Raw genomic sequence first — 85,106 nt, 5'->3', positions numbered from 1 at the left:
AATGACGTTAAAACCGATCCATGTGGGCAATGTCTTTCCGTGAAAGGAAAGCAGGAATGACATAAATGAAAGCAATGCCTGCTCATCTATACTTTAGCAATACCAAATATTGCTTCTAGTTCTGCTAAGCGTTTCTCTATTGCGTTGATATCTCTCTTTTTCAAAGGTCTTTCTAGCAACTCTGTTATCTCAACTTTTAGGATTTCTAAATTTTCTTTTGAAGTAAACTCTGCTACGAATTTAGGTAGGCTCTTGTTAGTTTGGTTGGACTCCCGATTTAATTAAACTTAAATTGCTCAAGTTTCAACCATCGAAGAGAAATAAACCCCTGGTGGTCGGGGAGTTAGCAAAACTGCAAAACTGCCGAAAGTCAGCTATAATAGGTTTTAAGCTTAAAGTAATGCTTTAAGCTCTGGACATACCTATTATCTCCCCGACCATAAGGTTGAGTATTACATCAGTTATGTGAGAGATGTTCTCACTTTTGGTAGAGGTTGCTACACACCGAAATAGCGTTTTGCTATTTCGGTTATGATTCTATATAGAACTTCCACAAAGTCAATTAAACTTTACTTCAGGTGGCAATGACATTAATATTGCTTCGACATTTCCATCGGTCATTAAGCCGAATTTAGTACCGCGGTCATATAGCAAATTAAATTCTATATATCTACCTCGCCTTATAAGTTGGTATTCTTTCTGCTCAGTTGTCCAAGGTAAAAGTAACTTACTTCTAACGATTTCAGGATACACCGACAACAAAGCCTTACCTACATCCTGTGTAAAGGCAAAATCCTGTTCAAAATTACCGTTATTTAGGTAATCATAGAATATTCCACCTACTCCTCTCGGCTCCTTTCGATGCTTTAGATAAAAATATTCGTCACATTGCTTTTTGAATTTAGGATAATAGCTAGAATCATACTTATCGCACGCTTCTTTAAAAGCTGCATGAAACTTTGCAGTTTCGTTTTCTTCCGGATAAAAAGGTGTTAAATCGCCACCGCCGCCAAACCAACTTTTAGAAGTTTCTATATAACGAGTATTGAAATGCATAGCAGGAATTAACGGCGATTTAAGATGTGCGACTAATGAAATGCCTGTTGCAAAGAATTTCCCATCTAGCTCTGCTCCTGGAATTTCGCTACGGAATTCGGGAGAAAATTCACCGAATACGGTAGATATATTAACCCCGATTTTTTCAAATACTTCTCCTTTCATAAGAGACATAACACCGCCACCACCGCCGTTACGTTGCCAGCTTGTGCGTACAAACTTAGCCGGTTTTAAACCTTTTGTCTGTGCATATTCTTCTTCGATTTTTTCAAATTCTTTGCACAATAAATCACGTAAATCAGTAAACCAACTACTTGTTGTTTCTTTATAGTAAACTGATCCCCACTTTGTGCTTTGTTGTTCGTCGGCTCGCCTATTAGTATATAGGCTTCGCTCCTCACGCCTGTCACAAAATGGAGCTGAGTTTACTATGTTTTCCATATTCATATTTAATTAATAATTCGTTTAATTACTTTTCTCATCATATACATAATCACTAAAAATACAGCAGCAATGATCATAATATAAAAAGCCGGAGCATAAAATAAGCCTGTATGCTCTACAAGCCAACGAGAAATAATAGGTGAAGTTCCACCGAATATCGCTATTGCAAAATTGTAGCTGAAAGCCACACCGGTAAATCTTTGTTCTGCCGTAAACAAGGATATAACGAATATATAAGCTGTACCTGCTATACTTCCTGCGAGCATACCAAGCATTGTAAGAGCTATAATTTGTTGCCACATCTCTTCTGCCGACATAAGTAACATGGTCGGTAAAATCAATATCAAGATAGCAACACCAACAAGCATTGCCATTTTAAATTTTCCGATAATATCGGCAGTACCGCCGGCAAGCGGCATCGCTATCATCGCAATAAACGAACTATACGCTAAATATGATAAAGCAATAGTATTACTAAGATGCATTACATTATAATAGAAAACATTTATATATGTTTTTACTAAATACATAACACTGCTAGCGATAGCACCTATACACATAGTTAAAAACATCGATCTCCAAGCAGTTCTAATTACATTGGAAAAAGGTGCTTTAAGAACTTGTTTCTTTTTCTCAAGCATTTTAAAAATCGGTGTTTCCGATACACGCAACCGCAAGTAAAATCCGGCAAGACCCATAAATCCGCCAAGCAGAAAAGCAAAACGCCAAGCAAAATCTATATGAGAGAAATAACGTTCGATTATAATACCGATAAATGTTGCGATTAACGTACCAGCAATATTTGAACCATGTACTAAACCTGCTGTAAAACCCGGTCTTAAATTTTGACGATGTTCAAGGATAAAAATAGCCGCTCCCGTTCCTTCACCGCTGATACATAAACCTTGAATAAGACGCATTATAACTAGAGTTATAGGGGCATAAATCCCAATACTTGCATATGAGGGTATGAGACCCATAATAAAGGTCGGAATAGTCATACCTAGCATCGAGATTATTAAAGCGATACGTCTACCGTATCTATCACCGATATAACCGAATAATATACCCCCTATCGGTCTTGTCAAAAAGCCAACCGCAAATACTCCAAGGCTTAGAAGAATTCTAATGAATTCTGATTCGCCTGGAAAAAAAACTTGTCCAATAATCAGCGAAAAAACTGAATATACCGTAAAATCATAATATTCGAGTACATTACCTGAAATAGCAGATAAAAAAATGAACTTAGACCTATTCATCGAGCTTTAAATAACTTAATTACTAATTAGTTATTATAGACAAGTTACATCATTTATAAAGTGTTAAATATGATTTATATGAGTGATCTTTAAACTAATTGAGATAAGAAAGTCTTAGCAGAAACAATTACAGGATAATTATAACTGAAGTAATCAATCTCTTTATATTCCATATTAAATACTACTTGAAAGGCAAAAGGGCAATTTAAAAGTTCTTGAAAATATTTTAAATCTGAGTTTAATTCTTGATTTGAAGAAGTTTTAGCTTCAACCAACATCCATGGTTTGTTATTTTTTGTTACTAAAAAATCTACTTCTTTCTTTTGTTTATCTCTAATAAAATATAATTCATATTCACCAAATCCTAAATCACTCCAAAAATGACAGAATTTTAATAAATGATTTGCAATAAAATTTTCATATCTTGCTCCCATATCTTCTATAAGCGACCAGTCCCATAGATATATTTTTGGCTCTTTTATTAAACTTCTAGGAATATTATTTGACCATGGATAAATACGATAACTATAAAAAACGACTCAAATGACTCAAGCCATCTTGTAATGGTTGGAATTGATACTTTAATTTTATTTGCAAGAGAGCTATAAGATGCTTGTCTTCCTGTAGAGGAAGTCAAAAAGCTTCCTAAGACTTCCATTTGAGATAACTCTTGGATTTGTGTTAACTCTCTAATATCTTCATCAAAATATTTTATGTCTGTAGAAGTGTTTAATGATAAACTCCACTACTTGTTTTGTATAAACTGATTTTGATTTTGTAAAGCTTTACCTTCTAAATCTAAGAATTTTCCATTTTTTTGAAGAATAGTTTCATCAAGCTTAATATTCTCATCTAATACTACTTTTCCAAAATCACCTACTTCTCCAACTTTTGTACCACTAAGATCATATGCGTAAAGTTTTTCTTCATGGAAATCTAAGTTGTTTAAAAAGTTCTCTATGGAATTCTTATCATTAGTAAAATTGCCTAATTCATAGGTGCCTATAATTTTCTCTTCTTTGCTTACTACTTTTTCCGTATATTTTTCTTCTTTAATAACTTTTTTGGTATTTTTAATAATTCCAAGATAGGCTAGAGCTTTTTTAAACTTACCCAAATTACGCTTTACCTCAACTTCTCCTATAACTAATTGCCCACCTATGGGTCTGCCCAGTTCATCTTTAAAATGAATTAATTTGGCATTTTTTACTCTATTTAATTCAGTTTCTTCAGTTTGAAAATGTAGATGTTTTTTTCTGGCATAAATTTCTCCTTGAATAAATTTTGGTTTATTTCAAGTGTAAAGGAGTAAATTAAATTTTTGCAAGAAGTTTTTATTGTTAGTTATTTCTCAATAACTAACAAATATTAAAAATTAAAAACTACTGTGCCGTCCAGCCGCCATCTATCAAGAGTCCACTACCTGTTATTGATGATGCTTTTTCGTTACATAAGAATATTACTAAGTTTGCTATTTCATCAGCTTCTACAAATTTTTCGTAGCTTGAGATTTAAGGATTACATCCCTTAACGCTGATTCTTCAATGATATATCTAGCTTTAGCAGTATCTGCTATTTGATTCCTTACTAATGGTGTGTGTTGACGTAACCGGGACAGATAGCATTAACTGTAATATTATTCTCAGACTTCTAAAGCAACGGTTTTGGTAAGCCCAAGGATACCGTGCTTTGCTGCTACATATGCCGACTTAAAAGGTGATGCGACATATGCATGAGCGGAAGCGATGTTAACAATTCGCCCGAAGCCGTTTTTTTCATAATCGGTATTGCATATTTTATAGTATAGAAAGAGGCTATTAAATCTATACGCAAAATTTGCTCCCATTTATCTTCAGGAAATTCATCGATAGGAGCAATATGCTGAATACCTGCATTATTTACTAATATGTCTATTTTACCGAATTCTTTTATTATTCTCTCAAACATAGAACGAATTTCATCAGGTTCTGCCAAATTTATTCCTTGATAAAATACGCTACTTGCACCAAGTTCTTTCAATTCTGCTGAAATTTTGGCTATTTCATCTTCTTTTGCAAAACCGTTAATAACTATTTTAGACTCAAGTTTTGCAAAATGTTTTGCTATCTCAAGCCCGATACCGCTAGTAGAACCGGCAATAACTGCTACTTTGTCTTTCATTTTTACCTCCTTATAAATATACCAGTGTTGTTGTATAGATCGAAAAACGCATTCGGTGTCATTCCGTGGCTTGACCACGGGATGACAGAGATGGATTCCATAAGTTAATCAAGTAATATTTGTCTTTTATTTAAAAGTAACTTATATTAGATTTCACTTAAAGAAATAATGTATAAAATAATGTATAAATCTATGGAAATTGTTAATAGCGTTGATGCATCTGTATCTTGCCAGGGCAAAGAACCTCCATATGACCATCCAAAAGTTTATTTAGAGATAGATAAAGAAAAAAAGGAAGTTATCTGCCCATATTGTAGTAAGAAATTTAAATTAGTAACAAAATGACTATCAAGTTTCTTTCAGAAAGTACTATCAACCGAATTGCTGCCGGTGAGGTTATAGAAAGACCCGCATCGGTAGTAAAGGAATTAGTTGAAAATGCTGTTGATGCAGGTAGTACTAAAATAGATATTATCTTAGAACGTGCCGGTAAAAATCTAATCATTATTTCCGATGACGGTATCGGTATGACTGATAAGGAGTTAGAAATTGCCGTTGAACGTCATACAACTTCTAAGCTTGATGAAAGTGATTTTCTAAATATTCATACTTTCGGTTTTAGGGGCGAAGCACTGCCGTCTATTGCTGCCATTAGCAAAATGCTAATTACTTCTAAGAAACAAGGGGATGACAAAGCATTTCAGATTAAATTAATCGGTGGCAATGAAAAACAAGTTACTATTTCTGTTCATAATGAAGGTACTAAAATAGAGATACGTGATTTATTTTTCGCAACACCTGCACGTTTAAAATTTCTTAGAGCTGATAAAACAGAGCTTGCAGTAACTGTAGATGTGGTTAAGAAAATCGCTCTAGCACATCCTGAAATTTCTTTTAGTTTAACACATGACGGCAGGAATTTATTAAAACTAAAGGGACAAAATAGAGATGCAGAAACTAACCTAAAACAGCGTATAATTGATGTTATAGGCGATGATTTTATAAAAAATGCCGCTTATATAGATTTCAAAACACCTGATTTCTCTATTTGCGGCTATACTAGTATCCCGACATATAATAGAGCTTCAAGTGAAGATCAGTTTTTATTTATTAATAATAGACCGGTAAAAGATAAATTATTACAGGTAGCTTTAAGGGTAGTATATCAAGATTATTTAGCTCGTGATCGTTATCCGCTATGTGCTATATTCTTACAAATTGATCCGCAACTTGTTGACGTTAACGTACATCCGGCAAAAGTAGAGGTAAGATTTCATGACCCGAATTATGTGCGAAACTTATTAATAGAAGCAATTAAAAATGCTTTAACAAATAAAAGCCATGTTACTTCTACTACTATTGCAACTGATGCTCTTGAACTATTTAAAAATCCTTTAGTCAACAAACAACCACAGATAAGCAAAGCTATAAATGTTAATAGTAAATCGGCAGATTATAGACCTACTACTCATTCTACACTTAATAAAGTTCCTCAAAATCATGTTTGTCAAAAATTAATCGATACATTACCACATGCTAAAATAGAACAAGAAGTAGAAAACCGTATAGAACATGAACAGCAAACCCGTAAACAATATAAACTTGGGGCAGCTAAAACACAACTTCATACGACTTATATTATTTCACAAACCGAAGATAGTATAGTGATTACCGACCAGCATGCAGCACATGAACGTTTAGGGTATGAAAAAATGAAAGATTACCTTAAAACGGAAGAGTTAATCAAACAGCGTTTGCTTATCCCTGAGATAGTAGAACTGCCAAATGAAAAAAAAGCAGATTGTTTATATGAACACAGAGAAAAACTATATAAACTCGGTTTAACTCTAGAAAAATTCGGCGAAAAATCTATTATAGTAACTGAAATTCCAAATATCCTTGGAGACGTAAACGTACAAAAGTTAATTCAGGATCTCGCTGATCATTTATCGGATTTTGGTGAGAATATAGCTTTGACGGAGTTAATAGAGCATGTGACGGAAACTTATGCCTGTCATTACTCTATTAGAGCAGGACGAAAATTATCAGCGGACGAGATGAATGCTTTACTGCGTCAAATGGAAAATACGCCGTTTTCGGGTCAATGTAATCACGGTAGACCTACATATATTGAGTTGAAGCTTAAGGATATCGAACGCTTATTTGGACGGTAACTCATTTAAGCATTCGGTGTCATACTGTGGCTTGACCACGGTATCTAGAAAAACAATTTAAAATACTAAATAATTTTAGTATTTATTATTGGATCCCGCGATCGAGTCGCGGGATGACATAAATAAAATCGATCCATATAATTAAAAGTATGTAGAGTATTTTACTTGACTATTTTTCAATTTCGTTTTATTCTGCTTTTCTTAGAATAATAAAATAATATCTTGATTTAAGGTGTCAGCTAATGGCAAAGAAAAATAAAAATGTTTTGGTAAGGCTAGTAAGTACTGCCGGCACAGGTGTTTTTTGGGTAAAAAAACGTAATCCGAAGACCCAAACCGAGAAGCTTTCTTTTCGTAAGTATGATAAAGTAGTTAGAAAACATGTTCTTTTTAAAGAAGAAAAAATAAAATAATTGTAAGTAATATATGGCAGTAAAAATTCGTTTAGCTAGAGGCGGTGCTAAAAAGCGTCCTTTTTACCGTGTAGTAGTAGCTAACGCAACAGCACCTCGTGACGGTGACTTTTTAGAAAAAGTTGGAACTTATAATCCAATGCTTGCTTTAGATAATAGTGAGCGTGTGGTTTTAAAAAAAGATCGTATAGAATATTGGCTTGGCACCGGTGCTAAACCAACTGAGCGAGTCGCAAAATTTATTGAACAAGCGGGTGTTACTCTTCCTGAGAAAGTTAAAAAGGAAATGGAAGTTAAAGCAAAAAGCCGCAAAGCTAGACCAAGTAAAAAGGAAGCTAAAGAAGCTTAGTTTATAGTGTATTTTCGTCATTGCGAACAGGCATTGACTGTGTGGATCAATTTCACACCTGTCATCTCCCGCGACTTGATCGCGGGATCTAGTAAATTTGACTATTACAAGCTATTTTTCTAGATACCGTGGTCAAGGCCACGGTATGACCATATCTTTTCTCTATAATCATATTAATATGCCGGATTAGCTCAGTGGTAGAGCAACCGCCTTGTAAGCGGTAGGTCATCAGTTCAAATCCGATATCCGGCACCATCAAAATTTTTCTTGTTATACTTGACGCTATCTTTGTATGGATACCAAATCATCATTGCGAGCAAGCAATCTTGCGTGGCAATCTCATGAAATAATAACAAACTCCTGAGATTGCTTCGTCGAATTACTGCGTAATTCTTCTCGCAATGACGATTTACCGGTCCATGCAAGCAAGCTTTTACAAGAATGACATAGAAAAAAACATACAATAGTGACATCCTTTAAAATTTTTATCTATGATAGTAATCGATAAAACATCTTATAGAGCTGTGGGGTTTGATAAACGTATTAAATTCCTAGTGCTGCATTATACACAGTGTGATTTTAAACAATCTTTAGATTTTTTAACTGGTGAAAAGTTAAGTAGCCATTATTTAATAAACAATGAAAACCCTGAACATATATTTCAATTAGTAGAAGAGCATGATAGAGCATGGCATGCCGGAGTAAGTTACTGGCAAGGTCATGAGCGTATTAATGATACATCAATCGGTATTGAAATCGTAAATCCTGCTTTTGAAGTAAATGCAAAAAACAATAATATAACCTGGCTGCCTTATTCAAAGCAACAAATTAATAGTGTTATAAGTTTGTGTAAACAGATTATTGCTAGATATGATATTAAACCTACTAGAGTGGTTGGGCATTCTGATATTGCTCCAGGTAGAAAACAGGACCCAGGTCCACTATTTCCTTGGAAACTATTATATGATAACGATATTGGAGCTTGGTATGATGAACAAATGTTTAACGATCTATTGTCACAAGTTGATATAACCGATATTAAAGCAATTCAGCAAAAATTTATTACATACGGTTATAAACTTGAAGCTACCGGAATTTTAGATTCTAAAATGAAAGATGTTATAATTTCGTTTCAAATGCATTTTCGTCCTAGTAACTTTTCCGGTGATTTAGATGTTGAAACAATAGCAATTTTAGATGCATTAATATTGAAATATAAATCCGAGTTAGGCAATTAATATGGTACAATTCATAACAATACCGTGTCTCACTGATTACTCGGTTACTTTGAAGTTAATGGAAGACCATGTTAATAAGGTAATTAATACTAATGAGTCGGAAATTGTTTATTTAGTTGAGCATTCGGAAGTATATACAGCCGGTACTAATTACAACTCAGAAGAAGTATTAGATTTTGGTGATATTCCGGTAATTTACACAGGACGTGGCGGTAAATTTACTTTTCATGGACCGGGTCAGCGTGTTATTTATCCAATTCTTAATTTAGCCTTACCAAATCGCCACAAAGATTTAAAGCTATATATAAAAATGCTTGAAGAATGGATTATAAATAGCTTAAATTATTTTGGAATTAAAGCATATATTATTAAAGATAAAGTAGGAATTTGGGTAAAAGTAAGGAAAGATGAATTTGCTAAAATTGCTGCAATAGGTGTTAGAGTAAGAAAATGGGTTACATATCACGGTGTAGCTATAAATATTTCAACAGATTTAAGTAAGTTTAGTGGGATTATTCCTTGTGGACTTGAAAATTCTTTAGTAACATCTTTAAATCAGTTAGGAATTCATATTGAAATGTCTGAATTTGATAAAATTATTCAAACTGAATTTAATAAAATATTTAAATGATCAGAAAATTTTTACTCACAATTTTAGCAGTTTTTGCTCTTTGGATTGTTGGTTTTGGTTATTATTTATATTTAATAAATTCTTATAAGCTTAATAGTAATACCACTAATGCAATAATAATATTTGCAGGAGGAGGACATAAAATTGAAACCGGTATTGCAATGCTTAAGGCAGGCTATGCCCCTATATTATTTATTACCGGTATAGAATCTGCAGGGCAATTAAAAAATTTGCTAAAAGAACATAGCGTAATAGAACAGCAAGTAATACTTGCTCCGAATAAAATAATGTCTGAAGAAGATAATATTAAGAAAGCGGTTGATTTTATTGTAACTTACAATCTTACTTCAATAATTTTAGTAGAGCATAATTATAATATGCCTTTTATGCTAAATAAGCTTGAAAAAGCTATTCCTTCTTCTAATAATATCTATATAGTACCATATCCTGTTTTTCCAAACAAAAATATATTAAAATCCTATCATCGTTATTTAATGAGTATACTCGTTTAATTTGAAAAATTAACTACGTTGTCTCTTGCTGATAATCCTCACGTACTAGTATGTACGCTGCGGTTATCATCTTCAAGACGCTTTACTCTTTTCTAGTACAATATTTTAGAACGGCTACGCCAAATAATGCAGAGATTAAAGAGCCTATTATTACTGCAGCTCTCATAAAGTTTGAAGGATAACTACTCTCAAACGTAATACTACCTATAAATAAACTTAGGGTAAATCCAATTCCTCCAAGTATAGCTATAGAATAAAATTTTAACCATGAAGTATCACTTGGCAAATTACAGAGTTTAAATTTTACAAATGGATATGAAAATAGCATAATACCTAATTGCTTACCTACAAATAAACCAAATATTATCCCGTAAATTAAAGCAAGTATTGAGTTAGAACAAGTGCCTTTAAATATAAAATATTCTAAAAGGATACCGGAATTCATAAATACAAAAAGCGGTAAAATAAAGTAATTTACAAAAGGACGAGTTAAGTTTTCAAGTTTTTTAAAAGAAGTGTTAAATGCTCCTTCTATATTAACAGGTATAAAAAGTGCTATAATGGCTCCGCATAAAGTACCGTGAATACCTGACTCCACCATACTAATCCATAATAATAAACCTACAATTATATAATAAGATAATTGTTTAACTTGTCGATAATTCAATATAAACAAGATGAATATAATTACAGAGGAAATTAGTAAGCCGGAGTATTGATTGTTTTAGTATAAAACAAGGCTAGTATAATTAACGCAAAAGCATCGTCAATTAATGAGAAACCTATAATAAAAGCTCGTAATTCTAAAGATATATGTCGGCTGAAAAAGGATAAAATACCAAGGACAAAAGCAGTATCAGTTGCTATAGGAATAGCCCATCCTTTTATTAATCCCGGTTTATCATAATTAAAAAACATATACATTAGGGTAGGAACTACCACACCTCCAAGGGCTACCGCCGCAGGTAATATTAGTTTTTTTATTTTTATATTCACCTTCTACTAGGTGAAATTTCATCTCTAAACCTATTAATAAAAAGAAGAAAGTCATGAGACCGTCATTAACTAACTCTATAAAAGTTGTTTGTAAACTTACATTTCCTATTGTTAAAGAAAATTTACTGTAGATAAAAGAAGAATAATGTTTTGCTAGGAAAATATTATTGCTGACAATTATTGCTAAAGTAAAAGCAATAATTAATAATATACCGGCAAAAGTGCCTGATTTAATTAATTCTCTTAACTGGTTATTTATACTCATGATTTTAATATTAGTTATAACAAGCTCATAATAATAAGTTATTTAAATTCATTAAGAAAGTCAAAAATCTATATAAATCCACAGCAATAATTTATTTTTTAGTGAGATAAAAAGTTGTTTTTTGTACTTTTATAAGCTTGTATAATAAGTGTAAGAAGATATAATTATTAATTACAAAATAAAAATATCTAAGCAATTCTTATGTTAGCAGAACAGCAAACCGAATGGATTATCAGCAATAACCTTGTAAATAAGGGATGGCATATAGATAATGATACTAAAAAGAATGTTTATTTCCAAAAACCAAAATCAAAAATAGAACAGACAAGATTAAACGGAAAAAGACTGGATTATATCTTATATGAAAGTAATACTGATAAACCTATTGCAATAATAGAAGCAAAAAAAACAGGAGTGGATTTAAGGCAAGCTTTGGATCAAGCTGCGGAGTATGCAAAATTGCTTGATGTACCTATAGTGTTCGCAATGAACGGAGCTTGTTGCGAAGCTCGTTTTGTTTCTAAAGAGCTTATATTAAACGGTGACGAAGTAAGGGAATTACTGCGTGAAAAAGAATTATTAGCTTTTTTAGAAGCAAACAATAATGAAGCTTGGACTATACCGAAAGAAGTTAAAGTATCACGTGAAGAATTAATATCAATATTTAAAAACTTGAATAATCTTTTAAGAAGTGAAGGGCTCCAAGCAGGAATAGAAAGATTTAGTGAGTTTGCAAATATATTATAAAATTATTAAGCGAAAACAACGAAAAATCTTGGTGGAATAATATCAAAGCACAATCAAGCGATGATATTATCGGTTACATTAATAGCTATGTTATAGAACAAATTAAGAATAAATACGGTGGTGATGTTTTTACGCCTATTTCTCTAAGTAATTCCAATACTCTTCGTCATATTATTGATGCAATCGATCCTCTCATTTTATCTACAATCGATACGAATATAAAAGGTGATGCATTTGAGTATTTCCTAGAAAAAACCACATCAACAGAAAATGATTTAGGTGAATATTTTACACCGAGAAATATCGTTAAAACCATTATTAATTTGGTTGATCCTAAATTTAAAGAAACAATTTATGATCCTTTTTGCGGTACCGGTGGGTTCCTAACTGAAGCTTTTAATTATATCAAAGAAAATAATATAATTAATACCGATGAAGATTTAGAAAAATTAAGATTTAATACATATTATAACGGCATTGCAAAAAATAACGGTGATGCTGCTTGTGTTTTGCATTGCCTGCAAAATTTAAAAGAGGGGGGTAGAATGGCATTGGTAGTACCTGAGGGGGTTCTTATTCAGAAAAACCACCGCTGCTGTTCGTCAATTTTTACTATCAAAAGCAAAGTTGCAACTCGTTATCTCTCTACCGCAAGGTACTTTTTTACCTTATACGGGAGTAAAAACGTCAATACTTTATTTTACCGATGCACATAAGCCAAATAATCAAAAAGAATATTGGCGTTACTCTAGACAATAAAAAAAGAAAAATGGTTGGTATAAATGATTTAAATAAAATTGATTCTTCAGACATTAGTAAGGTAGATAAAAATCCTGATTTAAAAACTAATATGTTTGAACTTGGATTTGAAATTATAGATTTAAAGAAAATAAAGAATAATGGGTATAACTTAGTAGGTAATCATTATAGAGAAGCGATAAAAAAGGAAAAGTTTACTTTGGTAAAGTTATCGAAAATATGTCATATATATAATGGTTCAACCCCTTCAAGAAAAGAACAAAAATATTGGTATAACGGTGATATATCTTGGTTTACCTTAGAAGATTTGGAAAATGGGGAAAACGTTAAAACTAAACAATTTAATTACAGAAAAAGCCTTAGAAGAAACTAGTGTAAAATTATTACCTACTAACACTATATTACTATCTTGTACAGTAACAATAGGCAAAGTTGCTTTTTCTAAAATACCGCTTACTACTAATCAACAAATAAATGGGTTAGTTATTAAAGAGGAATATGCAGATCAAATTTTACCAAAATTCTTATTTTACACCTGTAAGTCATTAGAACAAAAGTTATTAGATATTTGTACAACCCAAACAACTAAATATATATCCATTACTAAATTAGACGAAATTGCAATTTTTCTTCCACCTATTGAAGAACAGCAAAAAATTGTTGAGGAGTTGGATAGTTATCAAGAAATAATAGATGGGGCAAAACAGATAATAGATAATTGGAAACCCAGTTTTGAAATAAATAAACAATGGAAAATTGTTAAAATTGGTGACATTTGTAATAACAAAGTGCAGTATGGTCTTTCACAAGATATGAATCAGAGGGTGAAGGGTATAAAATACTTAGAATGGGAAACTTACAAAAGGGATTATTAGAGTTTACAGATATAAAATATGTTAAAATTGATAAAGAAACTTTTAGACAATTTAAACTTAATAAAGGGGATATTTTATTCAACAGAACCAATAGTTTTGAATTGGTAGGTAAAACCTCTATATTTGAAGCAGAGTCAGAATATTGCTTTGCCTCTTATTAATTGTCAACCAAGAAAAAATACTGTCTAAATTTTTAAATTTATATATGAATACTGACTTATTTCAAAAAAATCTTAAAAATTATGCTAAACAATCTAATAATCAAGCAAACATAAATGCTCAGATACTTTTAGCACAAAAAATCCCTCTTCCTTCTCTTTTAATTCAAGAAGAGATTATTGCAGAGTTAGAACATGAAAGAAATATAATTGAAGCAAATAAAGAAACCATAAAGCTTTTTGAAAACAAACTAAAAACCAAATTAAATTCTCTTTGGCAATAATTGATGTACATTAACTACTTAAAAGATTTGATTGGTTTTAAGTCTGTAACTCCTGAGAGCGATGGGGCTATTGAGTATATTGATGATTTGCTTAAAAAACACGGCTTTAAGACCGAAATAAAAATATTCGGCGATTCTAAAAGCGAGCAAGTCACTAACCTTTATGCTGTTTTCGGTAGCAATGAGCCTAATATTTGCTTTGTTGGGCATGTAGATGTAGTGTCGGCAGGCAATCATAAGCTTTGGAATAATGCGAGTCCATTTAAGTCTCATGAGCAAGATGGAAAGATATACGGCAGAGGTGCGGTGGATATGAAAGGGGCTATAGCGTGCTTTCTAGCTGCCGGTTTAGATTTTATAAAAAATAATACCGATTTTAAAGGTTCCGTTAGTTTCTTACTTACTAGTGATGAAGAGGGAAAAGCAAAGCATGGTACTAAAGAAATGCTGCAATATATTCGTAATCAAGGGTATAAAATTGATTTTGCCGTTGTCGGTGAACCTACTTGTGAAAAAGAAATAGGCGATACAATTAAGATCGGCAGAAGAGGAAGTGTTAACTTTAAATTAAATATAGAAGGTTTAGCAGGGCATGTAGCTTATCCTCATAAAGCAAATAATCCGTTGCCTTGCTTAATAAGAATATTGAACGAGTTAACAAATGTAAAACTTGATGAAGGGACTAGACCTCTTCGGAAACTCGCTTATAGGGAGGAATTTGAAGGAGACACGGAACGCAGAACCGCAGTGTACACAAGCGTACGTGAGGATTCGAGTACCGGATCGACGTACAAATTACCCCTAGAAGTAGAGTTTCCGAAGAGGTCTAATGAATTTTTTCAAAGCTCTAACCTTGAAGTAACGAATATCGATGTCGGTAATAATACTTTAAATGTAATTCCGGCAAGTACAGAAGCATTTTTCAATATACGTTTTAATAATTTACATAGTGCAGAAACTTTAGCAAAACAGGTAGAAGAAATTATTAAACAGAATTGTAAAGAATATAAAGTAGATTATAAGTTAGAATATAGTAGTTCTGCTGAAAGTTTTATTCAGAATCCTAGCGATAAAATAAAAGAATTTGCTAAAGTAGTAGAGCATACGCTTAAAATAAAGCCTGAATTCTCTACAAGTGGCGGTACGTCGGATGCAAGATTCGTCAAAAATTATTGTCCGTTAGTAGAGTTCGGTTTATTATCCGAAACGGCACATAAAATAAACGAATACACAAAAATTAGCGATTTACAAAAATTATATGATGTGTATTATAATTTTCTGATGGAAATACTTTGATGTCATTCCCGCAGAGGCAGGAATGACATCGAATCCATGCAACAATGCCTTACGGTAACGACATTACTATATGCGGATGTGATGAAACTGGTAGACATGCAAGATTTAGGTTCTTGTGCCGCGAGGCGTGGGGGTTCAAGTCCCTTCATCCGTACCACTTAAATTTTCTCATAAAAAATAACATAAAATTTTTATGCAGCAATTTAGTATTTATCAAACAAGCGATGAATTACTTCTAAAATCGATATTGCTTCTGATAGAAAAATGCTATCACTCTGATCTTAAAAGCGTGATATTAACTGTAGATGCAGATCACCAAGAAATGCTCAATAAAAATCTTTGGATTTATTCACGTAAGCAATTTATACCTCACGGTAGTAAGCTTGATCCACAGCCTGAAAAACAGCCGATTTATATTACCGATGAGTTACAAAATCCTAATAATGCTAGTGTGCTTGTTATTATTTCGCCTACGGATGTAGGAAAAATTTTACAAGCAAAAGAGTATATAAGAGTTTTCAAAAGGATAATTATAATAACCGATTTACCGGAAGATTTAAAAGAATTAACAGTTAAAATAAATAAATTTACCGGACAGGAAAACAAAATTGATTGTTTCACTCAAAATCCTCGTGGAACTTGGAATAAAGTAGCCTAATAAATTTATATTCTTTTACGTACAAATAAATATAATCCGATCGTTAAGGCAATAACCAAATTGGAATAACAAGCAAAAATAAAATCTAGATTTTTTGAGGCAAAATTTTGCAATATAAAATGAATTGAAGTAACTAGCAATATTGTTAAGGCAGAAAATAATACCGGCATAAAAGTTGTCTTTTTGCTATAAGGATATCTCAAAAAAACTGCAAGAGCTAAAAAAGGTAATACAAAATTATATAAAGGCCAAATTATTCTTTGATGTGCTTCAGCAATTAATTTAATTTTTTTAGTAATAGCTAAATCATGAGGAGGGGCAAGTAATTCGCTTATATAATATTCGTTTGCTTCTTTATTATGTTTAGTTCTTTGCGATACTAAAGGATTATCATTTTGCAGTTTTATCATTAAAGAATCGAAAGTTAACTGAGTTAAATTACCGTTTACGTCATATTCTTGTCTTATGCCTTTATTAAGTTCAAAAATCGGGCTATTATCATATATATTAAGATTACCTGAACCCGCAAATACTACTGATGGGTTATCAGCGTTGCGATTATCAAATATTATTACGCCGTTCATAATATTCCCTGCTGATTTTTTATCTATAAAAACAGTGATATCTTTCGTTACTTTATTAAAAGTTTTCTCTTCAATCATACTTGATATATAATTATTCTTTATAAAGCTTAAACGTGATTTTAAGTTTATATGAGATAACGGCAGGATGGTAGAAGATATATAATAAGCAAGTAGCATAACTATTAATGCGACATATAAAGCAGGCAATGCTAGTTGTACATTATTAACTCCTGAAGCTTGTAATATAATTAATTGTCGCTCGACTTTTAAATTATTATAGATATAGATCACGGCAATAACCGTTATTACCGGTAACAGAATAAATAATAAAGTAGGAAGTACTAAAACTATTAAACTGAAGAAGTCCATAACTTTTATACCCTTATCAAATAAATATAAAAGTTTTAATATTTGCGTTATCCATACTATACTAGTCACTGAAAAAGTAACGACTATAAGCAGCGGTAAGATATTTTTTATAAAGTATTTTCGGTATAGTAGCATAATGTTTATTTGATTTTTTGATGTCATTCCCGTTTGGCATTGTTGCGTAGACCAAAATCCACTGTGTCACCTAGTTCGCTTGACCACGGGGTCCAAAAAATAATTTTATTTTAACTGGATCCCGTGGTCAAGCCACGGGATGACAGAGGTGAAATTGATCTACGCAACAATGCCTTCTCGTTTTTAGCTAGGAGCGACATCAAACGCTTTTCAAAAATTGTTCAGTTATGGATGGTTAGATGGGTTTTGTGGGAACTCGTTCCCGGTTCATTTCAAAATAATTAAAAACCAAGTTCACTGTGTGAACCTAATCGTATTAACTCCAATGTGTCAGCATTGGGTTTTCTATAAATTAATACTAAATCCGGTTTAATATGACAATCTCTACAATCTTTTCAATTACCTATAAGGGCATGATCTCTCATAATGTATAGGTATGTTACATCAGCAACCAAGTACCTAACTGCTTTCAGTAAAAATATCATCCAAATTTATTCCATGTTTTCTACGTTTTTCACGTTTATAGTCACGTTTAAACTGTGCAGTACGTTTAATCGTTCTCATTTAAATCAGATAACAAATTATTGATATTACCAACATGAACTAATTTGCCGCTTCTTGCAGCTTTCATAGCTTTAATTGTTTCATCATTTGGGATAAGCGGCTCAAACGGCAATGCTTTTTCACGAGCAACACGAAATAACAGCATCAGATAAAGTAAGTCCCATAGCAGCAAGCACTAAAGCTGCTTCTTCTTTCACGTCTTCATTAATACGGGCTCGCACAATAGAATCAGCAGACATAAAAATCTTCTTCCAATAATGTAGCTACATTGTAGCACGCATATTAAAAACTTTCAAGATTAAAAACCAAGTTTTTTATATATATTTTTTCTTAATTACTGCCTCATTAATAGAAAATCCCCGATCTTTCTTATTATATTATTTTTATTTGCAAAGACTCGATAAATTAATTTACCTATCAGTATTGTTATAAATGCAATAATAATGCCGTAGATTATATCACTTGGGTAATGCATGGCAAGGCTTATGCGAGATAATGACACGAGTATAATAGCACAAATCATTAAGATTTTTAATGGTAATTTAATATAATCCCAAATAAAATACGTTACTAAAACGCTAAGAGCTACGTGGCTGCTTGGAAAGCTTGAAAAGCATCTTTCGTTTGCAGTAGTTATTACGGTCATGAAACTATCCACAGGAAGATTGCAATAAGGGCGAGGGAAATTAACTGAAAATTTAAGAGCGGTAAAAATTAAACCAAATACCCCGTATATTATACCGATTTCAACTAATTTATTATAACCGTGCCAAAATTTATTTTGCCGTTCATTATCATTTTTAATTTTCTTTAATTGAATATAAAAATATATACAGTATAAAATATATATTAAGGCGAAATTAGCAATATTAAAACAAAACGAAATTATTTTTAAAAAATAAGGTATTAGACCAATGTTAGTAATGTTATTCAAAAATAAGAATATTTCTTGATTTAAGCCGCAAAAATTATAAAAAACTTCAAACATCATTTTAAATATTTATGTTACAAGTAACAATACTTGGGTGTGGAGCATCTATAGGCGTACCGGTGATCGGGTGCGATTGCAGTATATGCACATCTCCTTCAAAGTACAATAAAAGGACTAGATCAGCAATATATATTAAAGATGAAAATAGTCAAATGTTAGTTGATTTCGGTTTTGATATTAGAAATCAACTATTACGAGAAAAGATAAATAAGCTCGATTGTGCTATATTAACACATTATCATTCCGATCACGTTAACGGCATCGATGATTTACGGGTATTTACTTTTATGCAAGATAAGCCATTCGAAATCTATACAGATCACGATAGTGCGGCAAAGCTCCATACAAAATTTGATTATCTATTTAATAATAAATTATTTAAGCTTGGGCGACTATTCACAACTCAATCTGTTAGTTTTTTTAATAAAATTAAGATTAATACTATCGAAATACAATTTTTTAGACAGCATCACGGCCCTATAGATAGCTTGGGCTTACGTATAGGTGATTTTGTTTATTCGTCCGATGTAATCGATTTTCCGCCTGAATCAGAAAAATTTTTAAAAGATATAAAAATATGGATATTAGATTGTATGGATTATAAATCAAATCCGAATCATGCAGGGCTTGATAAAGTTCTAGAATGGCGTGAAGAATATAAACCTGAGCAGATATTATTAACCAATATGAGACACACGATAGATTATCATGAGATTACGAAAATGCTTCCAAATAACGTTAAGCCGCTTTATGACGGTTATAAATTTACGGTCTAGTTTATGATTATTTTAGAAAAAGTCTGTAAGTGTTACGGCAAGAATTACGCAATTAAGAATATTGATTTAAGTTTTACTACTAATGAGACTACTGTAATAATCGGTCCTTCGGGAAGCGGTAAAACTACTCTGCTTAGAATTTTAAATAATTTAGAAGAACTAAGTAGCGGTACTTTTTTGGTAGACGGGAAGAAGCTATTACCTAAAGATAGGAGAAAGCTTCGCTTAAAAGTCGGTATGATTTTTCAAAATTTTAATCTCTTTCCGCATTTAACGGTAGGAGAAAACCTAATCTATACGCCGGTAAATGTTTTAAATTTGCCAAAAGAACAAGCAATTTCTATGGCAAAGGAATTACTTGCAAAATTTAAGCTAACGCAAAAATTTGACTCATATCCGGCAAGCCTATCAGGAGGGCAAAAGCAACGTATAGCAATAGCAAGGGCTTTAATGATGAAGCCGGAAATTTTGTTATTCGACGAACCGACTTCGGCACTCGATCCTGAAAATATTAAAGATGTTATAGAGAATATAAATTTATTAAAAGATCAAATGAGTATGGTAGTAGTCACGCACCATTTGAAGTTTGCAAAATTAATAGCGGATCGTGTTATTTTTATGGATCAAGGGCAGATTTTAGCAAACCAGCCTGCCGAGGATTTTTTTAGTAAACCAGCATCGAATCGAGCTAGGTTGTTTTTAGAGAATATCGGCGATTTAATGTGATTTTCTTGATAAAGATAAAATTATAGCCTATAATTAGTATTTAATTTAGTATTAATTATAGGTATACTCGATGAACTTGAAAAATTGGCTATGTCGTCTAATAAGTTCTGCGGTGCTTACGTATTAAGTATACGCTCCGCTCCTCGTCTTACAGACCGATTACTCTTTTCCAAGTTGATCTTTCGTATAACTTTCTTCGTTTACTTGGAGTCTAATAATGGAACATATTTATGCAAATCTAACAGTTAGTATATCAGAATTTAAAAAAAGCCCTACTGCATTATTGGATAAGGCAAGCGGTGAGCCTGTTGCCTTATTAAATCATAATAAACCGATTGCTTATCTAATTCCAGCTGAATTATATGAGCAAATTATTGAAGCTTTAGATGACAAATATTTATTAGAGCTTGCTACTATTAGATTAAAAGATAAAGAAAAAGCAATAGCGGTTAATTTAAATGATTTATAAGTTAGAATTTATTCCGGTTGCTAAAAAAGAATGGGATAAATTAGGCTCTACAATAAAAGAACAGTTTAAAAAAAAGTTATTAGAGAGACTTAAAACACCTCATGTATCCAAAGATGCAATAAACGGTGGAAATAACTTATATAAAATAAAGTTAAGATCAGTCGGTTATCGACTAGTATATGAAGTAGATGATAAGCGTATAATAGTACTTGTACTTGCTATTGGAAAAAGAAATCGGAATGAAGTATATAGCAAATTATTCTCTCGTATTTAACTTCTTAGTATCATACTTGTAAATGAAAATAATATCACCATATGAATAAAAAACTTATAAAACTTATTTTTATAATTTGCAGCACCGTAATTGTAAGCGGTTTATTATACAAATATATCAATCAACATTACCCAAAATTTTTTAAAGAACCGCAAAATATAGGGAGTTTTTGTGTGTCGTTATTAATATTATTTAGTATAATTTACAGTACTATTAGCCAAAATGAAATACGCAGATTTTGTTTGCAATTAGCAATGTGGGCAGCAATTTTCTTGGTTATAATAACCGGTTATGCTTTTAGGTTTGAGCTGAGCTACGCTTATCATAGAGTAATGTCTGCTTTAATTCCATCATATAAATGGTCTACTGAAGTCGGAGAAATTATTATAGCCCGTAGCGGAGACGGACATTTTTATATCAATGCTTTTGTAAATAACGTTAAAATAAAATTTATGGTAGATACCGGTGCAAGTGATATAGCTTTGACTAAAAAAGATGCCCAAAAATTAGGCTTTGACTTAACTAAATTAAAATATACTAGAACTTATCTAACAGCTAACGGCGAAAATAAAGCTGCCCCTATAACCTTAAATAGTGTAGTAATCGGTACGGAATTTAAGAACATCAAAGGACATGTAGGTCTTGGTGACCTTGATATTTCACTGCTTGGTATGTCGTTACTTGAGCGTTTCAAAGGTTTCAGGATTGATAAGGATTTATTGATCTTGAATTATTAGACTTCCTGCATAACTTGCTTCTAAGGGCAATTTGTACGTCGATCCTAATCCCTCATCCTCACGTATGTCTATGGCGGCAAGTGCTTCCGTGTATCCTTTAAATTCCTCTCTATAAACTGCTTTGGGAAGATGTCTATTTTTTACAAATTTCTCTTTATTAAGAGGTAGTTAAATTATTAACTACCTCTTGACCTTTGTATCAAAAAGTGCTAACATACTTTTTTAAATAAAGGGGGTTTTATGTATAAATCTAAATATGACGAAAACGATTTCAAAATCAATTTGTTTAATGCTATTTACAATGAAGACATTAAGAAAGTCAAAGAACTTGTCAATAATAAGATGGCTGTTTCTAATGAGTTTGCAGCAATACCACTAAATGAACACGATGATACACCTCTGCATATAGCTTCTATTCTAGGTAAGGAAAATATAGTTAACATACTTCTTAAGGCAGGGGCTAATCCTGATGACGTAAATTGTGAAGATGATTTTTATAAATTAGCAAAAGAATGTAGAAACGGAAAGTTTAGTAGTATTGATAAATTTTCATTTGAAAAATTAATAGAATTTATAGATTGGAAAGCATCAATAAAACTTTCGGATACTAATTATAATATTGATGTTGTTAAACTTCATCTACAAGATGCCCGTAATTTGAAAAGTTTTTTAGAAACCGGTAAAAAAGAGCTAACAGAAGAGCAAAAAGAAAAATTAGAGCAAAAGTTAGATAAACTAAACGATATGATTCCCTTCTTTTATGGATAAAACGCTATTGAAATATAAAGAAATATACAATGATGATAACAATGAAGAATATCAAATATTAAAAGAGAAACTTAAAGTTTTGTCTGAGATAGTACAAACAGAGCTTAATGAGATGTTGGGGATAGATACATCTTATTGTGATGATATTTTGTGAATAAATATGGATACCAAATCGTCATGAGCTAAGCAACTAAAGACGTTGTTGCGTGGAGCAGTTTCACCTGTGTCACCCCGTGGTTAAGCCACGGGGTGACACAGTGGATTTTCCCGATCCATGCAACAATGCCATGCGGGAATGACATAAGAGCCGTGTTAAAACGGCATTTTAAAGCCTGGTGGTAAGCTCATACCGTTTAAAGCTCCTGATAAAGAATTTTGAGAATCTTCATCACATTTTTGTTTAGCATCGTTAAAGGCAACTTTAATTAAGTCCTCAAGCATTTCTTTTTCTTCTGCTTTTAATAAAGATTCATCAATTGAAATCTTTTCAACTTCGCCTTTACCGGTTGCAATAACCTCAACAAGTCCACCGCCGGCTTTACCGGTATATCTTGCATTTGCCATTTGCTCTTGAGCTTCTTGCATTTTCTTTTGCATTGATTGGGCTTGCTTTAAAAACTGATTAAAATTTACCATAATTCTATCCTATATATTTTTTAGCTTTTAAGTAAAATATCCGAAATTGTTATATTTGGGAAATGTTTTTTAATTAAACCAAAATCGTTACTTTCTTCAATCTTACCGATTAACTGATTCTTTAAGGTTTGCTTGTTCTGCTCTTTTATTATTACTATCTCAAACTTTTCACTAGTAAAAGCAGCTAACAAATCTTCTATTTGTTTTTTTATTTTGCTTGTAACTTCAAGACTTACGAACTCTAATCTATTATTACTGAGATTTTTAAGTTCCGTATGATTGAGCAGGAAATAATATATATCTATCTCATTATTTTTATATAGATATTCAAGAAAATCTACAATTTCAAATTTTTTTTTTATTTCCGGATTAATTGATTGATTTAAATTTTGATTATTACCGTCGAAATCTGCAAGTAAGGGTAGCGACGTCGAATATATAGATTTTATAACTAACATTTCCGTTTCTGTTAGTTGGTTATAGGAAATTTTTATTTCCCCTACTCCCTTATTATATATTTGCCATAAGATTGATAAGTGCGGCAAGCTGGTTTTATCTAATATGCTTTTAGTTTTATCATTAAATGATTCATATATAGGCAAACTATAATTAGGTAACATTTTTACTTTATTAAGATAAGCAATAAAATCTGCTACCGATTCTATAAAAATCTCAAGATTAACCGAGGAACCGTAAAGTTTATTTATTAAATTTATAGCTTTTTCTGTCTCTCTGTGGATAATACATTCGACAAATTCTATTATAACCGAACTATCGACAAGCCCAAGCATTTGATTAATTACTTGAGGACTAATTATATTGTCAGATTTCGCCGACATACTAGCTGCTTGATCTAAAATAGATACTGCATCACGTGCTGACCCTTCCGATTTGTAAGCTATAATTCTTAGTGCTTCTATATCGGTTTTTAAATTTTCTTGCTTAGTTATATATTCAAGTAGCTTAAAAATCTCTTCAAAACTCAACCGCCTTAAATCATAACGTTGACATCTTGAGATAATAGTTGCAGGTATCTTTTGTACTTCCGTCGTTGCAAAAATAAATATTATATGAGGCGGCGGTTCTTCCAAAGTCTTAAGAAGTGCATTAAATGCCCCTTTAGAGAGCATATGCACCTCATCAATGATGAAGATTTTATGTTTACCTTGTAGAGGTTTATACTCGGCGGATTCTATAATTCTACGTATGTCATCTACGCTAGTTTTACTTGCCGCATCAATTTCGATTATATCAGGGTGATTATGATTATTAAAGCTGATACAATTTGTACATTCTTCACATGTTTTAATAGCCGTATTTTCAGTAATTAAAGCAGAACAATTTACGGCTTTGGCAATAATTCGGGCGGAGGTAGTTTTACCGACTCCTCTAATACCTGTTAAAAGATAGCCTCTGGCGAGCCTATCGTTTAAAATAGTATAGCTTAAAACTTTGACTAATACCTCTTGGCCCTGAAGCTCGGCAAAGTTACTAGGACGATATTTCCTTGCAAAAGGAATATACTGATTAGATGAAATTATATCGGTCACGATTGTTATAAGACTTTTTATGTCATACCTCGTCAGGCATCGTTGCGTGGATCAATTTCACCGTTGTCATCCCGCGACTTGATCGCGGGATCCAAAAAAATAACTTATAACAGTAGTAATTTTAGTATTTTTACTGGATACCGTGGTCAAGCCACGGTACGACAGTGAATCGAAGTAAATGCTAGTAATGACCCACCGAATCCCACTCCGGCTGCTTCCTTTCAGACCTGACCGACTAAACAGGTACAATGCCCACTACTAGCGTAATTAACATAACCTGTTTATTTTCAAGAAACAATATATTTTTTTTCTATTTCCGATTTTGTTAATCTTTCAGGCGGACCGAATATTTCAGGGTTTTTTAATTTAAACAAATCATCGGAAAATTTTTGTACTTTAGCTATTTTATCAAAAGTAATAGTGACTATATTATTATCTTCAAATATTTTTAATGCTTCAATTTGTTTAGTAGCTTTATTAAAAGTAATTTCACTACGTTTTTCTGTTAGAGTATGATAGATAGTAATTTTAGAAATATTCCCTTCATTAACTACCGATTCAAAAACAAAATCCTTGTCAAAATGCTCATTACCTTCTAATAAAAAATTAAATGTATTTTCGCTTCTATTAATACGGCTTACTTGTTCCATATCATAATCATACATCGATACGAAATTTTTAGTACCTATTATGACTAAAGGGAAAGGTGGATAATAATTACATCTAAAATTATAAGGTTTGTGGATTAGTAATTTTCCTTTAACTATTTTGCCGTACGAATCTTCTTGAGTAAAATCTATCGCAACCGACTTTATAGTACGTAGATAGGTTTTTAGCTCCGAAATAGCTGTTTTATCACCTGCCCCAAATGCTAAGCTTGAATTCACAAAAAGATAAATAATGATTAGAAAAAATATTTTTTTCATTTTCGTTGTTTTATATTTTAAATTATGTTTAAAATACCTTATGTATTCAGTTAATGCAAAATATAATTAGTATTTATGAAAATCGTTGCTTTAAAAGAAAAAGCCAAGCATGAGACACGAGCCGCTATAACGCCTGAAGTAGCAGGATTGCTAGTCAAAAAAGGCTATGCGGTTACGGTAGAAAAAGATATAGGGCTTCATGCCGGTTTTCTTGATGAAGAATATATCGCTCTAGGTGCTAAAATATCTTCGGTACCACTCGAAATTATTTCTGATGCAGATATTATATTAAAGGTGCAACCTTCATCCGTTACGGATAAATATAGCGAGCTTGAATTTGCAAAAAAAGGAGCAATTATTTTAGGATTATTGTCGCCTTATTTAAATCATGAATATATAAAAGCGGCAGCTAAAAAAAAACTTACGACTTTTGCTATGGAGTTTGTGCCGAGAATTACTAAAGCTCAAAATATGGACGCTTTATCTTCTCAAGGTAATTTAGTTGGTTATAGAGCGGTAATTGAAGCAAGCTATCATTACACAAGGGCTTTTCCTATGATGATGACGGCAGCAGGGACGATTTCACCATGTAAAACTTTGGTACTTGGTATCGGTGTTGCCGGTCTTCAAGCTATTGCAACGGCAAAAAGGCTTGGTAGCATTGTTGCAGGATATGATGTAAGAGCTGCTACCAAAGAGCAGGTGGAAAGCTTAGGAGCTAAATTTGTATCACCGGAACTACAGGAAGATTTACAAGATAAATCAGGCTATGCTCAAGAGAGTTCAGAAGATTACAAAGCTAAACAAGAAGAGTTTTTAGCAAGAATTATTAAAGGATATGATATAGTTATTACTACTGCACAAATTCCCAGAAAAAAAGCACCTCTGCTTGTTACGGAAAAAATGCTAGAATTTATGAAGCATGGTTCAGTGATTGTTGATATAGCAACCTCTACAGGAGGAAATGTGGAAGGGTCAGAACCGGATAAGATCGTTACTAAGCATGGAGTTACAATAATAGGCTTCTCAAATCTTGCTACTAAAATTGCTACCGACAGCTCAAAATTATATGCTAAGAATTTGTATAATTTTCTAACCTATGCATTGCAAGACGGTAAGTTTAATATGGATGATGAGTTAGTACGTGATATGTTGATTACTAAAGACGGAAAAATTGTGAGTGAGAAAATTAATTTCATTCCCGCATAGGCATTGTTGCGTGGATATTGAAGGTCGTCATTGCTATGCAATTTCCTCGCAACAATGCCTATGCGGGAATGACATCGATCCTTAAGTTGACACCCATGTGCGAAAGCAGGAATGACATAATAAGAGAGAAATATGAACCAATTACCAATAATGGCTAAACAGGCAGCTGAAATTGCCCATAATACCCAAGAATTATCAGACAAATTAAAAGATTTGGTAATAGATACTAGTTGGCAAACAAACACAAGTACTATAGACCCGCTAGTATTTGCTATAACTATTTTTGTATTAGCTTCTTTTGTAGGCTATTATGTTGTGTGGAAAGTAACGCCTGCACTCCATACTCCGCTTATGTCTATTACTAACGCTATTTCAGGTATTATAGTTCTTAGTTCTATGATTGCCGCAAGTAGTTCTGCTTTTGGGTTTCCCGGTCTACTGGGGTATTTTGCAACGCTGCTGGCTTCTATAAATATCTTTGGCGGATTTATAGTAACAAAAAGAATGCTCGAGATGTTTAAAAAGAAATAACTATTGTTATACTCACGTCGTCATTGCAAGTGGGAGTTGTTGCGTGGACCGGTAAAACCCACAGGGTGACAGAGGTGAAATTGATCCACGCAACAATGCTTTGCGAGGAGCGAAGCGACGTGTCAACCTTGTCAAGCCTCCCGAGATTGCTTCGTCAAAATTTTCAATTTTTCCTCGCAATGACGAAATCTATAGTTATTAGGCAAAAAAATCAAATTAAAGTTCTAGTTCTTTATATTCAACTGTAACTACTTCGTATGATTTCAACCCTTTTGGTGTTGTAACTTCTACAAAATCACCTACCGATTTTCCAATCAAAGCTTTTGCTATAGGAGAAGCGATTGAAACTCTTTTTCTGGTTATATCGGCTTCATATTCTCCTACAATAATATATGTTACTTCTTCTTTAGTATCGTCGTCGATCAAAGTAACCGTAGCCCCAAATTTTATGTTATCTCCCGATAATTTACCAATATCAATAATTTCCGCTCTTGCCGTCATATCTTCAAGCTCTTTAATACGCCCTTCTATAAATGCTTGTTTATCACGTGCCGCTTCATATTCCGCATTCTCGGATAAATCGCCGTGTTCTCGTGCTTCGGCTATATCTTCACTAATTTTTTTACGCTCTACATGTTTTAAATGTTTAAGCTCGTGTTCTAATTTTTCAAAACCTTTAGCAGTGATAGGAAATTTTGTATTCATAATTATATTGTATAGATTTAGTAATTTTAGTATACTATTTTCAATAATATAGATTTCAGCAAGTATATTTGTAATAGTTAAATTTGTCAAATAAGCCTTTTTAATTATTTGGCATTGCCTAAATATCGTCATTGCGAGTGGGCATTGTTGTATGGATCGGTGAAACCCACTGTGTCACCCCGTGGCTTGACCACGGGGTCCAGAAATATAATTTAAAACTAAATAATTTTAGTATTTTTTACTGGATCCCGCGATCAAGTCGCGGGATGACAGCGAGAACTAGGTCCACGCAACAGTACTTTCTCGCAATGACGGAAGCATTGTTTTTCACATATCTAAAAACATATTAATGATTCTATGGAAATTAAAGATTTTGACTTTGAGAAAAAGCGTAAAATTTTCCACCTATCGGCTATAATATTTCCGCTGCTTTATTTATTTATTCCAAGAACCGCTATTACGTTATTATTATTTATAATAACGGCTATTACATTATATTTAGATGTATCACGTCATAATAATGCAAAAATTAGCGAATTTGTAACTAGATTTTTTTCAAAAGTTACAAGGCTCGAAGAAAATAACGGTTCTTTTGCTTTAAGTGGCATTAGCTTTATGATGCTCGGTTTTTTCTTAACTACTCTTCTTTTCCCTAAAAATTTAGTGATTTGTTCATGGTTGATTTTAATTATTTCAGATTGTTTAGCGGCTCTTGTCGGCGTTAAAATAGGAAATAGCTTAAGTAACGGTAAATCGGTAGCAGGTTCTGTTACTTTCTTAGCTTCTGCAATTTTTATAAGTATATTAGTGTATTTCTATTTAGGGTACAATACGAGTTTTATTATTATCATTATAAGTTGTATAGGGGCTACAGCAGCTGAATTTTATTCAAAAGATTTAAGAATTAACGATAATTTATCTATACCGCTTTCTTATTGTCTTTCTACAGCTATTCTTTCTTATATACTATAAAATATGAGAGTTACACCGGAATTTTATGAGTTCTTAAGAAACCGTATTAACATATCTGATGTAGTGCGGCAAAAAGTAGCTTTAACTAGAAAATCCGGTAACTATGTAGGTTTATGTCCTTTCCATCAAGAAAAGACCCCATCTTTTACAGTTAGTGATAGTAAGAGATTTTTCTATTGTTTTGGTTGTAAAGCAGCCGGTGACGTTATAAAATTTACTTCTAATATTAGCGGTTTATCTTATAATGAGTCTGCTATAAAGCTTGCAACCGATTACGGTATAGAGATACCGAAATTAACTGCGAAACAGAAAGAATTTTATGAAGAATCCGATGAAATTCTAAATATTTTAGAACTCGCCAATAAATTTTTTAGAACGCAGTTAACGCCTGAAATATTAAATTATCTACACCGAAGAAATATTACCGAGACAACAATAAAAGAATTTTCCATAGGCTTTGCACCGAAGAATAATAAATTTGAAAAGTTTTTTCACGATAAAAATATAGATATTATAAAGCTTGGTAAAGCAGGGCTAATCGGCAAGCGAGAAAACGGTGAAATATATAATTTATTTTCTAACCGTATTACCATTCCAATTAGAAATATTTACAATAAAATCGTAGGCTTTGGCGGTAGAGTGCTAGGGGAGGGGTTGCCTAAATACTTAAATTCACCTGAAACTACAGTATTTCAAAAAAGTGAAACTCTATACGGTGAGCATAAAGCGATAAGCAGTAGCTATAAAAAAAATCACTCGATTTTAGTAGAAGGTTATTTTGATGTTATAGCACTACATCAAGCAGGTTTTAGCGAAGCAGTTGCGAGTCTCGGTACTAGCGTTACCGAGAATCACTTACATAAATTATGGCGTGCCGGCGATGAAATTATATTATGTCTTGACGGAGATAATGCAGGCATAAAAGCTAGCATAAGAACTATTAACCTAGCATTATCGCTTATTAATAGTGAAAAGAAAATTTCTTTCATTAGGTTACCAAGCGGGTTTGATCCCGACGATGCAGTAAATAAAAATGGTGCTGATTTTTTTGCAAAGCTTATAGATAAAAGAATAAGTCTATCAGAAATGATTTGGCATATTGAGTATAGCGGTAAGAGTTTTAAAACTGCGGAAGAAAAAGCTAATTTAGAGAAAAATTTAAAAGATTACTGCAATAAAATATCGGATAGTAATTTAAGAGCGAGCTATTACAGGTTTTTTAAAGATCAAATATGGCAAAATTTAGTCACAAAACAGAAGAAGGTTATAACTAAAAGCTCAAATTTGGCTCCTATAGTTTCAAGTCACAGCTATCCAGAGCTTGAGATGTTAGAACATGCTTTTTGTGCTTTGTTGGTTAAATTTCCTAAAATACTTGAAGAAAAAGATATTAAAGATTTCATCTTAAATTTAAATTTTAATAATAAATCGCTTGAAGAATTCCGTAATTGGTATTTAAACGAGATTATAGATAATAACGTAGAAGCAAGTGAAATTACTGCAATTGTGGAAAAAACTAGCTTTTTTGATATTTTTTTATTATTATCAAAAACGGATAATTTGTTTTTAGATATCTCATTTAATAAAAATAATATCAGACTGGATTTATTATGGCAGTGGCTACATAAGAAATATTATCTAATAAATTTACAACAAGAATACGCTATTACCATAAACAGTACAGACAATCACGACTTTGAAAAAGTTTTATTATATAAAAAAGAAATTCTGAAGATTGCAAATGAACTTCAAGTTTTAAACGAATCTTTTATTAATCACACGATAACTTAATTATTTCAAACTTCTTTTGAAAGAAAAAAGCATATAGGTATTTAATGAGCAATAGCAATATAGACAATGATCTAGATAAAATAGATAGTTTACTTAAAAAAGCTAAATCTAAAAAGATACCGGTCACTTATGATGATATAAACAAAGCTCTTCCTCTTAATAAAAATCCTTCAATAAGACAATTAGAGGAAGCTATATTAAAATTTTCCGATGCGGGAGTAGATATTTTAGAATCTAACGAAGATGATGAAATTAAGCTTGATATCGGAATGGATGAAGAATTTAAGCTATCTACCAATGTTGATAATGAACCTGAGGATGAGGTAGAAGAAGAAAATATAGGTACTACCGATGATCCTGTAAGATTATATCTTAAGGATATGGGGGGAGTCGATCTTTTAACTCGTGAAAACGAAGTAGAAATAGCAAAAAGGATTGAGGAAGGACGTAAAACAATGACTGCTTCCTTATGTAGAAGCCCTATTGCTATGCGTTGTTTTATAGTATGGTATGAAGATTTAGTTAATGAAAAAATGTTACTACGTGATCTGATAGATTTAGAAGCTAACATGTTACATGACGAAACACCCGAAAATGATGAAGAACATAGTAGTGATACCGAAGGAGAAGAGCATGAGGATAATCACTTATCTATGTCTAGAGTAGAAACGCAGATATTACCTAATATCATAGAGCGTATGAAGAAGATTTCTTTTATCTGCGAAGAACTACTCATTGAAGCTAAAAAATGTTATGAGAAATCTTTTGAGCCGAAAGTTTTACAAAATAGCAAAAAATATAATAATAATTTGGAATTATTAATAAATGAAGTTTCGGAAATACATTTTAATTCTAAAAGAACAGAAGAAATTTTAGGTAAGATGTATGGAATAAATCGTGATTTAATTAATAAAGAAACAGCCTTTTTAAAACTTGCTGAAAAATACGGAGTAATTCGCCAAAATTTCCTCGATGAATATATAGGATCGGTTATCAATGCAGCATGGAAAGAAAAAATGCTGAAAAATAAAAAAGTCGCTTGGAAAGAGTTAATTACTAAAGAATCAGATTATATAGATCAAATGATTGCCGAATTATCGGTTATAGAATCTAATACCGGTCTTTTAGTTAATGATTTTAAAAAACTAGTGAATACTATACAAAAAAGTGAGAGACAAACGCTACAAGCAAAAAAAGATATGATAGAGGCGAATTTACGTTTAGTTATATCTATCGCTAAAAAATACGCTAATAGGGGATTGCAGTTTTTAGATTTAATTCAAGAAGGTAATATAGGACTTATGAAAGCGGTGGATAAATTTGAATATCGCCGTGGTTATAAATTCTCTACCTATGCTACTTGGTGGATTAGACAAGCTATAACAAGAGCTATTGCAGATCAAGCAAGGACTATACGTATTCCTGTGCATATGATTGAAACAATTAATAAGATACTGCGTACTTCAAGACAAATGCTTAATGAACTCGGATATGAACCAACGGCAACGGAAATCGCTAACCGTCTTTCAATGCCGCTTGATAAAGTGCGTAAAGTCATGAAAATAGCTAAAGAACCTATAAGTCTTGAGAATCCCGTAGGTGATGATAGTGATGGAGGTCAATTAGGCGATTTTATCGAAGATAAGAATGCAGTAGCACCGATTGATGCGGCAATTCAGTCAAATTTACGAGAAGTTACCACTAGAGTACTTGCAACCCTTACGCCTCGTGAAGAAAGAGTGCTTAGAATGCGTTTCGGTATAGGTATGAATACTGACCATACATTAGAAGAAGTAGGGCAGCAATTTAAAGTAACTAGAGAACGTATAAGACAAATCGAGTCAAAAGCTTTAAGAAAGTTACAACATCCTATTAGATCCAAAAAGCTTAATAGCTTTAGAAGTGGAGGAAAGCGTGGTGACGGTAATCCATCGGATTTACTAGAAGCGTGATAACACTTATATGTCATACCGCGGCTTGATCGCGGTATCTCAGGATACGGTCTGTTATACAAGATCCTGTGGTCAAGCCACGGGATGACAATTGTAAAATCCAATCCCCTTATGTATCGATATAAGATCACCATTGAATATTTAGGCACGAATCTTGCAGGTTGGCAAAGGCAAGCAGGAGTAATGTCGGTACAGCAGATATTAGAAGAAGCGATTTATAAATTTTCCGGTGAACAGGTAATATTGTTTGGGTCAGGAAGAACGGATGCCGGTGTTCATGCTATAGGTCAAGTAGCACATTTTGATCTTTCAAAATATTTAGAATCTCACAAAATTATTACGGCTATCAACTATTTTGCAAGACCGTATGCCGTAGGAGTATGGAATTGTGAATTAGCCCCCAATAATTTTCATGCTAGGTTTTCAGCTACCTCTCGTCATTATATATATAGAATTATTAATAGACCTTATCCATCCGTAATTGATTTAAATAGAGCATGGTGGATTAGTTCACCTTTAGATATTCTAGCTATGCAAAAAGCTGCCGCTTATCTATTAGGCAGGCATGATTTTACTTCATTTAGAGCTAGCTCATGTCAATCAAAATCACCGATTAAAACTTTAACTGAACTTAATATTATTAAAGAAGACGAAGAAATAAAATTATATCTTTCAGCCCCGTCATTTTTGCATCATATGGTACGTAATGTTGTCGGTAGTTTAGTGCTTGTCGGTAAGAATGTTTGGCAGGCAGAGCAAATTAAAGATGTTCTAGAAGCCAAAGACAGAAAAGCCGCCGGTCCTACTGCTCCCGCCTCCGGTCTTTATTTTGTGAAAGCAGAGTATTAACAATCATAAATTTCGTCATTACAATGCTTCCCTGCATAGGCATTATTACGTGTGGACACCACCTCGTCATTGCGAGGAAATTACGAAGTAATTGACGAAACAATCTCAGGATACTTGACGAGATTGCCACGCAGTCTACGACTGCTCGCAATGACGATCAGGTATCCACGTATAAAGTCCGCTCGTAATGACGTCCTAAATTAGTACACTACGACACTGTTAATAAACTATATAATTTTTCATGGATGTTAGTTAGCTTACCTATATCATTTCCACCGGCTTGAGCAAGGCTTGCTTGTCCACCTCCGCCGCTGCCGCCTAAGAATAAAGAAAGTTCTTTTGCAATTATACTTGCGTTGTATTTGTCTGTTATAGCTTTACTCACCGCAACCGTAATAGATAATTTACCAATCCCCTCAGCAATATATACCACTATTAAATCTTCTAATTTTTTTGTTAAATTTTCGGCAGCCTGGCGTAATATTTTATTGTCTATATTTCCTACTTTTTTGTGTAATAGTTTTATTCCTGTTATTTGTTCAACTTGTTTTTCAATTTGTTCTATACTTAAATCTAAACTAGCTAAATGAGTTTTTTCTAACTCTTTCTCAAGTTCTCTGTTACGCTCTAAAATATTATTAACTTTGGTAATAAGCTCATTTTTATTAGTCTTTAAACTGCTTTCTACCGATTTAAGTAAATTATCTTTTTCTCTCATTAATTTAATTACGAATTCACCGCAAACTGCTTCAATTCTGCGAACCCCTGCCGCTATAGCACTTTCGCTTGTGATTTTAAAGCAACCGATGTCACCGGTACGTCTGACATGCGTACCGCCGCATAATTCTAAAGAAGTCTCGCCCATCTTAACTACTCTTACTTCAGAGTCGTATTTCTCGCCAAACAGTGCCATAGCTCCTTGTTTGACTGCATCTTCAGTTGCCATTAATGTAGTATTTACTTCATGATTATCTCTAATAATCTCATTTACTTTATCTTCGATTAAAGTGATTTCTTCATTAGTCACAGCTTTAGAATGGCTAATATCAAAGCGTAAATAAGTCGGAGCGACTAACGAACCTTTTTGTGTAACATGTTTATCAAGTACCTCGTGCAGTACTGCATGTAATATATGCGTTGCTGAGTGATGAATTCTTAAATTCTGCCTATATCTTATGTCTATACTAAAATTAGCATTCTCGCCTACGTTAATCTGCCCCTTTTTCAAAATACATTTGTGGACTATAATAGAGCCTAAATATTTTAAAGTATCTATTACTTCTACTTCAGAATCTTTTGCAAATATTGTCCCAATGTCACCCATCTGACCGCCGGACTCACCGTAAAAAGGTGTTTGGTTGCTGATTAGCAGAAATTGCGTATCTATCTCTTTTATATCATCAACTAAATTATCATCTTTAATTAATGCAATTATTTTACATTCTGCTTCATTAAGCGTATATCCTAAAAACTCCGTACTACCATGCTGCTCTTTGATATCAAACCATAGTTGATCGGTTTTGGACTCACCGGAGCCAAGCCAAGATTTTCTAGCACGTTCTTTTTGCATAAGCATTTGCTCTTCAAACCCTTTGTGATCAACGGAAATATCACGGTTTTTTAGAATATCTTCGGTTAAATCAAGCGGAAATCCGTAAGTATCGTATAGTTTAAACGCTACTTCTCCTGATAATTCATTACCTTTTGTTAGCGTTTCTGTTTCTTCGGTAAGAAGCTTTAGACCACGTTCTAATGTGGCTTTAAATCTAATTTCTTCTTGTTCTAAGATACTGCTTATAAAACTTTCTGCTCTTTTAAGTTCAGGATAAACATTCCCCATTAAATCAACAAGTTTTGGTAGTAATTTATACATTAACGGCTCTTTGCTACCTAGCATATGAGCATGCCTCATGGATCTTCGCATAATGCGGCGAAGTACGTAACCACGCCCCTCATTTGAAGGGATAACGCCGTCAGCTATTAAAAAGCTACTTGCTCGTAAGTGGTCGGCAATAACTCGGTAAGAAAATTTAGCTTCTCCCTCTACTTTCACTTTTACTATATTTTCGGTAAAATTAATTATTTCCTGAAATAAATCTATGTCATAATTATTGTTAACATGCTGTAATGCTGCCGTCATACGCTCAAGACCCATACCGGTATCGATAGATTTTTGCGGTAACTCTATTCTAGTATTTTTATCGATTTGTTCATATTGCATAAATACCATATTCCAAATCTCGATAAATCTGTCACCGTCTTCGTCCTTAGTGCCAGGTAGCCCGCCGTATATTTGTTCTCCGTGGTCATAAAAAATTTCAGAGCAAGGACCGCAAGGACCAGTATCGCCCATAGACCAAAAATTATCGTTTGTTTTAATCCTTATTATGCGATCATCCCCAAATCCTGCTATTTTTTTCCAGTAAGAAGCTGCTTCGTCATCGGTATGATAAATTGTTGCATAAAGCTTGTCCTTTGGGAGTTCAAATTCTTTAGTCAATAAATTCCAAGCGTAATATATGGCTTGTTCTTTAAAATAGTCACCGAATGAAAAATTACCTAGCATTTCAAAAAATGTGTGATGTCTTGCAGTATAACCGACATTCTCAAGGTCGTTATGTTTACCGCCGGCTCTAAGAGATTTCTGACTAGTTACCGCTTTGTTATAAGGTCTTTTTTCTTGTCCGGTAAAAACATTTTTAAATTGTAGCATTCCGGAATTAACAAACATTAAGCTCGGGTCATTGTATGGAATTAACGAGCTAGTCGGTACATGTGTATGATTATTTGCTTTAAAGTAAGTTATAAATTTACTTCTAACTTCTTCGGTGGTAAATTTAGTCATGGTAAAATATATTATTTAATGTTATGTCATTCCGGGGTGGATCATTTTTCGTCATTGCGAGGAAAATTACGCAGTAATTAACGAAGTAATCTCGTGCCAAAGTCCTGAGATTGCCACGCTCCTTATCAGTCGCTCGCAATGACGGTTCGGTATCCATGCAGAAATGACGTCCAGTATAGATAGTAAAATACACTGAATTATGATTAAAATAAATTTATTTATGAAAAATATTTTTGATTCGATCAAATTACATTTTGTTCAATTTGCTACAAAATTAAAAATATTTTCTTTCAAAAGAAAAAAGATTGTGGTGTTACTAGGTAATAAAGGTGTATTTCTTAGTACTTTTCTCGATAATAAATTATTAGATAAATTATTTATCCCTACTCAGGAACAGATAGACTTAAATCCTTATAAAAACTTTTTTAGTAAATTTCCAAAAAGCGATATTTATTTTTTACTTGACGGCAGCGAATGTAAAACACGGCACGATCAAATACCTATATTACAGTCAATAGTTAAACTTGATCCTATTGAACAATTTATTGAAGGTTATTTTAATAAAGAAGACATTATAGCACATTGTGTTTACGAAATTACTACTACCCCAAGTGAAATTTGGTCGACTTTAATTATGTCGTGTCCATTTGAAACACCTTTAAGTGATATAATTTCATGCATTATAGATAAAAGATCGCTTGATTTAAAAGGAATTTACTTTTTAACGTTAGAGCTAAAAGTTATTATAAATAAAATAGTGCAGAATATAGAAAATGATAAATATAACGATTATTTTCAAATTTGTGTATATGCATCACAAGTTAGCGGTATAAAATTTATTATCAAACATAAAAATGATATAATAACAATTAGAAATCTTGAGTATCCATTTGATAAAACAACCGGTTATGTTCAAGGTATTATAGAACAAGAAATTAATGATTGTTTGATATTATTTAAAAACTATATAAGTAATCTTGACCAAAGAGCCTGTATAATTCTTATAGTAGATGAAGAGTTAAAATCTTTATTAGAATCAACAAATTTTGAAGATCGCCCTGTAATCTTTATACCGGTTGATAATATACTAAATAAGCAAACTCTAGAAAAAGAAAGATTTATAGATACGAATATTAGTAGGCTGTTTCTAGAATATAAGAGTTTTCCCGCTTATAATAATAATTTAAAATCAATAAAAAAACTAGTTACTATAAAGGATCTGACATTTAAATTATATAGTGCAGTACTTATAATATTAATATTAGTGGTCGGTATTATCAAATATAATACAAAACAGAATTACAAAGACATAAACTCTATTAATGAAAAATATTATGCAACAAATCAAGAATATGATAGTATAAAATATAAATATCCTTATATTAAAAATACTGCTAGCCTAGCTGATTTATATGTAATAGAAAAATTACTAGAAGCACCGGTGCCACTGCCGTTTGATTTACTTAAAAGGCTAATAATTACTTTAAATCCGGCTTTTAAATTAGAAGAAATTAAATGGGAATTAACAAATATAGATAATATTTTGTTAGTTTCTAAGAGGCAATTAATAATCAAATTAATACTTAAATATCATAATAATAATCTATCGGTAGATGAATCTCTAAAGATGCTAGATGATCATATGCAAAACGTAAAAAATAAATTATCTAATTTGCAGATAGATTATGTTATATATAAGGATAAAATACTTGATATATTCGGTAAGGTAGTAATTCCTTTATCGGTTAATATAGTTGATGATAAGACATAACAACTGTGTCATTACTGCAAGGATACCAAGTCGTCATTGCGAGGAAATTACGTAAGTAATTGACGAAGCAATCTCAGGATATTTGATGAGATTGCCACGCTCCTTTCAGTCGCTCGCAATGACGAAAAAACTGCTCTACACTAATAAAGTAAGGTAAGCACAAAATGTTTGAAAAATATATTATGTATTTAAAGAATCTTATATTTTTTCAATTTATTATATATTTCTTCTTTATTTCCTTAACTATCTGGATAATAAAAAATTTCCAGCAAGAATACAGTAAATCTATTCTTGATAAACAAGTTTCACAAGAAAATCTAACAGAGGAAGTTTTAAAGCTTTATTCTGTCATTAACTCTAAAGAAGAAATATTAGAATCTTACAAAAAATATGTAGGTTTAAGCGTGCCAAGTAGTGTGAGTTGCTTAAATTATCAAGAATTAATTCCTAAAATAAAAAGCTTAAGCAATAAATATGATTTAGTAGAACCTATAGATGTATCTATAAATTCAGTATTTTTTAAAAATAATGTTCAGGCGATTGAAGGAGAAGGTGAATCGATTCATGTAAATAATTATAGCATAAATATAAAATATGCATGTGCAGATTTTTTGACTTTTCTAAAAATATTCTCTGAAATTTATTCTTATATGCCTCCTAATACTCTTATATCTTTTGTACGAGTACGTAATGAAGAAGTGATAACGCCTAAGAATATCTATAAACTTTCAGTAAATCACGCTCCTAATCTTATTTATGCTAAATTGATATTATATATCAGAGAATTAGCCTCAAAATAAATTACTAAAATGAATAATGCAATAGTACTTAATAACGTAAATACTAATTTATTTAAAAAAGATATTGTTAATAATTTTGTCAATAATCTTACAAAATCTACTTGCTCTACTATTGCAAATATGCTTGCTATAGATTATACGCTAAGGCTTAATTCTAAACCGGAAGCTGAAAAATATATTAATAAATGTATTTCTAGACTCAAAAATTATTTAGGTATGCGGGTTATTAACGATGATAATTTTTCCGTAGCATTAGAGTTATTTGCAATAATGATTACTTCTGAAGACGAAAATGAGCAAAATAAGAATAATATTTTAGAGCAATCACAAGATATAATAGCAGAAAATCTTGTAGAAGTTTATTTTGGAGATGAAAAAATAAATAGTACCGAAAAAGAAAAAATTAAAAATATATTTAAAACTCTTTTAAAAGAGAAGAATTTTGACAAAATAATAAATTATGCGGAATCTCACAAAAAATTATTTAAGGCTTCTGTAATGTATGCAATGAAGAAATATAATAATATTGATGAAGCAACCATCTATATAAAGAAAGAATTTAATAAAATATTAGAGATGTCTTTAGCATTTACACAAAAAAGTAATATATTTAAACAAGCAACCGGAAAAATCTCCGGTGCTGTTTGTGCTTTATTAGTCGGAGCAATTAGTGTTGCGACTGCGGGAGCGGCTTTTTCTATCATAGTTGTACCGGCATCAATTTTTGCCGTCAGATATGCACCTGAACTTGGTGAAAAAATTGGAGGATTAATTTTAAATAATGATAATGCAATAAAACTAGAACAAAGCAATATAGATAAGTTTATGAAAACATTACAAAATGATAAAGAAAGTCTTCTATCTCAAGAAAAAACAAAAAACATCAAAAAAAATATTAAAGTTTCTCCTTCTCAAATAAATGCTAAATTAACTAAGAAAGTGGTTAATGAAAAACATAGATAGGGTTTTGTTGTATAAATCGATTTTTCCACTGTTACCCCGTGACTTAATCACGGGGTCCAGCTTAAAATACTAATAATTATTAGTATTTTAAATTGCTTTTCTGGATACCGTGGACAAGCCACGGTATGACAGCGAGTGCATTTTCTGAGCCATGCAACAAAGCCATAAAGCTATTTTTACTTGAGAATATAAAATATTACTCTATTATCTTTTTTTAAATCAATAAAATAACTTAATGAGAAAAGTAGTAATATCCGGCATGATCGGCAACGCTTTAGAATGGTATGATTATGCATTATATGCTCAATTTGCTTATATTATAGGGCAGCATTTTTTTCCGGATTCAGAAATGCGAGAGACTTTAACTTTTGCGGTATTTGCTGCAGGCTTTGTAGTACGACCGCTCGGCGGTATTATTTTCGGTAATATCGGTGATAGATTTGGTAGACGTACTGCTTTGGTGATGGGTATTATAACTATGGCAATACCGACTGCTGGAATAGGTCTCTTACCAAGTTATAAAACTATTGGAATTGCCGCTCCTATTATTTTAACTATTATCAGACTCATACAAGGTTTTTCTTTAGGAGGGGAATTTAGCGGTTGTATTTCGTATATTGTAGAACATGCTTCGTTCGAGCAGCGAGGACTTGCGGGGAGTAGCTCATTCGTTAGTATGTGCGGCGGTATGCTGCTTGGACTTGGTACAGCAGCCGGTTTTTCTTATTTTATGCCTGCCGATATGCTATTTGAGTGGGGTTGGAGGATACCTTTTATTGCCGGTTTATTTATTAGCTCCGTAGGTTTATATATTAGAAAAAACTTAGCAGAAAGTCCTATTTATAAAAAAGCTAACGAAACAGGACGTTTAGCACGTTTTCCTTTACGAGAAACATTAACAAAATACCCAAAAGAACTAATTATCGCACTTGGTCTTTATATTACCGTAACTGCTCCTTTTTATACTTCTACGGTTTTTATCGGTAATTTTATGCAAACACTCGGTTATACTAATCAGCAAAGCACAATTGTTAGTAGTATAATATTAATCGTAATGATGATAGTATTTCCTATATCTGCGTATGTTTCGGATAAGGTGGGGCGGCGTCCTGTACTAATATGGGGGATTATCTTGTTAATTTTATCAGTCTATCCTATTTTTGTAGCCTTAGGATCGATGAATTTTACTTTAGCTATAATATCTCAAGTAATATTTGCCGGAGTTATTAGCATTTATATGGGGCCTATTCCAACGGTTTTAGTAGAGATATTTCCGACTAGCATAAGATTTACCGGTGTTGCACTTTCATACAACCTTGCAGCTGCTATATTTGGCGGTACTGCTCCAATGTTAGCAATGATATTAACGAAAGTTACCGGAGACAATTATGCTATTGCATATTATTTAATTGCACTTGCCTTGTTATCTTCTATAATCCTAAAATTCTATAAAGAAACTTATAAAAAGAATTTGGTAAACTAGGTTCTGTGTATAAAATTTAAAATATTAAAAGATAATGTATAAATTGGACATAATTCAACTTCTTTTACTATAAGCTATTTTTGTGCGAAAATTAATAAGATTTTTGCAGGAATAGCAGTTCCTATTTCAAAAAAATCTTATAATTTGCAGTTAAAAAGAGCTAAAATAGATTAATTTAAATTTAATATACAGAATCTTATATGAGCGAAGTTTTTGAAGTACCAAACGGTGAAAACAAGGTTTTACTCCATTGTTGTTGTGCTCCTTGTGTTGGCCCTTTAATGGAAAAAATGATCGATACCGGCATTAAGTTTACACTTTTTTTCTACAATCCTAATATTCATCCTAAAAAAGAATATGAGCTTCGTAAAAACGAAAATATTAAGTTTGCCGAGAAACATAATATAGAATTTATCGATGCGGATTATGATCCACAAAATTGGTTTAGAAGGGCTAAAGGGATGGAGTTTGAGCCTGAACGAGGTAAACGCTGCACAATGTGTTTTGATATGCGTTTCGAGCGTACGGCTTTATATGCTTATGAAAACGGCTTTAAGGTTATAACTAGCTCGCTTGGTATTTCTAGATGGAAAGATATGAACCAAATTAATGAATCAGGAACTAGGGCTGCATCTCATTATGAAGGGGTGACCTATTGTACTTATAATTGGCGTAAAGATGGCGGTGCTAGCAGAATGTACGAAATTGCCAAAGAAGAGAACTTTTATAAACAAGAATTTTGCGGCTGTGTTTATTCTTTCCGTGATACTAACGATTGGCGAGTAGCAAACAATCGCCCTAAGATCGAGATCGGCAAGGAGTATTATTAAGATTTCTGTGTTATGTGTCATACCGCGACTTGATCGTGGTATCCATTTAAATATACAAATAGTTTATATTGATTTTTATTAGATACTGCGATCAAATCGCAGTATGACAATGCATTTTTTATGAAAAAACTATCATTTCAGCAAATTATACTAGCTTTGCAAAATTACTGGCAGGATTACGGTTGTGCAATATTGCAGCCTTACGATGCCCATGTCGGAGCCGGTACGTTTCACCCTGCAACTGTGCTTCGCTGCCTTGGTACCAAACCTTGGTCTGTTGCATATGTTCAGCCATCAAGAAGACCAGGGGATAGCAGGTATGGCATGCATCCTAATAGAATGCAACATTATTATCAATTTCAGGTTATCTTAAAACCCTCGCCGGATAATATTCAAGAGCTATATCTTAAAAGTTTAGAATGTTTAGGCATAGATTTAAAAATTCATGATATCAGATTTGTTGAAGATGATTGGGAGTCGCCAACCTTAGGTGCTGCCGGGCTTGGCTGGGAAGTATGGTGTAACGGTATGGAAGTATCGCAATTTACTTATATGCAGCAAATCGGCGGTATTGAATGCCGTCCCGTTGCCGGTGAAATTACTTATGGACTCGAGAGGCTTGCTTTATATATTCAAGGTGTTGATGAAGTAAAAGAGCTTGATTGGAACGGGCAAGTAGGCGAAAAAGCTTTAAAATACGGTGAAGTGGATTTCGAAGTTGAACGGCAATTTTCAAAATATAACTTAGAGCTTGCCGATAGTGAAATGTTACTGCAACATTTCAAGGATAGCGAAGAACAGTGTGAGAGATTAATTAAAGCTAATTTACCTATGCCGGCTTATGATGAATGCCTTAAGGCAAGTCATGCATTTAATCAACTAAATGCATTAGGTGTGATTAGTGTAACTGAGCGTGCTTCTTATGTTTTAAGAGTACGTCATTTAGCTAGAATTTGTTGTATAAAATGGTTGGAGTTAAGCGGTGAGTGAATTATTATTAGAGTTATTTAGTGAAGAAATACCTGCATTAATGCAAAAAAATGCTGAAGAGGGTTATTTAAACATATTCACGAAAATTTTTGAAGAAAACGAAATATTTGCAAAAGTACAAGTATTTGCAGGGTCTCGTAGAATAACGTTGCATGCTACTCACTTGCCGAAAGTAACGTTATCAAAAGAACTCGAGATTAAAGGGCCTAGCACGGAAGCACCGGAAGCTGCTATTAACGGCTTTTGTAAAGCTCATAATGTTAGCAAATTAGAGCTTTCTACTAAATTAATTAATAATCAGCTATATTATTTCTTTGTCAAAAAAACAGAAGAAGGAGAAATAAAAGAGATTTTGCCGGAGATTATTATAGAGGCTATTAATAAATATAGCTGGGCAAAATCGATGTTTTGGGGCAATTACAAAATAAAATGGATTAGACCGTTACGAAATATTTTATGTATATTTGACGGTAAAGTACTACCACTGCAATTTGGGCATTTAACCGCTAATAATATTACGTACGGGCATCGTCTTACTGATAATAAAAAATTAGAAGTAACAGATTTTGAAGATTATAGAAATAAGCTTTTAGAAAATCATGTTATTTTAGAGAGAACAAAGAGAGAAGAAGTAATTAAAACCGGTTTACTGGAACTGGCAAATTCTTATAATCTAAACATAAAAGAAGATAATCGTTTAATCGAAGAAGTAGCAGGGCTTAGTGAATTTCCCGTTGTGCTACTTGGAAAAATCCCACAAAAATTTTTAGAGTTACCTAAAGAAGTACTTATTTCTTCGATGCGTACGCATCAGAAATATTTTTGTTTATTTGATAAAACAGGAAATTTCGCACCGTATTTTCTCTTTGTCAGTAATGGTAGATTTGCAAATGCTGACCTCGTTATTAAAGGTAACGAAAAAGTACTATCTGCACGTCTTTCGGATGCTTTATATTTTTATAAGCAGGATATAGCTAAAACTTTAGAATCAAGATTAGGCAAATTAGAAGCTGTAACATTTCATGCAGAACTTGGTAATTTAAGAGAAAAAGTGGAGCGTATAACTAAAATTTGTAAGCATATAGCTCCAAATAATAAAGATTTAATTACGGCAGCGAAACTTTGCAAGAGTGACCTTGTTTCCGAGATGGTCGGAGAATTTCCTGAGTTGCAAGGTATTATGGGTTATTATTATGCAAAGCATGAAGGGTTAAATGAAGAAGTAGCCACAGCAATTAAAGACCATTATAAACCTCAAGGACTTAATGATAATATACCGAGCGGAAATGCTGCTTTGCTTGCTTTAGCCGATAAGCTAGATAGTTTAGTAGGTTTGATGATAGCAGGCGAAGCTCCGACAGGCTCAGGTGATCCATATGCCTTAAGACGTCAAGCTCTTGGTATAATAAGAATAATACTTGAGAATAAATTAGAATTACATTTAAATAGCTTAATTAATTTTTCTATAAACTTATATAAAGATTCATCTGATAAAAATAAGGATTTAATAATATCTTTCTTTGAAGAAAGAGTAAAATTTTACTTTAAAAATAACTATGATATTGCGTTAATTAATGCAGTTCTTGATTTAAATTTAGTGGATACAAAATTTAAGCTTGATGCGTTAAAAGAATTTTTAATAGAAGACGCAGGAAAGCAATTATTAAATGCTTACAGACGAGCTAGCAATATAATTGATGGTCAGAAAATTACCGGCTTAGTTGATGCAAGTCTCTTTATTACACAACCTGAAAAAGAATTATTTGAAGTAATCCAAAAAATTTCTCTGCAAATTATAGATAGTATAGCTGATAAAGATTATAAGAGAACCTTAAATTTATTATCATCTCTATTAACTCCGATTACTAGCTTTTTTGATAATGTACTCGTTAATGACTCTGATTCAAAGATCGCTCAAAATCGTTTATCTTTATTACAAAATACTTGTGAATTATTCCATAAAATAGCTAAGTTTAACCGCTTATGATCAAACTTTCCTATGTCATTCCCGCAAAAGCGGGAATGACATAAATAAGCCATGCAACAACGCCGCTTTTAGCTAGGAATGGCATCGAGAAGCAGATATATAACAAAACCAAAATAACTAAATTAATGATCAGTAAAGCCGTTGAATATATAAAATCAGGTAAAGTGGTTGTTTTGCCGACTGAAACAGTCTATGGGATTGGAGCGGATGCTACAAATAATGAGGCATGTTTAAAGATTTTTCAGTTCAAAAATCGTCCTGCTATCAACCCGCTTATCGTGCATGTCGCATCCATAGAGCAAGCAAAAGAAATAGGGGAGTTTAACGATTTAGCTACAAAAATAGCAGAAAAATTTTGGCCTGGACCGTTATCTATAGTTGTCCCTTTAAAAGTGAATGCAAATATTGCTCCTAGCGTAACGGTAGGGCTTAATACAATAGCGATTCGAATGCCGTCTTATCCACTAGCATTAGAGCTTATCAGACAATCAGGCGTACCTATAGCTGCCCCAAGTGCTAACCCCTCAAACTATATTAGTCCGACTAACGTCGAGCATGTTACAAAACATTTTTCAGAAAACGCAGAAATCTTTATTTTAGCACCTGAAATTTATCAATCTGAATATGGGCTAGAGTCAACGATAATCGATACAACAACTGTTACTCCTACTATTCTTAGAGAAGGGTTTATAACTGCTGAAATTTTAGAAGAAGTACTAGGGGTAAAAGTTTTAAAAGCATCAGAGACAAGTACTATAAAAGCTCCGGGAATGCTTGCTAAACACTATTCACCAAAAGTACCGGTTAGGCTAAATGCTATAAATTTAGAGGATAAAGAAATCGGATTAAATTTTGGCAATAGTAATCTTATGGGAAAATTTTCGTTAAATTTAAGTGCCAAAGGTAATCTTATAGAAGCTGCTGCAAATCTTTATGCTTATTTAAGAATTCTTGACGATTATGCTGCAGCTCATGATGTAAGCAGTATAGTAGTTGCTCCTATACCTCAAGTGAATATAGGGGCTGCAATTAATGATCGCCTAAAACGTGCTGCAAAATCATAAATTTCGGCGTTCTATTCGCCTTAATAGCTTTTTTATGATATTTGGTCATTACATAGTTATCGTGCGGTTTTAAATAATCACTTTTATTTATAATTTCAAAATTACCGTTCTGCTGTATTAACTCTATTGCTTCATAAAAATAATTTTCGATATTGGAAGCAAATACTAAATTACCGTTGTCTTTTAGCTTATCTTGTAAAACCTTAAGTCGTTCTTTATTGAAAATACGTTTCTTTTTTTGCTTATTTTTTATCCATGGATCAGGAAATAAAATATAAATTCCATCAAGGCTATTACTTGGTATCTCATTTAATATTAATCCAAATTATTAGGGAATAATAAAAAATTCGTGATATTATGTTCGCCCGCAAGTTTTAAAACATTTGCAACTCCGTTTAAATATACCTCTACCCCAATAAAAAGTGCATTAGGATTCATTTTAGCTTGATTAATGAAATGCTCACCCATACCAAAGCCTATCTCAAGAAATACTTTACGTTTTTCATTTACAAGCTTTTCTTTAGAAAATAAATATTTTGGTAGCTCGTTATCTAATAAATTCTGTTGCACTCCTGACAAGCTTTTACCGATGCGTCTTGCGTATAACCTATTCAAATTGATAGGAGAAAATAATATTACCCTACTGTAACCTTGTAGGTCCCTGTAAACATTTTCAATATTATAACCCTGATCTAAGAAAATTTGAGTTACCGCTTCTTCCTGTTTAAACCCTATTTCTAATATAATCTTACCGTTTGGTTTTAAGAATTGTTTGGCATTTCCAGCGATTGTTTTATAACACTGTAAGCCGTCTTCTTCAGCAAATAAAGCAATAGACGGTTCATAATTGATTGTTTCAATTGCCATCTCTGATTTTTCGTTGTGAGATATATAGGGTGGGTTGCTAACTATAAGATCAAATTTTTGCTTTCCTAGATTTTCAAACCAATCACTATGAATAACTTGCAAACGATCCATTACCTCATATTTTGCCGCATTACTTTTGATAATTTCTATAGCATCAAGACTTATATCGGTCGCAATTACATTAGCATTCGGTAACTCACATAGTAGACTTATAGCAATACAGCCGCTACCTGTCCCGAGTTCTAGGATTTTTGTGTATTCGTCATTGCGAGAAGACGCCATAGGCGTCGACGAAGCAATCTCAGGCAAAATCCCTGAGATTGCCACGCTCCTTTCAGTCGCTCGCAATGACGGTTTGAGTAACCCTAGAACTATTTCTACCAAAACTTCAGTATCGCTTCTTGGAATTAATACATGTTTATTAACAATAAATTCACGTGAGTAAAATTCTTTAACACCTGTAATATACGCTATCGGTTCATGCTTTAATCTTCTCTCTAACAGTTTTTCAAAAGCTTCTATCTCGGCTTCATTTAACTGCTCATCAAGATTAATAAGCAAATACTCAATAGGTTTATTTATAACATGCCGTAGTAAAATTCGTGCTTCTAATTGCGGCGAACTAATACCGATTTTATTTAGTCTATCTGTAGCATTACTAAGAATTTGCTTTATAGAACATTGCATGGAAAGTTTTATTTTCTGCCAAAATTTTTCATTTCTAAAATCTCATCTACACTACCTAACGGTACTCGTTTTTTAAGTTCGGTAAATTCACTAAATATGTTAAAAGATTTATTATCAGTTATAATCTCCCCCATATCCCTTGGCAGCTCACAAGAAAATTCCATAATCTCATTACTAGTCGGATGAGTAAAACTTAAATACCAAGAATGTAGGGCTTGACGCTTAAAATCAATTAATTTTGCTTTTAGTTCAGGGGGAGAATGAGCAATTTTTCGGTCGTTATTGCCATAAGTTTGATCGCCGACTACCGAATGTTTTAAATGGCTTAGCTGTACTCTAATTTGATGAGTTCTGCCCGTACTAAGCTTGCACTCCACCATACTAATAGTACCGCTGTAAAACAATTCTAGAGTTTTGTAATGCGTAACGGCTTCTTTACCGCCATATTTTAATATGGTCATTTTTTGACGATCGCTTCGGCTACGACCGATATTATTCTTAATGACTCCTTCTAGCGGATTAATTATTCCCCACACTAACGCTTTATATTTCCGTATTACCTGTCTTTGCTCTATCTGATTTGCAAGCAACATATGTGCTTTATTATTTTTAGCAACTACCATCAAACCGGTAGTGTCCTTATCTAAACGATGTACTATCCCGGGTCTTTCTGATGAACCGATATCCGATAAATTCTTCGTATGATAAAGTAATGCATTAACAAGCGTATCATCATGATGCCCTGTTCCAGGATGTACCGTCATACCTGCAGCTTTGTTAATTACTATCAAATCATCATCTTCGTAAATTATATCAAGTGCTATATTTGCTGCTGCAATTTTTAGCTCTTCAGGTTCTTTAAAAGAAAATAATATAACATCATTCTCCTTGACCAAAACATCAGGATCAGAAATAATTACATCATTAACTTGTACGCAAGAACTTTTAATAGATTTTTGAATTTGGTTTCTAGAAACATTTTCAAGAAGTTGTGATAAAGCTTTATCAAGTCTTATATTATTTAGTTCGTTCGGTACATTATATGTTAACATATGTTATTTTAAGATAATGAATAATACGCTTAAATGGTTAAGTGCAATCGGTGTTGAATATTATTGCCATGAATATCCACCGAAATTAAAAGTGAGTAATAATACCAAGCTAACTGAAAAGCCACAAGTAAAACTTATGCCTACAAAAGAAACTGCATTCAATATGAATAGAAATCTTTCCAAATTTAAAGGAGACACGGAACACAGAACCGCAGCGTACACAAGCGTACGTGAGGATTCGAGTACCGGATCGACGTATAAATTACCTCTAGAAGTAGAGTTTGGGAAGATTTCTAATGATAAAGTTCATGATAATATAACCCTAGCAAGATCTCTTGCCGATAAAGCTAATAATATCGAAGAACTAAAAGAATCTCTACTAAATTTTAATGGTTGTGAACTTAAGAAATTTGCTACTAATACGGTTTTCGGTGACGGTAATTTAGAAGCTAAAATTATGTTAATAGGCGAAGCCCCGGGAAGTACCGAAGATTTAAAAGGCATACCTTTTTGCGGTGAAAGCGGCAATTTACTTGATAATATGCTGCACGCTATCGGAATTTCACGAAAAAATAACGCTTATATTACGAATACGGTATTTTGGCGTCCTCCTGCTAATAGACAACCGACACTCGAAGAAGTCGATATTTGTAGACCTTTCGTTGAGAAGCATATCGCTCTTATTAACCCGAAGCTAATTATTCTAGTCGGTAGCACGGCTGCAACTAGCTTACTTGGAAAAAATTCAGGTATTACTAAAATTAGACAAGAATATTATTTTTATACCAATAAATATCTATCCGCTCCTATTCAAACTACGGCAATCTTCCACCCTGCCTATCTATTACGCCAACCTATGCAAAAACGAACCTCTTGGTATGATTTACTCAAGATTAAGGAGTATTTAGTAAATAATAGACTTCTTGCATAACTTGTACATTAATCTCGTACTCACAGTTTCACGTACTTTTTAAAATAATTTTCTACTGGACAATTAGTCGTATATATACGACAATATAATCGTCTCTAGTTAAGCTTAATATGCAAAAAACTAAACAAATACAATTTTTTATAACAGAAAATGGTAAATCTTATATTAAAGATTGGTTAGAAAAATTAGATATCGAGACGCATAGTAGAATTCTTAATAGATTAGTTCGCTTAGAATATGGAATTTATGGTGATTACAAACAGATAAAAGGAAGACTATATGAGCTTAGGTTTTTCTTTGGCAAAGGTTATAAAATATATTTTACTGAAAAAGATAATAAAATTATTCTGCTATTAAATGCAGGTAATAAAGATACTCAAGGCAAAGATATTAAAAAAGCCTTAGAAATAATAGAAGAAGTTTATAAACGAAATTGAGGGTGTTATATGGAAAAGTTTACAGATTATTTAAAAGAAAAATTACAAAATGAGGAAATATTAGTAGGATATATTAATGAAGCGTTAGAGCAATATTTCGTGGATCATAATAAGGAGCTATTTTTGGCTACTTTAAAAGAAGCCATTATAGCAAAAGGAGGTATAGCAAAAATCTCTAAAGAAGCTCATATAAATAGACAACATATATATAGAATGTTATCTAGCAAAGGTAATCCAAGTTTCGACAATATAGGATCTTTATTAAACGCTTTAGGCTTGCAGTTGAAAGTAGAAGCATGTGCGTTTTAAATTTTCATTAACCTTGCAAGTTGAGCAAGATATCAAAGAAAATTTTTAAATCCTAATAAATCATAATTCATTTCTAATTTCATTAAATTAGGGTTATACTTACTGATGTATAAAAATAAGGTATATCCGTATGACCAATGAAAATAATAATGATTCAGAATTTGCAGAATTAAAAATCAGAGGAAAAATATTTAAATTACCGATATTTAAAGCAAGTATCGGTGAGGATGTAATCGATATAAGTAGGGTATCTGCAGAAGCCGATTGCTTTACTTACGACCCGGGCTTTATGTCTACTGCTTCTTGTCAGTCTACTATCACCTATATAGACGGTGATAAAGGAATCTTGCGGCATCGAGGATATGATATTAAAGATTTAGCTGAGAAAAGTGATTTTTTAGAAGTAGCATATTTACTGATTTATGGGGAACTACCAAATAGCGAGCAGTATAATAATTTCACTAAACAGGTTGCTCATCATTCATTAGTGAATGAAAGATTACATTATTTATTTCAAACCTTTTGTAGCTCTTCTCATCCTATGGCTATTATGCTTGCGGCTGTCGGTTCTCTTTCGGCATTTTATCCTGATTTATTGAATTTTAAGGAAGCAGACTACGAACTTACCGCTATTAGAATGATTGCTAAGATACCTACTATCGCCGCAATGTCTTATAGATATTCTATAGGGCAACCGTTTATTTATCCTGATAATTCGTTAGATTTTACCGAAAATTTTCTGCATATGATGTTTGCAACGCATTGTACAAAATATAAAGTAAATCCAATAATAAAAAATGCTCTTAATAAGATATTTATCCTACATGCAGACCATGAGCAGAATGCTTCTACCTCAACAGTTCGAATTGCCGGCTCATCCGGAGCTAACCCTTTTGCTTGTATTAGCACGGGTATTGCCTCACTTTGGGGACCTGCTCACGGCGGGGCTAATGAAGCGGTAATAAATATGCTTAAAGAAATCGGTAGTTCTGAGAATATCCCTAAATATATAGCTAAAGCTAAGGATAAAAATGATCCGTTTAGGTTAATGGGTTTCGGTCATCGTGTATATAAAAACTATGACCCGCGTGCCGCAGTACTTAAAGAAACGTGCAAAGAAGTGTTAAAGGAACTCGGACAGTTAGAAAATAATCCACTTTTACAAATAGCAATAGAACTTGAAGCTATCGCTCTTAAAGATGAATATTTTATTGAGAGAAAATTATATCCAAATGTTGATTTTTATTCAGGTATTATCTATAAAGCTATGGGTATACCGTCGCAAATGTTCACGGTACTTTTTGCAATAGCACGAACCGTAGGCTGGATGGCACAATGGAAAGAAATGCACGAAGACCCTGAACAAAAAATCAGCAGACCAAGACAGCTTTACACCGGTTATGTACATAGAGAGTATAAGGGTATTCGGGAGAGGTAAACATTGTCGTCATTGCGAGCGACTGCAAGGAGCGTGGCAATCTCAAGAGATTTGATGAGATTGCCACGTCGCTTCGCTCCTCGCAATGACGTTGAAAATATAAATCATATGAATTTTATTGATGAAGTTAAAATATATATAAAAGGTGGGAACGGCGGCAATGGTTGTGTTAGTTTCCATCGTGAGAAATTTATTGACAGAGGCGGACCGGACGGTGGTAACGGTGGACGTGGCGGTAGTGTTATTTTCAGGAGTAATCACCATCTTAATACGCTAGTAAATTATCGATATAAACAGCATTTTACCGCAGAAAACGGTGAAAACGGTAAAGGTTCAAATAGAAGTGGTAAATCAGGAAAATCGTTAGTTCTTGATGTTCCCATCGGTACTCAAATCTTTTCCGAGGACGGCAATATATTATTGTATGACTTTACTGAAGATGACCAAAGCTTTGAAATAATTAAAGGAGGAAGTGGCGGTCTTGGTAACAGTCATTTCAAAACGTCGGTTAATCAAGCTCCAAGAAAGCGTACGGAAGGAGAAATTGCCGAAGAAATGTGGATTCATTTAAGCTTAAAACTTCTCTCTGATGTTGGGCTTGTGGGTCTTCCAAATGCCGGTAAATCTACTTTTTTATCGGTTGTAACGGCAGCCAAGCCTAAAATTGCCGATTATCCCTTTACTACTTTAGTGCCGAATCTTGGAGTGGTGTATGTTGATGACGAAGAGTTTGTTATAGCCGATATTCCTGGCTTGATCGAAGGAGCTCATCAAGGTCACGGACTTGGCGATAAATTCTTAAAGCATATAGAAAGATGTAATGTATTAATACATTTAATAGACGGCTTTAGTAATGATGTAGTTGCAGATTATAATACGGTACGTCTTGAGCTTGAATCATATTCCGATTATCTAAAAAATAAAATCGAAATCATATGTCTTAATAAATGTGATGTTCTTACCGATGAGGAAATACAAGAAAAAATAAATAAGTTGCAGAAAGCTACTAATAAAGAAGTTTTTCCTATCTCTACCTACACTAATACCGGAGTAAATAAAATAGTTAAACTGGCTTTAAAGACTATAAAAAATCAGGAGTAATACTGTTAGTATTAGTTACATGGATCGAAAAACCCGTTCAATGTCATACCGTGGCTTGACCACAGGATCTCAGGATACAGCCTGTGACACAAGAGCCCGTGGTCAAGCCACAGTATGACACAAAAAAAAGCACTGTATTCCTGTTTTTGCAAGAATGAAAAAAAACGGTAAACTTTAAATCAAAGTAATACGTTACTCTTCTACTTCTAGATATTTCTCTAGCTCTTCCTTAGTATATTTCTTTTCTTTAAGCTTTATTTCGTTATTAAATATATATTGTACAGCTTTATCTTCTAAGGCAAGACCTTTAAGTCCTTCAATTGCTCTAGGATTATTTTTATAAAAATCAAATATCATATTTTCCTGCCCAGGAAAATTACGTGCTTGTTGCATAATAACTTTTCTTAAATCATCAGGCTCTAATTGCAAATTTTTAGATTTTGCATATTCAGCAAGTAATAAGCCTATTCGCACACGGCGTAGGGCTAATTTATTATAATATTCTGTTATTTCTTTAGAGGATTTATCTTTTAATAATGATTCATCTTGGTCATTTTTATCGGTTTCGGACTTTAGAATATTTTTTTCTTGCTCTAATAAAGATTCCGGTACATCAAAATCTAACAATTTTTCTAACTTATCAAATAAGTTCATTTTCATTATAGTATTAATAGCTTCTTCCGACTCATTTTCTATTTGTTTAGTAAAATGTGTACGCAATTCTTCAAGGCTATTACTTTGGAATTTTTTAGCAAACTCCTCATCAATAACGGTAGGTTCTGCAGTATGTACTGCTTTAATTTGTACTGCAAAACGAGCATCTTTACCTGCTAAATCTTTAGCATGGTAATTTTCAGGAAAAGTAACATTAACATCTACTTCACTACCTGTTTTAGAACCTATTAATTGTTTCTCAAAACCTGGAATAAGTGTATTACTACCTATTACTACCTTAAAATCATTTAATTTACCGCCTTCAAAAGCTTCATCCTTGATGTACCCGATTGCATCAATAGTAACCTGATCTCCATCTTTTATTTTTGCTTTACTTTCTTTGGTATAGCTTTTTGTTAATGCGGCAAGTTTTCCTAGTTGTTCTTCAACATCTTTAGAGTTTACTTCTAATTTTGGACGATCTAGTGAGATTTTCTTTAAATCCGGAATAGTAATTTTAGGTAATAGCTCTATTTTTACGGTAAATTCTAAAGCTTTATCGGGTTCGTTTTGTAATTCTTCAATTTTGGGTCTACCGATTATATTTAGATTATGCTCTTTAATAACATGATTTACCGAATGGTTAATTTTTCTTTCTATTATATCATTCCTGACGGAAGTACCGTATTTTTTCTTAACAATTGAAACCGGTACTTTACCAGCTCTAAAACCCGCTATTTTAACTTTTTTGGTTAAATCAAGTAATTCTTTTTGAATATCGTCATCTATCTCACTTAAAGGAGTAGAGATTCTTGCATGAAAATCCAATCCTTCGTTTTTTAATACGGTAATTCCCATTTTAATAATCCATTAATTCTGTACATAGTTTGCTAATCAAAATAAACTAAAGAGCTGAAATATGCAATAGTTTTTGTAAAATCCCATTAGGATTAGGCATTGTTGACTGTGAGTTTCGCAGGACTCACCTTTGCCGGCATATATAGTAAATCACCTTAAATTAAGTGCAATTTTTAATTTTTAAAAAATATATCTCATACCGTAAATGGGCTAGCATTAACGGTATTCGTCATATTCTTAAAAAAATAAAATATTTCTTATAAATCTCACCTAATTCAAGGTGATTTATAGTCGTATATTTTTGCAATCACTAACTATTTAGAGTTAGCACTTAACAGCAATTGAGCAATTTCCATAGCAGTAAGCTCCTGCTTCTTATAATTTTCAAGAGCTTTAATAATTTTCTTATGATTTTTAAGGGCTTTAATAATTTTGGATTTAAGATCAAATGTCTCATAGCATTTATTATCATAATTAACTATGTTATTAATATTGTTAACATAACAATATCTAAACCAGCGTCCTCTCTTGGTTATTTTAATTTTCGGTTCTATTTTTTGTATAGCGTTCAATAGTTATTCAATTCATTTCTATAAATCATGATAATAATTTTTCTCTTTCTTACTTTGCTTTTTAGCGTTAAGTAATCGTTTATCATTGCTTGCTTCCTCTTTTTTCTTTGCTTCTTCAGGATAAGTATCAACTAGCCAAGTTGCTATTTTAGAAGCAGTAAACTCTTTGCCAGCATGAGTTTTAAGGAGTTTAATAATTGCAGTTTTGCGGTCAAAAAAGACATATTTGGTAATTATATTAAGTTAAAATTCATATTACTTATATTTTTTAGACATTGTTAAATAAAGATGGATATTGTCATGAGCTAAGCGACTAGCCGTAGTCGATTTTGTAGAAATACTTTTTTCTTTTTTGTTATTGCTCGTTTGTTCTTTATCTGAGTTAGCTTTAAAAGCTCAATAATTACAGCCTTACATTGAATATTTCATGGAAAAATAAATTATAAATTCTTCAAAGTAAACAAATTAATTATATAGAAATAAAAAATTAATATTATAGTGGTATAAAAATACAACTATTTTTTAAATTATATAGAAATAAGGTATTTATGGGGGTAAACCTTTATTTTTTAAAAAGAATTTAAATGGTTATATCTTAGTCTTTTTTTAGGGCATACTTCAATAAACTAGATGATTTAGGAGCAAAAGAGAGTAAATAAATTTGGTATAAGATTTGTGGCATTGTTAACCAAAGATGGATATCGTCATGAGCTAAACGACTGGAAAGCATTGTTACGTGGATATTATGTTATTCCTAGCTAGAAGCGGGAATCCAGAGAAATAACCTTAATATTGCTAAACATTATTGATAAAATAAACCTAAAAAACAAGTTTTTTATAGGTTTTTACTTCCTTCCCGCTTCCGTGGGAATGACGTTAAGAGAATTTTTTACTAGACTGCTTCGTCAATTACTTCGTAATTTTCCTCGCAATGACGTTAAGCAATAAGGTTCAAACGTACTTCTTCGTTAAGTTCTTTAGCAGAAGATAATTCTATATCAAGTTCGGCAAATATCTGTACTAAGACTATAGATAAATCATTGATCATTTTATCGGTATGGGCAGGGGTTGGGATGATTCGGAGGCGTTCCGTACCTCTCGGTACGGTTGGAAAATTGATATGTTGAACGTAAATACCGTATTCATTAAGGAGTATATTTGAGGCTTTCGCCGCTTTAATCGGATCACCAATAATTATCGGCACTATATGACTTTCATTTTTCAAATAAGGTATATTAAAACGTTCAAAAGAATTTTTAAGTTTTGTAACTACTTCTTGATGTTTTATTCGTTCTTCATTTGATTTTTTGAGATGTCTAATACTATGCGTTGCAGCGGTAGAAATTACCGGCGGCAATGAAGTAGTGAAAATAAACCCTGGAGCGGTTAGTCTTATAGCGTCGACTAAATTATGGTTGCTAGTGATATAACCGCCGATAGTGCCGTATGCTTTGGCAAGTGTACCTTGAATAATATCGATTTGATCACTACAATTAAGAAGTTCGGCAATACCGCCACCCTGTTTACCGTATAAACCGACCGTATGAACTTCATCGATAAAGGTTAAAGCATTATATTTTTTGGCTAAGTTGATTATATCTTTGATAGGTGAGAAGAAACCGTCCATAGAGTAAGCCGATTCAAAAACAATAATTTTCGGTCTATTAATATCGACTGATTGTAAAAGCTCTTCTAGATGCTTAACGTCTAAATGTCTATATATATATTTCTCGGCTCTTGAACTTGTAATCCCTGCAATTATTGATGCATGATTTAGCTCATCGGAGAAAAATACTATATCTGGCATGATTTTAGCAAGACTTGCAAGTGTTGTATCATTTGCAACAAAACCGGATGTAAAAACTAAAGCTGCTTGCTTTTTGTGTAAATTTGCAAGTTCTTTTTCAAGCTCAAGAATGGCGATATTATTACCACCGATATTGCGAGTTCCGCCTGATCCAACACCGTATTTTAGCAAGGCATCTATAGAAGCTTGCATTACTTTTGCATGTTTACTCATGCCCAAATAGTCATTAATGCACCACATAACTATTTGTTTATTAGCGTGTTCTGCAAAAGGAAAATTATCGGCTTGTCTTTTTAAGGCCTTAAATTCTCGATATCTTCCTTCGCTTTTGATCTTATCTATATGTTTGCTAAATATAGTATCGTAATAAAACATTAGAACTATTGATTTGTTAGAAATTTTTTATGTGAATTGTAAAACGTACTGTGTCATCCCGTGGCTCGACCACGGGATCCATAAAAACAATAAAAAATACTAGTATTTCTACTGGATCCCGCGACTTGATTGCGGGATGACAACAGATTGCGACCATTCTACATTAAAATTAAAAAAGTTTAAAGTTATAAATGGCTTTTTGTACAATATCGTTTAATCTCTTTGAAAATGCCCCTGTATCAGCAACCGGTTCACCCTCTAAAATACAGGCTTGATCAAATATTAGATTAACCAATTCTTCATTATTTTTATTATTTGCTTTTAGGTCATTAAAGATTTTCTCTATGATTTTATTTTTAGGGTTTAGCTCTAAATTTTTAGCTGAGGCATTAGCTATTTGTTTCTGCTCAATCAAAAATCTCTCCATACGAATATCCATAGCAGCGTCGCTAACGGCAAGACAAGCAGGGCTTGAAGTAAGTTTTTTAGAGATCTTAACTTCTTTTACTAATTCCCCGAGTGTCTCTTTAAAATAATCGGTTAGCAATTTATATTCATCATCAGATTTTTTACTATCTGTATTTTTCTTCTCAGATTGTGAAGTGGTTTGCTCTACATCGATATCGCTTCTAGTAGCAGATTTAATAGCATGTCCTTTATATTCGTTATTAACATTTACCCAAAAATCATCCACTGTATCAGTAAAAAGTAATACATCGATATTTTTACTTAACAACCCTTCGATTTGTGGGCTTGAAAGTAATTTATCGGGGTTATCACCGCTTAAATAATATATAGTATTCTGCCCTTCTTTAAAATTCGCTATATATTCGTCAAGGCTGATCATTTTATTATGCAAGGCACTTCTGAATATACATACCTCTAATAATTTTTCATGATCGGTAGTAGCCTCACATAAACCCTCTTTTAAAGCACCGCCGAAATTAGCCCAAAACTTATTATATTCTTCAGGTGATTCCTCTTTCTTTTTTCTAAGCTCGCCAAGCACTCTTTTTGTAATAGCATTTTTGATTTTCTCAAGCACGCTATTATGCTGCAGTGATTCACGGCTAATATTTAGTGGTAAATCTTCTGAATCAACTACACCTCGTAAAAACCTCAAATATGACGGGATTAAATCTATATTCTCATCAGATATAAATACTCTTTTTATATATAATTTTACTCGCCTTTTGCGATCAGGGTGAAATAAGTCAAATGTTTTGCTCGATGGGATGAAAAGTAGGTTAGTAAATTCTATAGCTCCCTCGTTTTTATTATGCATCGTTATCCAAGGGTCATCAACGGCATAAGATAAGCTTTTGTAGAATTCTTTATATTGTTCTTCCGTAATTTCTGATTTCGGTCTTGTCCATAATGCAGAAGCTGAATTAAGCTGGATTTCATTATTACCGGCTTCATCAAAGAAATATATCGGTACTGCTATGTGATCGGAATAGCTTTTAACGATGTGTTTTAATCTAAAATGATCAAGGAATGTATCTTCTTCCTTTTTGATATGTAAAACGATTTCCGTGCCTCTTGTGAACTCTTTATCTGAATCTGAGACAATATATTCACCAAGCCCGTCTGATTCCCAAACATGGACTTTATCCTCACCAGCTTTTCTTGAGGTTACAGTCACTTTATCAGCTACCATAAAGCTTGAATAAAATCCAACACCAAATTGACCGATTAGCATATTATCCTTTTTAGAATCACCGGAGAGGCTTTTAAGAAAATTTGCCGTACCCGATCTTGCAATAGTACCGAGATTTTCGATTAAATCCTCTTTATTCATGCCTATGCCGTTATCACGGATAATGATTTGTCCGTTATCTTTATCGACTTTAACCGTAATTTTAAAATTGTTATCACCTGCTACTAATGCACTGTTACTTTGAGATAAATAACGTAATTTATCGCAAGCATCCGAAGCATTGGAAATTAACTCCCTCATAAAAATCTCTTTATTACTATAAAGAGAGTGAATCATTAAATTTAAAATCTTGCCAACCTCGGCATCAAACTTTTTCTTTTCTTGTGTCATACTAAACCAATTTATAAATTCTTGTTTTTAGCTTTGTTACTAGGTCAGTTTTTTTGTCATTGCGAGGAAAAACTGTAGGTTTTGACGAAGCAATCTCGTGCTATAGTCCTGAGATTGCTACGCTCCTTTTAGTTGCTCGCAATGACGATTTTGGTATCTTGTAACAAAACTTTATTTATTTAATATAGGAATTAATAATCAAATTTAAATAGTCTTCATTAATATTTTTTATCAATATCGTTTTTAAGCTATGAGTATGACCTTTAATAATTTCAATATTACTACGTGATAATTTCCATTCTTTTGCTAAATAATTTATGATTTCTTCATTAGCTTTACCTTGCTCCGGTACTGCTTTTATAGATAATTTTAGATATGGGATATTATTAATAGTTATAAAATCGCTAATTAGATTCCGGTTAGAATTAGGTTTTACTTTAAGACTAAGTAAAGCCTGATTTGAAGAAGAATTGTAATTGTAGAATTTATCCATGAATATCTTTTATCACATTTGCTTATTATTTTTAATAAAAAAAGAATCCTTGAAAAACTTTGCTTAAACTGATATAAAGTTTACCGTAAATGTTTAGCACCCTTAGCTCAGCTGGATAGAGCAACAGACTTCTAATCTGTGGGTCAGAGGTTCGAATCCTTTAGGGTGCGCCATTCTTCGATTTCCGACGCTTTTATAAAGCTATCAAACGGCGGATACAGCATAAAATCAAGCTTTTTGCCGTTTAACTGGAATATTAAGTGTCTTTCACCAAATCTCTAAACTAAGCAGCTTTTCTCTTTCTTCTAAATAGTAAATTTATCACCTTATAAAAAGAAATATTAATAATTTAATTAAAAATATTTCTCAAGTTTATTAATATAAGCTTTAATTTCTTTTGTGTTAACTAATATAGGATTATCAAAATGCCAAATTCTTCAACTCAAGGTAAATTTAGACAACATGAAATTAACAGTAAACTAGAAAAGTTTTTTAAAGAACATAAAAAGAACATAAATTAACATTAAAGAACCCAGATATGCTAAAAGACTTTAGTGTTCTTATAGTCGATTCATCTAATAACCATGATATCACATATAGCTCCATATGTAGACACAATGGAGAATTTGCTAAACTCAATACCGAATCATTACCACAAAACAGAATTCTTAGATTATGTAACGAATATAGTACCAGATCATAAATATGAAAATTTGCTTAATGGAGATAATAATGGATTAAAAGAAGAAATAATTATTAATATCCTCAAAGAACTATCATCAGACCACTCTGATGTAATGCTTAATTTAAAACCGAGTAATAACGAAAAAGAGTTTAAAGAAAAATTAGACAAGATTATTAATACTTATGAAAAAGGGAAGGAAAATCCTGAAAACAAAAAAGCAATTTCTCAAGAAATCAAAAAAGAATTAGAGAATCTAGATACATGGTGCAAAGAAACAGCTAAAAAAGATAATTCGCATGTTTTTAAAAATATTGGACAAGTTATAAAACATAGTTTTAAAGCTTTGGCTAACATAGGAAATAAAGAAGCTTTCAAAAAAGAACAGAAAGAAGTAGGTAATTTATATGGAGGTTATAACACATGCTAATAAAAATACTAAACAAACACTAGAACACATAAGGGCTACTATTATTAACAAACATAAATCTCCCCTTCCTCATTCTATTACTACTCTCAAGAATATATTGCGGGAAAGCAAGCGAGGATCTGTAGGAAGGTAAATAATAATTACTCGAAGCTGGTAAATGTGTCGATAATCGTCCACTAGGGTGTGTGTCATTAACCGAAAACCAACAAGCCGCCTTAATCTCATTTATCTTTAATTTTGGTAGCGGGAAGTTTCAAGCATCAACCTTGCCGCAGAAGCTTAACCAAGTTGAATATTTAGCGGCTGTCGATGAACTGCCAAGATGGATATACGCTAAAGGCGGTGTTAAGCTGCAAGGTTTAGCGACACGTCGGCAACATTATTATTTCCCTCTAATCCTCTATATATTAATAGATTCCCTGAATCAATCCTAATTTATTTATTCATACTTTTAGTTAAATTTCTATTGCTTTCTTAAAGCTCATTATTATGATTCTGTCTATAAGCTCATTTTTAACAAAATATTAAGATTTATAGAATTTAATAAGGATAAAGATATGAAAGAACTAATAGAATTTCTAGAAAAACGAGGTTTGAAATGGGAAGCCGATAGTTTAAGAAAGGGTAGTACAACTCTTTCTCTTTCTTATAACAACATAGGCGATACAACATTAAAGACAATTAGCGGATATCTGCAAAGAAATCAAACTATAGCCGAGAAAAAAGCAGAAAGCTTAAATGCAGAGGGTAATAATTTATGCAGTCAAGAAAAGTATGATGAAGCTATAGAAAAATATAAAGCAGCAATAAAAATCAAGAAAGGATTTGATGGATACTCATATAGGGCAGACAATTTATATGAAAGAAATAAAACAAATGCAGAAAAGGAATATAAAGAACAACAAAAACAAGTACTTTCTGCAAAAAATATTAATATTGTAGACGATAATTTAACTAAATGGAAAAAATTAGTAATAGATATAAAAGAAAAAAATCAAGTAGACATGCAAAACCTAATAAAACATATAAATCAGGATGAATTAAATAATTTTGATGATTAAACGGAATACTATATTAATTTCTGCTTTAGAAAAGGGCTTAGAAGTAGTTTATGAGCTGCTTATTAATACGTCCAACACAGCTATTAATAATAGAGAGATATTAGAAACTGCCCGTGATGGCTTAGAAAAAGTTTGTGAATTACTTATTAATAGAATGTCCATTACAGCTATTAATCAGGTTACTAATAATGGTGAAACAGCTTTAAGTATAGCTACAAATAAAGGTTTTAAAAATGTATGTGACTTATTGCATAAAATAGATGGTTTTCAAAAGTTGGTTGATGGGATAAATGATAAAGTAGCTACTAATATTGCGATAAATGCTAAAGCTATAATAAAAGACACTATAGAGAATATAGTAAACAACATTAAAGTCCTTAATAATATAACCGATATAGACAAAATAACTGCTAGTATGCAAAAGCTCATAGTTGATAAATCTACAAAATTTAAAATTATGACTATAGAAAACCAGCTTAACGAAATAATTGATAATCACAATATAAAGGTTAATAATAAAATGCAAAAAATATTTATCAATTAAGCAGACATCACTGAAGAAGGGGCAAAAGATTTTGTCGGATAATTTCCACTTTCTTTCTCCAATTTTTCAAAATGAAATATACCAAATCCAAATCCAATACTTGTTGGAATCATAATAATTAATACTCCCCAGTTTCCAAAGGTTTTTATTAAATGAGGAAAACCAAAAGAGCTAATAACATACATACAAGCAGCTGATAAAGCATATGTAAATGTTACGGAAGTAAAGCGTTTAAAGATTGGAAAATGTCTAAAACAATTTGGTACAGCCGGCATAACATTAAGGGCAAAAGCCATGATAAGTGATTGAATAATAAATATTTGATTTGGATTAGAAGCTTTATTTAATAAATATGGACATAGTAATATTGTAATAGTAAAGATACCTAATAATGCTTTTAGAATTTTTAAAGGATATATCTTATAACTTAATGCTGCTACTAAAGTTCTATTATAGATAATTTGAAATTTTGTTTTATAACTTGTTCAGGAGTACAGTTAAATTTGGTTACAAGAATATCGCCACAATAAATATATGCAAAATAAAAACATACAGGCCATGCACAATCCATTATAAATAGAGCTATTGCTGTCTTTTTATTAATTTTTTCTTTCCAAATAGGATTATTTTCTAATACTTTTATATCTCTATTAGCTTTTTCAAAAGTTTTAAGTAATTTAAGCTTTGCATTAGCAAATTCAGGAGTTTCTCGTAATGCGGTTCTTGCTAATGTTCCTACAACGGCAATAATTGCACCGATACCAAATGCATAACGCCAATTAAAGCCATAAGAAGTAACAATAGTAGCAACTCCTAGAGCTGCGAAAGTTCCTACAGTAGCGAAAACCGTAGCTAAGGCTACAATAGGATATTGTATTGGAGGCTTAGTAAACTCGGTTAAATAAACTTCTGGTTCCTATTACCTCTCCCATTGAGGACATACCTTGAACAATTCTACATAATATTATTATAATAGAAGCTGTTATACCAATTTCATTGTAAGTAGGAAGTAATGGCCATTACTATGAAGTAGCCATCATTATAGTTGTTATAACTACTGTAGTTTTTCGCCCATATGTATCACCTAAATATCCAAAAACGAGAGCCCCGACTGGTCTAAAGATAAAAGTAGCACATAAAGCTGCTATAGAGTAAAGCGAAGTAGCATAAGCATCAGCTTTTGGAAAAAAAAGCTCATTAAGAAGTACGGACATATGGACATAAAGCATAAGATCAAAATATTCCAATAAGGTTCCTACAGATAACAACCCTACAGCTTGTTTCTGTTCTTTTGTCAAATTTCTTTGTTCTCTTTTTCGTAGCCTAGCATAATTTTTGTATAAAAAATTAAATTGTAAAAAAATTATACTGTTTTGTATAAAAGTCAATAAAGGATTTTGTCTTATATAATTTAAATAGATTAATAATATCCCAATGCCTAATTACAAATCAGAGGAATATATAATATATTAGACCAAACTTTATCCCAACCTTTTGCATGAGAAATATTAGGAAAAGTTTGTTTTTTTACACATAGTGAGTTACTTGTTTTTACGTAAAGTTCTGCTATGAAAGGCGGGACTCTTTTGTCCTCCATGCCGGAGAGATGTAATTGAGGGATATTATTAACCTGCTTTGCATAATTTATCGGGTTTAACGATTTAACTAAGTAACCACGATAATTATGATATTTATCAAATTTTTCAGTATCTAAATTACCGGCAATCGTTATAATATCTTTAACATTACTATTTTGAGCGGCAATTAATATTGTAAGCCCGCCGCCACCGGAGAAGCCGACTAAGCTAAATTTTTGTCCGTTGTTGATAATATTTATGACATTGTTAATTGAATCTACGACTTCCTGCCCCATTCTTTTATCTAACCAATAATCGCTAATGCATTTTGAGTTCATTTCTAAAGGAGTATATTGGCAAGGTCTTGCTATATAAACAATATTCGGTCTTTTATCCATTGTAGCAAGCTTTAAGAGCATCGGATTAACGGGAGTAGGGTTGTTGGAATTAGCCGATCTACCCGCAAGATGTCCATCTCCCTCAATATAGAATACAAAAGGTAGGTTACGGTCGGTAATACGCTGATAAGTCGTAAGAGTAAAATCACCTCCGTTTACTAGCTGCATCTGAAAGTTATTTTGAGTTGCTATATCTTGCGAATGCTTTACCCTACTAGCTACATCATGGGTAGTAGAACACCCTGAAAGAAATATTGATGTAAGGAATATTATACAAAGAAGTTTTTTCATAATATTTAAGGTAATATTTGGTAGGAGTTATTTACATGGCTTTAATGACATTCCTGTGTGGACATCAAATCGTCATTGCGAGCGGACATTGTTACGTGGATCAATTGCACCTCTGTCATCCCGTGGCTTGACCACGGGGTGACACAGTGGATTTTATCGAACCACGCAGGGCAGGCAATACCTGCTCGCAATGATGACAGAAAATAATTAAAACGGTATTTCGTCGTCTAAGTCGCTATGATCAAAGGAATGATTTTTAGTTTCAGGATGTTTATATTCGCTATGCCCTGAATCTTGAGTATGATTATTAGAGCTTTTACTATCTAATAATATTAATTGTGAATTAAAGTTTTGTAACACAACTTCCGTGGTATATTTTTCTTGACCTGAATTATCATTCCACTTACGGGTTTGCAATGAACCTTCAATATACAATTTACTACCTTTTGTGACATAGCGTTCTACAACAGATACTAACCCTTCACTAAATATCACTACTCTATGCCATTCAGTTCGTTCTTTTCGTTCGCTGGTAATGCGATCTTTCCAAGTTTCGGTTGTTGCTAAGGAAAGATTAATGATTTTTTTCCCTTCGCCCGTAGTTCTAATTTCCGGATCACGCCCTACATTACCTATTAATATTACTTTATTTAAACTACCTGCCATAGATTACTACCTATTTTAAAATATTATTTATTGCAATAATAAAATAAAAGAGCCTATAATACTACAGGTTTTTTAAAAAATATCTCAAAATTTTTGTAGTGAAGTGATTATGAACCAAGAATATATTAAGGTACGCGGTGCTAAAGAGCATAATCTAAAAAATATAAATATTGATATTCCAAGGAATAAATTTGTTGTTATCACCGGTCTTAGCGGTTCAGGCAAGTCTTCTTTAGCTTTTGATACTATTTATGCAGAAGGTCAAAGGCGATATGTTGAAAGCTTATCTTCATATGCAAGGCAATTCTTACATTTACAAAATAAACCGAATGTGGAATCTATTTCCGGATTATCGCCTGCTATTGCAATTGACCAAAAAACTACTTCTAAAAATCCTCGTTCTACGGTTGGAACTATAACGGAAATTTACGATTATCTTAGGTTATTATATGCAAGGGTGGGTATTCCTTACTCTCCGGCAACCGGTCTTCCGATACGTAGCCAAACGGTTTCCGAGATGGTAGATATAATTAATGAACTACCTAAAGGTACGAAAGTATATTTACTCGCTCCTATTGTTAGAGGACATAAGGGTGAGTTCAAACGTGAAATTATGAATCTGAAAAAGCAAGGCTTTCAGAAATTAATAGTTAACGGTGAGGTTTGCGAAATTGATGATTTACCGAAACTTGATAAAAATAAGAAGCATAATATGGAAGTCATCGTTGATAGAATAGTTCTAGACGAAAGTTTAGGTAATAGGCTTGCAGATAGCTTAGAGAGTTCGTTAAATCTTGCCGAGGGTATTACTTATTTGGAAATTGTAGAATTGCCGCCGGCAGTTAAGACCGAGTTTGAAAAAAATCAGCGTATTACTTTTTCCGAAAAATATTCTTGTCCGGCATCGGGTTTTCAGCTTACTGAAATAGAACCTCGAATCTTTTCTTTTAATAGCCCTTTTGGGGCATGTCCTAAATGTGAAGGAATAGGTAAAGAGTTTTTCTTTGATAGAGATTTAATAGTTCCGGATCAAAGAATTTCTATTAAAGACGGTGCAATAGTGCCTTGGGGTAGTACATCTTCTAAATTTATCCTAGAAACATTAAAGGCTCTTGCTGATCATTATAAATTTTCTATTGAAGTACCTTTTGTAAGTTTATCACAAAATGTTAAGGATATTTTATTTGAAGGTTCAGGAGAAGAGGCAATAAAGTTTGAATTTCACGACGGTTCTAAAACGCAAATAATAAAACAACCTTTTGCCGGTATAATACCAAGTTTGCAAGAAAAGGACCGTACTATAGAATCGGTTTTAATTAAAGAAGAACTAGCTAAATTTAAGTCAGAACATAAATGTACTGCCTGCTCAGGGTTTAGATTAAAAGACGAAGCATTATGCGTTAAAATAGCGAATCTTCATATAGGCGAAGTAGCAGGTATGAGTATTGCAGCCTTGCAAAAATGGTTTAGTCACTTAGAAGAAAAATTAAATAAAAAGCAATTATTTATTGCCGAACGTATACTAAAAGAAATTACCGAGAGATTAAAATTTCTTATGAATGTTGGGCTTGATTATCTAACGTTATCACGAGAAGCAGGTACTTTATCGGGAGGGGAAAGTCAGCGTATTCGTCTTGCATCTCAAATAGGTTCAGGGCTTAGCGGTGTTTTATATGTACTTGATGAGCCGTCTATCGGTCTTCATCAACGAGATAATACAAGATTAATTGAGACACTAAAAAGGCTTAGAGATCTGGGTAATACCGTTTTGGTAGTTGAGCATGACGAAGAAACAATGTATGAAGCAGACCATATTATTGATATAGGACCGGGAGCCGGTATTCACGGCGGTCGTGTTATTGCGGAAGGAAATGCTGAAGAAATAAAGAATTTTGAAGAAAGTATTACAGGTAGGTATCTAAGCGGTCGTCAAACAATCAAAGTGCCGTCTGAAACAAGAGTAGGGCATGATAATAGGGCAATTGAATTACTTGGGGTGGTTTCCAATAATTTAGATAATGTTGATATCAAAATTCCGCTTGGTACTTTTACTGCTATAACGGGAGTATCGGGAAGCGGTAAATCAAGCTTGATGATTCATACTCTATATAGAGCGGCTCTAAAGCATTTAGAGCCAACTAGCAAAGTATTTCCTGGCAAATATAGAGAATTAAAAGGACTTGAATATATTGATAAAATTATCGATATTAATCAATCTCCGATAGGTAGAACTCCTCGTTCAAACCCTGCGACTTATACAGGTGCCTTTACCCATATTAGAGATTGGTTTGTGGAATTACCTGAATCAAAAGCTAGAGGGTATAAAGTAGGCAGATTTTCGTTTAACGTTAAAGGCGGTAGATGTGAAGCATGCCAAGGTGACGGGCTGATTAAAATTGAGATGCATTTCCTACCTGACGTATATATGAAATGTGATATTTGTAATGGTCACAGATATAATAGAGAAACGCTTGAAATAAAATATAAAGGCAAGTCTATTGCTGATGTTTTGATGATGACTGTAGAAGATGCAATGCAGTTTTTTGAAAAAATACCGTTAATCTATGAAAAACTAATTACCTTAAATGAGGTGGGTCTAGGTTATATCAAAATCGGTCAGTCTGCTACTACTCTTTCAGGAGGCGAGGCACAACGTGTTAAGCTTGCTAAAGAATTATCAAGACGTTCAACCGGTAAAACGCTTTATATACTTGATGAACCGACTACAGGACTACATATAGACGATATTAATAAATTGTTAAAAGTATTACATAAACTTGTTGATATGGGCAATACCGTTTTAGTTATCGAGCATAATTTAGATGTTATAAAAACGGCAGATTATATTATTGATGTCGGTCCTGAAGGCGGTGACAAAGGTGGTAAGATAGTTGTATGCGGCACTCCTGCCGATATCGCTGCCTGTGAGGAAAGCCATACCGGTAGATATTTAAAGCAATATTTGAAATAAGTATAATGCCGTCAGCGTTCACGGGTGTTGCGTGTGACCTATTATTCCTCTCTGTCATCCTGTGGCTTGACCAGCCTTGTTTCATAGATACCGAATCGTCATTGCAAGCAGCCGTAGGCTGCATGGCAATCCAGAAAAATAATAAAAAATTTTTACTGGATCCCGTGAATAAATCACGGGATGACAGAGAGAAATAATAAGCTACGCAATACTCGTGAACGGTTACCTAATGCTTATGATCGTGGTGGTGGGTATAGAAGCCTAGAGAAGAAAGTGCATTTGAGAATTCAGAGTTAGGAGTTATTTCGTTTGGTATTCCGCTACAACATATATGACCGTTTAAGCATATCACTTGATCGGAGTTTTTTATTACGGTAAATAAATCATGAGAAATCATAAAAACCGTAATATTTAGCTTTTTACGAATCAAATTAATAAGCTGATAAAATTCTTGTTGGCTTGTTACGTCTAAAGACTGTAACGGTTCATCTAAAATAATTAAGTCGGGATTATTAACTATTGAACATGCAAGAACTACCTTTTGAAACTGCCCTCCTGAGAGCTTAGAAATTTCTTGATCTTTTATATGTTCCAAATCAATAAATGATTTAATCTCTTTAATATTGTTATTAAAATTACTAGGTGCTAACAAATCTAAAAATTTTTTTACTGTAATAGGTAGATCAGGGGTTAATCCGAACTTCTGCGGTACATATCCGATTTTTAATTTGGGATCAATTATAATCTCGCCGCTTGTAGGTTTTTCAAGGCCAAGCATTAATCGTACTATGGTAGTTTTACCTGCACCGTTAGGTCCAATTAAAGTAGTTATATTATTTTTTTTGACAGTGAAACTAACGTTATTTATCGGCAATTTATTACCGAATTTTTTAGATACGTTACGAAACTCGATTATAGGTTTTTGCATGTATCGGTTCACTCCTGTCATCCCGTGGCTGCATTATGTAGAATAAATGCCGATTAGTTCTGCTTCGGCAAGTAAATGTTTTTGCAAAGCCAACACTAAATCTTGTTTACTAGCATTCTCATCAGGCTCAAGATAATCATTTAGAGCGTATAGTTTAAAAAAATAACTATGAGGTTTGCCGGCAGGTGGACAAGGACCGCCGTATTTTTTTTCTTTCCAGCTATTATTTAAAATTTTAATATTGCTATCTATTTGTCCTTCTGAAAGCTTAGTAACAGAAGCAGGAATATTATAGATTATCCAATGATCCCATATACCGTGCGGTGGTGCTATTTCTACCGGTGCATCCGGATCATCCATGATAAGTGCAAAAGATTTAATATCTGCAGGAGCATTATTCCATTCTAGATGCGGTGAAACATTTTGTCCTTTACAAGTAAATTTATCAGGAATGCGGTCATTATGTTTAAACGCAGTACTTGTTATTATGAAAGTCATGATTACTCTCTTAGTTTAAGGGATGTCATCCCGTGGCTTGACCACGGGATCTTGTGTCACAGGCTGAGTCCTGAGATACCGCGATCAAGTCGTGGTATGCACAGGAATTGATCCACGCAGGCAATGCCTGCTCGCAATGACGTTTGGTCTATCAATTCACAACTTGCCATTGTCCATCAGGTTGGCGGCATGCATTACCATATGCTTTTTGTTGTTTTCCGCCTATTACAACTGTTTGAGTGTACTCACGGCAATATTGACCTGTACTATTTCTATAAGTTTTATTAGGTGTTACGTAACCGTAATTGCCGTTATCCGGATTACGCCATTCTGTACTACTACCGCTAGGAGCTGCTTCTAAAGCTCTTTGTGAGGTGAGTTCTGCAAGTCTTCTATCCTGCTCATCCATACCTGCACCGATTTGTCCACCAAGAACTGCTCCAAGTAATGCACCTACACCTACTCCGACAAGCTGTCCTTTACCTTTACCGAATTGAGAGCCAAGTAATGCGCCGCCGGCACCGCCAAGAAGTGTTCCTGTACCTTGTTTATTCATACCGCCCGGACCGTTACAGGCTTGTAACATAGAAGTTGCAAGAGCTATAATCATAATTTTAGATAATAGTTTCATATAATTCTCTCTAAATTAATATATAATTTAATAAGTATATGGTTTTTAGAATTTTGTAAAGTTAAAACCAGATTCTGTAAACAAAATTTAAATTATTTGTATTTTAAAATATTATTTTTAATTTTGTTCACGGAACCTAATTATAATTGAATTTTATATTTTCTTTGTTAAACTACAAAAAATAAATTGGAAAGATTTGTCATGGATACTAATAGCCGTAATCGGTTAATAAAATCGGTATCTTATTTATCGGTTACTACGGCATTAATTATTTTAAGTATAAAATTATATGCTTGGGTTGTTACCGATTCGCAATCAATCCTTGCTTCTTTAATTGATTCGATGCTTGATATAACTTCCTCCTTTATTAATTTAATAGCTTTAAGATTTGCCCTGCAACCGCCGGATCATCATCATCGATTCGGGCATGAAAAAATTCAGGATTTAACAATTTTTTCTCAATCGATATTTTTCTTTGCTTCAGCTTTTTTTGTAGGCTTTTCTTCGGTTAAATCATTATTTGAAAAAACAAAACCGGAGAATATTAGCGACGGCACTACTGTAATGTATGTATGTATATTCTTAACAATTATTTTAGTACTTTATCAAACTTATGTAATTAAAAAAACAGGATCGGAAATAGTAAAAGCCGATAAGCTTCATTATTTCACAGACTTACTAACTAATGTTATAGTAATTATCTCTATAAATTTAAGTGATTATTTTTGGTTTGTTGACCCATTATTTGGTGTAGTTATTTCGTTATATATATTTTACTCTTCTTATTCTTTATTTAAAAAGGCATTTAAAAATTTAGTAGATCATGAATTACCCGAACAAGATAGACAAAAAATTATCTCGATAGTTAATAACCATTTAGGCGTAGAAGGTATGCACGAAATGAAAACTAGATATGCCGGTCAAAAAGTTTTTATCCAGTGCCATTTGGAAATGGACGGCAATATGTCGCTTTATAATGCTCATAAAATTAGCGATGAGATTGCTTTTGAAATATTGCAGGAATTTCCGGAGGCTGAAATAATTATCCACCAAGATCCTTTTGGAATCGAAGAACACGTAAATTACCGTGAATATATTGTTAGATAAAGAAGCTAATTTTAATAATTTTTTCATGGAGCAAGCTTTAAAACAAGCATGGATTGCTTTTGATAAAAATGAAGTTCCGGTCGGAGCGGTGATTGTAGATAGGTTAAATCAGAAAATTATTGCTAGTACCCATAACAATACGGAAGAAAAAAATAACGCTCTTTGTCATGCTGAAATTATTGCTATTAATGAAGCATGTAATCTTATATCTTCTAAAAATTTAAATGATTATGATATTTACGTTACTTTAGAACCTTGTGCTATGTGTGCGGCAGCTATAGCTCATAGCAGGTTAAAACGTTTATTTTACGGGGCTTCTGATTCCAAGCACGGAGCAGTCGAAAGTAATTTACGATATTTTAACAGTAGTGCTTGTTTTCATAGACCGGAAATATATAGCGGAATTCTTGCCGAAGATTCGGGGCTATTAATGAAAGAGTTTTTTAAAAGGATACGATAATCATGGTAGAGCATTGCCTGCGTGGATCATAAAGTATGCTCGGTGTCATACCGTTGCTTGACCACGGTATCCATAAAAATAACTTAAAAATACTAATTTAGTATTTTTAACTGGATCCCGCGATCAAGTCGCGGGATGACAAATGAAAAACCTATACACGCAACAATGCTTTTGCGGGAATGACATAGAGGATTGCAAGAATGAAATAAAGAAGTAAGAAAATATGCTAAAACTATTAACCCCCTATTATTTTAATAAATTATCGAAGGTTATAATACTTATATTAGCTATATCTACTTTCCTAATGATGATTATAGGTCTTTATTTAGCCCTCATAGTTTCGCCGGTAGATTATCAGCAAGGTGAGTTTGTACGCATTATGTATGTTCATGTTCCTGCTTCTTGGATGGCCCTTGGTGTTTATGTTTTCATGGCAGCATGCAGTTTTAGCTATTTAGTATGGAAAACTACTATTAACTATTTGCTAGCCGTAGCTTCTAGTTACGTTGGAGCTACTTTTACTTTGATTAGTTTAGTAACAGGTTCTTTATGGGGAAAACCTATATGGGGGACATGGTGGGTTTGGGATGCAAGACTTACCTCCATGCTCATATTATTTTTATTATATTTAAGCTATATTATTATAGTGAATAGTGCGGATAATATAAGAAAAGCACAAAATCCTGCTTCGATTATTGCTATTATCGGACTGATTAACATACCGATAGTAAAATTCTCGGTAAATATTTGGTATAGTCTGCATCAGCCTGCTAGTGTTTTAAGGTTTGGTTCTCCTACTATTCATTCTTCAATGTTAAAGCCTTTAATTATTATGTTTATAAGTTTTATACTATATTTTTTGTTAGTATTACTTTTAAGAACCTCTATATTAATCGATAAAATTAAGAATCGATAACAAAATGACCTATGTTGTAACCGATGAATGCGTAAAATGTAAATATACCGATTGCGTTGAAGTATGTCCCGTAGATTGTTTCTATGAAGGTGAATTTATGCTAGTTATCAATCCTGATGAATGTATAGATTGTGGCGTGTGTATTCCTGATTGTCCTATAGATGCTATTAAACCCGAATCACCGGAGTTAATAGAATGGGTAGAACGTGCAAAAGATTTTATAGAAAATAAAGGATGGAAAAATATTACCAAAAAAAAACCTGCTTTGCCTGATGCCGATAAATTTAAAGATGAGAAAGATAAGTTTAATAAATACATAAATAACATGAATTAACTAATATGTGTTTATTTTGTCACAAAACTTAATAAAAGCTTTATTATATGAATCTAATTGCCGATTAAATATAGAACTAAAAAATATAATATGTTATATATGCTATTAAGATAATGTTTAATTATTAATTTGAGGTGCTAATCATGAAAAAGTTACTTTTAATAGTTGCAAGTACAACAATTTTATCTTCTAGCGTATCATTTGCCGAGGGCATGGATAATGAGTGGTATTTAAGAATAGATGCCGGTGCAGCAATGTTTAATAAAGAAAAAGATAAGGCAACCGGTGTTAAATTAAAATCTAATACAACTGTTCCAGTTGATTTAGGTATCGGTTATTATATTTCCGAAAACTTTAGAGCCGATTTAACTTTAGGTACTATAATCGGTGGGAAATTAAAGAAATCCGGAGCTGCGACTAATGCATCTTTTACCGGTACTAATGTTTCAGCAAGTCATAAACCTACTATTACACGTTTACTTATTAACGGTTATGTAGATTTAACTAATTTTGATATGTTCGATGTTTTTGCTGGTGCCGGTGTTGGTCCTGCATTAGTTAAAGAAAAAATTACATATAACGGGATAACTGGTCTTTCATCTAACACTAAAAACAGAACTAATATCTCTTACAAGCTAACTTTAGGTACTTCTGCGCAAATTGCCGACGGTGTTAAAGCAGAACTAGCTTATAGCTGGATATATGATGGTAGAACAAAAAGTAAGAATGTAATTTACCAAGGAACAAGTGTACCAACCGGTGGCATGCGTTATCAAAGCCACAACTTAACAGCCGGTATAAGATTTGATATATAATTAACAAGAATATATTATAGTTTTAGGTAATAACCTAATGCCATACCGTGGCTTGACCACGGTATCTAGAAATACAAAATAAAGACTGGACTCCGTGGTCAAGCCATGGAGTGACATTAAACGACAACTCAGAAATGTCACTTAAAACTATTTTTTATCGAATTTAGGTAAAAATTGTAGAATTATTATCTAATATCGTTTTTACTAACAACTAATAAAATTTAAAGGAAAAATTTAACAATATGAAAAAATTACTTTTAATAGCAGCTGCAAGCACAGCACTTTTAACTTCCGGTCTTTCATTCGCTGATTGCGATATGAATTCTTCTGTAGATTCATCTAGTAATTCATCGATGTCATTATCTCTGGAAAATCAATGGTATTTAAAACTTAATGCCGGTGGCGTGATTTTTGATAAAGCGAAACCTTCAAATAGCAGTGTTAAGTTAAAATCCAATACAGGTTTTACCGGTAATATTGGAGCAGGTTATTATATCATGGATAATTTAAGAACTGATTTTACAATTGGAATGGTAACAAATAATCACATGAAAAAATCTACAGATGTTTCAACCTTTAGCTCTACTGTTACTACTGTACCATCGGTTATTTCAGCAGGTGGACAACTTATTATTAATGGTGTTGTGATTCCAGGAGGTGTGTTTACAAGTGGTACTACAGTATCAGTAAAACATAAACCTACTATTGTAAGTGCATTACTTAACGGTTATGTAGATTTTATTGATTTAAGTATGTTTAAAGTTTTTGCAGGAGCAGGTGTCGGTGCTGCGTTAGTAAAGGAAAAAGTAAATATTTCAACTAAGATTGTTGCTAATAATAATGTTATTAGTAGTACTAATTTTTCAGGAACCACTAAAAACAAAACCAACTTTGCTTATCAATTATCTTTAGGAACTTCATTTGAACTAGCACAAGGTGTGAAAGCAGAACTCGTTTATAGCTGGACAGATTACGGTAAATCAAAAACTAATACTAAAAATGTTGCCGGAAATAAAGTTAAATTTGGTGGAGCCCGTTATAAAGGTAATAACTTAATGGCAGGATTAAGATTTGATATGTAATTAACTCTCAAATCTTTTTACAAGCTAAAAAGGAGTCTTTAATCAAAGACTCCTTTTTTTGTTTGTGTGCCTTGGTATTGCCTACGTGGGTACTGAGGCGTCATGAGCTAAGCGACTGCAAGGTATTATCGCATGATTCAGCTTTTTCGTCATTTTTACAGAATTTTTTTAATTATTTTCTGGATTGCCGCGTCGCCTACAGCTCCTTGCAATGACGACTTGGGTATCTACGCAACAACGCCTGCTCGCATTGACGATTGAGTATTCACGCAGGCAATGGTCATAAGATTTGTGGGAACGCATGCAGAATATGATAAGATAAATGTTAAGGAGATTTAAGTATGGAAATAAATATTATAAAAACAGAAAAAGAATATAAAGAAGCATTAAAAGAACTAGATAATTTATTATATGCAAAAGAAAATTCCTCAGAAGCTGAAAAATTAGAAATATTATCAATATTAGTAGAAGATTATGAGAATAAACATTATAAAATAGAAGCACCTGACCCAATTGAAGCAATTAATTTTAGGATAGAGCAGCTTGGACTTTCTAGAAAAGATTTAGAAAAGAGCATAGGTTCAAGAAGTAAAGTATCTGAAATTCTTAATAAAAGAAGACCTCTTACTTTATCTATGATTAGAAAATTACATAAAAATTTAAATATTCTGGCGGATATTTTAATTCAAGAAATCCACACGAAGAGAGCATGACTTAATTCTCATACTTTAGGCTTTTGCTTATAAAACGTTACGTTCATTTGATGTATTGCTTCAAAGCCTAAATAAATTTTAATACGTTCTAGAATAATATCTTGATAATAAGGTAATTCTGCTGCCGTAGCATTATCTTCTGCTTGTATAAACAGCGTATTAATCTTTTGTTTTTTATAAGTATAGGTGGTGATTTTTAAAGGTAATACTTTAGTACTGAAGTTAAACCCGACTATTTTATTCCAGTTAATCATGATTTCAGGCAGCAATGGATGTTGTTTGGCAAATATACGTCTAACTATTTTATCAATATCCTCTTTAATTAGCTTCATTTTAATAAACTCTGCACTGTTAAAGTTATGACGGCTAAAGCAAGCATTATAGATATTACAGGAAAATGTAAAGATGTAACCGATATGATCATTAAAAATATATTACAAACTGCTATAATCGATACTACTTGTTTATGAGACTTACCTTTTTGTACTGCTTTTTGGAAAAAATGCTTTAAATGAGGCTGCCAAATTTTTTCTTTATTGAGTAGCCGAATTAATATGGTTAGTACGGCATCGGTAATGTAATATAAGCTAGCAATAGCACAAGCTATAAATAAATTAGTGCTTGTAAGAGCAAGCAGGAGCAAGCAAAGACCCGTTAAGAATCCAAGGCTAATACTTCCCACATCTCCTAAAAATATTTTTGCCGGATGCCAATTAAATATTAAAAAACCACAAGAAAAACCAAGAATAATAACATTTACACTAGATATAAAATACGAGTTATCAATAGTAGGAAATTGTAAAAAACATAATATAAGCATAGTGCTAGATAGATGAATAGATTCTATGCAGCTCATACCGTCTATACCGTCCATAAAATTATATATATTAATAAAGCCGCTTAAAGCTATAACTAAAATAGAATATATTAGTATATGGACGGAATTTACCTGTGAAAAAAGAAAAATAGCAAAAGCTGCACAAATTAAGTGGACTATTAAACGAATTAGAATAGGTACGGCTTTTAAGTCATCTAAAAAAGAAACCGAGGAAATTACCAATAATAAAGGTAGTATTTTTGTTGAATTAATAAGATTATTGCTTGTTATATATTCAAATCCGCTCAAAGCAATCATTACGACAATTACAATAGCAAGACCGCCGCCGCGCGGTGTTATCTTATCATGAGAGCGACGACTACTCGGTACATCAACTAAACCGATTGCAGGAAGATATTTAGTTAATATATATGTTAATATAGCGGTTGCTATAAAAGAAAAAATAAATAGTAGACTTCCTGCATAACTTACTCCTAAAGGTAATTTGTGCGTCAATCCGGTACTCGCATCCTCACGTACTAAAGTGTACGCTGCGGTGGCAAGCGCTTCCGTGTTTCCTGCAAATTCCTCTTTATTAGCTACGTTATGCAGGAAGTCTAAAGTGCTATAGCTATTTATATTCATAGTAACATATTAGATTTAAAACTATAATATTTGTTATTACTTATAATGACGTGATCATGTACTATAATATTTACGGTTTGGCATGTCTCTACTATCTTATTTATCATATGAATGTCGGCTTTTGAAGGTTCAGGGCTACCGCTTGGATGATTATGCACAAGTATAAGGCTGCTTGCTTCGTTAAATAAAGCTCGTTTAATTATCTCACGTGGATATAACGCAGCTTGGTCTATAGTTCCTTGACTTAAAACCTCATCGGTAAAATATTTTTCTTATTCAAAAATAATATACGAAATTGCTCGAGTCGCATATTGCCCATATTAACTTTTAAATAATCAATCAAAGAACTCCAAGAAGCAATAATATTTTTATTTATTATTTTTTGTTTCAATACTCTATTTATCAACTCACGTATTAGAGCAAAATTAATATATAAATTTTCATTAGTACCTTTATACTAAGTAGCCTTTCTTTATCAAGATTAATTAAATCCGTAATATCAAAATGGTCAAGTAACTTTTTAGCAAGAGGCTTTACGTCTTTACGAGGGATAAAAATAACATTACTTCAAGTAATTCGTAATCGGAAAAATGTTCTGCTCCGGCAGTAACGAAGCGTTCTTTTACACTTTTACGGTGACCTATATAATGAGGCGTACCTATTTCATCATTACCGAATTCTATCAAATTATTTTCTAACATTGTGTGAATCAAATTGAATATGGAGGGTATTTTAATTTTTTCGGTGATAACGTAAATATTTCAAAACCGTCTTTAGTCACGCCTATAGTATGCTCAAATTGAGCCGATAATGATTTATCACGTGTAGTAACCGTCCATCCATCTAGTTTACTTAATATAGTGTCGTAATTACCGGCATTTATCATAGGTTCAACGGTGAAAAACATCCCTTCTTCTAACGTTATACCCGTGCCGCTGCGACCGTAATTTAATATTGACGGTTGGTCATGAAAAACTCTTCCGATACCGTGACCCGTATAATCTCTAACCACAGAATAATTATGTTTCTCGGCATAGCTTTGAATAGCATGTCCGATATCACCGAGTTTAGCACCGGGTCTAACTACTTCAATCCCTTTCATCATTGCATCATAAGTTACTTGAATAAGACGCTTTGGCTTAATTGCTACGTCACCAACATAATACATACGGCTAGTATCACCGTACCAACCGTCTAAAATTACCGTAACATCAATATTTACTATATCACCGTTTTTTAATGGCTTATCGTTTGGAATGCCATGACAAACCACATGATTTATAGAAGTACAAATCGATTTCGGAAAGCCTTTGTAATTTAACGGTGCAGGAATGGCATTATTAGAAGTAATAAAATTATGACAAAGGTCATTTAAACTATTAGTAGTGACGTTCGGCTTTACGTAATCAGTAATAAAATCGAGTATCTCTGCAGCTAATTTTCCAGCTGCTCGCATCTTTATGAAATCTTTTTCCGTATGAATTTTTATGGTCATGAATTTTGGTTACCTTTCACTCAAGTAAAAAAATGTATTTTTTATAATACAAAATGGTTCTTTTAATGTAAATAACTTATCCTATTATTGAGAAGTGCGGCTATGTTACTTGATTTAGGTTTTGGATATTATATAATTGCTAATATAATTATTATTTAACATAATGGGTGTAGTTAGGTTATTAATTTACTCTTTCTGTTGTGGCTGCACATTCAAATTCTCATCCATTTCTTAAATTTGTAGGTTTAGAAATCGCAGTACAATCTTTTTTCATGATTTCCGGCTTTTATATGGCTATGATTCAGAGCAATTATACAAGCAAAATAAAATTTTGGAAAAGTAGATATTTAAGGCTTTATCCTACTTATATCTTTTGTATTTTAACTATTTTCCTCTTGCAGCAAAAATTTTCTTTTTTAAGGCAATTGTATAATCTTCCATTTCCGGCTGGTTTTTTTAATTTTTACAAATCTAACAATGTTGTTTCAAGATGTAACAATGTTTATTGGAATTAATAATAATACAGTACATTTTACAAAATACTTTACTGACTCCACGCCTCCTCTTTATCAATTTTTGTTGATACCTCCTGGTTGGTCAATTGGGTTAGAAATTTCTTTTTATTTAATAGCACCTTGGATTCTAAAAAAGAAAAATATCTATATTTTATCCATAATTTGTATATCTTTAATTACTAGAATTATTCTTCAGTTTAACGGATTTATAGGAGATCCTTGGTCTTATAGATTCTTTCCTTCTGAACTTGCAATTTTCTTAATCGGTAGTCAAGCATTTTATATTTATTCTAGTAAAGAAATAAACGAAAAAAAGCCTTGGCTTAGTCAATTACTCTATTTATATTATATTAATAATTATTACTTTTCCGTTTATCCCAATAGAGCCTCAACTAAAAAAATTACTTTTTTATTGTTTATTTGCTCTATCTTTAGGAAAAATATTTGACTTAACCAAAGATAATAAGTTAGACAAATTAATTGCTTTACTCTCTTACCCAATATATTGTTGTCATTTAATTGTCTTGTATAACATATTACCTGCATTTCATATTGGGCTGATAATGGGAAATTTCTTAGTACGTTGGTTACTTTTATAACAGTAATAATTATTCCTTTATTGAAAAGCCTATAGAGTATTAAAGGTATAAAACTCATAATTTAGCTTAATATTTAAAACTATGCTATATTACATAAATAAAATTCTTTCAAACAATAAGGTACAAGCTGTTATCTTAGGGATAATCGGGCTTGGTATTGTTACTGTTCTCACGTCATATAATATAGACGATCCGTCTTTTAACTCGGTCACAACAGAGTACCCTAGTAATTTAGTCGGAATTTTTGGCTCTTATTTATCCGATTGTTTATATCAATTTTTTGGATTGGCTGCTTTTATTATACCGCTTGCTTGCTTTGTTTGGGTGAGAAATTGTTGGTATGGAAGATATCGCGGCTCATTTATCCGTATATTTGTAATGTTGCTCGCTCTCGTTAGCAGTAGCACGTTATTATCTAAGATTAAGCTAGAATTCATACCGGCAAATGCAGGCGGAGCTATTGGAATAATAGCTTCTAATTTTTTTGAGCGATTTACAAATCAACTATACTTATTATTAATATTTTTTACCTTTATTATATTAGTTGTTTTACTTGAAATTAAATTTACTTCTTTAAGTAATTTTATTATTAAGCTAGGTAAATTTTTAATCTATCGGGTACAATCTTTTTTACATAATGTATTTTCACGATTGTCGTCGATAAGATTATTCCCTACTAAAAAAAATGATAAAATAAATATAACTTCTTCTTACCAAAAGCCTGTAAGTGAAAAAGTAAAATTCACTGAAGAAGCAAGACCCATACCTGCAAATCCTATAAAATTCTTTAGCAAACCTGTTAGCCCTAAAATATCTCAAAGCGAAATAGCAGAATTGCCGCCTATTTCCTTATTACGTGATCCTGAAAACCATCATGTAAAAGGGGCTTCTTCCTCAGAGCTTAAACAAAAGGCTGAAGAGTTATTAACCGTGCTTAATGATTTTGGAGTTAAAGGGCAGATAATTAATATCAATCAAGGACCGGTGGTAACTCAATATGAATTTGAGCCGGCAGCAGGTACTAAAACATCAAGGGTAGTAGGATTATCTGACGATATAGCACGCTCACTATCTGCTTTATCAACAAGGATAGCAGTCATACCCGGCAAAAACGTACTTGGTATTGAGCTTCCTAATAAGCAACGTGAATTCTTTTGTTTGAAAGAGCTTATAGAGACTCCCGAATACCAAGACAAATCAACTTTATTGCCGTTAGTCTTGGGTAAAGATTTAGCAGGTAAGCCGTTAATTGCCGATCTTGCTAAAATGCCTCATTTATTAGTAGCAGGAACCACCGGCTCAGGTAAATCCGTCGGTATTAATGCGATGATTGTATCGCTCTTATACCGCTATACTCCCGAAGAATGCCGCTTTATCATGATCGATCCGAAAATGCTTGAATTATCGGCTTATGATGGAATACCGCATTTGCTAACTCCCGTGGTAACCGAGCCTTCTAAGGCGGTAGTTGCTCTTAAATGGGCAGTTAAGGAAATGGAAAACCGTTATAGAATGATGAGCAATATCGGTGTTAAGAATATCGCAGGTTATAATGCAAAAATCTTAGAAGCGGTTAAAAAGAATAGAGTAATTGAGCGTTCGATTCAAACGGGTTTTGATCCTGAAACCGGTAAGCCTATTTACGAAACCGTTACGATGAATATGGAAAAACTACCTTACATTGTGGTTATTGTTGATGAGATGGCTGATTTAATGCTAATTGCCGGTAAGGATATTGAAATGCTGATTCAAAGGCTTGCTCAAATGGCAAGAGCGGCAGGCATTCATATTATTATGGCAACGCAAAGACCTTCTGTAGACGTTATTACCGGTGTCATTAAAGCCAATTTTCCAAGTCGTATTAGCTTTAAAGTTACCTCTAAAATTGATAGCCGAACGATTTTAGGTGAGCAAGGCTCCGAGCAGTTACTCGGTATGGGTGATATGCTATTTATGGGTAATACTTCAAAGGTAAGTAGGGTACACGGACCATTTGTTAATGAAGCTGAAATTGAGAAAATTACGGAATATTTGAAAGAGACTGGTACGCCTGAATATATCTCTGCCGTTACCGAGCAGCCTGAAGAAGACGATAGTAGTATTGATATCGGTGACGGCACATCTGATGAAGTGTTTTACAAAAAAGCCGTGCAGATAGTGCGTGACGAGCGAAAATCTTCCATTAGCTATATCCAAAGGTCGCTTAGAATCGGCTATAACAAAGCCGCCAACTTAGTTGAGAAGATGGAGAAAGAGGGAATAGTCTCACCACCGAATCATACAGGTAAAAGAGAGATATTATTGCCTGAGAGGTAAATGTCATTCCCGCGAAGGCGGGAATCCAGTACTTTTAGCTGTCATCCTGTGGCTTGACCACGGTATCTTGTATCACAGGCTGCGTGGCAATCTCGTCAAATATCCTGAGATTGCTTCGTCAATTACTTGCGTAATTTCCTCGTAATGACGACTCGGTATCTACATTTATCATTGACATTATTAATATATTTTAATAATTGCCGCCGCAATATATTAAATAATGGAAATAATTCAATGACTACCTCTAACACTGGAACCAGACACCCAAGTTACTATGCCTCATATGTAAAAATTACCCCTAAAGATTATATAATATCACGTCTTAAAGCTTTAAAAGCTAAGATAGCGAAAGTAAACCCGATGGCTATAAGAGATAATAAATGGTCGGATTTACATATAGTGGTAAAGAAATAAAGTTAGTAGAAGCTTTGTGTAATGAAAAAAATATTAATGCTACAGATGCTAAATGTAGAACTCCTTTGGAGTTAGCAATACTTGGTCATGATTTAGAAACAGTAAAATTTTTAGTTCAGATGGGAGGAAAGATTGCTCCTAACATGTGGTTGGTCTGCTATTCACTTAGCAATAAAAATCGGTAATGTGTAGAAATGGTAGAATATTTATATGAGAATACGGAATTTCAAAAGTACGATAAATATGGCTATACTTTACATGATTGGGCAAGAGCAATGGGGAATGGTAAAATAGCACAATTTTTTCATGATAAAAATCATCATAATAATAATAAAACGCCTCTAGAGCTAGCCGTAGAATCGAAAAATATCTCGTCAGTAAAAGCGTTAATTAGCAAAGGTGCTAAATTTGATATTAAAAGCGAGCTCGGTTATAAGATTTTTGAACTTGCTATCGATTCTGAAGATTTGAGATTAATAGAGTATCTAGTAAATCATACGCTAGTCGGTAAAAACACGGGGCAGCAAACACTTTTAGAAAAAGTAACTCAAATTTATGACAAGAATATAAACACCTCAAAAACTAGTAAAAATTTTGATTAAAGATTACGCCGAATTTGATAAAGCTTTAGGACAAAAGCTTTTACAAAAAGCAATATATGCCGGTGATTTAGAGTTAGTAGAAATATAGTAAAGGTGTTGATGCTACAAAGACCAATTAGGACGTCTAGCTCTGCATCATGCTATAAAAGCTAATTGCGGTGAAGAATTAATACAGTTTTTAATTGAACACACTACGGATATTAATTATCGTGATGAATCAGGCTTAAATCCTCTAGGCTTAGCAAAGAGTAATAATTGTACAGTAGCTACAAAATTATTACTCGAAGCCGGTGCTTATGAAGGTTATATGTATGATGATGTTATTAAGGTGTTAGGAGAGTATGGATACTAAATCGTCATTGCAAGAGGTATTGCCTGTGGTGTATACCGAGTCGTCATTGCGAGGAAATTACGCAAGTAATTGACGAAGCAATCTCAGGATATTTGACGAGATTGCCACGCTCTCTACGTTCGCTCGCAATGACGATTCGGTCCACGCAACAAGGTCTGCTCGTAATGACGAAGACCGGTCCACGCAGGCAACGCCGTTATGAAATGACATATAATCTATACAAATGCCACATATTCATACTAAATTTGTAAAAATATCATCTAAATTATTAATTATAATAGACATATTTAAAAAACTATATTAATATTACAACATTTTCTAACTTTCTAAGTTATTTAATTTTTATTAAGGTTTACATATGGCGAGTATTTATCCAAAATTATTTCAAAAGGCAATTCAAAAAGGTCTTAAAACTGCTTTATTCACCACCTCAACCGCAGCATTAATGCTGAGTAGTAGCGGGGCGTTGGGTGTTGCTGCGGGTGTTATTTCTACTAATGATGCAGCATTTAGTGATCTTGCTGCTGCCGGTAATTGGAATGAGATAACGGCTGAAGGAGTAGCTAATGGTACTCCTGCTAACGGTCCTCAAGACAATAAGGCATTTACTTACGGTGGTAATCATAATATCACTGCAGATGAAGTCGGTCGTATTATTACGGCTATAAATGTTGCGGCTACTAATCCTGGAGGCCTAAATATTACTGAAGATACCAGCGTCGGTTCTATTGTTACAGGGGGTAACTTGTTGCCTGTTACTATTAATGCCGGCAAAAGTTTAACTTTAACCGGTACTGCTACGGTTGTTGCAAATCATGGTTTTGATGCTGCTGCTGATACTTATACTGGTTTAGGAAATATAACTTTAGGGGGAGCGAATGCTGGACTAATTATACAATCTGCAACTCCGGCAAAGATAACACTTACAGGAAATATAGATGGAGGAGGTATAATAACTGCCAATACAGATGCTGCCATTAACGGAACAATAGGTAATATTAATCCAGCAGCTCAAATAAGCGTTGGGGCAAGTACCCTTTCTCTTGGAGGGGCGGTTATTAAAGCCACTACGACTAACTTAACAAATGCTGCGTC

91 protein-coding genes, 3 tRNA genes, 1 other RNA gene and 10 pseudogenes are annotated in these 85,106 nt (G+C 32.8%); 67 read left to right on the top strand and 38 right to left on the bottom strand.

Going from position 1 to position 85,106, the window contains the following annotated elements:
- Positions 1-558: 558 nt before the first annotated feature.
- From hemF to MB29_RS11570, 6 genes and pseudogenes are all read right to left on the bottom strand, one after another.
- Positions 559-1,503: an oxygen-dependent coproporphyrinogen oxidase gene (gene hemF, locus MB29_RS04250; protein ID WP_032139190.1), complete on the bottom strand. Its 945-nt coding sequence runs from the start codon at positions 1,501-1,503 to the stop codon at positions 559-561.
- Between the two features lie 2 nt (positions 1,504-1,505).
- Positions 1,506-2,759 carry an MFS transporter gene (locus tag MB29_RS04245; RefSeq protein ID WP_032139189.1) on the bottom strand — a complete coding sequence of 418 codons (1,254 nt, stop codon included), beginning with the start codon at positions 2,757-2,759 and terminating at the stop codon, positions 1,506-1,508.
- Between the two features lie 89 nt (positions 2,760-2,848).
- A pseudogene (locus tag MB29_RS14205) lies at positions 2,849-3,417 on the bottom strand (DUF4143 domain-containing protein).
- 87 nt (positions 3,418-3,504) lie between these two features.
- Entirely contained in the window at positions 3,505-3,876 is a 372-nt protein-coding gene (locus MB29_RS08475; protein WP_051965308.1) for a hypothetical protein, read from the bottom strand.
- Between the two features lie 265 nt (positions 3,877-4,141).
- Positions 4,142-4,219 carry a hypothetical protein gene (locus MB29_RS13445; protein ID WP_267881739.1) on the bottom strand — a complete coding sequence of 26 codons (78 nt, stop codon included), beginning with the start codon at positions 4,217-4,219 and terminating at the stop codon, positions 4,142-4,144.
- A 182-nt stretch (positions 4,220-4,401) separates the two neighbouring features.
- A pseudogene (locus MB29_RS11570) lies at positions 4,402-4,919 on the bottom strand (SDR family NAD(P)-dependent oxidoreductase).
- 180 nt (positions 4,920-5,099) lie between these two features.
- On the opposite strand from MB29_RS11570, the gene MB29_RS10225 reads away from it, so the two are divergent.
- The 8 genes from MB29_RS10225 (at position 5,100) to MB29_RS04195 (ending at position 10,236) form a co-directional block, all read left to right on the top strand.
- Entirely contained in the window at positions 5,100-5,264 is a 165-nt protein-coding gene (locus MB29_RS10225) for a zinc-finger domain-containing protein (RefSeq protein WP_008579257.1), read from the top strand.
- Positions 5,261-7,093, top strand: a complete 1,833-nt coding sequence (gene mutL / locus MB29_RS04225) for a DNA mismatch repair endonuclease MutL (RefSeq protein ID WP_032139188.1) — start codon at positions 5,261-5,263, stop codon at positions 7,091-7,093. The genes MB29_RS10225 and mutL overlap by 4 nt, the downstream gene beginning before the upstream one ends.
- Positions 7,094-7,335: 242 nt before the next feature.
- Complete coding sequence (rpmG, locus tag MB29_RS04220; RefSeq protein WP_004997072.1) at positions 7,336-7,506, top strand: 50S ribosomal protein L33; 171 nt, start codon at positions 7,336-7,338, stop codon at positions 7,504-7,506.
- A gap of 13 nt (positions 7,507-7,519) precedes the next feature.
- The gene (gene rpsP / locus MB29_RS04215) at positions 7,520-7,855 is read left to right on the top strand and encodes a 30S ribosomal protein S16 (protein ID WP_032139187.1); all 336 of its coding nucleotides are present in this window, start codon (positions 7,520-7,522) and stop codon (positions 7,853-7,855) included.
- A 180-nt stretch (positions 7,856-8,035) separates the two neighbouring features.
- A tRNA-Thr gene (locus MB29_RS04210) sits at positions 8,036-8,110 on the top strand.
- A gap of 236 nt (positions 8,111-8,346) precedes the next feature.
- Positions 8,347-9,093: an N-acetylmuramoyl-L-alanine amidase gene (locus tag MB29_RS04205; protein ID WP_032139186.1), complete on the top strand. Its 747-nt coding sequence runs from the start codon at positions 8,347-8,349 to the stop codon at positions 9,091-9,093.
- Position 9,094: 1 nt separating this feature from the next.
- A complete protein-coding gene (lipB, locus tag MB29_RS04200; protein ID WP_032139185.1) occupies positions 9,095-9,724 on the top strand; it encodes a lipoyl(octanoyl) transferase LipB in 630 nt (209 codons plus the stop codon).
- The gene (locus MB29_RS04195) at positions 9,721-10,236 is read left to right on the top strand and encodes a YdcF family protein (protein ID WP_032139184.1); all 516 of its coding nucleotides are present in this window, start codon (positions 9,721-9,723) and stop codon (positions 10,234-10,236) included. Before lipB ends, MB29_RS04195 begins: the two co-directional genes overlap by 4 nt.
- A gap of 82 nt (positions 10,237-10,318) precedes the next feature.
- Here the strand turns inward: MB29_RS04195 and nhaA are convergent.
- Positions 10,319-11,497 (bottom strand): annotated as a pseudogene (nhaA, locus tag MB29_RS10220) (Na+/H+ antiporter NhaA).
- Positions 11,498-11,698: 201 nt separating this feature from the next.
- Between nhaA and MB29_RS12775 the strand changes: the two are divergent.
- The 9 genes from MB29_RS12775 to MB29_RS04125 all read left to right on the top strand — a co-directional run bounded on the left by MB29_RS12775 (position 11,699) and on the right by MB29_RS04125 (position 16,274).
- The gene (locus tag MB29_RS12775; RefSeq protein WP_233418929.1) at positions 11,699-12,244 is read left to right on the top strand and encodes a type I restriction endonuclease; all 546 of its coding nucleotides are present in this window, start codon (positions 11,699-11,701) and stop codon (positions 12,242-12,244) included.
- Positions 12,238-12,960 carry an HsdM family class I SAM-dependent methyltransferase gene (locus tag MB29_RS12770; RefSeq protein ID WP_324607277.1) on the top strand — a complete coding sequence of 241 codons (723 nt, stop codon included), beginning with the start codon at positions 12,238-12,240 and terminating at the stop codon, positions 12,958-12,960. The genes MB29_RS12775 and MB29_RS12770 overlap by 7 nt, the downstream gene beginning before the upstream one ends.
- The gene (locus tag MB29_RS04160) at positions 12,951-13,376 is read left to right on the top strand and encodes a restriction endonuclease subunit S domain-containing protein (protein WP_215426225.1); all 426 of its coding nucleotides are present in this window, start codon (positions 12,951-12,953) and stop codon (positions 13,374-13,376) included. The genes MB29_RS12770 and MB29_RS04160 overlap by 10 nt, the downstream gene beginning before the upstream one ends.
- Entirely contained in the window at positions 13,318-13,878 is a 561-nt protein-coding gene (locus MB29_RS04155; protein WP_032139180.1) for a restriction endonuclease subunit S, read from the top strand. The genes MB29_RS04160 and MB29_RS04155 overlap by 59 nt, the downstream gene beginning before the upstream one ends.
- The gene (locus MB29_RS04150) at positions 13,851-14,039 is read left to right on the top strand and encodes a restriction endonuclease subunit S domain-containing protein (protein ID WP_032139179.1); all 189 of its coding nucleotides are present in this window, start codon (positions 13,851-13,853) and stop codon (positions 14,037-14,039) included. Before MB29_RS04155 ends, MB29_RS04150 begins: the two co-directional genes overlap by 28 nt.
- A 44-nt stretch (positions 14,040-14,083) precedes the next feature.
- Positions 14,084-14,320, top strand: a complete 237-nt coding sequence (locus MB29_RS04145; RefSeq protein WP_032139178.1) for a restriction endonuclease subunit S domain-containing protein — start codon at positions 14,084-14,086, stop codon at positions 14,318-14,320.
- Positions 14,321-14,323: 3 nt separating this feature from the next.
- Positions 14,324-15,616: a succinyl-diaminopimelate desuccinylase gene (gene dapE / locus MB29_RS08455; protein WP_037203061.1), complete on the top strand. Its 1,293-nt coding sequence runs from the start codon at positions 14,324-14,326 to the stop codon at positions 15,614-15,616.
- A gap of 72 nt (positions 15,617-15,688) precedes the next feature.
- Positions 15,689-15,773 (top strand) — tRNA-Leu (locus MB29_RS04130).
- Between the two features lie 36 nt (positions 15,774-15,809).
- Positions 15,810-16,274, top strand: a complete 465-nt coding sequence (locus tag MB29_RS04125) for a DNA polymerase III subunit chi (protein ID WP_032139177.1) — start codon at positions 15,810-15,812, stop codon at positions 16,272-16,274.
- 5 nt (positions 16,275-16,279) lie between these two features.
- On the opposite strand, the gene MB29_RS04120 is transcribed toward MB29_RS04125, so the two are convergent.
- From MB29_RS04120 to MB29_RS04110, 4 genes and pseudogenes are all read right to left on the bottom strand, one after another.
- Entirely contained in the window at positions 16,280-17,362 is a 1,083-nt protein-coding gene (locus tag MB29_RS04120; RefSeq protein ID WP_032139176.1) for an LptF/LptG family permease, read from the bottom strand.
- Between the two features lie 281 nt (positions 17,363-17,643).
- On the bottom strand, positions 17,644-17,715 hold the full coding sequence (locus MB29_RS14545; protein ID WP_231569320.1) for a type II toxin-antitoxin system YafQ family toxin: 72 nt from the start codon (positions 17,713-17,715) through the stop codon (positions 17,644-17,646).
- A 197-nt stretch (positions 17,716-17,912) separates the two neighbouring features.
- Positions 17,913-18,165, bottom strand: a pseudogene (locus MB29_RS08450) (type II toxin-antitoxin system RelB/DinJ family antitoxin).
- 95 nt (positions 18,166-18,260) lie between these two features.
- The gene (locus MB29_RS04110; protein ID WP_032139175.1) at positions 18,261-18,914 is read right to left on the bottom strand and encodes a phosphatase PAP2 family protein; all 654 of its coding nucleotides are present in this window, start codon (positions 18,912-18,914) and stop codon (positions 18,261-18,263) included.
- A 14-nt stretch (positions 18,915-18,928) separates the two neighbouring features.
- Here MB29_RS04110 and MB29_RS04105 point away from each other — a divergent pair, with 14 nt between their 5' ends.
- The 7 genes from MB29_RS04105 (at position 18,929) to MB29_RS11555 (ending at position 22,821) form a co-directional block, all read left to right on the top strand.
- Positions 18,929-19,693, top strand: coding sequence for an MBL fold metallo-hydrolase (locus tag MB29_RS04105; RefSeq protein ID WP_032139174.1), 765 nt, complete (start codon positions 18,929-18,931; stop codon positions 19,691-19,693).
- Between the two features lie 3 nt (positions 19,694-19,696).
- The gene (locus MB29_RS04100) at positions 19,697-20,419 is read left to right on the top strand and encodes an amino acid ABC transporter ATP-binding protein (protein WP_032139173.1); all 723 of its coding nucleotides are present in this window, start codon (positions 19,697-19,699) and stop codon (positions 20,417-20,419) included.
- A 217-nt stretch (positions 20,420-20,636) separates the two neighbouring features.
- Entirely contained in the window at positions 20,637-20,888 is a 252-nt protein-coding gene (locus MB29_RS04095) for a type II toxin-antitoxin system Phd/YefM family antitoxin (protein ID WP_032139172.1), read from the top strand.
- A complete protein-coding gene (locus tag MB29_RS04090) occupies positions 20,878-21,162 on the top strand; it encodes a type II toxin-antitoxin system RelE family toxin (protein WP_032139171.1) in 285 nt (94 codons plus the stop codon). Before MB29_RS04095 ends, MB29_RS04090 begins: the two co-directional genes overlap by 11 nt.
- Before the next feature lie 41 nt (positions 21,163-21,203).
- On the top strand, positions 21,204-21,899 hold the full coding sequence (locus tag MB29_RS04085; protein WP_032139170.1) for a TIGR02281 family clan AA aspartic protease: 696 nt from the start codon (positions 21,204-21,206) through the stop codon (positions 21,897-21,899).
- A gap of 240 nt (positions 21,900-22,139) precedes the next feature.
- On the top strand, positions 22,140-22,667 hold the full coding sequence (locus MB29_RS12755) for an ankyrin repeat domain-containing protein (protein ID WP_233418928.1): 528 nt from the start codon (positions 22,140-22,142) through the stop codon (positions 22,665-22,667).
- Positions 22,660-22,821 (top strand): hypothetical protein, encoded by a 162-nt coding sequence (locus tag MB29_RS11555; RefSeq protein WP_215426224.1) that lies wholly within the window; start codon positions 22,660-22,662, stop codon positions 22,819-22,821. Before MB29_RS12755 ends, MB29_RS11555 begins: the two co-directional genes overlap by 8 nt.
- A 158-nt stretch (positions 22,822-22,979) precedes the next feature.
- On the opposite strand, the gene MB29_RS04075 is transcribed toward MB29_RS11555, so the two are convergent.
- From MB29_RS04075 to MB29_RS04065, 4 genes are all read right to left on the bottom strand, one after another.
- Positions 22,980-23,303 (bottom strand): YbaB/EbfC family nucleoid-associated protein, encoded by a 324-nt coding sequence (locus MB29_RS04075; protein WP_014391653.1) that lies wholly within the window; start codon positions 23,301-23,303, stop codon positions 22,980-22,982.
- Positions 23,304-23,323: 20 nt separating this feature from the next.
- Positions 23,324-24,853 carry a DNA polymerase III subunit gamma/tau gene (dnaX, locus tag MB29_RS04070; protein ID WP_032139169.1) on the bottom strand — a complete coding sequence of 510 codons (1,530 nt, stop codon included), beginning with the start codon at positions 24,851-24,853 and terminating at the stop codon, positions 23,324-23,326.
- Between the two features lie 174 nt (positions 24,854-25,027).
- Positions 25,028-25,119, bottom strand: an RNA gene (gene ffs / locus MB29_RS10185) — signal recognition particle sRNA small type.
- Between the two features lie 21 nt (positions 25,120-25,140).
- Positions 25,141-25,779 (bottom strand): outer-membrane lipoprotein carrier protein LolA, encoded by a 639-nt coding sequence (locus MB29_RS04065; RefSeq protein WP_032139168.1) that lies wholly within the window; start codon positions 25,777-25,779, stop codon positions 25,141-25,143.
- A gap of 75 nt (positions 25,780-25,854) precedes the next feature.
- On the opposite strand from MB29_RS04065, the gene MB29_RS04060 reads away from it, so the two are divergent.
- Together MB29_RS04060 and MB29_RS04055 are read left to right on the top strand one after the other, a co-directional pair.
- A complete protein-coding gene (locus MB29_RS04060; RefSeq protein ID WP_032139167.1) occupies positions 25,855-26,988 on the top strand; it encodes an NAD(P) transhydrogenase subunit alpha in 1,134 nt (377 codons plus the stop codon).
- Positions 26,989-27,120: 132 nt separating this feature from the next.
- Positions 27,121-27,519, top strand: a complete 399-nt coding sequence (locus MB29_RS04055) for an NAD(P) transhydrogenase subunit alpha part 2 (protein WP_032139166.1) — start codon at positions 27,121-27,123, stop codon at positions 27,517-27,519.
- 216 nt (positions 27,520-27,735) lie between these two features.
- Here MB29_RS04055 and greA read toward each other — a convergent pair whose 3' ends face one another.
- Entirely contained in the window at positions 27,736-28,224 is a 489-nt protein-coding gene (greA, locus tag MB29_RS04050) for a transcription elongation factor GreA (RefSeq protein ID WP_032139194.1), read from the bottom strand.
- Positions 28,225-28,355: 131 nt separating this feature from the next.
- Between greA and MB29_RS10180 the strand changes: the two genes are divergently transcribed.
- From MB29_RS10180 to truA, 5 genes are all read left to right on the top strand, one after another.
- Positions 28,356-28,574, top strand: coding sequence for a hypothetical protein (locus tag MB29_RS10180; protein WP_084686857.1), 219 nt, complete (start codon positions 28,356-28,358; stop codon positions 28,572-28,574).
- Between the two features lie 7 nt (positions 28,575-28,581).
- On the top strand, positions 28,582-29,196 hold the full coding sequence (locus MB29_RS04045) for a diacylglycerol/polyprenol kinase family protein (RefSeq protein WP_032139165.1): 615 nt from the start codon (positions 28,582-28,584) through the stop codon (positions 29,194-29,196).
- Positions 29,197-29,199: 3 nt separating this feature from the next.
- Positions 29,200-30,987, top strand: coding sequence for a DNA primase (dnaG, locus tag MB29_RS04040; protein ID WP_032139164.1), 1,788 nt, complete (start codon positions 29,200-29,202; stop codon positions 30,985-30,987).
- A gap of 44 nt (positions 30,988-31,031) precedes the next feature.
- A complete protein-coding gene (rpoD, locus tag MB29_RS04035; protein WP_032139163.1) occupies positions 31,032-32,939 on the top strand; it encodes an RNA polymerase sigma factor RpoD in 1,908 nt (635 codons plus the stop codon).
- A 111-nt stretch (positions 32,940-33,050) separates the two neighbouring features.
- The gene (gene truA, locus MB29_RS04030; protein ID WP_032139162.1) at positions 33,051-33,788 is read left to right on the top strand and encodes a tRNA pseudouridine(38-40) synthase TruA; all 738 of its coding nucleotides are present in this window, start codon (positions 33,051-33,053) and stop codon (positions 33,786-33,788) included.
- A 208-nt stretch (positions 33,789-33,996) separates the two neighbouring features.
- Here the strand turns inward: truA and alaS are convergent, their stop codons facing one another.
- Positions 33,997-36,633 (bottom strand): alanine--tRNA ligase, encoded by a 2,637-nt coding sequence (gene alaS, locus MB29_RS04025; protein ID WP_032139161.1) that lies wholly within the window; start codon positions 36,631-36,633, stop codon positions 33,997-33,999.
- A gap of 199 nt (positions 36,634-36,832) precedes the next feature.
- Here alaS and MB29_RS04020 point away from each other — a divergent pair, with 199 nt between their 5' ends.
- The 8 genes from MB29_RS04020 (at position 36,833) to MB29_RS03985 (ending at position 46,521) form a co-directional block, all read left to right on the top strand.
- Positions 36,833-38,404 carry a hypothetical protein gene (locus tag MB29_RS04020; protein ID WP_032139160.1) on the top strand — a complete coding sequence of 524 codons (1,572 nt, stop codon included), beginning with the start codon at positions 36,833-36,835 and terminating at the stop codon, positions 38,402-38,404.
- A gap of 164 nt (positions 38,405-38,568) precedes the next feature.
- Complete coding sequence (locus tag MB29_RS04015) at positions 38,569-39,204, top strand: hypothetical protein (protein WP_032139159.1); 636 nt, start codon at positions 38,569-38,571, stop codon at positions 39,202-39,204.
- A 9-nt stretch (positions 39,205-39,213) separates the two neighbouring features.
- Positions 39,214-40,167, top strand: coding sequence for an RP853 family protein (locus MB29_RS04010; RefSeq protein ID WP_032139158.1), 954 nt, complete (start codon positions 39,214-39,216; stop codon positions 40,165-40,167).
- Positions 40,168-40,402: 235 nt separating this feature from the next.
- On the top strand, positions 40,403-41,650 hold the full coding sequence (locus MB29_RS04005) for a metabolite/H+ symporter (protein WP_032139157.1): 1,248 nt from the start codon (positions 40,403-40,405) through the stop codon (positions 41,648-41,650).
- A gap of 200 nt (positions 41,651-41,850) precedes the next feature.
- Positions 41,851-42,480, top strand: coding sequence for an epoxyqueuosine reductase QueH (locus MB29_RS04000; RefSeq protein ID WP_032139156.1), 630 nt, complete (start codon positions 41,851-41,853; stop codon positions 42,478-42,480).
- Positions 42,481-42,600: 120 nt separating this feature from the next.
- On the top strand, positions 42,601-43,470 hold the full coding sequence (locus MB29_RS03995; RefSeq protein ID WP_032139155.1) for a glycine--tRNA ligase subunit alpha: 870 nt from the start codon (positions 42,601-42,603) through the stop codon (positions 43,468-43,470).
- Complete coding sequence (gene glyS, locus MB29_RS03990) at positions 43,463-45,457, top strand: glycine--tRNA ligase subunit beta (RefSeq protein ID WP_032139154.1); 1,995 nt, start codon at positions 43,463-43,465, stop codon at positions 45,455-45,457. The genes MB29_RS03995 and glyS overlap by 8 nt, the downstream gene beginning before the upstream one ends.
- Before the next feature lie 113 nt (positions 45,458-45,570).
- Positions 45,571-46,521 carry an L-threonylcarbamoyladenylate synthase gene (locus tag MB29_RS03985; RefSeq protein WP_267881738.1) on the top strand — a complete coding sequence of 317 codons (951 nt, stop codon included), beginning with the start codon at positions 45,571-45,573 and terminating at the stop codon, positions 46,519-46,521.
- Here the strand turns inward: MB29_RS03985 and trmB are convergent.
- Positions 46,487-48,075, bottom strand: a pseudogene (gene trmB, locus MB29_RS08440) (bifunctional peptide chain release factor N(5)-glutamine methyltransferase PrmC/tRNA (guanosine(46)-N7)-methyltransferase TrmB). The gene MB29_RS03985 and the pseudogene trmB overlap by 35 nt on opposite strands.
- Before the next feature lie 8 nt (positions 48,076-48,083).
- Positions 48,084-49,127, bottom strand: a complete 1,044-nt coding sequence (locus MB29_RS03975) for an RluA family pseudouridine synthase (protein ID WP_032139152.1) — start codon at positions 49,125-49,127, stop codon at positions 48,084-48,086.
- 16 nt (positions 49,128-49,143) lie between these two features.
- Between MB29_RS03975 and MB29_RS13760 the strand changes: the two are divergent.
- The 6 genes and pseudogenes from MB29_RS13760 to obgE form a co-directional block, all read left to right on the top strand.
- Positions 49,144-49,293 (top strand): annotated as a pseudogene (locus tag MB29_RS13760) (uracil-DNA glycosylase); the annotation flags it as partial.
- 129 nt (positions 49,294-49,422) lie between these two features.
- Positions 49,423-50,058: pseudogene (locus tag MB29_RS03970) on the top strand (uracil-DNA glycosylase family protein); the annotation flags it as partial.
- A gap of 110 nt (positions 50,059-50,168) precedes the next feature.
- Positions 50,169-50,495 (top strand): type II toxin-antitoxin system RelE/ParE family toxin, encoded by a 327-nt coding sequence (locus tag MB29_RS03965; protein WP_032139150.1) that lies wholly within the window; start codon positions 50,169-50,171, stop codon positions 50,493-50,495.
- A 9-nt stretch (positions 50,496-50,504) separates the two neighbouring features.
- A complete protein-coding gene (locus tag MB29_RS03960; RefSeq protein WP_032139149.1) occupies positions 50,505-50,804 on the top strand; it encodes a helix-turn-helix domain-containing transcriptional regulator in 300 nt (99 codons plus the stop codon).
- A gap of 130 nt (positions 50,805-50,934) precedes the next feature.
- Positions 50,935-52,242 carry a citrate synthase gene (locus tag MB29_RS03955; protein WP_032139148.1) on the top strand — a complete coding sequence of 436 codons (1,308 nt, stop codon included), beginning with the start codon at positions 50,935-50,937 and terminating at the stop codon, positions 52,240-52,242.
- A 108-nt stretch (positions 52,243-52,350) separates the two neighbouring features.
- The gene (obgE, locus tag MB29_RS03950) at positions 52,351-53,343 is read left to right on the top strand and encodes a GTPase ObgE (RefSeq protein ID WP_032139147.1); all 993 of its coding nucleotides are present in this window, start codon (positions 52,351-52,353) and stop codon (positions 53,341-53,343) included.
- Between the two features lie 192 nt (positions 53,344-53,535).
- Here obgE and tig read toward each other — a convergent pair whose 3' ends face one another.
- The 5 genes from tig to MB29_RS03925 form a co-directional block, all read right to left on the bottom strand.
- Positions 53,536-54,855, bottom strand: coding sequence for a trigger factor (tig, locus tag MB29_RS03945; RefSeq protein WP_032139146.1), 1,320 nt, complete (start codon positions 54,853-54,855; stop codon positions 53,536-53,538).
- Between the two features lie 314 nt (positions 54,856-55,169).
- Positions 55,170-55,427, bottom strand: a complete 258-nt coding sequence (locus MB29_RS12745) for a hypothetical protein (protein WP_032139145.1) — start codon at positions 55,425-55,427, stop codon at positions 55,170-55,172.
- A 937-nt stretch (positions 55,428-56,364) separates the two neighbouring features.
- On the bottom strand, positions 56,365-57,609 hold the full coding sequence (gene hemA, locus MB29_RS03935; RefSeq protein ID WP_032139144.1) for a 5-aminolevulinate synthase: 1,245 nt from the start codon (positions 57,607-57,609) through the stop codon (positions 56,365-56,367).
- Between the two features lie 169 nt (positions 57,610-57,778).
- Positions 57,779-59,659, bottom strand: coding sequence for a molecular chaperone HtpG (gene htpG / locus MB29_RS03930; protein ID WP_032139143.1), 1,881 nt, complete (start codon positions 59,657-59,659; stop codon positions 57,779-57,781).
- 175 nt (positions 59,660-59,834) lie between these two features.
- Positions 59,835-60,152, bottom strand: coding sequence for an A1G_07140 family DUF167 domain protein (locus MB29_RS03925; protein ID WP_032139142.1), 318 nt, complete (start codon positions 60,150-60,152; stop codon positions 59,835-59,837).
- A 96-nt stretch (positions 60,153-60,248) separates the two neighbouring features.
- Here MB29_RS03925 and MB29_RS03920 point away from each other — a divergent pair.
- The 5 genes from MB29_RS03920 to MB29_RS03900 all read left to right on the top strand — a co-directional run bounded on the left by MB29_RS03920 (position 60,249) and on the right by MB29_RS03900 (position 62,869).
- Positions 60,249-60,325 (top strand) — tRNA-Arg (locus MB29_RS03920).
- A gap of 411 nt (positions 60,326-60,736) precedes the next feature.
- A complete protein-coding gene (locus MB29_RS03915) occupies positions 60,737-61,264 on the top strand; it encodes a hypothetical protein (protein ID WP_233418927.1) in 528 nt (175 codons plus the stop codon).
- A gap of 185 nt (positions 61,265-61,449) precedes the next feature.
- Positions 61,450-61,698, top strand: coding sequence for a lysozyme (locus tag MB29_RS03910; protein ID WP_051965307.1), 249 nt, complete (start codon positions 61,450-61,452; stop codon positions 61,696-61,698).
- 123 nt (positions 61,699-61,821) lie between these two features.
- Positions 61,822-62,325, top strand: coding sequence for a hypothetical protein (locus MB29_RS03905; protein ID WP_032139141.1), 504 nt, complete (start codon positions 61,822-61,824; stop codon positions 62,323-62,325).
- Positions 62,318-62,869: a hypothetical protein gene (locus tag MB29_RS03900; protein ID WP_032139140.1), complete on the top strand. Its 552-nt coding sequence runs from the start codon at positions 62,318-62,320 to the stop codon at positions 62,867-62,869. The genes MB29_RS03905 and MB29_RS03900 overlap by 8 nt, the downstream gene beginning before the upstream one ends.
- On the opposite strand, the gene MB29_RS12740 is transcribed toward MB29_RS03900, so the two are convergent.
- The 4 genes from MB29_RS12740 to MB29_RS03885 form a co-directional block, all read right to left on the bottom strand.
- Positions 62,866-63,165, bottom strand: a complete 300-nt coding sequence (locus MB29_RS12740; protein ID WP_032139139.1) for a hypothetical protein — start codon at positions 63,163-63,165, stop codon at positions 62,866-62,868. The genes MB29_RS03900 and MB29_RS12740 overlap by 4 nt on opposite strands.
- A 143-nt stretch (positions 63,166-63,308) precedes the next feature.
- A complete protein-coding gene (locus MB29_RS13435; RefSeq protein ID WP_267881737.1) occupies positions 63,309-63,734 on the bottom strand; it encodes an MFS transporter in 426 nt (141 codons plus the stop codon).
- A 157-nt stretch (positions 63,735-63,891) separates the two neighbouring features.
- Positions 63,892-64,167 (bottom strand): MFS transporter, encoded by a 276-nt coding sequence (locus MB29_RS13430; protein WP_267881736.1) that lies wholly within the window; start codon positions 64,165-64,167, stop codon positions 63,892-63,894.
- Between the two features lie 140 nt (positions 64,168-64,307).
- Positions 64,308-65,135, bottom strand: a complete 828-nt coding sequence (locus tag MB29_RS03885) for an alpha/beta hydrolase family protein (RefSeq protein ID WP_032139137.1) — start codon at positions 65,133-65,135, stop codon at positions 64,308-64,310.
- Between the two features lie 57 nt (positions 65,136-65,192).
- On the opposite strand from MB29_RS03885, the gene MB29_RS11545 reads away from it, so the two are divergent.
- Positions 65,193-65,342, top strand: a complete 150-nt coding sequence (locus tag MB29_RS11545; RefSeq protein WP_215426221.1) for a hypothetical protein — start codon at positions 65,193-65,195, stop codon at positions 65,340-65,342.
- Here MB29_RS11545 and MB29_RS03880 read toward each other — a convergent pair whose 3' ends face one another.
- Positions 65,343-65,801: a single-stranded DNA-binding protein gene (locus tag MB29_RS03880; RefSeq protein ID WP_032139136.1), complete on the bottom strand. Its 459-nt coding sequence runs from the start codon at positions 65,799-65,801 to the stop codon at positions 65,343-65,345.
- A gap of 109 nt (positions 65,802-65,910) precedes the next feature.
- Between MB29_RS03880 and uvrA the strand changes: the two genes are divergently transcribed.
- The gene (gene uvrA, locus MB29_RS03875) at positions 65,911-68,772 is read left to right on the top strand and encodes an excinuclease ABC subunit UvrA (RefSeq protein ID WP_032139135.1); all 2,862 of its coding nucleotides are present in this window, start codon (positions 65,911-65,913) and stop codon (positions 68,770-68,772) included.
- Between the two features lie 226 nt (positions 68,773-68,998).
- On the opposite strand, the gene MB29_RS03865 is transcribed toward uvrA, so the two are convergent.
- From MB29_RS03865 to MB29_RS03855, 3 genes are all read right to left on the bottom strand, one after another.
- The gene (locus MB29_RS03865) at positions 68,999-69,700 is read right to left on the bottom strand and encodes an ATP-binding cassette domain-containing protein (RefSeq protein WP_032139133.1); all 702 of its coding nucleotides are present in this window, start codon (positions 69,698-69,700) and stop codon (positions 68,999-69,001) included.
- 33 nt (positions 69,701-69,733) lie between these two features.
- Positions 69,734-70,198: a YbhB/YbcL family Raf kinase inhibitor-like protein gene (locus tag MB29_RS03860; protein WP_032139132.1), complete on the bottom strand. Its 465-nt coding sequence runs from the start codon at positions 70,196-70,198 to the stop codon at positions 69,734-69,736.
- Between the two features lie 151 nt (positions 70,199-70,349).
- Positions 70,350-70,829: an RT0821/Lpp0805 family surface protein gene (locus MB29_RS03855; protein WP_032139131.1), complete on the bottom strand. Its 480-nt coding sequence runs from the start codon at positions 70,827-70,829 to the stop codon at positions 70,350-70,352.
- 201 nt (positions 70,830-71,030) lie between these two features.
- On the opposite strand from MB29_RS03855, the gene MB29_RS03850 reads away from it, so the two are divergent.
- From MB29_RS03850 to MB29_RS03830, 5 genes are all read left to right on the top strand, one after another.
- Positions 71,031-71,936, top strand: coding sequence for a cation diffusion facilitator family transporter (locus tag MB29_RS03850; protein WP_032139130.1), 906 nt, complete (start codon positions 71,031-71,033; stop codon positions 71,934-71,936).
- Positions 71,917-72,396: a nucleoside deaminase gene (locus tag MB29_RS03845; protein ID WP_032139129.1), complete on the top strand. Its 480-nt coding sequence runs from the start codon at positions 71,917-71,919 to the stop codon at positions 72,394-72,396. The genes MB29_RS03850 and MB29_RS03845 overlap by 20 nt, the downstream gene beginning before the upstream one ends.
- Positions 72,397-72,619: 223 nt before the next feature.
- On the top strand, positions 72,620-73,312 hold the full coding sequence (locus MB29_RS03840; protein WP_032139128.1) for a heme ABC transporter permease: 693 nt from the start codon (positions 72,620-72,622) through the stop codon (positions 73,310-73,312).
- A 4-nt stretch (positions 73,313-73,316) separates the two neighbouring features.
- Positions 73,317-73,646, top strand: coding sequence for a ferredoxin FdxA (gene fdxA, locus MB29_RS03835; protein WP_008581083.1), 330 nt, complete (start codon positions 73,317-73,319; stop codon positions 73,644-73,646).
- A gap of 143 nt (positions 73,647-73,789) precedes the next feature.
- Positions 73,790-74,461: an outer membrane beta-barrel protein gene (locus tag MB29_RS03830; protein ID WP_032139127.1), complete on the top strand. Its 672-nt coding sequence runs from the start codon at positions 73,790-73,792 to the stop codon at positions 74,459-74,461.
- On the opposite strand, the gene MB29_RS10160 is transcribed toward MB29_RS03830, so the two are convergent.
- The gene (locus MB29_RS10160) at positions 74,462-74,602 is read right to left on the bottom strand and encodes a palindromic element RPE4 domain-containing protein (RefSeq protein ID WP_215426220.1); all 141 of its coding nucleotides are present in this window, start codon (positions 74,600-74,602) and stop codon (positions 74,462-74,464) included.
- A gap of 101 nt (positions 74,603-74,703) precedes the next feature.
- Here MB29_RS10160 and MB29_RS03825 point away from each other — a divergent pair, with 101 nt between their 5' ends.
- Positions 74,704-75,543, top strand: coding sequence for an outer membrane protein (locus tag MB29_RS03825; protein WP_032139126.1), 840 nt, complete (start codon positions 74,704-74,706; stop codon positions 75,541-75,543).
- A 341-nt stretch (positions 75,544-75,884) separates the two neighbouring features.
- Positions 75,885-76,256: a helix-turn-helix domain-containing protein gene (locus tag MB29_RS03820; protein ID WP_032139125.1), complete on the top strand. Its 372-nt coding sequence runs from the start codon at positions 75,885-75,887 to the stop codon at positions 76,254-76,256.
- A gap of 8 nt (positions 76,257-76,264) precedes the next feature.
- Here the strand turns inward: MB29_RS03820 and MB29_RS03815 are convergent, their stop codons facing one another.
- The 5 genes and pseudogenes from MB29_RS03815 to map form a co-directional block, all read right to left on the bottom strand.
- Complete coding sequence (locus tag MB29_RS03815; RefSeq protein WP_032139124.1) at positions 76,265-76,588, bottom strand: DUF721 domain-containing protein; 324 nt, start codon at positions 76,586-76,588, stop codon at positions 76,265-76,267.
- Positions 76,585-77,718, bottom strand: a complete 1,134-nt coding sequence (locus MB29_RS03810) for a palindromic element RPE1 domain-containing protein (RefSeq protein WP_084686853.1) — start codon at positions 77,716-77,718, stop codon at positions 76,585-76,587. Before MB29_RS03810 ends, MB29_RS03815 begins: the two co-directional genes overlap by 4 nt.
- A pseudogene (locus tag MB29_RS10155) lies at positions 77,705-78,109 on the bottom strand (JAB domain-containing protein). The gene MB29_RS03810 and the pseudogene MB29_RS10155 overlap by 14 nt, the downstream one beginning before the upstream one ends.
- Before the next feature lie 6 nt (positions 78,110-78,115).
- A pseudogene (locus MB29_RS10150) lies at positions 78,116-78,419 on the bottom strand (JAB domain-containing protein); the annotation flags it as partial.
- A gap of 8 nt (positions 78,420-78,427) precedes the next feature.
- Positions 78,428-79,213, bottom strand: a complete 786-nt coding sequence (gene map, locus MB29_RS03800) for a type I methionyl aminopeptidase (protein WP_032139123.1) — start codon at positions 79,211-79,213, stop codon at positions 78,428-78,430.
- Positions 79,214-79,413: 200 nt separating this feature from the next.
- Here map and MB29_RS14195 point away from each other — a divergent pair, with 200 nt between their 5' ends.
- From MB29_RS14195 to MB29_RS03780, 8 genes and pseudogenes are all read left to right on the top strand, one after another.
- Positions 79,414-79,728 carry an acyltransferase family protein gene (locus MB29_RS14195; protein ID WP_407690057.1) on the top strand — a complete coding sequence of 105 codons (315 nt, stop codon included), beginning with the start codon at positions 79,414-79,416 and terminating at the stop codon, positions 79,726-79,728.
- Complete coding sequence (locus MB29_RS12725) at positions 79,691-80,176, top strand: hypothetical protein (RefSeq protein WP_233418926.1); 486 nt, start codon at positions 79,691-79,693, stop codon at positions 80,174-80,176. Before MB29_RS14195 ends, MB29_RS12725 begins: the two co-directional genes overlap by 38 nt.
- 232 nt (positions 80,177-80,408) lie before the next feature.
- Positions 80,409-82,643 (top strand): DNA translocase FtsK, encoded by a 2,235-nt coding sequence (locus MB29_RS03790; RefSeq protein ID WP_032139122.1) that lies wholly within the window; start codon positions 80,409-80,411, stop codon positions 82,641-82,643.
- A gap of 234 nt (positions 82,644-82,877) precedes the next feature.
- Positions 82,878-83,057, top strand: a complete 180-nt coding sequence (locus MB29_RS14190) for a hypothetical protein (protein WP_215426219.1) — start codon at positions 82,878-82,880, stop codon at positions 83,055-83,057.
- On the top strand, positions 83,024-83,242 hold the full coding sequence (locus MB29_RS14185; RefSeq protein WP_215426218.1) for an ankyrin repeat domain-containing protein: 219 nt from the start codon (positions 83,024-83,026) through the stop codon (positions 83,240-83,242). The genes MB29_RS14190 and MB29_RS14185 overlap by 34 nt, the downstream gene beginning before the upstream one ends.
- A 9-nt stretch (positions 83,243-83,251) precedes the next feature.
- Positions 83,252-83,659, top strand: a complete 408-nt coding sequence (locus MB29_RS14180; protein ID WP_407690056.1) for an ankyrin repeat domain-containing protein — start codon at positions 83,252-83,254, stop codon at positions 83,657-83,659.
- A 130-nt stretch (positions 83,660-83,789) separates the two neighbouring features.
- Positions 83,790-84,011: an ankyrin repeat domain-containing protein gene (locus MB29_RS13750; protein ID WP_324607276.1), complete on the top strand. Its 222-nt coding sequence runs from the start codon at positions 83,790-83,792 to the stop codon at positions 84,009-84,011.
- Between the two features lie 358 nt (positions 84,012-84,369).
- A pseudogene (locus MB29_RS03780) lies at positions 84,370-85,106 on the top strand (autotransporter outer membrane beta-barrel domain-containing protein); the annotation flags it as partial.

Origin of the sequence: Rickettsia tamurae (genome assembly GCF_000751075.1) — a bacterium.
Taxonomy (GTDB): Bacteria; Pseudomonadota; Alphaproteobacteria; order Rickettsiales; family Rickettsiaceae; genus Rickettsia; species Rickettsia tamurae.
Note: the sequence above shows the minus strand (reverse complement) of the source record. Positions and strands in the feature narration are given on the sequence as shown.

What these genes read in the sequence shown, in the direction of transcription:
- MB29_RS03965 (WP_032139150.1), top strand. Translation starts at nt 50,169, where the DNA reads ATGCAAAAAACTAAACAAATACAATTTTTTATAACAGAAAATGGTAAA.
- MB29_RS04125 (WP_032139177.1), top strand. Translation starts at nt 15,810, where the DNA reads ATGCAGCAATTTAGTATTTATCAAACAAGCGATGAATTACTTCTAAAA.
- MB29_RS04195 (WP_032139184.1), top strand. Translation starts at nt 9,721, where the DNA reads ATGATCAGAAAATTTTTACTCACAATTTTAGCAGTTTTTGCTCTTTGG.
- greA (WP_032139194.1), bottom strand. Translation starts at nt 28,224, where the DNA reads ATGAATACAAAATTTCCTATCACTGCTAAAGGTTTTGAAAAATTAGAA.
- MB29_RS14190 (WP_215426219.1), top strand. Translation starts at nt 82,878, where the DNA reads ATGACTACCTCTAACACTGGAACCAGACACCCAAGTTACTATGCCTCA.
- MB29_RS03850 (WP_032139130.1), top strand. Translation starts at nt 71,031, where the DNA reads ATGGATACTAATAGCCGTAATCGGTTAATAAAATCGGTATCTTATTTA.
- MB29_RS03840 (WP_032139128.1), top strand. Translation starts at nt 72,620, where the DNA reads ATGCTAAAACTATTAACCCCCTATTATTTTAATAAATTATCGAAGGTT.
- MB29_RS10225 (WP_008579257.1), top strand. Translation starts at nt 5,100, where the DNA reads ATGTATAAATCTATGGAAATTGTTAATAGCGTTGATGCATCTGTATCT.
- rpmG (WP_004997072.1), top strand. Translation starts at nt 7,336, where the DNA reads ATGGCAAAGAAAAATAAAAATGTTTTGGTAAGGCTAGTAAGTACTGCC.
- MB29_RS03955 (WP_032139148.1), top strand. Translation starts at nt 50,935, where the DNA reads ATGACCAATGAAAATAATAATGATTCAGAATTTGCAGAATTAAAAATC.
- MB29_RS03925 (WP_032139142.1), bottom strand. Translation starts at nt 60,152, where the DNA reads ATGGATAAATTCTACAATTACAATTCTTCTTCAAATCAGGCTTTACTT.
- MB29_RS03830 (WP_032139127.1), top strand. Translation starts at nt 73,790, where the DNA reads ATGAAAAAGTTACTTTTAATAGTTGCAAGTACAACAATTTTATCTTCT.
- MB29_RS03790 (WP_032139122.1), top strand. Translation starts at nt 80,409, where the DNA reads ATGCTATATTACATAAATAAAATTCTTTCAAACAATAAGGTACAAGCT.
- MB29_RS04160 (WP_215426225.1), top strand. Translation starts at nt 12,951, where the DNA reads ATGCACATAAGCCAAATAATCAAAAAGAATATTGGCGTTACTCTAGAC.
- uvrA (WP_032139135.1), top strand. Translation starts at nt 65,911, where the DNA reads ATGAACCAAGAATATATTAAGGTACGCGGTGCTAAAGAGCATAATCTA.
- MB29_RS03820 (WP_032139125.1), top strand. Translation starts at nt 75,885, where the DNA reads ATGGAAATAAATATTATAAAAACAGAAAAAGAATATAAAGAAGCATTA.
- MB29_RS03855 (WP_032139131.1), bottom strand. Translation starts at nt 70,829, where the DNA reads ATGAAACTATTATCTAAAATTATGATTATAGCTCTTGCAACTTCTATG.
- MB29_RS04005 (WP_032139157.1), top strand. Translation starts at nt 40,403, where the DNA reads ATGAGAAAAGTAGTAATATCCGGCATGATCGGCAACGCTTTAGAATGG.
- alaS (WP_032139161.1), bottom strand. Translation starts at nt 36,633, where the DNA reads ATGACTAAATTTACCACCGAAGAAGTTAGAAGTAAATTTATAACTTAC.
- dapE (WP_037203061.1), top strand. Translation starts at nt 14,324, where the DNA reads ATGTACATTAACTACTTAAAAGATTTGATTGGTTTTAAGTCTGTAACT.
- dnaG (WP_032139164.1), top strand. Translation starts at nt 29,200, where the DNA reads ATGAGAGTTACACCGGAATTTTATGAGTTCTTAAGAAACCGTATTAAC.
- MB29_RS12725 (WP_233418926.1), top strand. Translation starts at nt 79,691, where the DNA reads ATGTTGTTTCAAGATGTAACAATGTTTATTGGAATTAATAATAATACA.
- truA (WP_032139162.1), top strand. Translation starts at nt 33,051, where the DNA reads ATGTATCGATATAAGATCACCATTGAATATTTAGGCACGAATCTTGCA.
- hemF (WP_032139190.1), bottom strand. Translation starts at nt 1,503, where the DNA reads ATGAATATGGAAAACATAGTAAACTCAGCTCCATTTTGTGACAGGCGT.
- MB29_RS14180 (WP_407690056.1), top strand. Translation starts at nt 83,252, where the DNA reads ATGGTAGAATATTTATATGAGAATACGGAATTTCAAAAGTACGATAAA.
- MB29_RS04155 (WP_032139180.1), top strand. Translation starts at nt 13,318, where the DNA reads ATGGGGAAAACGTTAAAACTAAACAATTTAATTACAGAAAAAGCCTTA.
- MB29_RS03885 (WP_032139137.1), bottom strand. Translation starts at nt 65,135, where the DNA reads ATGAAAAAACTTCTTTGTATAATATTCCTTACATCAATATTTCTTTCA.
- MB29_RS04085 (WP_032139170.1), top strand. Translation starts at nt 21,204, where the DNA reads ATGAATAAAAAACTTATAAAACTTATTTTTATAATTTGCAGCACCGTA.
- MB29_RS03815 (WP_032139124.1), bottom strand. Translation starts at nt 76,588, where the DNA reads ATGAAGCTAATTAAAGAGGATATTGATAAAATAGTTAGACGTATATTT.
- MB29_RS12775 (WP_233418929.1), top strand. Translation starts at nt 11,699, where the DNA reads ATGTTAGCAGAACAGCAAACCGAATGGATTATCAGCAATAACCTTGTA.
- MB29_RS03810 (WP_084686853.1), bottom strand. Translation starts at nt 77,718, where the DNA reads ATGAATATAAATAGCTATAGCACTTTAGACTTCCTGCATAACGTAGCT.
- map (WP_032139123.1), bottom strand. Translation starts at nt 79,213, where the DNA reads ATGACCATAAAAATTCATACGGAAAAAGATTTCATAAAGATGCGAGCA.
- MB29_RS04015 (WP_032139159.1), top strand. Translation starts at nt 38,569, where the DNA reads ATGTTTGAAAAATATATTATGTATTTAAAGAATCTTATATTTTTTCAA.
- MB29_RS03900 (WP_032139140.1), top strand. Translation starts at nt 62,318, where the DNA reads ATGATTAAACGGAATACTATATTAATTTCTGCTTTAGAAAAGGGCTTA.
- MB29_RS04110 (WP_032139175.1), bottom strand. Translation starts at nt 18,914, where the DNA reads ATGTTTGAAGTTTTTTATAATTTTTGCGGCTTAAATCAAGAAATATTC.
- MB29_RS04060 (WP_032139167.1), top strand. Translation starts at nt 25,855, where the DNA reads ATGAAAATCGTTGCTTTAAAAGAAAAAGCCAAGCATGAGACACGAGCC.
- MB29_RS12740 (WP_032139139.1), bottom strand. Translation starts at nt 63,165, where the DNA reads ATGGCTTTTGCCCTTAATGTTATGCCGGCTGTACCAAATTGTTTTAGA.
- MB29_RS14185 (WP_215426218.1), top strand. Translation starts at nt 83,024, where the DNA reads ATGGTCGGATTTACATATAGTGGTAAAGAAATAAAGTTAGTAGAAGCT.
- MB29_RS04010 (WP_032139158.1), top strand. Translation starts at nt 39,214, where the DNA reads ATGAATAATGCAATAGTACTTAATAACGTAAATACTAATTTATTTAAA.
- MB29_RS04020 (WP_032139160.1), top strand. Translation starts at nt 36,833, where the DNA reads ATGATTAAAATAAATTTATTTATGAAAAATATTTTTGATTCGATCAAA.
- MB29_RS04120 (WP_032139176.1), bottom strand. Translation starts at nt 17,362, where the DNA reads ATGCTACTATACCGAAAATACTTTATAAAAAATATCTTACCGCTGCTT.
- lipB (WP_032139185.1), top strand. Translation starts at nt 9,095, where the DNA reads ATGGTACAATTCATAACAATACCGTGTCTCACTGATTACTCGGTTACT.
- MB29_RS03975 (WP_032139152.1), bottom strand. Translation starts at nt 49,127, where the DNA reads ATGTTAACATATAATGTACCGAACGAACTAAATAATATAAGACTTGAT.
- MB29_RS04045 (WP_032139165.1), top strand. Translation starts at nt 28,582, where the DNA reads ATGGAAATTAAAGATTTTGACTTTGAGAAAAAGCGTAAAATTTTCCAC.
- MB29_RS04000 (WP_032139156.1), top strand. Translation starts at nt 41,851, where the DNA reads ATGAGCGAAGTTTTTGAAGTACCAAACGGTGAAAACAAGGTTTTACTC.
- MB29_RS04150 (WP_032139179.1), top strand. Translation starts at nt 13,851, where the DNA reads ATGGGAAACTTACAAAAGGGATTATTAGAGTTTACAGATATAAAATAT.
- rpoD (WP_032139163.1), top strand. Translation starts at nt 31,032, where the DNA reads ATGAGCAATAGCAATATAGACAATGATCTAGATAAAATAGATAGTTTA.
- MB29_RS04145 (WP_032139178.1), top strand. Translation starts at nt 14,084, where the DNA reads ATGAATACTGACTTATTTCAAAAAAATCTTAAAAATTATGCTAAACAA.
- MB29_RS04090 (WP_032139171.1), top strand. Translation starts at nt 20,878, where the DNA reads ATGATTTATAAGTTAGAATTTATTCCGGTTGCTAAAAAAGAATGGGAT.
- MB29_RS03905 (WP_032139141.1), top strand. Translation starts at nt 61,822, where the DNA reads ATGAAAGAACTAATAGAATTTCTAGAAAAACGAGGTTTGAAATGGGAA.
- htpG (WP_032139143.1), bottom strand. Translation starts at nt 59,659, where the DNA reads ATGACACAAGAAAAGAAAAAGTTTGATGCCGAGGTTGGCAAGATTTTA.
- MB29_RS04075 (WP_014391653.1), bottom strand. Translation starts at nt 23,303, where the DNA reads ATGGTAAATTTTAATCAGTTTTTAAAGCAAGCCCAATCAATGCAAAAG.
- obgE (WP_032139147.1), top strand. Translation starts at nt 52,351, where the DNA reads ATGAATTTTATTGATGAAGTTAAAATATATATAAAAGGTGGGAACGGC.
- MB29_RS03960 (WP_032139149.1), top strand. Translation starts at nt 50,505, where the DNA reads ATGGAAAAGTTTACAGATTATTTAAAAGAAAAATTACAAAATGAGGAA.
- mutL (WP_032139188.1), top strand. Translation starts at nt 5,261, where the DNA reads ATGACTATCAAGTTTCTTTCAGAAAGTACTATCAACCGAATTGCTGCC.
- hemA (WP_032139144.1), bottom strand. Translation starts at nt 57,609, where the DNA reads ATGTTTTATTACGATACTATATTTAGCAAACATATAGATAAGATCAAA.
- MB29_RS04105 (WP_032139174.1), top strand. Translation starts at nt 18,929, where the DNA reads ATGTTACAAGTAACAATACTTGGGTGTGGAGCATCTATAGGCGTACCG.
- MB29_RS03825 (WP_032139126.1), top strand. Translation starts at nt 74,704, where the DNA reads ATGAAAAAATTACTTTTAATAGCAGCTGCAAGCACAGCACTTTTAACT.
- rpsP (WP_032139187.1), top strand. Translation starts at nt 7,520, where the DNA reads ATGGCAGTAAAAATTCGTTTAGCTAGAGGCGGTGCTAAAAAGCGTCCT.
- MB29_RS03860 (WP_032139132.1), bottom strand. Translation starts at nt 70,198, where the DNA reads ATGACTTTCATAATAACAAGTACTGCGTTTAAACATAATGACCGCATT.
- MB29_RS04055 (WP_032139166.1), top strand. Translation starts at nt 27,121, where the DNA reads ATGAACCAATTACCAATAATGGCTAAACAGGCAGCTGAAATTGCCCAT.
- MB29_RS11555 (WP_215426224.1), top strand. Translation starts at nt 22,660, where the DNA reads ATGGATAAAACGCTATTGAAATATAAAGAAATATACAATGATGATAAC.
- MB29_RS03865 (WP_032139133.1), bottom strand. Translation starts at nt 69,700, where the DNA reads ATGCAAAAACCTATAATCGAGTTTCGTAACGTATCTAAAAAATTCGGT.
- MB29_RS03915 (WP_233418927.1), top strand. Translation starts at nt 60,737, where the DNA reads ATGATATCACATATAGCTCCATATGTAGACACAATGGAGAATTTGCTA.
- MB29_RS04205 (WP_032139186.1), top strand. Translation starts at nt 8,347, where the DNA reads ATGATAGTAATCGATAAAACATCTTATAGAGCTGTGGGGTTTGATAAA.
- tig (WP_032139146.1), bottom strand. Translation starts at nt 54,855, where the DNA reads ATGGGAATTACCGTATTAAAAAACGAAGGATTGGATTTTCATGCAAGA.
- MB29_RS03995 (WP_032139155.1), top strand. Translation starts at nt 42,601, where the DNA reads ATGAAAAAACTATCATTTCAGCAAATTATACTAGCTTTGCAAAATTAC.
- MB29_RS04095 (WP_032139172.1), top strand. Translation starts at nt 20,637, where the DNA reads ATGGAACATATTTATGCAAATCTAACAGTTAGTATATCAGAATTTAAA.
- MB29_RS04100 (WP_032139173.1), top strand. Translation starts at nt 19,697, where the DNA reads ATGATTATTTTAGAAAAAGTCTGTAAGTGTTACGGCAAGAATTACGCA.
- fdxA (WP_008581083.1), top strand. Translation starts at nt 73,317, where the DNA reads ATGACCTATGTTGTAACCGATGAATGCGTAAAATGTAAATATACCGAT.
- MB29_RS03880 (WP_032139136.1), bottom strand. Translation starts at nt 65,801, where the DNA reads ATGGCAGGTAGTTTAAATAAAGTAATATTAATAGGTAATGTAGGGCGT.
- MB29_RS04065 (WP_032139168.1), bottom strand. Translation starts at nt 25,779, where the DNA reads ATGAAAAAAATATTTTTTCTAATCATTATTTATCTTTTTGTGAATTCA.
- MB29_RS04245 (WP_032139189.1), bottom strand. Translation starts at nt 2,759, where the DNA reads ATGAATAGGTCTAAGTTCATTTTTTTATCTGCTATTTCAGGTAATGTA.
- MB29_RS12755 (WP_233418928.1), top strand. Translation starts at nt 22,140, where the DNA reads ATGTATAAATCTAAATATGACGAAAACGATTTCAAAATCAATTTGTTT.